Raw genomic sequence first — 115,343 nt, forward strand, 5'->3', positions numbered from 1 at the left:
ATTATCCGCCTCCGCTGGGTCAAACGGGCTTGATCGTGGTTAATGTCAGGGTGTCGGAGCTTAAACAACTGGTTGATTCGATGAATGCAGCCGCTGACATCAGCAGCGCCCACCTGATCGGGACGAATGGCGAAGAGCTGTTTGCCCCATCCGGGGGAGAGAAGGTCGAGATCCTTCATCGCTACGTCTCCGACTATACCGGCTGGGAGATCCAGACCGGAATCCGGGATCGTTCCCTGTATTCGTTCAGCTCTGGCCTATTCTCGCTCATGCTGGGTATTGCCGTTATCCTGCTTATTCTCGGCATCGCATGGATCATCTACACGTCGCGCAGTCAATACAAGCCGATACATACCATTATGCAACGCATCGTCTATTTCCGCTCAGCCAAACATCCAATCTTTCAGCAGCAGCCGCAGCAGACCAAGGATGAGTTGAAATTTATCGAAGAGGCCTTTCAACAGTTAACCACACAGGTATTGGAATATGAGAAAGAGCAAGAAGAAGGCTTGACCTTTAAGCGGCGTCACACATTCCGTGAGTTGACGGCCGGCAATATGATCTGGAACCGGGAGGAATGGGACAAGGAAGCTGTCAAGCTAAAGGTAGACGCCGGATATGAAGAAATAGCCGTCGCAATCGCCGAGGTGGATCATCATGCCGACTTTTCAAGCAAATATTCGACGCGCGATCAATATTTATTTCAGTTTGTCTTGAATAGCGTCCTTCGGGAGATGGCCGAGCAGCAACAAGCGAAGGCATGGGCAGAATGGCTCGAAGGGCATCGGATGACGATATTGCTCTTCCATAAGCGGAGTACCGATGAAGCTCATGCCGAGAAGCCGATTGCAAGCGGATTGGAGCACAAGTCGGCAGCCATATTGGCCGAGCTGTCTGCCTGGGTCAAGAAAAACCTTGATTTTACGATCTCCATCGGAGTCAGCAGGACGATCACCGATACCGAGCAATTGTATCTGATTCATTCGGAGGCACAGGAGGCGTTGAATGACAAGTTCATCAATGGGAGCGGACGGGTCATTGAATACAAGGAGTTGAACGTCGAAAGCCATCGCGAGGTTTACAAGCTGATGCCGAAGATACGTTCATTCACGCATGCCTATCGGATCGGCGAAGAGCGCTGGAAGGATGAGCTGCAGCTTCTGTTCCAGGATTTGGCGGTTGGCGGATTCGCCAAAAACGATGTCTATTATCTCATCAACCACATCATTCATATGCTTCGCAGAGAAATGATGGAGCTCTCCGAAGAGGTGCAGACGTTATGGAGCAATGAGATGTATCCCGCCCTGGAACGCATTCTGGGCGGAATGGAGACAATTGAGGAGACGAGACAGCGGCTCGCCGAATTGTTCTCCGAGATGGATGAGCGGCTCGTTGAGCATCGCGAATCGCGCAAGCATTATAACCGGATGCAAGAGGTTCGTCACTATATCGAGCAGCATTATGCGAATCCGGAACTTTCACTGAACGCGCTGGAGGAACGGTTCGGGATCAGCGGCAAATATATGAGCGCATTGTTTCGCGACGAGATTGGCGATAAATTTGTAGATTATCTGACCAAGCTCCGCGTGGGGCATGCGGAGAAGCAGCTGATGGAGACAAATGAGACGGTTCAGCAGATTGCCGTTCAAGTCGGCTATACCAATCCAATGACCTTTATTCGCAGCTTCAAGAAGCACTATGGAATGACGCCCGGCGATTATCGCAAACAACAACATTGACGGCAACATGCCTGTTCAGCTACCCGTTGGAATAGCTGCTACAGGCTTTTTTGCGTTCATCTTTCACCCCTTCGGAAAAAAAGCGATTGCCGGAATTATCGCAATGGCTGTCAAACCGGCATTTTCTACTAATTGGAGATACGCCGAAACATGACGATTGAACAAACCGGAGAACGTAGCCTATAGTCGATATATGGGTGGTACCACATCATAAGCAAGCTTGTTGGTAAGAGTGAGGAGGTTGCAAGTGGCAAACGCAGTTGGCGATATGCTGGAGTTGCGCAATAATGAGCGGCGCCGACGGGAAGCAAAGCGGCGATTCCGAGAAAACCTGCCGTTGCTTTCTTTATTTGTGCCTGTGCTTCTGTTCTATTTCATCTTCAAATATGTACCTATGCTTGGTTCGGTTATGGCGTTCAAGAACTACAATTTTACCGATGGCATTCTCCACAGTCCGTGGACCGGACTTGGTAACTTCGAAGTTCTGTTCAGCAATCCACAGACGTTGAACATCATTCGCAATACGCTGGTGTTGAGCGTTCTGAACATTGTCATCGGCTTCCCTATTCCGATCCTGCTGGCCGTTCTGTTAAATGAAGTTCGCAAGCAGTGGTTCAAAAAATGGGTGCAGACGCTCGTATATTTGCCGCATTTCTTCTCCTGGGTCATTGTGGGCGGGATTGTAGTGACGATGTTTGCCGAGCAGAACGGAATTATTAATGCCCTCTTAGAGCGATTGACTGGGAAGACGTTCTCCTTTCTGTATAACGAAACCTCTTGGATATCTATCTTTTTGGGATCTGGCATATGGAAAGAAGCAGGCTTCAGCACGATCATCTTCCTCGCCGCCATTACGGGCATTAACCCGTCCCTCTATGAGGCAGCCAGTATGGATGGCGCCAGCAAATGGCGGCAGATCATTCATATTACGCTGCCAGGGATAAGTGCGACAATCGTACTGCTGTTGATTTTGCAGATGGGCAATGTCATGAGCGTCGGCTTCGATCCGGTGTATGTCCTGCAGAATTCAGGCGTTTACAACGTATCGGAGGTTATCAGTACTTATATCTACAAGGTAGGTATTCAGGGCGGGCAATTCAGCCTGACCTCGGCCATGGGCCTGTTCGAATCGGTCGTAGGTTTTGTGCTGGTATTCAGCGCCAATCTGGTAGCCCGGAGATTTGGCCGCGGCCTGTGGTAGTCAGACATGAAGTGTAGACGAATGACGCCATTCGCTAGCGGAGGGGAGGAAGTGGCTTGCGATGAAAGCGACTCGTGGTGAAAAATGGTTTTATGGCATCAACTATTGTATTCTGGCATTGGCAGGATTAAGCTGCCTGCTTCCGCTCATCCATTTGCTCGCTGTATCTTTGAGCGATAATCATGCGATCTTGTCCGGGAAGGTTACATTGTGGCCGGTTGGCTGGAGCTTCGAGACGTATCGATCGTTGGTTGACGGCACGCGAATCTTGGAAGCTTTCAAGAACAGCATTATTCTGACAGTCGTGGGCGTGGGACTAAGTATGCTGTTCACCGTAATGGCGGCGTACCCGTTGTCCAAGCGGCAGTTCTATGCAAGAAGATCATTTACGCTGATTATTGTGTTCACGATGTTATTCGCCGGGGGCACAATCCCTACCTTTCTCGTCCTGAAATCGCTTGGTCTTATTAATAGCTACTGGGCATTGTGGTTGAGCGGCTTGATCAGTACGTATAACATGCTGGTCATGCGCACCTTCTTCGAGGGGATTCCCGAGGAAGTAACGGAATCGGCCAAGATCGATGGCTGCGGCGAGTACAGACAGCTGCTGCAGATTGTGCTCCCGCTGTCGATGCCGGTGATTGCGACGCTTACGCTATTTTATGCCGTGGGGTATTGGAACTCCTTCTACAGCGTGATGATATTTATACATGATACAACCAAGCACAATCTCGCGGTTATGGTGCAGCAGATGGTTCAGAGCCAGACCTTGCTGCAGGAGCTCAACAATATTCAGTCTGAATCTGTGCAGCAGATGACGCCTGAATCCATCAAGGCCGCAGCTTTGTTCGTGATGCTGATTCCCATGTTAGCCGTATATCCGTTTTTGCAGAAGTATTTCGTCAAAGGCGTTATGATCGGTGCGATCAAAGGGTAAGCGTTATCCGTCACTTATACTATTAATGGGGGTAATCAAATGAATATGCGTTGGAAAAAAAGCTTGATGACAGCTGCCACGGCCATGCTGGTGCCTGCGCTCATCGCCGGATGCGGCTCGTCGAATACAAATTCGAATTCAGATTCCAAAGGAACGCAAGGAACAGAGCGCAGCACGATTACGGCCACCTTATACGATCGCGGGAATGTACCGCCGGCGGCAGGCACGGTCGATAATAATATTTGGTCCAAATGGATTAATGAACATAGCCCGGTTGGTGTTGATTTCGTTCCGTTCCCTCGATCCGAGCAGGTACAGAAGCTGAATCTGCTGTTCGCCTCCGGGGATGCTCCTGACTTGATTTTTGAATATGACGGCTCATTTCTCAATCAGCTGTATTCGCAGAAGCAGCTCTTGAAGCTGGATGATCTGATTGCGGAGCATAGCACCACCTACAAGCAGATGACAGAGAAATATCCGCAACTGCTCACCCTCGGTCAGATGGGTGACGGCGGTACTTATTTGGTTGGACGGGTTCAAGGCTTGAAGACCAATTCGTACGTATTGATTCGCAGAGATTGGCTGGATAAGCTGAAGCTTGATATGCCAAAGACGACCGAGGAGTTGTTTGAAGTCGCCAAAGCCTTTAGGGAGCAGGACCCGGACGGCAATGGCGAGCGAGATACCTTCGGCATCAATATGGGCGGCGGCAATGCGGAAGTTCTCTTCAACGCGATATTCCAGAATGGCGGCCGATTTGTCCAGGACGGACAAATGGTGAATCCGGCAGTTGGAGAACAAGCCAAGGCGTCAGCCGACTTCCAGAAGCGTCTCTTCGAGGCTGGAATTGTGGACAAGGATTTCTTGACGGACAAGACGGGAGAAGTCGCCAAGCAGCAATGGGTTAGCGGCAAGCTTGGGATTTATATTTCGAGCAGCGGCATCGACAACGCTTTGCTCCTGGAGGCTTACAAATCCATGCTTAAGAACAATACGGAGGCAGTGATCGACGTAATGCCGTTGCCGGAGGGGCCTTATGGAACATTTAATCCGCAATACAAATCGCCGATTCAGATGACAACCGCTATTAACGCCAAAGCCAAGGATCCGAAAGCGGTTATGCAATACATCGACTTCCTGGTGACAGAAGATACAACCATGACGCTCAAGAACGGGATTGAAGGTGTGCATTACACCAAGGATGCCGAGGGTGTTGCGCTGCCGATCGACGCAGAGAAAAACAAAGCAGAGCTCGTAGGCATGCTTGATTATAATATGCTAAGCTTTTTCATCACCCTTCCGAAGAAGGAGCAGGCAGAGGTCAAGCTTAATATGGATGTTCCGGCGGAGAAATCATTTAGAGCGATTATCGAGGCTGCGCATGCGGCATATTTGAATCCTGATCATGCGTATGCCAACCCGATTATCAATTGGCCAGGCTTGTCGCCGGATCTGCAGATTATCCTGAAGAACACGGAAACGATGGGCGATATGTGGAGAAAGGCGATTGTCAGCGGCAGTAAATACACAACCGAACAAGCATTAGCCGATGTACAGGCGCTGTGGAACAGTGCCGGCGGCACCAAGATCGATCAGTTCTACAGCGACTGGCTGAAAGAGAAGCCGGACTCCGTATTATATATTAGCGATTTCAAGTAGGATCAATCAAGCCTACTGCCAAGCTGCTCATCCTGTAAACATCAAGGCAGTATAGCGGACTGCTCATCGGGATCTTGGATCTCCGGCGAGCAGTCCGTTCAGTCGACATCGGAGAAAGAGGGATAACTATGAACGCCAATCTTGGAAGTCCATTGCAATCGAGCGCGCTCATCACTCGCCACCCGGCTAATCCCATATTAGCGCCCAAGGATGTTCCCTATCATCCGGCAATGGTCTTCAATGCGGGTGTCGCCAAATATCAGGGCAAGTATGTGATGGTCTTTCGCAATGATTATGGAAATGAAAGCGAAGAACAGGTATATCCAAGTTATACGACCAATCTGGGTCTGGCCTTCAGCGATGACGGCGTGGCATGGACGGTGCAGCCAATGCCTTGCTGGAGCTGGCATGATGAGGAGATTCAACGGGTATACGACCCTCGCCTCACAGTGATAGAGGGTCGTTGTTATATTTGCTTTGCTGTTGATACGAAACATGGCGTACGCGGCGGCATTGCTGTCACCGATGATTTCCAATCCTTCGAGGTGCTCAGTCTATCCGTTCCGGACAACCGGAATATGGTGCTGTTCCCTGAGAAGATTGGCGGCCATTATACACGTCTGGAGCGCCCCTTCCCCGTATACAGCCGAGGCGGAGTCGATCGGTTCGACATGTGGCTGAGCCGCTCGCCGGATCTGCGCTACTGGGGCGACTCCCAGTTGCTGCTGGCTGTCGAGCAGGTGCCGTATGCGAATGACAAGATCGGTCCAGGCGCGCCCCCGATCAAAACCGAGCAAGGATGGCTCACGACCTTCCATGCGGTCGATCTGGATCCGACTCGAGGCAAAAACGGCTGGGAGGCTTCGTGGAAGAAGCGTTATACAGCAGGCATTATGCTGTTGGATCTTGAGAATCCGAGTCAAGTACGCGGCATGAGCACGTCGCCGCTCTTGGTACCCGAAGCTGACTATGAGGTGGCGGGCGGCTTCCGCAACAATGTCGTATTCCCGGGCGGGATGGTGCTCGAGGAGTCAGGCGAGGTGAAGATTTATTATGGCGCGGCCGATACCGTAGAATGTCTCGCGACGGCGGATGTCCATGATCTGATACGGTTGTGCTTGGAGAACGAATAATAAGGCATGAGAACGTTGCCTCGTTCCATATATCTCATAAAATCATCAAACAATAGACGACCTTGCACTCCTTTATCTCGGGAATGCAGGTCGTCATTTCACGTTAAACCCATTATTTATTATGATTAACCTTCCATATCTTTTGTTACCCGGGCGTTTGAACGATGTTGCCGCAATCCGATGACGAACAACAGGCATGACAACGCAACCCCGACCAGAACTGCCACGGTCAAGTTCATGAATACAGTCAACAGAAAAGTCGTTGCCAGCACCAGTGACCCGCCGTTCCTAGCGCGCAGCAGCTCCATAAATACATGGCGCTCGCTCATATTCCAGGCAACAACCATCAGGATCGGCGCCATGCTTGCAAGCGGGATACGGGAAGCATACTCCGCGAATGCCGTCAGCACTCCCAGCACGACCAAGGCGTGTACGATGCCGGAGACCGGGGACACGGCTCCCGACTTTACGTTCGCTGCCGTTCGCGCGATGGCTCCTGTTGCCGGTATTCCGCCAAACAGAGGCGCGGCGATATTCGCGATGCCTTGACCGACCAGCTCGCGGTTGCTGTTATGGCGCCTTCCCGTCATGCCGTCTGCCACTACCGCGGACAACAGAGATTCAATACCGCCCAGCATGGCAATCGTCAATGCAGGCACTGCCAGCTGTCCCGCAAGCTCCAGGGACAATGCAGGGATATGCGGCGTTGGCCATGTATTCGAGATCTCGCCGTACAATGAGCCGATCGTCTCGACTTTCCCGTCGAACAGCAGCACTGCTGCAGCAGCGGAGAACAGCAGGCCAACCAAGGATGCCGGAATCTTAGGCAGGAATCGGCGAGACAGCAGAATGCCCGCGAAGCCAATCGCAGCGGTCAAGATGCTGTATAGATTAACGAAGGAGAGATGAAGCGCCACTTCCCTGGCATTCAGCAGGAAACTTTCGTGTTTGTCGATTCGGTCCAAACCGAGGAATGCGGGAAGTTGACCAGCAAAGATAATGACTCCGATACCCGTCGTGAAGCCGATGATAACCGGCTTCGGCATAAATCGTATGAAGCTCCCCGCCTTGAGCAGTCCCAGGGCCACGAGAATCACCCCGGCCATCATGCCCGCCGTCAGAAGCCCTTCGTAGCCGTACTGCAGCGTCACGGCCAAGAGAACAGGAACGAACGCTCCGGTAGGCCCTCCGATCTGGTAACGCGATCCGCCAAACACCGAGATGAGCACGCCCGCAACGATTGTCGTGTAAATCCCGTACTCCGGCTTTACGCCGGAAGCAATAGCAAATGCCATCCCTAACGGAATGGCAATAATCCCTACAATGAAGCCGGATAACAAATCGTTCCGAAACGACCCCGCGCGATAACCCGCGTATCTCCCCGACCCATTCATTTGTACAACCTTCTTTTCTTCATATATTTAAATATTTGAATATATATGAAATACTAACGCCTCGCCGTTAGATTGTCAATCGGAAGTTGCCTATTATCAGGGCTCCTTCCGAATGACCTCCAGCAGCGAAATCGCGTCAACGAGATGGTTGTCGAATATTTGCTTTGTAATGGCGAGCATATCCTTGATCAGCGGATCGCGGAGCGAGTATATAACCGTTGTTCCTTCCTTGATGCCATATACAACATTTTTGCTTCTTAATACAGCCAATTGCTGCGAGACGGCCGATCCTTCCGAGCCCAGAATGGTCTGAAGCTCGTTAACGTTCCGATCGCCCTCGCATAATACCTCAAGAATCCGAATTCGCATCGGATGAGCGAGAGCTTTGTAAAAATTCGCTTTGAATTGAGGAATTTCTTGATTCACGGCAGCTGCCCCTTACCTGTTTCTTCTTGGTCATCTTACTCCATCATACCATAATTCGGCTTTCAGGTTGACCAATCGCTCCAGAACCTTTGTCATTTTCGCGGAGTTGCACTATACTTGAATAGTTATATTTGAATTTTTGAATATTTGATTTCATGGAGGTTTGACCGATGAGCGAACAGACAATCGGAGCAAAGAAAGCGTCGAACGATTCCCCGGAGGGGGAACATACCGTTTCTCTTACCCGGAATGCGCTAATCGTGGACGGCATGAAGACGCTCGGAGAGCTCGGAACGCATCATATATGCAACGTTTGCATCAGCTACGGAGGATCTTGCTGCAGAGGCTGCCCGCATCTCGCCGACGGATTGGGCTGCGGCCAAAGAAATACCAGCTGTACGGCATGGTTATGCGGATTTCTTAAATATTATTTATACGAAATTGGCGTATTGGATGAGTGGCAATCATTCTGGGAGCAAATTCCGGGTCAGGATTACAGAGAGGACTTTACGCCGGAGCGAGTTGACGTCAATCTGGCCATGCCTCGCACGAATGTACGCCATGAACGGCTTGGCCTGGCATTGGCAGCCGATCTGCGCCAAATAGAGCAATCGCATGTCGCGATCGGCTTTATTTTGACGCTCCGGGAAAAGCTCGACAAAACGATGGATCAATTGATGCATTGCGGCACGGACCGCAAACGGCGTATTCGACTGCAAAGAAAAATCAAAATGATGACGGCCGATTTCCGCTCCTTCCATCAATCTTTAGATTCGTACCGCTCTAATTCGATCATCGAGCGGTGAAAGCCGCTCTTAGATTTCGTTCTCCCTTGCCAACACGCTCTCTAAATAAGCGTCCAGGCGCTCCATCACCAACTCGTTCGTCAATTTGGCAAAGCCGAGATCGATCCATCCCTGGTAGACCTCCGGTTCTCCAAAGGCGTAGTCGACGAGGGTGGCCAGATCCCAATACGGGTGATAGACAAAGTTGTCGCCTGCATAACGCCGGTAACTGTCCAAAAATGCGTCGGCGGCTTCCACGCCGTGAAGCTGCGCGAGATTGACCCGGCAATGGCCGACATCGATGCCCGCCGGGCCGATGCAGCCGTTTACCCAATCGACGACGCCGCTGACCTCCCCATCCACCCACAACAGGTTCGTCGGATGGTAATCGCGGTGAATAAATCTCGGAACAAACGCCGGCCTCGGCCCGAGCAGAATTTCAATGGCTCTCTTCCAGCGGTCCGGAACGGATGTCCAGCCCGAAGCATCGAACTTCGCCGCATCGCTGTAAGCGCCATACGTCCACGGGAAGCCCTCCGTACTCGCGCCAACATGCAGCTGCGTTAGCTTACGGGCCATGCGATCCGTCCACGCCCGAACATCCTCTGGCTCCAGCACGACGCGGCCATCCAGATGGGTCATCAGTAATGTCGGCAATCCGCATTCGCTTCCCGTCTCATCGTAAGCAACGACGTTCGGCGCATCAATATCCGCCGTGCCTGATGCTTTCCGCAAGCTTTCTGCCTCGTGTTTCGCCAAATCCGGCTCGCTCTCCAGCCACGCCTTATCCGTGTATTGCCTCAGCACGAGTCGGTGCGCCTCTCCTCGCACGTCAATGATTACACGATGGATTGGTGTCGACACTCCGCCCATCAAACGTTCAATCGATTTTATTTTTGCTTCAGGATGAACCGCCCGCTCGATCCAACGCAACACATGTTCTTCGATCATCGTTCCCTGCCAACCCCCTTTCGCCTTATCTCAAAATCATACGAAAACATTCCGTTTAATTCAATTGATCTTTGCAAATGCAAAAAAGAGAGCGAAACATCCCCTTTCGAGGAAATTCCGCTCTCTTTATTTACGCTTGCGACAACGACCTACTTCACAATCTTAACTCCGTTTAGCGCGATCAGATCATCCGCAGTCAAGAAGGTCACTCCGTCTTTCACCACGGATGTTGCGAAAAGCTCACGCGTCTCGCCATCCCCCGTCGTCACTTCCGAGCCGCGCGCCGTAAGACTGTACAGCACGTTATTGCCGTTCACCACCTCGATGCCGCTTGTCTCCGCGTTCCACTTGATCTCGTAGCCAAGCGCTTCCGCCAGCTTGCGCAGCGGCAGCATAAGATGACCGTCTGCCGCATATGGCGCCTCATCCTCGGTAAGCTCCAGCGCTTCCCCGTTCACCGACAACCCTTCCAAACCTGCCTCTACGTATCCCGCGTATTCATAAGGGAACGCTACGACCTTGTTCGCCGTGCCGGCATCGGCAGCCTGCTTTCCGTCTTCCGTCACAGCTTGCGACCACACCAGCACTTTGCTTCCCGGTCTAAGATGGTCGACCGTAATGATGTTTTTCGTCAGGAACGGAATCAAAGTTGTATCCGTTGTTATTGTAAAGTCAACATCCTGGTTTGTCTTTAGCACAACGCTGCCGTCCTCCCCCTTCTCTACGCTCTCGATCTCTGCGTATGTCGGGACGGCGAAGTCTGCCGGTATGCCGGCGAGGATCAACTCGGCGCCCGCGATCGGCGGCAAACTCTTCGTCATGGCAGGACCTGCATACGCGTACAGAGTCTCGTTCTCGCGAATGTCCTCCAGCTTCATAGGCAGTCCGTCGACCGCATTAAGAATGCGGGTATTCTCTCCAATGTTCAGGACGATCGACGGAAACTCCGCGTTTTCGTTGTTATTTTCGAGCGTAATCCGTTTCTCCTCAATAGAAGGGGCTTGACCGTATACGCGAACAGGCGCCAGCTTATTCTGATGCGCGATCACATAATCGGACGCGCTGATCGGCACGATCTCCCCGTTAATCGGAGCGCTGATCGGAATAATTTCACCGTTAATCGGCGCACTGATCGGTACGATCTCCAGAGGTTGCGCGGCAGCCAGGGAAGCTCCGCATGCGAGGCAAGAAACTGCTGTAATGGTCACGAAAGCTTTTTTTATCGTTGTATTCATTGTCATCTATCCTTTCAGTCGGTTAGTAGAAATTCTTTTGAGTATGTCTCCAGAAACGTCTTGCTCAATTCGTAGTTGCCGTTGCCGATCGTAAGCAGGGAGAGATCGGGCACGAGATACATGACGATGGATGTTCCGTCCCGAAGCACCCATCTGGCCTGACAGGATCTGTCCGACAGTCGCGCTTTAGCCAGGCGCTCGTACTGTTCGTCCGTCAGCTTTTCCAAAGGTATGCTCTCGGCGATCAGGTTGGACCACTTGCGGATATCCTTCTTGGCGTCCCAGACTCGCATAACCGTCGTCCCTTGATGATCCAGCCACTCTAATCGCATTGTCATCCGACTAAGATCGGCTAACGAGACGAATTCCTTTGCGTCGATTACTCTGTCGTCCGTCTTGCCCGACAACTCGGCGATATAGTATCGGCCTTCATAGGATACTGCCAGCCTGAACGCGGGGGCGTAGCCGGGCAGCGCATATATTGTGCCTCCGTTCATGTACGTCGTGGCCAAGTCGCGGCTGCTGTACCCCTTCGTTCCGCCGTTTTGGATATCCGCCGCAATATCATATTGCAGCGTACCCAACGCGTCTTGCTCTTCAACCTTCCAGCCGGAAAGGTCGTATGCCGCACCATTCTTCAGAAACGTGTACCGGCTGCCGTTATAATTCAGAAACTTCCCTAACGTTCCGATATGGATCGACTTGCCCCCTCTGGGAAGGCCGAATTCTGCGGCGAAAGGAGCAACGACGGTTGTCAACTGCGGAATCTCTTTGTTTTGCTTCTGTTGCAAAGCAGGCAGCCAATAGAGCGAAAACAACAAAATGACGAGTGCGGGCAGTGCGATCCGGTAGCTTTGCTTGAGGGCAAATCTGGGCTTCGCTGCCGGGTTCAAAATCCGCTCCAGCATGCGATCCGTCTGCTTGTCCGTAGGTCCCATCCGGGCAAGACGGTCGATCAGCTCCTTCTCAGTCATCGCCTTCACCACCTATCTGCAGCTTCAGAAGTTTCCTGCCCGTATGTAGCTGCGTGCGGATCGTCGCTTCCTTAATGGAGAGAAGCTCCGCAATTTCCTTCGTGCTGTACCCTTCGTAATAAAACAAATAAATAGGCAGACGGTATTTTGCAGGCAGGGCCAGCACTTCGCCGAGCGTCTCGTCATGCCTGATTTCCTCCGCGAGCAGCCTCTGATCGGCTTCTTCCAGCGTCGTTCGCATTCGCCTCCACCAATGCTTAAGCATATTGCGGCAATGGTTGCGGGCGGTCACGATGAGCCAAGCCTTCTCGTGTTCGTTGTCGCGGAAGGTCATGTCTGACTGCATCAGCTTCAAAAAGGCGGTCTGCGTCGCTTCTTCGGCATCGACTACGTTCCTGAGCAGCATGAAACTGACTTTATAGACGGTGTGGGCATGCCGACGGTAGATTTGAGCGATATCCTTGCCCGTACGCTGCAAGGGATCCTCCATGCTGAATTGCCCCCCTTCTATATAAACACAAACGAACCAGGGGAATTGTTTGGTGCAATTTTTAAATTTTTTTTGGGGGAGTAGATGAAACAGTTCAAAGCGATCAAAGAGGAAACGGGTGAAATCCTAAGGGGACAATATGAGTCCGCCAGACAACGAATGGAGCCTTACATCCCCTTTATCAAAGATAATCTGCTGAATGGCCGACCGCGAACGAGAATATTTATATGCCTGAAAAGTACGCCTGCTGTCATGCATTCTAAGTTCATCATTTTGGATTTTGTTGAAATGGAATGTTTCGCTGATAAATGGCACGGTTTTTCGGAAAAGCAAATTAAATATACAGAAGTTCCATTAAACACATTTATCGGAGTCGTTAAATCTTTAACTCGTGACAAACTGGACTGGTTCCCGGCTATGGTCAAGGATCATCCCAAGATGCACGAGCTAATTCAAACGTTGATGGCTGCTGGATATCGGATCAGCGTCGGTGATTCAGATAATGATGTGGAAATCACGATTCATCATAATTAAAAAAACAACCTACAGCCGCTATATCTTAGCGTTTTTTTTTGTATGTGCGGAGTTATGGGAGTCAACAGCAGAGGAGCAACTTTGATGGCTGCCAATCTTCCCCACACGCTCCTTTGCCTGACCAGCATCGGCCGAAACAGCTCGTATAATGATTGTATCTCCGTACCTTGGGGTCACCTCACGAAACGGAAAATAAAGTACGTTAAGCCGTTGATGTGTCCGATTAGGTTCATAGAACCGGCGACTGATCTGTCAGAAAATAGTAAAATAGACCCTATCCAGACAATTTTGAGACTGCGGTTGACGACAGCTTAAGGTGCACTTCAACCTGGACTAACAAGGCTTAATAATTCGTTAGCGTACGATTATTTCCGTTTCGTGAGGTAACCCCATATAGATGTAAGCCAAGGTCAATCAACAGTCTGAAGCCCGTGCTAAAATCTTTCTCGTCCATCCAGTCAAGAAGATGGTGAATGGGTTTCTTTTGCGGATGTCGAGGGCGCCTTGGCCGGAGAAAGTGCTAGCGTCCACTAATGCGTAGCATCATTAATCTCTGGGGCTACTCCCAAAGAGAAATAAAAGACTCCGGCGATATGGCACGTGGACACGCTCGTAATATCGCCTGGCGGCGATTAAAACTACTTCAGGAGATAGAGCCATAGGGAAGCGATGTTTCAGCCTAGCTGTTCGAGAATTTTCGCTTCGCTCATGTTCTCCCCCTGCATTCCTTTGGCATATGTATCCGATGCGATCACTATATCACTGCTTTTTTGTTCCGTCTATCATCAGGATCCCGGTCAACATCCCGACTGTAAATATAAAGTTGGGAATATCACTTTAAATTTTTAGTTTACAGCACTTCGCTTTAAGCGCTAACTAGTATTCCTGCCCTCAGTCGATCAGAATCGTATCTATAATCAATCTTTCCACATCTACACATAAATACAGTTATACACAAGTGCAGTTCAAGGTGATTTGGTTTGCCTCGATGCGCTGGACCGGGACTGTGATAACTGTACAAAAGAAAATAAAGTTTTAGACTGACGATGCTTTATTAAGCTAACGAGCTGCAAAGTGGGTAATAGATGGGGTACTACAAATGTTAGAACTACTCATTCTTTGGGTGTGGAGCTATAATCTATGTAATATTTGATATTACATTCTAGACACGATTTAGTTTTTTAAGTGGAGGTGGAGCAAGTTATGCGCTTTTTAAAATATCTATGTATATTAATTGTATATGTCGTATCGTATTGGATTGGCTTTCAAATGTACAAGAATGCTCTTTGGGCAATCTCGGGGGAACGACTGGGTGGGGACACTCATGCGACGGTACTTTGGACGGTATTTGCCTATGTTCCGACAGGCCTCATATACCTTTTTATATGGTACATTATCAGGCATATTGTGAATCGTCCCTTCCTCCGCTATTCCCTATATCCGATTTGTTGTTCGCTAATTTTTTGGCTACCAACTTTATTCTTCGTGGGAATGCTTGGTGGCGGCAGTTTATTTTCATCCGAAGCCCAGCTATTGCATATAATGTTTGCCTCAACCGGGATAACTTTTGGTTTGGGTTTTAGTTTAGTTTCAATAGTGTTCAATAAAAGTGACAGGCAGAACAAATTAAAATATGACTATCCATTTGATATTAGCGCTAGCGCCTCGTTAACATTAAATAATTAAATCTATAAATTCCAAGGGTGAGCAAAACCGACCGTTAAACGGTCGGTTTTGTATTCATTGATATAAATTATCCGGATACATTTACCGAACGCTCCATATCACCGAAAAGAGCAGAAAGGTTAGTTTTTTGAAAGGTATATAGGGCTTTAGGTACATTGGAGTCTACTTTTTTCCATATCTCATGGCAAGGAAAACCATCATGCTTACCAGTAACAGAAACCGTCCCGTTACTGTTTATTACTACATTGTACTCCCAGTCAATAATCGGAGACCCATCTACTGCAGGATTATTGGATGCCCCTCTGAGGTATACAGTTGCTTGTGTCTTTGCCGAGAAACTTGCTTATTCTAACAGAAATTGATGATGACCTCCGTCCATAACGTAAAGAAGGCTGTCGTCAATGCCTGTTCCAGAACCTTCTTTTGTGGCAATTGTGAAGTCCGTGGGCTCCAGGTAAAGAAATTCGGGTTTGAACAGTCGCTTGAAGTAGCAAGCGCAGTGGCCAAGCGAACCTATCTCTTATGCCACGACGTTCATTACACCCTGGTTGTGCTTTATTTATAAATTCTTCTACAACTCGTCTAGTTCGGGGCTGACCAATCAAGGCGCTGCCGAAAAAACGACATTGTGGGCAGAGAGCTTCAGCCAATTGCTAAAGAAAACGGATCGGACGGTCTTCGAGTCTTATGCCTGTCCCTCATCTTTAACAGGGAAGGGCCTCTTGGAACAGTTCAATTAAGGCGAGACGCATGTGTTGCAGGGCATCTTTCAGCATAGCGTCCGGATCTTGGTTTTGGGCTTGGCTCACCAAGCTCATAAACTCATCTTCTGTGAGAGCGACTTGAGGGTTTTCCTTTTCCACTTATTGACCCCCTGTTGCGATATATTTAATTCCTTTGCCAATTGTGTTTCGGTTTGGTTCTTTATAAAAGGACCATGAATGATCTTACGCCCAATGCCAAGCTGAATTTCAGCCAGTAGTTGCTGAACAAATATGCGATTATCAACCATTTCGAAAGGATGATAATACGGATGGTTGTGTTCCATCCATGAACACTCACGCTTGCGTGTACTTCGTGCTTTATACTGCAAACGCCAGGCTATTCGTTGCAATTCCTTCTTGTAATAGTTTACGTCGCTCATAGTTTGGTTTCTTTAAAGTATGTGAATTACTAGAAATCGGAACGGTGTTTGTACAATACAAGGAGATGAAAAGGGCCTTTAACAACCAATCTAAGAACATGCGTTCTTATTTTATCTCTTTTTTATGGTGATTTTGTCGGATTCTGTCGATCCGTTTAAATAAAAAAAATAATTTTGAGTGATCAGCCAACAATGTGGCCGGATTGTGATTTACTGCTGTATCGTCTCCTTATCGAATCGGGGGGTTCTTAATACAAATCAAACGATTGGTTACGTAATTCGCTAACAATTAGTCATTATAATGGAGTTAAAACTTCAAGCGGGGTGTTTTGAATTGTTCAAATGGCTGAAGCAAAAAAGTTTGCTCGCAACCAGTTCGATCGTTTTATCCGTTCTCTTCCTGATCATCATTGCAATTATGGCAACGGTCATGTATCTTGCGCAGAAAGAAGCCGCTTATCACGAATTCGAACAGCTTGGCAGAACGCTGAGGGCTCAGACGCAAGCCAACATCAGTGTGATTGAGCCTATGGCAAACGCAGTCAACTCGGGCCAACCGATCCCGGACAACGAAGGTTCCATTACAAAAAGACTGCTTAACGGCATGACAGACGATGACACGATTACGAACGCCTATTATTTTTCTGCTAAAACCACAAGCCTGAACGGATCTCATCAACTGTATTTTCTCCAAATCAGCGACTCCTTTGGCGGTCCCGAAACGCTGACCGCGCCTTACGAAGCTGGCAGCATCATTTTCAACCACTTCGACGAAGCCCTTTCAGGTAACCACGGGTTAAGCGCACCTTTCGAAGATGGTTTCGGCACTTGGATTACCTATTTGGCACCAATTCTGAATGTCAAAGGAGAGCCTATCGCCGTATTTGGCATAGACTTCGATTATGACAAAGTCGAAGCGCGCATGAGTACAATGCTCCTTCGCGCGGTTGCCCTGGGCCTCATTGCCGCCGCGCTTGCCATCGGCATCATGATTCCGCTTCTGCGCATGGCCATCCGCCCTCTGCAAAATCTAAGAGACAACGCCAAGCTGGCCGCAGGCGGAGACTTGACCGCTTCCGTCCCCGTAACGAATGGCAACGAAATCGGACAGGCGGCGGAATCCTTTAACGAGATGATCAGCAGTCTTCGGGGACTCACGATCAACATCCAGCAATCCGCTCGAGAGGTGGGGGAGTCTTCTCTTAATTTAAAGGAGACGGCTACCCAAACGGCGCAGGCAACAAACGAAATTACGGAGTCGATCCAGAACGTGGCAGTCGGCACGGAGACGCAGCTGATCAGCTCGCAGGAATGCCAGACCGCGATGACCGAGATGGCGGTAGGCATTCAGCGCATCGCGGAATCATCCGGCGTCGTGTCGGAGCTGGCCATCGATACGGCGAAGCTGGCGGCGGAAGGCGGCATCATCATCGACCGTACGACGGGGCAGATCGAACGGCTGGAGCAGCACATCATCTTCGCGGCGGAATCCATGCGCGAGCTCAACGAATACAGCAATCGCATCGGCGACATTCTGTCCCACATCAGCGAGGTAGCGGGCCAGACGAATCTGCTTGCGCTCAACGCTTCGATCGAAGCGGCGCGCGCCGGCGAGCATGGCAATGGCTTTGCCGTCGTCGCCACCGAGATTCGCAAGCTGGCCGAGCGTTCCAGAGAATCGTCGGAGGAGATCGCGGAGATACTCCAAGCGATCAGCACGCGCTCGGGCACGCTGTCCAAATCGCTCGAGACTTCGGCTTCCGAAGCGAGAGAGTGCACGAGTCTGGCTGGCGGCTCCGGCGATTCGTTCCGCTCCATTCTGGTAGCCGTAGAAGAGGTCAGCTCGCAGGTTCAGGAGGTATCCGCGGCTTCGGAGCAAATGTCCGCCAGCAGCGAGCAAATCGCAGCTACGCTCGAAGAGCTGGCCCGTATCGCGCAAACATCGGCAGGCCATTCGCAGCAAGTCGCTGCGGCATCCGAGGAGCAGCTTGCCTCCGTCGAAGAAGTCGCCGGCGCAGCCGAGCAGCTGCGCACGCTTGCCTCTGAGCTTAATACGGCGGTGAGCAGGTTCCGGGTATAGGGTCCGGGTCACGTTCGGGTTGCCTGAGCGACATAACAATTAAAAAGCATCCTCCCAGGGCAATTTGCCATGGGAGGATGCTTTTTAAATTGCTTCTAGCTTTTCATTTAGCAATCATATGTTCTATGATAGATTATAGAAGAAATACATAATTTGGGGGTTTTGACATGGGAGTTAAATTGTTCTTGCCTGACTTCGTTTATCATGGCACAAGCTTTGATATTGCCGTGAAATTTGAACAGGCCATATCGGTTGATGCCTTAATAAAGTACTCAAAGAATAAGGATTTTGGGTCTGGATTATATACTACAATTGATATAGCGCAATCACAGATATGGGCAACTCGTTGTTATGAATTCGACGAAGAACAGTTCGAGGAAAATAAATTCAATGACGAGCAAAGAGACGCCTATTTTAACCTTAATATTAAGAACGTTAAAGAAAAGACCCCCGTTGTTGTTCGTTATAAGATAGACAAGTTGGTTGATGTGGACCAATATGATATTCAAATATTTGGCGGGGAATGTTACGAATGGTCTGAATTTATACTTCGCCATCGAATTCATAGTGAATATAATAATTGTGATTGTTTAAAAAGATTCGGCAATCATCCAGATATTATTGTTGGACTGATGGCTGATAATAAGATCAGCAAAGTAATGGTTGATTTCAAAAAGCTTTTTTTGAATAAAGTCACTGAAGAATCCGTTATTTGGTTTCAAGAAGCAATAACAAAGACACAAGGCGGTCAAACTTTGCAAGGATTAGGTCTAGGAAATCAATTGAGTTTTCATAATCCTGATTTAAATGCAATGCTGACATTGGATGGTTTATTTATTGCAGAAACGTGGTACAATAAAGATAAAGGTATCGTTTCAACATGGAGCAATGATTTCATTAAGTGGGGTGAATTGAGATGACTACCACTAAGTCTAAAGGATCAGACGATATGGTTTTAATTAAAACCCATCTTCGTAAAAATAGCCAAGGAAGAATGCATAAAGTGCTGTCGCACTATCGTCCTGCAAAACGACAATTAAGAGGAATCAAAGAATGGGTAAAAGATGACCGTTCGATCGTAAAACCCTTATTCCGAGAAATTGTTGGAAACAGGTTAACGGATAAAGAAATCGCAGATTACTTTGAAGAAACCTATTTTACAGTCGGGAAGATTTATCATCACGATTTAACGCCACAACAGCATGCTTATTATATGGCCAGGCAGGTCGATACGGTCAAACAAATACGCGAGTTCAAACGGAACTGGAACAAAGAAGAAACCACAACCTAGTCTTAGGAAGTGGTTTTTTGTTCGGATTTTACACCCTGTGCTTAACTTTTCCATGGCTGCAGCCAGACTTGGTTACTTTAATCCGCTCGTACTAATGCCCTCCACGATATGCTTCTGGAAAAGGAAGAATACGCCGATGACGGGCAGCAGGCTGACGATGGACATCGCGAACATCGCGCCCCAGTTCGACAACGTATCCGCATCGAGGAACATCTTGAGCGCCATCGATACCGGGTAGAGAGACGGCTTGTTCAGATACAGCACCGGCCCGATAAGATCCTCCCATCTCCAGTAGAAGGAGAAGATCGCTGCCGTTGCCAGCGCAGGAGCGATCAGCGGAATAATGATTCGGTAGAACAGCTTAAACTTGCCGCAGCCGTCGATCGTCGCCGCTTCGTCCATCTCTCTCGGGATGGTATGGATGAACTGCACCATCAGGAAGATAAAGAACGGCATGCCGAAATACGCCGGGATAACAATAGGATTGATGGAATTCAGCCAGCCCAGCTTGGAGAAGAGAATGTATTGCGGGACAAGCACGACGTCATGCGGCAGCATAAGCGTAATCATCATGATCGTGAACCAGAATGCGCTGCCCCAGAATTTCAGCCTCGCGAACCCGAAAGCGACGAACGCTGAAGAAATAACCGCGCCGATCGTAGCAAGCACGACGAGCACCAGCGAGTTCCAGATGAAGGTGCCGAACGAATAGCCGCCAATGCCTTCCCAGCCTTGCGTATAGTTGCTCCAGATCCATGGATCCGGGATAAGACTGTCTGATGTAACAAAGATTTTGTCGCTCGGCTTGAACGAGCTCATGAGCAGCCAGATGACGGGATACACCATGATGATAGCTCCGCCGGCAGCGAACAGATGATAGATCGTCCACTTAAACGTTTTGGCAGGCGAGAGCTCGCGGGACTTGCCCTTCGGTCTCTTGCTCAGCCCCATGCCGCCGGGAGAAACGGATGCCGTCCGCCCTGAAGATTGATCGGCCATCGCTTACCCCTCCTTCGACTCGTAATGCACCCAGAACTTTGATGACAGGAACAGGACCGACGTGAGCACGGCGACGATGATGAGCATAACCCAAGCCATCGCGGATGCATATCCCATATCAAAGAATTGGAAACCTTGGCGGAACAGATACAGCGAGTACAGCAGCGTGCCGTCGAGCGGTCCGCCCGTGCCTTTGGAAATAATGTAAGCCGGCACGAACGTCATGAATGCCCCGATCGTCTGCATAATCGCGTTGAACAGGATGATCGGCGTCAGCATCGGAATCGTGATTTTAAAGAACCGATGGAAGGCATTCGCCCCGTCTACGCTGGCTGCTTCGTACAGCGGACGCGGAATGTTTTTCAGACCAGCCAGAAAGATCAGCATGGACGAGCCGAACTGCCAGACGGAGAGCGTGATCAGCATCCAGAGCGCAGCCAGCGGATCCGCGAACCAGCGTACGCTGTCGAGACCCAGCGAGTTCAGCAGCAGATTGATGATGCCTTGATCGCCGTAGATGTTGCGCCACATGATGGATACCGCGACGCTTCCTCCTATGATGGAGGGCAAATAATATATAGTACGGTATAACCCGATTGCCTTCGAAGCCGTGTTCAGAAGCATGGCGACCATAAGCGCGAACGCCAACCGCAGAGGCACCCCGATGAATACATAGAGGAACGTGACCTTAAGCGACTGCCAATACTTCTTGTCCTTCGTAAACATCTCCACGTAGTTATCGAGCCCGATCCAGCCGGGCGTGGTGAACAAATCGTAATCCGTCATCGACAGATACAGCGACGCGATAATGGGAATCAGGGTGAAGGCTAGAAACCCGATAATGAACGGGCTTATGAATGCGTAACCGGTCAGCTGATTTTTCCATGCCGTTCTCATACTATCCAACTCCCGCTGACTTAATAAGTGTCCACTCCCCTTTACGAAGTATGCCTGGAAGTTACTTCGATGTTGCATACTTGTACGGAGAACCGGACTTTATGAACTGGGATTTAATGACCGCGGCGGCCGTTTATTCAGACGTCCGCCGCGGAGCGTTGCCTATGACATTCCTATTTGTTCTTGCCCAAAATAGCGTTCGCTTCTTCGCGGAATTGCTTCGCCGCGTCTTCAGGAGTCAACTGCTGGAAGTCCATCTGCTCCGTCAGCGTCATGAACAGCTGGATGATTTCCGCCGTGCCGACCGGATCCGGAGGATCCATCGGGGAGCTGTTCTCTTGCGCCCAGGAAACGTAGTCGAATACTTGAACCTGCGCCGGAGCGAGGTCCGACTTAATGGCATCGATAACCGTCGAATTGACCGGCACGCCGCGGTCGCCTTTGATCAGCTTGTTCGCTTCCACGTTGTTGACCCAGAAGTCGATGAACTTGGCTGCTTCTTCCTTCACCTTGGAGTTCTGGGAGATGGAGAAGTACATGCTTGGCTTCAGATACAGCCCTTTTTCTCTATCGGGACCTGGCATATGCGCCATCTCCAGCGGGCGGTTTGCCACTTGCTGAATGCCGACGAATTGGTTCGTCCATTGGAAGATGCCGACCTGTTGGCCTTTCACGAGCATGTCGTCTTCTACGCCTTTGATCTGCGCCTTCACGTCCGGAGCAGGCGTGTCGCCGTCCTTCACGAGCTGAGCCAGCGGCTTAAAGAAATCGACGAACAACTGATCGTCCTCATAGCCAAGCGCGGTGCCTTCCGCGTTGTAGAGATGCTGACCTTTCGTACGGAGGTAGTAGCCAAAGAATACTTCCGGGCGGAAGCCGTTGTCGAAGTACAGTCCCGCTTCCTTCGCTTTGCCAGCCAGTGCATAGTAGTCGTCCCAGTTCCAGTTTTCGTCCGGTTTGTCTACGCCAAGCTTCTTAAGCAACTCGGGGTCATACTGGAAGTTGACCGCGTTGACGCCGATGTTGAAGCCGAACAGCTTATCGCCGATGCGACCGCCGGATATCGCGTTCTCCGAGATGTTTGCCGTGTCGATGCCCGCGTTCAGGAACGGGGTCAGGTCGGCCAGCTGGTTTTTGGAACCATATTGAGCCAGATAAGAGATATCCATCTGAAGAATATCGGGAAGCTCGTTAGCCGCCGCTTGCGGAGCAAGCTTCTTCCAGTAATCGTCGAAGTTGGCGTATTCAGGCTCGATCTTTACGTGAGGGTTCTGCGCCTCGTACATCTTGATGACTTCCAGCGTGTAATCGTGACGTGGCTGCCCACCCCACCAGGCCATGCGGAGCGTTACGTTTTTGGGTTTATCCGTCGACGCGCCTCCGTTGCTGGTGGATGTACTTGTCGGATCCGCCGAATTGCCGTTCCCTCCGGCGCAAGCTGCGAGCGAGAACGCTACCGTACATGCAAGAACTGCCGTTAACCATTTTCTCATGTCTGGCTCCCCTTCCGTGCTTCACTTGTTTTGTAAGTGTTTACATTGCTAATTTTATAGGCTGAAGCCCTTTGAAGGAATGTAAATAACAGGTCTCTTTGTATAAAAAACAGAGGTTCCGTCAAGGCAACCTCTTATATTCGGAGGGCGAAACGCCCGTATATTTTTTGAACACCTGGCTGAAATATTGTGGATTATCGCCAAAACCCAGCTTCTCCGCGAGCTCGAACACTTTCACGTCGCCGCCGGATCCGATCAGCTCCACGGCCCTTTCCATCCGCGCCTTCATGACATAGTTGGAGAACTTCTCTCCCGTCTCCTTACGAAACAGCTTGCCTAAATAATCGGCGTTCATATAGAGAATCTCGCTCGCCACCCATTGCAGCGACAAGTCCGGATTGCCGATATGCGCTTCGACGATCTCGTGGATCTGCCCGATGATGGAGGAATGCCGGCGCTTTTGATTGTCGTAGTTGCTCTGACAGATCAACCTCGCTTTCTCCTTCACGAACGTCTTCAATCCTTGCATGGTCGCGATGCCCTCCAACCGGCCAAGCTCCTTCAGATGTTCGTTCATGGACGAAGGATCAGCCTGACGAATAAGAGCTACGTAAAGAGGGATGAGATAGGACTTTACCGTCAAATCATCGAAGCGATGCTCCTCCAGCGATCTAAACACCTCGTCCAGCTCCTGCATGACGGCATCCAGATGGCCGGACTTCGCAAACAGGCATAAACGGGCATCGTCGTACAAAAATCCGCTCTCTTCGCCCGTTGAAGGAACCGGCGTTGCAAATGCCGCCATCAGCTGCTCCTGTTCGGGAGCAAGCCCGCTTTTGTCCTCTCCAGTATCGCGGACCGTGATAATGCTGCCTTCGCCGAGATAAAAGCGGAAGCTCATACATCTCAGCGTCTCCAGATACATGCGGCGAGCGTCCGTAAGCGGTCCGGGATCGCTGACCGCGATCGTCGCGTCAAGCCGGTAATACCCTTTGAATGTGTTGCGTATATCGTGAAGAACAGCCAGCAGCCTCTCTTCGGCGTAGGTATTTCGGACAAGCAGCAGCGTCTGATTGCCAATCGTTGTGCTCAGCACAAGATTGGACCGCTCGATCAAGTCCTCCGCGATGTTCTTGAGCGCGAACAGCTGCTCGAATTCGAATTGTCCTTCCAACTGCAACAGCAGCAGCCGGGCTTCGGCATTTTCCACCTCGATGCCAAACAGCTCCTTGTATCGCTCCCAGTCTCCGCGCCCGTACATCTTGTTCGTGACAAGCTCCTTGAGGAACTGCTCCTTCGCGCTTGGCAGCACCTGACGGAGCTCCTGTTGCAGATTTTCCAGGAACTGCGTCTTCCGCTTCTGCTCGCCCAGCCCCGCGACCACCTCGGACAAAGCTTCGCCGATTGTATTCTCGTTGCACGGCTTCAGCAAATAATGTTTTACGCCATACTGCATCGCCTTTCTCGCGTAATCGAATTCGCCAAAGCCGGACAACATAATAAAGGCGATCGACGGAAACAGCTCCCGCGTCCGCTCCGCCAGCTTGAGCCCGTCCATGCCCGGCATCCGGATATCGCTGATGACGATGTCGGGGGCATGCTCCTCAATAAACGCCAGCGCTTCCAGTCCGTTGCGCGCCGTTCCGGCCAGCTCCGTTCCATATTTTGCCCAATCCATGAGACCGGCAATCCCCTCCAAAATAATTCTTTCATCGTCGACAATCAGCACTTTATACATGTGGATCCCTCATTTCTACGGGCAGTACGAGCGTAATCCGCGTCCCTCCGCCTTTATTGTCTCCCACCTCGAGGCCATAGCCTTCTCCGAACAGCAGCCTGATCCGTTCATCGATATTTCGGAGGCCTATCCCTGTTCCTCGCGGCACCAATTCTCCCGAATCCAGACGGGCGAGCACGTCATGTTGGATGCCCGGACCGTTATCCGAGACCGTAAGCCGCATAATGCCGCCGCTTTCCTCCGCCTCTACAGTAATAACGCAAGTATCGATCATCGGCTCCAGCGCGTATTGAATCGCATTTTCCACGATAGGCTGCACCGACAGCTTCGGCACCAGACAGTCATTCAGCCGAGCCGGGATATGACTGCGGAAGTCCAAGCGTTCCTCGAATCGAATCTCCTGAATCGATATATAATGACCGATCGTCGCCATCTCTTCCTGAAGCGGAACAAGAGGCTCCTTGCCGCTGATGGAACTGCGAAGCAAATAACCGAGCGATTCCACCATCACGGAAATTTGCTTATGCCCCACCGCCTTTGCCGACCAGTTGATGGATTCCAGCGTGTTGTATAGGAAATGGGGGTTGATTTGCGCCTGCAGCGCTTTGAACTCCGTATCCTTGATCGCCAGCTGCTTGACGTAATTTTCATTGATCAGCTCGTTGATGCGCTCCACCATAATGCGGAAGTTGCGGTGCAGCAGCCCAGCCTCGTCCATGGCCGGTTCTCTCTCTCCCGGCAGCAGCGCGTACTCGAAGTGTCCCATCTGCACCCGCTTCATCCGGTCGCTAAGGCGCTCGATAGGAGCTGTCACGGAACGGGAGAACCACAGCGCCGCCATGAGCACGAGCAAGAACACAATGAGGTAAATGACAAACACGGACTGCTTGGCCGCCTCCGTCTTGCGGAAGATCGCGTCATAGGGCTGGATATTGAGATAAGTCCAATCCATGTAGCTCGACGGTACGTAGGTGATGAAGAAGCGCTCGCCGTTCACTTCTCTCATCTCGTACCCGCTTCCGTCTCTATGGGAGACGTTCAAGGCGCTGACATCGATGCTGGGGTTGGTGGGGTATACGGACTGCCCGTCCCCCGCCAGAATCGCGAACATGCCGTCTCCTTGATTCACGGGACCAGCCAGATCGCGAAACAGTCTGGCCAGATCCAACCTGACCGCTAGCGTACCCAAAATATCCAGCTCGAGATTCCGTACTTGACGGATCTGCCTTCCCGCAATCAAGGCGCCATCCCCGTTCTCGGGAAAAATGTAGCTGATCCCGCCGGTATTCCGCTCCGTCTCGGCTATAACCTCTTCTATTCGCGCGGCTGACAGCATGTTCGCATTGGCGCCGTGCTTATACTCCCGCTGGTACACGTCAATAAGGTGGAACGACAGCACGTACTTCGCGAAGCCGCCGATCGAAAGCAGCCGCTCCTGCAGACTGTTCGCCACCAGAAAGTTGTCGTAATCCGAGCCGCCTTGCTTGATAACGTCCAGATATCTCTGTATGGAGCCGTCGGTCGCGATCGTGAACGTGAGCTTCTCCATGTCGCGAAGCTCTTTCTCCACTCCTAGCGAGGCGCTGTTAAGCGCGCTGGCCGACTGCCTGTAGATCTCGTCGTCATAGGCCTCGAACGTGAAGCGCATGACGAAATAAGTGGCGAGGCCAATGACCAGCATCATCAGCGAGATGAGTCCGACAAGCTTGTATTTAATCCGCAAATTCGAATAAAACGCTTTCAATTGGAGCTCACCTCCCTCTGTTGTCCCGGCTCCCGAGCAGCCTATGGTTCGTCCCACTATTATAAGGAGGAAGATGTCTGCGTGCAAACACCTATATTTTTTCAACCAGATTACGGAAATTATCGTTTATAACTCGTCGCGATCGGCTTCATAAGAGGTGCTTTCTCGAACTTTTTTTTCATTGGCAGGATTGTTTAATTCACTGCACGAATACCCTTAAATATAGATAGTTTGCGATGTTCATAAATAAAACGTTATAGGAAATATCCGCAAAATACTAAAGATAGGAGTTTTCCTCTATGGATTTTCAACAAATCACTGAAAAATTGGAAGAAACCAGAACCGAGTTACTCGTAATCCTTGCAAGTTTGAATGGTAATCATATAAATAAACAAAAAGACCTTGAAAGTTGGAGTATTAGTCAGGTCTGTCAGCATCTCTATATCACAGAGGAATTGTATGTCGTAGCAATAAGGAAGGGATTAAAGAGCAAAGAAGATTCATTTATAGCAAACAAACCAGTAGAACGTCTATTAGACAGAAGTAATAAATTAGAAGCACCTGAAATTGCCAAACCATCTAATGAAGTATTGGAATACCAAGTGATTATAGAAAAACTGAACAATTCAAGACAGAAGCTACATGAACTTTTAAGTACAATAGAAGATTCTTCAGTGCTGAGTAGAAGACATTTTGTACACCCTGTTTTTAAAGAGATGTTATTAATTGAATGGCTCGAATCCTTGTTCATTCATGAACAAAGACATATTCAACAAATTAAAGAAATTATAGACGAAAGAAAAGGATAGAGCCTAAATTAACTCTAACAACAAGAGAAAGTAAAAACCCACTCAACGGTTAGCGCCAGAGGTGGGTTTTTTAATCCTGTTCGACTTTATGATAACACTTGGAAAAAGAAGTGAACCAGGTAAATCTGTTCAGCCAGACCGCACTCAATTTCCCGTACGGTACTTTCGTTCGCTGTGAGAATCCTGTTTCGTGCGCTCCTTGTCCTTCTCGTCTTGTTGCTCGATGGTCTGGTCCTCAACCGGGATCGGATCGACCGTGCGCTCGCTGACAAACTTATCGAACAGACTCTCATTCTCCGTCGGAATACCTTCCGGATTGTCGCGCTTGCCCTGCTGCTCGCGCCGGTTATCGGCGCTTCGTTCGAATTCGTTCATTGCTGTCACCTCCCAAGCAGATTGTATATCTACTTACCCCTTTTTCTGCTTACCTCAAACCTATACAAGGAATATTTCCCGAGTCTCCATCAGGCCCTGACAAATCTCCTATCCCTCTAAATTTCTTCGTATGGTAAAATGAGGAAGTGATTTAAACTGGACCGAATAGGAGTTGGACGGCCTTGGACACAAATAGACTTAAATCCTTGCGCGTGAAACAATTCATTTTCATCAATGCATGTGTTTGCATCCTCATCCCATTAGTCGGCTGCCTCTTACTTGTTTTAGAGCCGTCGCCTTCGGACACTTATCTTTTAGGCGCTTTTTTATATGGGGCCTTGTTGCTTTCTGAATTTTGGAGCCTCTTTCAAACCCACCAACCTTCGGAAAGCAGGCGGGAAAAATGGAGCACCGAAAGGTCATAGAGGCCCTACGTTGCAAATGCTAGAGCTGCCCGACACCATTATTACGCATCCGTTATTGCAGTGTACACGTTGCTCTTCCTCGCTCGAGGATGCTGCATACCAGGGGTGCGAGATGCGCCAAGTCTTCGATCTCCCACAGTCACGATTTGTCGTCATCAAACGGAGAATAAATGCTGCCCCCATTACCATTCTCTGGAGCAAGACAGCAACGACAAAATCGTATGATTCGGACAAAAATTGAATCTCTAATCTCTATAAAGATCAAAAATCACCCTTACGGGTGATTTTAAGTTTCGGATGCATACTCGCGTGCCTCGAATCTACTGTTCCGACGCCATTGTGTATGATTTTTCATACTCGCGTGCCTCGAATCCACTATTCCGACGCCATTGTGTATGATTTTTCATACTCGCGAGCCTCGAGTCCACCATTCCGGCGACATTGTGTATGATTTTTCATACTCGCGTGCCTCGACTCCATCATTCTGACGCCATTGTGTATGATTTTTCATGCTCGCGTGCCCCGAATCTACCATTCCGGCGACATTGTGTATGATTTTTCATACTCGCGTGACTCGAATCGACTATTCCGCTTCCGCAGCAAACTTGTTACGCAAAACGCCAATCCCTTCAATCTCCGCTTCGACTATATCTCCCGGCTTCAGCCACACCTGCGGCTTCTGTCCCATGCCGACGCCTGGTGGCGTGCCCGTGCTGATCACATCGCCCGGCTTCAATGTCATCGTATTGGATAGGAATGAGATCAAATAGGGAATATCGAATATGAGCTCCCTTGTATTGGAATTCTGCATCAGTTTCCCGTTCAGTCTCAGCTTGATGGCCAGGTTGCCGGGATGAGGAAGCTCGTCCGCAGTTACAATCCACGGCCCGATCGGAGCGAAGCCGTCGATCGTCTTGCCGCGCGTCCATTGCGGCTCATTAAGCTGGATATCCCGCGCGCTTACGTCGTTGAGCACGGTATAACCGAACACATAATCCATCGCTTCCTCTCGCGAAACCCGCTTCGCTTCCTTGCCGATGACCACCGCAAGCTCTACCTCGTAATCGCATTGTGAGACCTCTGCGGGAATTGCAATGCTCTGCTCATGCGCTGCGATACAATTCGAATATTTGGGGAACAGCACGGGCACGGAAGGCACCTTCATGCCGGACTCGATGACATGGTCATGATAGTTCAGACCGATACAGATGATTTTCTCGGGATCGGTCAGCGGCGATAGCAGCACAACCTCCTCCAGCGGCCATCCTTCGGCTTCTTCCACCCATGTCGCAAGCTCCCGTTCCGACGGCTCAACTTCCGACAGACGCGCGATAAATGGTCGCATCGTGCCGTCCGTTCGAATTGGACGAACGATATTGCCTTCGCCCAATACGCCAATTTTCAGCTTTCGTTTCTCGTCTCGTTTCTCATAAAATTGCAGCAGTTTCATCCCTTTATTCCTCCTTCATCTATGCCTCGCCCGTAGTCCCTTCTGCTATTAAGGCTTCAGCAAAATCTTGGCGATGCCGCCGGGACTTCCAAGCAGCGTCTCAAAGCCGGCCGCCCCTTGCTCAAGCGGCAGCACGCGCATCCATGACGACAAGTCCACCCGTCCCTGCTCCAGCCAGTCGAGCGCTGCTGTAAAATCTTGAGGCGCGTAAGCAAACGCGCCCCGGCACGTTATTTCGCGTCGGATGATATCATTAATCGGCAGCAAGCTATCTGCTTCGTGAAGGCCGGTAAATACGACCTTCCCGCCTGACCGAACCGCTTCGACGCAGCGTTGACGGGTAACGGACGCACCGACCGCGTCCACTGCCGCATCGAATTCGCCCTCCGCGGCAACGGCTCCTTGCCCGCCCATCGCGCTCGCAATCGCGAGCCGCTCTTCGTTAATGTCCACGATGACGATCTCTTGCAGTCCGCTGATGCGTGCTGCTGCCAGCACGAACAGACCGATCGGGCCCGCCCCATAAATTAGCAGCCGATCTTGCGGCTTCCACTGCAGCAATCGCCCGATATGCGCCGCGCACGCAAGCGGCTCCGTCAGCACTCCGTCCTCGAGAGATATGGAATCCGGCAGCCGAAGCACATTGTCCGCAGGCACCGCGATATATTCTGCGAATGCTCCCGGACGATGTGCCCCTAGCAACGCCCGCGACTCGCACAGCTGCTCCCGCCGGCTCAAGCAATACGAGCATTCGCCGCAAGTCACGAGCGGATTGACCACCACTCTGTCCCCCGGCTGCCAATGCAAGGCACGGCTTCCCGCGCGCTCCACGATGCCGGTAAACTCATGACCCATAATAAGCGGCGGCTTGCGGAGCGAGTTATGTCCCAAATATCCGCCAAGCTCGGAGCCGCATATGCCGGCATAGGAGACTCGCACGAGCAGTTCATCCGCCTTCGGTTCAGGGATGTCCGCTTCCCTCATATTCATCACGCGCGGTCCTTCATAGATTAATGCTTTCATGAGCTAACCCACCTTTGAACTCTAATCGAAACGGTCCTGCCCGAATCAACTCATCCCGCTTCCGAGGTTTTAGTTCACCCGATAACGGTTCAGAACTTCCTCGTCCATTTCTACGCCCAGCCCCGGACGGTCAACCGGCACAGTCACGTATCCGTCCTTGAACTCGATCTCCCGACTGACCAGATCGCGAGCGAGCGGAGAAGAAGACACCGTATGCTCAATCATAAAACCATTCGGAATGGCTGCTGCAAAATGAGTGCTGGCTGCTACAAGAATGCCCGTCTTGAATGCATGCGGCACGACCTTCTTGTGCCGGTCGTAAGCAAGATAAGCAATTCGCTTGCCCTCGGTTAATCCGCCTACTCTGCCAAGGTCCGGCTGAATAATGTCCAGATGCCCTTCGTCCAGCAGACGCTGGAAAGCCAATCTTCCGGCTTCCTGCTCGCCGCCGGCAATCATGATTTTGGAGCGATCGGCCAGTTCACGGTAACCGTTAAGATCATTGGAGTGCACCGGCTCCTCCAGCCAATATACGCCGTACTTCTCGTATACCTCGGCCATGCGCAGCGCCCCCTTAATATCCCACGCGAGACCGGCATCGATCATAATATCGATGTCATCGCCAACGGCCTGCCGGATCGCCTTGATCTGCGCTTCGTCAAACCTGGCGTTGCGGCCGATGGGCCCCCAGCCGAACTTCATCGATTGGTAGCCCTGCTGCACATAACCTTCCGCCATCGCTACCGCTTCTTCGATCGTCTCCGGCATCAGAGCGCTGGCATAAGCTTTCAGTCGCTTGTTAAAGATGCCGCCCATCATCTCGCAGACAGGCCGATTCGATGCTTTCCCTACAATATCCCACAAGGCCATATCCACGCCGCTGATGGCGTGCAGCGCGGGACCGCTTCTGCCGAAGTAGATGGTTCCGCGATACATTTTGTCCCACAAACGCTCTATTTCGAATGGATTCTCGCCAATCAACAAGCTTCTGAGACCGGTAGCAATCGAATGAGAGGGCGGCGTGTCTACAACGGCCTTGGCTACGAGCGGAGAAGAATCCACTTCTCCGATCCCCGAGATCCCTTCGTCGGTATGTATTCGAATGACTAAAGTATCCTGCGTACCGTCGCATTGGCTGGCATCCAGGTCAGGCAATCGCAAATATATCGCTTCGACTTCCGTAATTTTCATGGTTGATTCCCCGTTTCCTTATGAATAATAATGCCGGCTGCTTCAAGCAAATCATGCCGCAGCGGCGTAAAGGTTTCCAGCACAAGCGAATCTTCGAGCGCAAGCACGTCATGAGGTACGTCGCCAGGTACATTGATCTGCTCACCGGCGTGTACTATCCTTTCTTCTCCGCCAAGCCTCATCCGAATTTTGCCTGAAAGAACGAAGCCAAGCTGCTCATGCGGATGGGCGTGCTCGGCGCCATACCCGCCCTTCTTGAAATCGATTAGCATGCTCATCATCCGCTCTCCGGGTGAAAGCACCTTGCGGCGAATGTCCGGACTGATGGACTGCCACTCGCCATTCGTTCGATGTGGTTCCGTCATCGCATTTTTTCCTCTCTTCCTCATATCCCCTATTAGAAGGTGATAGATAATCCGCCGTCTACCGGCAGTATGGCTCCCTGAATGTAAGAGGCTTCCTCCGACGCGAGAAATAAAATCGCGCGTGCGACCTCATGCGGCAATCCGGGCCGTGCGAGGGCGATCTTGCGCTGCCCTACATAGTAGCGCTTGAAGTCCTCCGTCTCCAGCTCATTGACGCCGCCAATGACCGACAACGCCGTGTCGATAAAGCCGGGCGCTACGCCGTTAACGCGGATGCCGAGCGGCGAGAGCTCTAGCGCAGTGCCGCGGGTCAATTGGTCAAGCGCACCCTTGGCCGCATTGTAGTGGCTTGACTTCTTCAGAGCCCGCACTCCGTTGATGGAAGACACGTTGACGACGGCTCCGCCGCCCGTTCCCTTCATCGCCCGTGCCGCGTACTTGGTGCACCAGTAAGCCCCGTTCACAATCGTATCGAAAACGGCCCGCCATCGCTCCGTGCTTTCCTCCATAAAATCGCTTTCATAGAACATCGCCGCATTGTTGACAAGCACGTCGACCCGTCCGGTAAGCGTCATCGTCTGCTCGACCAACCGCTTTACGTCTTCCTCGACGGAAACATCGGTCGCAATAAAATGTACTCGTTCTTTGTAACGTTCCAACCGAAGCAACGCCTCGGTTCCGCTCTTGACGCTGCGTCCTGCCATGACCACATCTGCGCCTTCGGCGGCAAAATGTTCGGAGGTTTCCAGGCCGATGCCCGTCGCTCCACCCGTAATTATGACCGTTCGGCCGTTAAACCGACCCATTGCGCATCCCTCCGTTGCTCCGTATCCCTTGCGCGTCAATGCGGCAGCAGGGATCCTGTATAATTGCGGGGATAAGCCTTGGCCCGCACGAACCCTTCTGCATAACGAACGCCGCTCTGAATCCCGCGGAATCTCGACATCACTTCGATCATCTCGATCGCATTGGAGCCATATTGATCCTGCAGCCAATCGCCTACCTGACTGACATGTTTGCCCAGCATTTCTTTTTTTGTACTCATGGTTTCCGTAATGTCCACGTATTCGTCCGGGTGGAAGCCGATACCCGCCACACTATCGACAAAATAGACAACGGGAATTTTTTTTAACGGTTCGCTCGCCGTAACGATGTTGGGTACGGTTGTCATAATCGCCACATCATTTGCCACCTGCCCGGTTACCGTATGGTCGGGATTGTACAAATCCTGCGGCCAGTGCGTTAAGACGACATCGGCCTTGCTGCTGCGCATCGCTTCAATAAAAGCCAGTCTGACCTCGGCTGTATCGAACAGAAACTCGTCCGGATAATTTAGCCAGAGCAGCTTTGCCCCAATGACCTCGGCCGCTGCAATCGCCTCCAGCCTCCGAATTTCCGCAATTTCAGCCTTAGGCAATACGGGAGACCCTACTTCTCCGTTTGTTGACACCGCAATCGTCACCTGATCGCCGCGCGCGGCATATTTGGCCAACGTCCCGCCGCACAATATTTCTGCATCATCGGGGTGAGCCACTATGGCAAGTACATTCATTCCCTCTGACCTCCTCCTGTTATCGTTGCTGGTAATAACTCCATCATACTTTCATTCTTTGTACATTGTCAACAATCTTCAATTGATCGTTGAATGAATATCGAAATTCGCGTATAATACTTATTAGGAAATAGAACTAAAGGGAGAATTCGATAGATGAAGCCACATCAATTCAAAAGTCAGGAAAACTTGTCCTTGCGGCAGCGGATCTTCTCCGATATTCGGGACGCCATCCTGCGCGGGCATCTTAAGCCCGGCGACAAGCTCCGAGAACAGGACATCTCTGCACAAATGTCGGTCAGCCGCGGGCCGCTGCGCGAAGCGTTACGCGATCTGGAAGCGATTGGACTTGTCGTCAGTCAACCTTACCGGGAAACGGTAGTCGCCGATGTACAGGTGGATGAAGTCGTCGGGTTGCTGATCCCGATTCGCCTGCAGTTGGAGCTATTTGTTCTAAAGCAGCATAACAATCAGCTGGACGAAGAGCTGTTCAACGATCTGGAGCAGATCGTTGCCGACATGAAGCAAGCCGCAGAAGAGCAAAACTTATTTGCGCTTGTCGAAGCGGACATCCGTTTCCACGAGCGGATCATCGCGCTGGACAAAACATCCTATGCGCAACAGATATGGCTCAGCATTGTAAATCGGCTCCGTCTGCACTTTATTAAAAACACTGGCATTTTCCCTGATCTGCATAAGGTGCCGAAAGAACATCAGGAGTTGATTAAAGCCCTTCGATCGTATAATGAGACAGCTGTAGCTCAGATTTGGGGAAGCCATATTCGCGACGAGGATTGCCTGTTGTGTTTTAATCAAAGCTAGCTAGGAAGGAGCTTGCGCCGCTTGGCCACTGAACTCGAATTGCTAATGAACCGTCATCACGGTGAAATTGCTGCTTTGCAGGGGAAGGACGGATCTTCCCTGCTGGTGTTGCCTAAAGGCGGGAGACTTCTGGGCTTAGTACCCGGACGATCCGATGCCCCCCTGCCATTTTGGACGCCTGCCAAAGCCGCTTCTCCGGATCATTGGAATGTAGGCGGAGACCGTACCTGGATCAGCCCCGAGCTGGAATACTTCATGGATTCCGAAGGCCAGTACAGTGTTCCCGGCTCTCTGGACCCCGGCAACTGGGCGCTGGAGTCGCTTTCCACAGAAGAAATTCGACTCGGCATGGATGGCGTGCTCCATCATCGTACCTCGGCCATGCCCATCCAATTTCAAATCAAAAAACGATTCTCCCCTGTGCCCAATCCGCTGCTCCATAATGGCTCTACGGCTTCGCTGGCCGATCCTGCCGTCAGCTATGCAGGCTGCGAAACGACAACCGAACTGTCACTGGAACCGCTGGGGAATGCAGACCACCTTGCTGCGGCGGAAGGCAGCGGTTATTGCAACTTATGGAGCATCCTGCAGCTCCCCTCGGACGGCGAAGCGCTGATCCCTACTTTTGGCGGTGCGCAGCCGCTCAACATGTTCGCCGACAGTCAGCCGGAAACTCTCGAGATCTCGCGTAGCGGCGCGCATATTCCATGCGGCGGGGCGGCCAAGTTCAAGCTGTCGTTCGACGCGATTGCCTCGACAGGACGATTTGGCTACATCAGGCGTCTCAGTGAAGACGTAAGCACGCTGATTATTCGTCAGTTTGCCGTGCATCCTGCAGGGATTTACCCGGACTATCCTCCCGATCGGTCCTCCTATCGCGGATCATGCGTACAAGTATTCAACGATGGCGGGCAGTTCGGCAACTTCGCAGAGCTGGAGTATCATACGCCTGCCCTGCCGATTTGGAAGCCGGGACAAACATCCGATCGTTCTGAGCTGTTTTACTTTTCAGGGCCTCATTCCTCCATTGAACGTATTGCAGATCATATGCTTGGCATGCCTGTCATGGAGAGGGAGTAAGGTAACAATGACCGGAGAAGAGTTCGTCCCATCACCGCAACCGCCTATAGTCTTTGACCGTCGACTACAATGCCCAAAAGCCTTCCCGGTACCGGGAAGGCTTTCGTGAATCTGTTTCGCGACCGTTATCAATCCTCGACGTGCCTGTCCTCAACCGGGATCGAATCGACCGTACGCTGGCTGACGAACTTGTCGAACAGGCTCTCTTTCTCCGTCGGAATACCATCCGGATTGTCGCGTTTGTCCCGCTGCTCGCGCCGATTATCGGCGCTTTGTTCGAATTCGTTCATTGCTGTCACCTCCCAAGCAGATTGCGTATCTACTCACAATGTGAAGTCTCGATTGTATAGTTTGCTCCTATAGTTGTAGGAAAGCTGATGATTCCGTCCTCCAACTGTTTTATCTGAACGGCTTGTCCTTCAGCTAGAACGGCCATTTGGCAGTCCATCCTTACACGGCACACTTTGCCTAGCGCTGAGTAAATGTTTACGCGCTCAACCTTATTCTGTCTCCACGTAAAACCGACTTCAAATCCGTTCCTCGCGCGTAAACCTTTTACTGAGCCCGACGGCCATTCAATTGGCAGTGCGGGAATCAAACGGATAGCATCGGTGTGGGACTGCATTAACATTTCTGCAATACCTGCGGTAAAGCCAAAATTCCCGTCTATCTGGAATGGTGGACCTACGTCAAGGAGATTTGGATAAATCCCCATGCTATTATAATCCGCTGTATCTTCTTCTCGGACTAGATTGAGTATACGATCTATTAACTTTAACGCGCGATCACCATCGCCGAATCGTGCCCAAAGATTTATTTTCCAGGCCAAACTCCAACCCATGCCAGTATCACTTCGACGTTCCAAAGATTTTTTTGTTGCCTCATAAAGTTCAGGTCTTTTCCTTTCAGTAAATAAATACCCCGGGTATACCCCATATAAATGAGATACGTGACGATGATGAATGTCTTCATCTTCAAAATCAAGGAACCACTCTTGAAGATGACCATCTTTGCTAATCGTGTATGGACGAAGTTTATTAACAGCTGCTTTAAACTCTTCCCTCAGCTCCATATCTACATTAAGCAAGGATGCTGCTTGAATACAATTTGTAAATAATTCCTCTATCAACAAAATATCCATCGTAGTTCCTTTGCTTACAGCTGCCAATTGACGATCAGAAGTAACAAATTTATGTTCAGGAGAAGTTGATGGTGAAGTAACCAGATAACCATCAGGTTCCTCGCATAGCCAGTCGAGACAAAACAAAGCCGCTTCTTTCATAATAGGATAACCTGTCTCCCGAAGATACGTTACATCGCCGCTAAATGCATAATGTTCCCAAAGGTGCTGACTTAGCCATGCACCTGCCACGAACCAACTCGCCCATACCGGATCACCATCTCCATAATCCCCTACTGGAGCCGTTTGACACCATATGTCGCTGTTGTGATGAGCGACCCACCCTCTGGCCCCGTAATTTACAAGTGCGGTTTTTGAACCTGATTCTGAGAGATTTCGAATAAACTCCAACAATGGCTTATGGCATTCCGACAAGTTACAGACTTCCGCGAGCCAATAATTCATCTGAGTGTTAATATTTAACGTATAATTTGCGCTCCATGGCGGGCGGGTCTCTTGATTCCATATTCCCTGCAAATTAGCTGCTTGTGTTCCAGGACGTGAACTTGAGATAAGCAAGTATCGGCCAAATTGAAACAGTAACTCTACCAACTTTCTATCTTTGGCTCCGTATTCCAGTATTCTTTTATCTGTTGGGATACTTTCATTATCGTCACATCCACCAAGATCCAATTCAACCCGGTTATACAATCGTTTGTAATCCGAAATATGTTTGCCCAGCAACTCTGTGTAACTCAGATTATGAGCAGCATTCAAATAACTCTCCGCTAAGCTACTTGGCTCTACACCCTCGGTGAATGGATTTCGATCATAACCATTAAAACTGGTTGCTCCACTAAAAATTAGCGTAACACTTGAAGCACCTTCCACATGTAGGCCGTCGTGATTAACGGAATGTATGCCACCATCCAGTTTCACACCTATCCGACCGTCAAAGCGGATCCCGCCGTCCCCATATTGAATAGGTTGTTCTTTGTCGCGGTAATAATTCGGATCAACGTGGAGAGGTGCTTGTCCCTTAATGATGTGACGTCCCAACTCAACAGTTGTCTGGCTGCGAAGCGGGCTTGAAAGATTGGCTTTAAAACTGATCATACCCTGACGATCCGCCTCAATACGTAAGACGACTACATTATCTGGACTCGAAATAAAACAAGTTCGAGTATATGTAGTGGTTCCAATCCTATAGCGAACTACCGATGTTGCCGTCTCCAAATCCAGTTGACGCTCGTAATTGTTCGCCAAAGCCCCATGATAAAAATGGATAAACAGATCGCCCATGGGCATATAAGATTGTGTATAAGGTCCCATGGCTTGTTTGCAAAGTTCATCCGCTTCCACAAAATTACCTTGATTAATTAGCTCCCGAATTTCTGGAAGTACTTTTTGTGCGTTCGGATTTGTCGTGTCCTTCGGTTCCCCTGACCACAAAGTGTCTTCATTTAATTGAAGTCGCTCCGTTTCAATCCCTCCGAACACCATTGCACCTAGCCGCCCATTTCCTAAGGGAAGCGCTTCCGTCCATTTATTTGCTGGTGTAGTGTAATGTAGTTTCAATGCTTATCACTCTCCACTAAATTTGGGTATACTGAATTGTTGTTCGGGCATATTTTGAGCTTGTTATCACAATTATGTCGTTACTCCTGTAAAAAAGTATATGCCGACTCTGGCACTGGAATCCCGTATTTCATTCGTTCAATCACCCTCATTTGCTCTGGCTCCCCTGGTATATATACAGACTGATGACCAGGCGCCGGTTGTAATTGATGCAGTTCGTCAATAAGTTGATCAATCTTATATTTGAATATAGTAGAATCCGTTAAACAAGAGATATTAATGGCCATTAAGAAGTGCCCCAGCTTACGAGCCTTATTGTAGTTGCCATACATCTGACTTACGTGAGGTCCGAATCCAGAGCCAGTTAGTATTCCCGAGAATATATCAATGACTAGAGCAAGTCCGGTTCCTTTCGGCCCGCCCATAGGATTCAAAGCCACAACTTGATTAGGATCCTCTGTTGGATTCCCTTCCGCATCTACGGCCCAATCAGCAGGAATAGATTTTCCTACTTGCTTAGCATATAGGATCTTCCCCACCGCTACTTGACTTGTCGCCATATCTAATATGATCGGTTTTTGCTGGTGTGTCGGAAAACCGAAGGCAATCGGATTGGTTCCAAAGTATGGCTCAGCCGCACCGAAAGGGACAACAAACTTATCCGTATTGACCATCATGATGCCGATCATATTATGTTCCACTGCTTGGTTAACAAAATAAGATAACGCACCACAATGACTGCTGTTAATTATGCTAATCATACCAACACCATTCTGCTCAGCAATTGCTATCGCATGATCCATAGCTTCCTTAGCAATAATATGTCCGAATCCATCATCGCCATCAACTATGGCTGAACAGGGTCCCGTACTCTTCATCTGAATATTCGGGGTAGGATTAAGCCCGCCTGCCTTCAGTCTTTGAATGTAATGCCCCATTCTGTTGATGCCATGTGAATCCACACCTCTTAGGTTGGCATGGACCAGAACATCCGCAACGATACCTGCGTGCTTTTGGCTCAGACCATGACTCATGAGCTTCTTAGTACATAACTCAATTAACTCGATTGATGATACAATGATTTCCTTATCCATAGTAATCTTCCTCACTTGTTAAACTTGTAGTCTGTAAAAATCGATCGCATTATACCCCCAAACCTTGGATAGATCTGCTTGATTCAGGTTAGAAGAGAGATGGCCCTCCAAAATTGATACTACTTCATCGTAAGAAGCCGCCAACAGGCACACAGGCCAATCACTGCCAAACATGACGCGGTTGGTGCCAAACAAATCAAGACAGTGTTGTATGTATGGTGATAACTGCTTATAATCCCACTCCATGTGATTCGCTTCGGTAGCCATTCCTGACAGTTTACAGTAGATATTCGTCCCACTCGCTAATTCAGCAATTTGTGTTCTCCATGGTTCAATCTCCCCCTTTGCAATATTCGGCTTTCCGATATGATCCACAACTCCTCTTAGATTCGGCACTTGCTGAATCAATTTATTAAGATGAGGCAAATGCCGTGAATAGATGAGGAAGTCAACTGGAAAATCATATTCGGCCAATAACTTCAAAGACTGAATGACCTTCGGCCTAAGAATCCACTCATCGTCTGGAAGATCATGCAGCATGGGACGTATTCCGACAAACTTTGTGTGAGTCATCAGTCGTTGGAATAGCGCTGGAAAACCATTTGATTCCAGATCCAACCAACCCACAACCCCGGCAATTGTTAGATCATGCTCAGCTAGTGTTAACATGTATTCAGTTTCAGCCATTGTAGGAGCAGCTTGAACAAGAACGGTCTTGTCAATATTATGCGTATGCAGGATAGGTGTCAGATCACTTGGGAGAAAATCGCGGTAAAGCTTGCTTAGCTCTGGCTTCAGCCAATAATAATCGCCACGATCCAGCTTCCAATAATGCTGATGAGCATCAATTCTCATGTTTATCTACCCCCTAAACTTGATCACGGCTGGAGAATATTCCAAGGTTGCTCCTCCATCCGCATCGATGATGGATCCAGTGATAGTTGAGGCGTCATCGCTTGCCAGAAATGCTGCTACTGCCGCAATTTCTTCCGAACTCGATATATGACCCAGGGCATGACAATTACTTAAAGACTGTTCTGTTGCAACAGGATCGGCCTGTTGATTGATCCAAGCCCTCAACAATGGAGTATCTACATAGGCAGGAAGTATGGCATTAGCACGAACATTTGAACGAGCATAGTCCAGCGCTACCGACTTGGTAAACGCATTGATAGCTCCCTTTGTTGCTGAGTATAAGGAGCCTGCATACTGCCCTACCTTGCCCGTACTGGATGATATATTTACGATGGCGCCTTTTGTTATGAGCAGATGTGGAATCGCATACTTGGAATGGAGAAAATAATTACGCAGATTCGTGTTGATTATCGTATTGAAATCTTCCTCGGAGTACTCGTGCATAAGTTTTGAAATATGTGTGGCCGCATTATTCACTAAGATATCTATATGTTTGAAGCTTTGGACCGCTAGGTTAACTACATGGATTATGTCTGATTCGTTGGAAACATCACATTGAGCAAACTTTACTTCATACCCGTTCCTATGCAACTCTTTTTCGAGCTCTAGACCTGTATTTTCGTCCCTTCCCGTGAAGACTACTTTAGCGCCTCGTTCTGCGAACAATCGTGTACAGGCTCCGCCTATCCCTTTAGTGCCCCCAGTAACAATGGCGACTTTTCCTTCCAACTGCTTGTTCATAAAGTTCCCCCTTTCTTTTAATAAATCGTATGATACATTAATGAAATTTCCATAAAATTCTATCTTATTATTGAATGGTGATTACATAATCAAATTGTATACAGATCGGACATTACACTACATGAACGTCCCTAACCATTGTTTGGATAATTCATACCAATTTGATCCGCCTCCACTGCGCCCTCTCTATCCATCTAACATTTGTCCATCCGTAACTAATATCAGTCCATATGGAATCCACGACACAAAAAAAAGAGGACCTTCTCCCGTTTGAGAGAAATAGTCCTCCACTACTTTGATTCTGTAAACAATCATTGATGCTCCGCGCGATAGGTGCTCGGAGGTGTGCCTGTATACCGCTTGAATTGCCTGCTGAAATAGAAATAGTCGTGATAGCCGGCCTTCTCCGCCACCTCCTGAATCGACGTATCGGCCGTTCTCAATAATTGACAGGCATACTCCATCCTTAATTGGGTCAAATGTTCGGTAAAGGTCCTCCCGGTCTCTCGCTTGAACATCTGACTGATATAATTGGCATTGATGTTAAACGACCGGGAAAGGCTCTGAATGGACAAATCCTGGCAAAAGTTTTCGTTGACGAAGTGAAGAATGGACGTAAACGTCCTGTTTTTGATATCCTCAGGTTTAAGGCTTAGTTTACTTCGGTTTAAACTCTCCGACAATGCCTGCTTTAACTGCCTCACCATGTGCCCCGCATCCGAAAACAAGACGGTCAGCTTGTCATAGGTCAGCAACAAGGGCTCTTCGGATTCTCCAATCCTGTTCAGGAACACGATAGTATCGTTGTATACCGTCAACGCGTGCCTGATATTAAGCAACCCTTGGGAAAATTGCTTCTCGATCCCGGTTAACGCAGCAAATATCGCAGGCATATCCTGATTTGCAATCGCCCCTATTAGTTGGGTCCGTAGCTTGTCAGGCACTTCCGTATTTTCCGATTCCAATCTTTCGGCATCTTTGCCTACTGTAAAATAACGATAAGCGTCCAGCTCCGCCCTCTCGATCGCTCCCTTCAATCGCGCGACATCCCCGATATACCCTCCGTCTCCAACAGCTGAACCCGATATCTGAGCAAGCGTATACCACTCATCGGCTCGGCCCGGGGGTTGATCTGCGATGCAGTACGCATATTTGCGATAACCGATCCGCAAAACCAGCTCACCCTGCGTACCGGGATTTAGAGCCAGTCGCTCCTGCCCGACCGATACAGCCACTCTATAACGTTCCTGCTGCCCGATGCAAATACCAGCCTGCTCCAGTCTGGAGCGCAATTTATCTACGCCCTGATCTGTTGCGTCTTCAAGCAAATCCAGTATTTCTCCTTCGTCAATCGGCCGTGTCTGATCCAGCATAGCTGCGGCTTTATGCAGAAAGCTGGAGATCTCAAGTTCATCGAACGGCTTGAGACAATAACCAATCGCGCCAACATTAAGCGCCTTTTGCGCAAAAGCAAACTCGGCGTAGCCGCTGACGATAATAAACAGCGTAGAGGCGTCAACCGCTTTAGCTTTCTTAATGAACTCAAGTCCGTTCATGCCTGGCATGCGGATATCCGTAAAAACTAAATCCGGCTTCAACTGCTGCACCGCCCGAACCGCATCATCCCCATTGTAAGCTTCGCCTACAATTTCAAACCCGCAGGCCTGCCAATCCACGCTAGCCTTTAAGCTTTTAACTACAAATTCTTCATCGTCCACCAACAACACTTTATGCAAGTAGCTCCCCCCCGTAAGGCATCAGAATGCTAACCTCCGTGCCGATTCCGAGCATGCTGACAACACGTACACCATATAAATTGCCATAATTTAAACGAATACGGTCATGGACATTAAACAAACCTATTCCGTCAGTACACTCCTCCCTCTCGCCAGAAGCTTTAAATCCTGGCTCGGCCATCAGACGCGCCTGAATATGCTCGAGTGTATCCCGTTTAATGCCCACTCCACTGTCCTTTACCGACAGATAGAGAATATCTTGGCGGACATAAGCTTCGAATCGCAATTTACAACCGCCAACCTTTGGCTCCATGCCATGAAAAACGGCATTTTCCACTATCGGCTGCAAAATCATACGTGGGACTTTATAGTCAAGAAGTGTTTGATCGATCTCGTATTCCATCTCGATCCGGTCGCCAAAACGAATTTGCTGAATATACATATAATTTTGTATCATTTGAATCTCTTCGCGAAGCGGTATCCTGTCCGCACCCTTAATGCTGTAGCGAAACACCAGCGCCAGCGCCTTGGAGATTCGAAATATTTTATCGGAACCTTCATCGGCGGCAATGCCTTTAATCGATTCTAATGTGTTATAGAGAAAATGCGGGTTGATCTGACTCTGCAAAAAGGCCAATTCGGATTTTTTCTTAACAAGTTCCGCTTCATACAATCTCACATTGCTTTCGAGCAGTTTGTGAGTCAAATCGTCAATTTCGTCCAGCATCGCATTAAAATGATTGGTTGTGGTCATCATCTCGTAATACCCGTCGAGCTCAATCCGTTTCTTCAACGTCTTCAATGTGCCCGATCTAATCTCTTTCATAAACCTCAACAGCTTCTTGAGCGGATACAAAATATTATTGATAACAAACAAAAAAGGAAAGGCAAGCACCGCTAAAGAAATGCAGAACACCAGCAATTGCTGTCTGCGTATTTCAGCCACTTCGCTTAGGAGCGCGCTGGCCGGTACTTTAATAATGACCCGTCCGCCGAGATCCGGAATTTCCCCTGTACGAATAATATCGCTGTCATCGCCGTCAAGAAGCTGAGCCTCGTCATACTTGCTCCCTACCGAAATCTCATCGTTGTTCGTATAAAAAACGACACCGTTGCGGTCGATCATGTACACTTCGCTGCCGCTCATTCGAATCACTTGCTCTTGTTTCCCTAGCATCGCGCTAATGTCCAGTACAAGCAAAAGCGTACCGATGGGAACCTCTTTGTTTTCGAAATTGGTAATGGAATAAATGCGGGTCCCGGCAATAAAAACATGCCTCATCTTGCTATTAAAAGGAATCGTTTGGAGCGACGTATAATAATACATTTTCCTCTCCGGAATTTCTTCGCGGAACGGGAGCAATTCATTAATGTCGCCGCTAGTATTGAAAACGGTTCCATTATTGTCGATCATAGCAATGTCCAGTATGCCATCCTTCATATCGATCATATCCCCGATGTAGCTTTTGAGCTGGGTGTATTCCACAAACTTGCTGACGGAATCCGTTTCGTTTAAGTAGCTTTGTACAATCGGCGAATTATAAGAGATTTTTTCCAGGAGACGTTTGACCACATCGCTATTGGAAGCGATGGTCTGGTTAATCTGGGAAATGGATTCCGTCACATATTCGCTATTCTTCTCCTTCATGACTCGGGAGACCTGAATAAAATTGCTTAAAATAATAAAAATCATAACAGCAACCACAAAAAAGGCGAGAATGGACAACTGCTGACCAATCGGCAATTTTTTGAAATATTTCAATGTCTTCACCGCCTCGCCGTTCATCCTATTAAAAATATAACAAAACGCAGGAAATCCCGCTACATAAGTAAATCAATGGCTTGCGAGAGCCGCCTTGCGATAAACTCATTGACGAAAGGCGACGGATGAATGGGGTCGTCGAACAACAGTTCATAATCCAGTATTCCGTCATGCACGCAGCTCTCGAAATATTGCGCGAAATCAATAAAACCGGCGCCGCTTGCGCGAGCAAACTCCCTTGCCGCTTCGTAGTAGTCTCCATAGCCGATAGTGGCCGACGGTTCGCCTTCAAACATAATCCGCTTGTCCCCCGGCGTCGTCAGGAAAAGAAAGTCGGTGCGCTTTTTTCCATCCTCATTCAGATGTCGGCTTACCTTGTCTGTTAATTCATGCAAATGGCTAGTGAATACCGCAAGCGGCGTTTGTCGAAGATACTCGTTGACAATTGGCGCCTGAATCACGACCAGTGTTGGTGTAAAGGGAACATATCGCAGCAATTGATCCATATGCGCCTGAGACTCATCGTTATAGCTTGGCGTTCCATCCCCCAGCCATTGACCGACCGTATGACCGCCCATCGAAAAATTGCGAACATTGTTGCCGTCGAACACTACGCCACGCAATGCGACAATCGGACATGACAATTGATCATGCTCCGGTTCGAACGATTTCGCTTTCGTATTCGCGCCAGCCTGGGTAAAACGGAGACGCCCCTTTTGTTTCTGTCCAAAATCGATGCAATAAACGACCTCTGCCTCACCCCCGGCAAAGTATGTATCTATTACAATGCGTTGACCCTGCAAGACTTCGACTTCACCGCCAGCTGCGGGAGTATGCCTCCCCGAAACCAGCCGCGTAACCTGAGGATAACCTTCGCGTGGAGGATAAACGTATCCGGCCGCAAGTCCCTTGCTTACCCCGTAAGGTTCGAAACTCACTTGCAGTCTCGCTCCCCAACTGCTCGCAACAACACCGATATAGAGCTTCGTAGCATACGAGGTCATATCCCAATACAGTGCAGATTCCTCCGCCGGACGACTTGGCAATGCGATCAACTCTTCACTGAACTTGTGATCCGCAGCCAGGTAACCCCAGGTTTCGCGATCATCCTGCTCGCTGGTTCTAGGCGCATAGATACCTGCAGCGTCGTAATTATCACCGATTGGGCGTGTCATCCGTACAAGCGTACCGCCCCCGCTGCCTGGAGCGAATCCTGCCGTCGGATGGCTAGATTCTACCTGACCTGAATCTGCTAAATACCATCCGTATTTGCCAATGATATGTTGGCGCAGCTTGCTGAAGAAACCATTACTATAAGGGGCCGCCATATGCGGGCGGCTGGCCGAATGATCATCATATTCCGGCGAGCCCTGGCCCCATCCGTGGCTGTCCCCCAGCAGCAGCACTTCGGTATCCGTTGTCACATGCGTTCTGCGTCTCCCTGTTAGCGAAGGGAAGTTTCCCGCCGTCAAATTGCATGCATATTTCGCAAAAAAGTGGAGTTCATCCATCGTTAGTTCTCCTCTGTTTTTTGCTTTTATCTTACTGTCTCTTTCAATTAATTGTCAACAATCTACTGTCTTCAATTACCATGTTTTTATATCTATGTACACCTCGTTCCAGTTGTCATAGAGCGCATCCTGACACACGAAATCCAATACCCCTTCAGCCATAGACGATTTAGAGTAGGTGTGTATAAGCTCAGCTAGTTGTTCATCCGACTGATAAAGCGGACAATGCTTATCATAATATTGACCGTAGTCATCTCTTCCAGGAACACTTAGCAGGAGGCCGCCAATATCATCCTTGTACTTAGCCAGCGCAGCTTCGGGCTGTTCGCCTAATGCAATACTATGTGCCAGATTAAAGGCAAACTTAAGGTTATGGATCTGCAACTTATTCACGAAACCTACAGTCTCCTCGGTAGATTTCAACAGTCGGCCCTTCGTGCCATTTTGAAGATAAATAGTAATCCCATATTTCTCAGCATCTGCACAAATCCCCTTCAGCGAGGCTGCCATCCGTTCTACCGCATCTTCCACAGTAATATGATTTTCGGCATTGCGATGCAAAATGAAGATCGCCCTTTTACAGCCCAATAACGCAGCCTTCTCGAACGTTAACGCAATTAATTTCCTACCTTCTTCATAACGGTCTTTAATATTATTCAAAAGCGACAGCTGCGGATAATGATTAAGCATACTCGAGAAGTCAATAATGACCTCAAACTTACGCTGCTTCACAAATGCTGCTTCCTGTCGCAGCCACTCCATATCTTTCTCCATCAAATAGGAAGCGTCCAGCTTGACTCCATGGAAATGATGCTTAAACGTAGGCTTGGTCAATAGCTCTGTCTTCAAGGAACTAATGTTTCTGATTGCCAGAAACTTGCCTTGCGTAGAATCACTTGTGAAGCTGACCTCTTGTGTTTGAAATGCCCACCCACTAGTCTTTAAGCGGAATATTCGGATGTCTGCTGGCTTGATCATCAAGCTTCCTGAGCCCTCCTCAGTCTGCTCCTCATGATGAAATTCCTTCGCATAGTATCCAATCAAATCCTCCGGCAAGCCCGGAACCGCCAGCTCGGATTCTATCGAAAATCCATACTTATTGCTAACAAAATCAAACTTTTGAGTAGAGGAGCTATTATTCACAATCGCCGCTAAGAAGGAGCCTTCTTCACAAGTATTTACTATGCACTGAAGGCTATCATTCGTTATCTCAACCATTTTCAATTCATTTAAGCAGCTTCCTAGATATTGCTTGACCGTGGATAGGAAATCATAGTACATAGGCAAATCTTTACCATCCACATTGTCTGCAGCGGTCATAATTTTCTCTGTAACGATATCTTCACCTACAAGATATTTGGTTTCTCTCTCCTCCAGCTTGCACTCCTGCAATTTGTTCATGTTCAGCCCGAAGGGAGAAGCAATAAAGCTAACCTTGCCCTGCTTCAAGGCGTTGCATACAATGAATGGCGTTCCTGTATCCGACAATCGAGCAACAATTTCCACTTCATCATTTGGTTCAATGCTGTATGCTTCAAATGCTTTTTCTTCAAGATCCTTACTTCTGAATTGGATCGTCTCATCCGAAGTGTAAGCTTGCAACTCCCCTAGCTTTTTGATTCCGACAAAGTCTAATACCTGATTCACGTACTCCTGAGGCAGTTGAGCTGATAGAATGACATCTGCAGTCGCAATCAAATGCCCTCCGCCTTCTACAAATGCACGGAGCTTTTCATAAAGCTCTACATCCAGAGTGACTTTGCCAGCTAAAATAACCGTGTGATAGCTGTTCAAAATTTGCTGATCCGCATCCGAGAAAATAACATCCGTCATATCTCCATACGGTGTAGCAGTCAGAAAGCCTCTCTCATCACGATAGAAGCCTGAATTTTCGTAGCCAGGAAATAGCATTGTAAACAAAGCATGCGTCTGATAATCGCCTTCCTCATAAGGAAGATTCCCCCAAACCTTGTAGTACTCATGGGTATATAGATGTCTTGGCGGTGTCCAGCCATTAAAGAAGTCCATCAACACTGCAGCTGGCGTGTACATTATGCCAGGATATCCATTATTAGCAACGAATTGGACAGCCTCGGTTTGAATTTGTCCAATTGGTGTTAGCTTAGTTTCGGTTTCATCCTCACTATCCGGCATCGTAAAGCCCCATTCCAAGCCAAGAATATCGCAATTGTACATGTATTCAACGTAAATAAGTCTGCGCAGCAGGCTTAAGCTAGTCCCCGCATCGGGTCCAAATTCGTAGCCATTCTCCACACCTACTCTTTCATAATCCTTGTAGCCAAAGCGATTCCAAATTGAAGCATTGCCGAACCATAACAGACCGTATTGCTTTCCTGCCCCTCTTAAATAGGAGTACCATATGTTGGCATTCGGGAGCGCCTGCGCTGTTTCCGCTCCGATTATAATAGAGTTGCCTTCTTTGGCAAAATAATGACAAAAGGTCAAAGAACAGACGACGGATGTCTGATTATCAAAATGATTCCCAAGCTGCTCGAAGTGACGCTGAAAGTGTAAATACTGACTCTTCCTGTTACTATCTACCGGACAAATCATTGGCGTATAAGCACCAATATATCGCCCATCCTGCTCACCATTATCGAAGCCCATGAACTTGCTGCCCAAAGACTTCCTAAGATAAGCGGCGGCTTGCTCCGGCACTTCATATTCCCCCCATGACGACCGGTTTGAGAACGAGCCCGGCACATATCCCCAAATATCAAAGATATAAAGTCCTCTAGCCTTAACCTCATCAATAAAAGAATTCAAATTTGAAGCATACAAAAACTTATAAAACAACCACAAAATCTCTCCAAGCTTATAGTGCTTCGTATAAAGGTCTAGTTGTTGGTTGAAGTCTTTAATAGCTCCCTCATCGTCTAATTCCATTGCCCGCATAGCTGAAAAATGAATTTTGTTCCCTAAGTCACTGCGCGTAACCGCCTTTGCAAATCTTCTTTTATATTCAATATGATTTTCCGGTTCCACTGTAAAAACACGAATGTAAGACGTTGATCGATCTTTTAAGTCTCCCACGTAGATCCTCCTCGTTAATCCAATAAGTTATTTATTAAAACCACCCTGAATATGAATCACATTCAGGGTGGCTCCATTCTGTTACTCCTCTTGAGCGTCCAGTAATCGGAGTATGACGGTCACTGCTTCTGCTCTTGTTGCCATGCCAGCAGGATTAAATCTGTTGTTTAATTGCCCTTGCACGATTCCGGCTTGTCGTACAACCGCAACTGCGGCCTTCCCCCAACTCGGAATATCCTGATCATCTGCAAATCCCGTTGTCGATGCAGCTTCTAACGTAAGCCCGAGTGCTCTTGCAACGATTACTGCCATCTCCAATCGGGTAATGATAGCTTTCGGACGGAAGGTATTGTCGGCATAGCCCGAGATGATTCCCGCCCAGGCAGCTTGGGCAATGGCTTGCTCCGCCCACGCTCCGATAAACTCTGAATCCGTGAAGGCTATAGCCGCACCCTCTGACTCTGGCTTTAATCCGCGCATAAGCATGACGGTGAACTCTGCACGTGTGACCTGCTGATTCGGTTTAAACGTACCATCCGAATAGCCCGTAACGATTCCTCGGCTAATTGCATCTTGCATGCCTGCTTCTGCCCAATGTCCAGCCACATCATTTAACGAAGGTCCTGGTGTCGATGTTGGCGTCACTGATGGCGTCGGTGTCACTGTTGGTGTCGGCGCTGGTGTTGCAGTCGGTGCTGGTATGGCTGTAGATCCCGGCGTTGATGTTGGTCCTGGGGTCGTTGCCGGTTCCGGCGTCGTCCTAATATTACCTTCCTCCAACTGAAGCTGCTTAAAGCCTACCACCAGATTATTACTATCTACCTCATATACACCAACATACAATCCCACACTTACACCATAAAGATTTGCACCGGACGTATACGGATTCGTTACTCCTGGTCCTATCGGTGCAGGATTGCCTATGAAAGGGATCGCGATCGGGTTAAATGAAAATTGAATGACTAGCTTATTGCCCGTCTCAACTTCAGCATTAAAGCGACTCGTTCCATTCGCACTTCCCTGCGCTACTGTCGCAGCTAGTTCCGTCGCTGGGGTCGGCTTTATATCGTCGATTGTTAGCTGCAGCAGCTTAAAGCTAAGCACTTGATTATTGCTATTCACTTCATAAACGCCTATATATTGACAAGCGCTTACTCCGCTTATGTCTGCACCGGACGTATACGGTTGTATGACTCCAGCTCCTGCAGGTGCTAAATCGCCAATATACGGTACGGCTATACTACTAGAAGACAGTTGAATAACAAGCTGATTGCCCAACCTTGCAACAGCGTCTACCTTGCTCGTCTGTACGGCATTGCCCTGAGACACCGTGGCAGACAATTCCTTTGCAGGAATCGGTGCGGCTTTAATATTCTCTTCCGTCAGCTGCAGCAGCTTAAAACCTGCCACCTGGTTGCTGCTATCCACTTCATAGACCCCTACATACATACCTGCGCTTACATCGCTAATATCCGCCCCTGAAAGATACGGGTCTACAACTCCTGTTCCCGTGGGTGCAAGATCGCCTACATTAGGCACACTCATGCTGCCTTCAGACAGCTTGAGCACCAGACGGTTTCCTGCATCAACGGCTGATTGAATAGCTGCGCTTCCAGTTACCGAACCTATGATAGCCTGAGCCTCTATAGCTGAAACAGGGTTAGACTCCGGATTTGAAATGGATATAGAAGCATTATCAAAGGCAGCTTCTGCATCTCCCCAAACCGTAAAGCCGGTTTTACCTGCAACGATTGGCTGCTCTTGGCCCGGATGTGTTAATTCTCCATAATACACATCAATGTTATCGATCCTAATCCATACATTCTGATCGATAAATTCGATATCGATCTGATGCCACTCGCCATCCTCCGTATTAAACGCAGTAAATGACCTCTCAACCCATTCTTCCAAATCTTCATTAAATATTCGCATCCTGACAGCGCCACCGGACTGAAATCCGATCCATGTGTACGAGTCTGGGGAAGCATATCGGAAGACTGCACCTGCTCCCCCCGACCCCGTAAACTTCATCTTAAAGGAGTAAACACTGTCCTCTACAATTGGAGAGCTATTGTCAATGACCAGGAACTCTCCTCCTTGAATCTGAAGTTCTCCATTGGTAACGGATAATTCAGAGAGTTCATTCCCTTTCACAATTTGCAAATCATCCTCTAGATTATCGTTAAAATCTCTGGTGTACTGCTCGGCGCCATAGATCTCAAACTCACTAATTTTGGGCGAATTAGATTCCGCTCCGGTAATGACAAGCCTAATTTTATTGGTAAATACAGTATCCGTCTCTATGACAGTCAGTGGAATATTCGTACCCGTATAGAGCGGTAGGTATTTCCCCCATGGCGCAGAGAAATAATCAATTCGGAAGGAAGTAACATTGTCACCATCTGCTCCCGCTTCCTGAATAACGAATTTGTTAATCGGCAAGTATTCCCCTAGCTCATACTCCACCCAGGCTTCACCATCTGCCATATCAACACTGCCTACTGAAGTGTTAATATTGGGAGTCCAATAACTGCTTGGAACACCATCTGCCGTGAAGGCTCCTAATACTAACGCTTGATAGGTAATCGTCCCTTGACTGTCGATCATTGTGGATGTCATGTCCTTAAGAACGGTCGTCCAATCTCCATCAGGAGCGTTTTCATTCGTAATGGTTCTAAACTCAGTACCTGTATACGAGTGAGTTGTGCTATTATATCCATCCTCCGTATGCGATGATGCCGTAACCTTGGCATGCAGACTAAGATTTGCACCATAAATGACCTCACGATTATTGCTTTCGGATGGTACAAGAACATAACCTGTTAATGCTTTCGTGTTAAGCGTTACCTGACCACTATTTACATAAATCGTATCGACGTAGCTTCTTCCTTCCGAGGTCAATTCAAATAAATCAAGCGTACTGTAGCTGCTCCAGGCTTCAGGAAGTTTCCACGTATTGGCATGACCCGCCTCCACACCATAAACAAATATACGATCCGTGCCATCAAACGCTGGAATAAAACGATCCGTTCCATTTGCTATAACAACATCATCATTTGTCACAGAAATCTTTTGAGTCGCTTTGTCATACTCATAAATCACGTTATCTCCCCAACGTGTGTAGGTACGAGTTTCCGTATCTTCATATTCTTGAATCCCATATTGAGCTAAATAACCGTTAAGCAGGCTGTACAAAAACGTCATCTTCGTAAGTGCAATTGCGCTTCGATTTTGATCATAGCCAATATTAACATTGCCGTTTCTCTCTGTATCGCTGTAAAGCGTACCCCAAATATAATCCTGAGCTTGTGTCTGGTAGGTACGTGTAGAGTGGAATACCGTCTTCCCCGCGTTGATAAAGCTATCAAGCACGGCGGGTGCCCTATTCTCTACCTTAAATATAAACCCCCCATTAAGGCGCTTCTCAGCATCGTAATATTCAGTTGCAGCATAAGTGCCAAGAGCTGCCCAATGATCGATTTCTCTCTTTTTGGCATAACGTTCTTCAGCCTTCCCATACTCACCCTTAGGATAATCGATCATGACATCCTGATAAATAATTAGCGGCGACCAAAAACGATCAACAAATGCATCTTGACGATTAAATGGATAGCCTGCCTTCACATCCGTATAATGACTGATTTGGTAGGCATCCCATCCAAACACGGTAGTACAATATTGCAAACCATCTGTTGCGATTTCTGCATTTCCATAAATACTCGGAGTTGATCCTCTCATATAGGCATTACTATTCGTCGTCATATCCGTCATATTCACATGGAAAGATAAATCTCCGCCATAGTTATCCATAGCCGATTTCACTTCAGCCATTTTTGCATCTGTTCCTAAAGCCGGATTATAATAAATTTCATTTATACTTGGCCAGCCATAATCATGCCCGCGGCCATTCCAACCGACATATTCATAGGATTGCTTCCCCACCCCATCGGTCATGTTAAAGGTTTGTCTTTGAGCTTCCTCCAAATGATCCAAGCTGCTATTCACTACAGTAAAGCCTTTAAAGGTGGAGGATAACCCGCCTGGACCCGGAAATGCTCCATGCGTCTGATGCCAGTTTCCACCATTAAAGAATTCTCTTAATTCCTCAGGCATTTGCGGAATTTGCTCTCGCACCCATAGGGCGCCATCCTGCCAATCCACTTGACCATTGTTGTTGCTGTCCTGGCCTATATGAACTTGACTTTCATACCATACCTCATTTAGTACTCCCAACTCGCTCTCATTCTGTGGTCGATGACCATCAGCCAATCTGTGATAATAAACGCCATCATATATATCCGCCGTTTTTGCGGCATTGTCATTATAACGAAGCCGCATCGTATAAGGACGATCAAAGGAGCTTGGCGTATAAACGCCGCCAACAGCTTTGTCATTCCATACAAAAGCATAAGCAACCTGCTCCAGGAAATGTTTATCCCTAAACAAATCAGAATTATAAACGATATACGCATCGTACATATCCTGCAAAGTCCATATAAAGTCGCTTGTTTGATTATAGGTATAGCCCAAGGTAGGCGATTGAACTCCGCCTATATTGGATACTGCAACTCCAGTGTCAGCCATAGTGCCATCATTGACACTCATAATCGGATACTTTAATTGCACACGGAATGGCGCACTGATATCATCTCCGTTAATTTCCGTGATCTTCTTGGTCAACGTTGTCCCTTCCACCGCGAATAGATATTTTAATGTAACCGTTCTCATTGTTAGCGGACCTGCTCCGTCAAGATCCACGTCATTGACCGTAACGATATATTCCGCGCTATTGACTGACTCTACAGTAAACGTAGCCGACGCTGCATAATCGACATCGTTGATCGATATTCGATAATCGGATACGTTGGCCTGTGGTTCGCTTCCCTCGATAAAACCATTGTTGTCTTTTAGGGTGTACGTAATAACTTGGGGATAATTCGGATCCAGTTCCACGACCAGAGCATTACTTTCTATCGTATTGCCTATGGGCAATTCCTCATCTGCAGCATACGTCGGCTGAATACTTCCTAATGATAGTAAAAGCAGCGAAAATGAAAGAAATCCGGCGAGACCTTTCCTTATTCTAATCCACTTTAAACCTCTCATCTTGCAACCTCCCAATAGTTATTCCCATGCTATTGTCTTAAAGGTATGTGTTTCTGATGAATGGGTCGCTTTTAAACACATTAAGGCGCTTAGGAGACCATCATTTAACGGGGTTCCCGACTTCTCCTCTCCTTTCATAACCTGGATAAAGTTATGGACAAGAATGGCATCACCACCTCCATGGGACATCTGCGAGGAGTCTAATTGATACGTTTCGACCCTAGGCGTATTATGCATATAGACTTTAATCGCTTCCGTATAGAAATCAAATTCTAAAGTTCCCTTGTAGCCCAGCAGTCTGGCTCCTCTTGCCTCTGCGCCCTTTCTGGAAAAAAAGTTCTGAGAATAGCTCGCATGCATGCCGGTTTCATACTGAATGATCGCACTGCCAGAATCCTCATTGCCCGTGTCCGTGGCAAATGAACACATCTCCCCCTGAATGTACATATCAGGCTCGGACTTGAAATACTTAAGCACATACGGGCTTTCCGGACAGCTCTTGTATTCCTCGCAATCTTTGCAATGCAACCCCGCAGGCTTATTGCCCTTGAAGATCTGCTTGGATTTCATCGCGCAAATCGCGACCGGCTTAATGCCGAGCAGGTGGTTGATATAGTCAAAGTCGTGCGTAGACTTCTGGAGAAACAACCCTCCCGTTTCCTTCTCGTCTCTATACCAATCATGGAAGTAGACCCCGCCATAGGGCACATTATTGATCGCTTGCACATGCTCGATCGTTCCTAGCTTGCCTGAATCCACGATTTCTTTCGCCGTTCTTACAAGTGCCGTATTTCTTAATGGGAAGGAAACAATGACCTCGCTTGCAGAGCGCTCGGCGGATTCTTTGAGCGAAAGCAGATCAGCCATCGTTGTGGCTACAGGCTTCTCCAGGTACAAGGGCAAATTACGCAACAATACCTTCTTCGCCATTACCGTGTGCAGGGAGCATCTCGTTCCGATTAATACGCCATCCAGTTGCTCCTTGTCCAACATTTCATCCGCATCCGAATACATTGCAATGGCTGCAATGTCTCTTCCCTTCTCCGTAAGCTGTGCCTTTACCTTACTCCAGTTAATATCCGTAATGGCTGCAAGTCTGACATCCTCGTTGGAAGCCAGCAAGTATTCCACGATGTTCTGAATTCGAAGACCGTATCCAATGACACCTATGCGCATGATGATTCTCCTTCTTATAGAAAGGGGGATGCAGCATTATGATCTCGACTGCATCCCCTTCGTCTTAGTTGATTCCTAGCTCTGCCGCCTTAGCGTTCACCTCGGTAATGGCTTCTTGAAGCCCCTTGGCATCATAACTTTTAACCGCATTCTGCCACATCGTTACCGCATCTTCTTTGCCCAGAATAACCTTGTACAGATCATCCATAGCCGTAGCCGTCAATCCGCCAATGGCGTCTTTGGCAGGAGTGGATAGCAGCAGCACATCAAAGTTAATCGGGATTGGCGTACCCTCTGCCTTTAATTTGTTAAACGTATCGATTTGCAATTGCTCGTACGCGGCCATTATAGGATTTGTATTTAACGTTTGTTTGCCGGAATAAATGAATCCTTGATTCCATGCTCCCAAATAGGAGATCACGTTAATAATCGGATATTTTTTAGCCAATGATTCATCTTGCGTGAGCAAGGAAACCGCTTTGCCATTCTCCATCTTGAAATCTACGCCTTCGATCCCGTTTTTGACGAGCACGGCAAATTCCTCGGATGCCATATAATCGATCAGTTGCAAGGCGCGGTCGAATTTGGCATCATCCAGATCGGCTCTAAAGAACATTTCCGACCAGTACGGTGTTTCCGCAAAGGTGTATTTTTTTCCATCTGCTGCCGGCCACATGGACATAAGGCCGATTCCTTCTGCCGCAGTCACTCCGGGATTCGCTTTCTCGAACTGATTCAGCAGATCAAGACTGATACCGCCGCCATATACGGCGAATGCCTGCCCATTCAAGAACTTGTTCGGTCCATCGCCAACCTTTTGAATCGCGAAATCCTTATCCAGAATCCCTTGCTCATATAAGGACCTAAGCTCTTGCACGCCTTGATTCACCTTCGACGAGGCATAAGAAGGTATCCATCGGTTGTCTTCTTTCACCCAAGATTTAATATTGGCCATCTCAGGATAGCTGCCAAGGAAATGGGTAAGTAAAGTCTGATTGTTATTTACAGCCAAACCTACAGCGTTAGGATGCTTGGCCAATACGGCCTTGGTCATAGCCACAAATTCGTCGAAGCTCTTGGGATCGGATGTATATCCCGCCTCGGCAGCCCAATCCTTGCGATATCTAATGGGTCTGTCCAACACCCAATCATCTGAGTTATCATATGTCAGCCTTGGAATCATGTAATATTTCCCGTCTAATTTCAACGGCTGTACAGAAGGAAGTTCCAAGATCTTGGCCAGATTTGGGTATTTGCTCATATCCTCGGGAAGCGGTTTTATAATACCTTGCTCCGCCCACGTCACATAAAGACCGGGGTCATCCGTTACCAAATTATTGACGAACATGTCAGGCAACTGATTGGAAGTGGCCCAAATTTTATACTTCTCAGTCCAATCATCCCAGGTTACCTGAACCGGTTTAAGCGTCAAATTAAACTTTTCCTGCATGTTGTTGGCAATCGTGTCGTTTTTTGCGCCTGGATCGTCAAAGCCCTCCTGTATATTCCAGGTTGACACGGTAAGCTCGATCTTCTCCGCATTGGGATCTGTCGAGGGAGCTGCAGTCGCGCCAGTCTCATTGTTGCTGGTTGTTGGGTCAGTTGATGCCGCTGGTTGGTTCCCGTTATTACTACAAGCCGAAACAACAAGCACTAGCAACAAGCTTAGCAATACAGACGATTTTATAACCTTTCTTTTCATTGTGGATCCTCCCTTTTATTTTCTTATAATCTTGTATAATAATAGCTTTCGCTAGTATTAACCTTTGATAGAACCGATCATGATGCCAGAGGCGAAGTACTTCTGGATAAATGGGTACACCACGATAATAGGTACGGCAGAGATAATGATCATCGCGGATTTAACAGAGTCGCCGTAGATATTTTTAATACCTGCCGCAAGTTGTGCTCCAGCCGTATTATTAAGGATTTGATTGACATTGGCAATTGCATTTCTTAACACAAGCTGAAGAGGATACAGCTTCGAATCATTGAGGAACAGCATAGGCAGCCACCACTCATTCCAGCGTTCAACTGCGTAGAACAACATCATTGTAAAAATAATGGGCAATGACACCGGGACCACAATTCGCACTAAAATCATGATGTCATTCGCGCCGTCCATCTTGGCGGACTCCTCCAGCTCAGGCGAGATGCCATTAAAAAAGTTTTTCATGAGAATAAGATTAAAGGCATTAACAGCTACGGGAAGAATCATGACTAGCAAATTATTCTGCATGTAAAGCTTCTGAAGAAGCAAATACGTAGGGATTAACCCGCCTGAGAAAAACATCGTAACAATGATCGCATTAAAGACAAAGTTCCTTCCAGGCAATGTTTTTTTGGATAATGCATAGGCCCCTGTCGTCGTAACGATCAAGCTCACCGCAGTTCCCAGTACCGTTACAATGACCGATATCAACAGCCCTCTCGTCACTTTGCCTTCCATAAACAAGTACTTATAAGAAGAAAGATCAAACTGCTTCGGCAGTAGAAATATCTTGCCGCCTCCAAGATCGCTAATGGTGGAAAAAGATAACATAAGCGTCTGGTAAAAAGGAAATAAAGCAAGAACAGCGCCGAGTCCGAGGAATAGGGTAATGGATAAATCAATGACACTAAATCTGCGCTTCACCTACAATCCCTCCTCTTTCCAAACGACCTTGACGATATAATTAGCTCCAAACAAAAAGGCAAAATTTATGACTGACTTCAACACTCCCACCGTCGTTGAAAATCCGAATCCGGTCGAATCCAGGAAAGCACTTCGATAAACAAAGGTATCTATAATATCCACATGGCTATAAACGATAGGGTTATAGAGATTAAAGATCTGATCGAATCCGCCGTTCATTAGATTCCCCACAGCCAGGATGAGCAGGATCGCCGCTGTCGTCTTTACAACCGGCCACGTAATCGCCTTCATCTGCTGGAACCTGTTGGCTCCGTCTATAGAGGCTGCCTCATACAGCTCGGGGTTTATACTAGCGATTGTCGCCAAATACAAAATGGATGACCACCCGGCCTCCTTCCATATACTTGAGAGGAATATCATCGCCGTAAAGCTGTTAGGATCGGTTAATACTGATTTTTTCTCCAATCCAAATGTAACAAGGAGTTGATTCCATAAGCCTTGATCACTGAAGATGCCGATAATAATTCCGCTTAAGACAACCCAGCTTATGAAATGCGGAAAAGTAAACACGGTTTGGAAAATCCGCTTCAGCTTGCTTTTGGATATTTCATTCAGCAACAAGGCCAGAATAATGGGAACCGGGAATTCGATGACCAATCGGCCCAAACTGATTAAGACCGTGTTTCGGAAAGCTCCAATAAAACCGGGATTGCCCAGAACAGCCTTGAAGTTCTCGAAGTTGTTCCAGGGACTGCCCATAATCCCTTTGGCATAATTAAAATCCTTAAAGGCAAGAACGACCCCGTACATAGGAGCATAAGCAAATACAGCAAAGTAGATCACAACAGGGGTCAGAAGAATATAGAAGTACTTATGTCTAATAATCTCCTTCAGCAATCGATTTTTCGGATTTCGCGGTACGCCGCTGCTTCGGTCCATCTTTTGTATAAGTTTTGCCAATAGAAATTCACCACGCTTGCTTTTATTTTGTCTGTAACCAAAGTATAAATAAAACGCTTCCATTCGAACATGAACGCTGCTTAGAGCTTGCATGAACAAATCATCTGAATTTCATGCCTCGCTCTCTGATCTGTCATCACAGCTAATGATTGTCCATCTTGAACGAACAATTGTCTATCTTAAATGCGAAAGTGAAGATAGCCGCAAAAAAAGCAAAGGTCCCCTCCTCCAAGAGAGGAAGGGACACCGAATAGACACTAGAATTCAAGTATAACCTGTGTAATCGAACCCGATACCGCAATGACAACTGATTCCCTGTCCGGATTATAGCTGCCGTTGCTCGCGCGACATGCCTGTTTTCCTTGCGGATGCGGCAAACGTATTTCAATCGTTTCAGGGAGTCGTTCGGAATAAAACTCAATCGTAGCCGTCATACTGCCGTTATGGATATTGGATTCGATCACCATGGAGAATTGACCAAAATAACTGGCAGCCCGATGCAGGGAGATCGTCTTCCCATGCTCCATCCATGCCCTCGGAATACCCGGAAGCAGCTTTAAGGTCTGCCCTTCCTCCATATAGAGCATCCACCGGCACTGCATAAGAAACCATCCTTCTTCGTGAGTCTTATGCGGACTCGCATGCCAAAAGTGCTCCCAGAAGGTATAGATTTCTCGATCAGCCAAACTAGCCAAGCCATTATAAAATGTTTTGAGAAACGCCTTCGTCTCCCCACGCTTAAGATGGATCCATGGGTGAACGCTATAATAAGGCTGACTTAATGCCACATTGCGTAAACAAAATAATTCATTATGGAACTGCAATAGAAATGTCGTCTCCTGTTCATCGGGCTCAAGCACTTCCTGAATGACCAGATATAACGGTCCTAGCAAAGAGTCTCGGGCAGCAATAGATCCATGCGTGCCCCAGCTCCCTCCGTCTGCATACAGCGCCAGCGGTCCCGTATACTCCGCCCAAGGCGGACATGTCGGGATCCAACTCCCATCGCCAAGCGGAATAACCGGCGATCGGGCTATGGCCTCCTTCAGCGATATACGGATGTCCCGCTTCATTGCATCAGCATCCTCAAGAATTTGCTGGGACAGCGCCTTATCGCTCGATAACAGCATCTCGGCTAACCGCTTTAAGCCTACAAAAGCAAAGCCATTAAGCATATAAGAACGGAAGTGATCCTCGGGATCCGCTGTTTTCCCTTCCAGCATCCCATAGCCCCTTCCCCTCAGCTCCTCGCGCAAATTCCGCTTACGCCAATCCATTAGAAAATGATAAGCTTTGATGAGCTTCGGCTTTATTTTATCCACCCATGCTTCATCCCTGGTATAGCGGTAATGCTCTCCCATACTCCAAAGAGCAGCACCCGTCTCCAGCATATAGCCGCCAAAATTTTGAATGAAACCGCTTTCGTGCTGCTTATCCAAAAAAAATTGAAGCGCCCGCTCCGCATTCGCATGTGCTCCAACGGAATCCAAATATTGAATGATAGGAGAGCTTTCGGACCCTATTGCCGTATATACGCCAATCATCGGCACTAAGGGCCCCTCGGACTCCAAACCATAGCTAATCAGATCCAGATGCATAAATCCCGCCTGCATCATCTCTTGAATCCGCTGCTCCGGGAGCTTTATCTCCATCGTATTTTGCAGCTTGGCTGCCCAAAAATCGACGCATTCCCGATGTTTTATCGTAAAGTCCTGTAATCCAAGCTGCATGGCCCGGCTGCGACTAATGGGCTGATGCGGGATATAAAATTCGTAGACCACCGATTCGCCCGGACTTAGCAGTATAGCCATTTCCTCTTGCGGCATCGGACGTCCATTGATCTTGGATACAACAAATACACGCTCAGAGCTAAACATGCCAAGTCCGGCCTCGCCATCAAACGTTCGCTCGATATTAACCACGAATGGATTTTTAAACCACGCATACCTTGGAACGCGTGCCTGATTCGTTGCAATGGTCCTCGAATAATAGACAGCCTCCTCTTCCGAAGGCGGCTCTAATTCTAATTCTAATTCTATAAGCCCTTCATATTCCGCACGCTGCTCCGGCGTAAACATATATCCTACACCATGCTGATCTGCCTTTAAATAAGGAGTCCCCTTAAGGGTCGACACCGATAATGGGCTTCTCTCAAAGGAAACGAATGCTGTATTCTCATAGCGGATGTCTTGATCTTGTATGACAGCCTCAACGATCGGAAAAATGCCATTATGGAGTCTGCGAGTCAACCGATGCTCGCAACCCAAGCCTCTCCCCAATAAGTAGCTGTACTGGACGGCTGTCCCGCCGGTCTCCTCCAGATGCACCCGCTCACCAGCATTTCGCGGCCGGATGTTATCCCACATACGATCGATGTCGCTTTCGCCGCCCCCCCGATAATCCGACTCGAAAATACGTATATCTCTAGACAATCCAAGCCATACGGGAGTCATTAGGGGGCGAGTGGCATTCGCCGCCGTTTCGTAGCTCTCTTCCGGCTCGTCCTCCAGCCGTTCAAGATTCGTCTGCATCCCCTGGTTATGGACAGTCTTGACGATTTGTTCATAGTCGCTAGCGTTCTCGGGTACCGTAACGATGACTTCGTATTCCTTTATATAGATTGGATAGGCTTTAGTCACGTCTCTCAAGTAAAAGCTAAAGGCATGCTGATCCGTCCTGATCGATAGGATGGTCGAATGGGCGCCCAACTGAATGCTCTCATTGATGACTTGCAGCTCTAGTCTGCTCTCGGCATCCATTTGAAAAGTTTGTTTAATAGAGTCATAAGTGCCTTGGCCGTAGATTAAACCTCCACTTTCAATGTCTCCATGTGTAACCGTAATTGAACCATTGCGCACCTTGTTTTTCCACAGAATTGCAACTCCCTTCAACGGAAGCACCTCCAAGAATATCAATTAAGCAATAAGTTCATTGTAGTTACAATGTTTAAAACAAAACATAGACGCCAATTAGACGGCACATGCACATTACTTATCAATCCTATGTTCGGATGAGCCTGATCGGCATTCCAACTAACAATTGTCCATGCAGTTACAAGAGTCCTCCATCTTAAATTGCGTGTTCACTAAGTTCGGTTATCAGTACCGAGAAGATTGGATGAAGCTAGGACCTGAGGAGCCGAGCGTAGTGGAAGCTACGTGAGCACCGGAAGGTTCGGCTGAATTCAATATTCGACGTCGAGAAAGCTTTCAAGATTACTTCGTAATGGGAAGCGGACTTTTTGAACAACCTCTTAAAGATTAAGACATCCGCAGGTCCGTTTTTTCGTTCCACTCGCGAATATGCTGCAGCCATGCTCTGGAGGCGTGGGACAAATAATGCTGTCGACTCCAGATGATCGCCAAATCCCATGCGATCGGCGGATCCGTTTCCGCAATAACGCTCACGTTTTCCGGATCGAGTTTCTTCGCCACGGTAGGCGGAAGAAACGCAATTCCGAGCCCTGCGCCTACCATCTCGCCGATAAAATCCCACTGCGAGCTTTCGAAAACGATATCCGGCTCAAAGCCCTCTCGAATACAGGCGTCCCGAACGCGGTCGTACAAGGAGAAACCCTCCTTGAACAAAATAAACGGCTCCTCCCGAAGCTCCGATAACCGAACCAAACGTTCCCTCGCCAGAGGATGGTCCGCATGTACGATAAGCGACAGACGTTCCTTGGCCAAAGGAAAGGCGTCGAACAGCGACTCGTCTACAGGCAGCACGACGGCGCCAAGATCCAGCTTCGCCTCCCGAATTTGCTGTTCCACCACCTTTCCTCCTTCCTCCAGAAGCTGGAGCCGGACGCGCGGGTAGGTTCGACGAAAGTCGGCAATGATAGCAGGGAACAAGCTTGCTCCGATAACGGGCGGTAGCCCAAAAGATATATTTCCTCTCTTCAATTGTTTGCCTTCATTTAGTGACGACTGCAGATCACGGGACATGGCAAGCATCGCACGAGCGTACCGTAAAAAAACATCCCCGTCGTCCGTTAACTGCAGGTGCCGCGTCGAACGGTTAAACAGCACCACGCCTAACTCCTCTTCCATATTCTTGATCGCCTTGCTTAACGCAGGCTGCGAGATATGCAGCTTCTCGGCCGACCTGGAGAAGCTCCCCTGCTCCGCCACCTCAATAAAATAACGTAAATACTGAAGATCCATATGCCATCGCCCTCACCATTTATTCTGTTTTGTAATTAAAGATATGAATTATATCTATTTTACATATAAATAAGTCTTCTTTACAATTAAAACCATCCTAAGAGTCGAAGTTCAGGGCGAATGGAAAGGGAGAGTGAGGCTGGCATGAAAGAACAGGAAGTTATCATTGTAAGCGCTGTCAGGACCGCTATTGGCAAATTTAACGGTCAGTTCAAAGATATAAGCGCTGTCGATCTGGGAGCGGCCGTCATTGCTCCGGCAATCGAACGGTCAGGTCTTTCCGCTACCGACGTACAGGAGGTGTTTATGGGCAACGTGCTGCAGGCGGGACTGGGTCAGAATCCGGCCAGACAAGCGGCGCTCAAAGCGGGACTCCCCGTCAGCGTGCCCGCTACAACGGTCAATCAGGTGTGCGGTTCGGGATTGATGGCGGTACAGCTGGCCTATCGTTCGATTCAAAGCGGCGATGGAGAAATCCTCGTTGCGGGAGGCATGGAAAATATGAGCCGCTCCCCCCATTTGCTGCAAAATTCCCGCTCCGGTCTTCCGATGGGCGACCGGATGATCAAGGACAGCATGATTGTCGACGGATTATGGTGCGCTCAGAACGATGTCCACATGGGGATAACCGCAGAAAATATTTGCGAGGCCTATAGTCTGGAGCGCGAGGAATTGGACCGTTACGCGCATCGCAGTCAGATGAAGGCCGCCTCGGCGGTGGCCGCAGGCCGCTTCCGCGAAGAAATCGTACCTATAGAAATACCGCAGAGCCGGGGCCCCGCTCTCCTAGCCGATCATGACGAATACATTCGTTCCGATACGACGATGGATGCCCTGTCGAAGCTCCGTCCGGCGTTTGCGAAGGACGGAAAGGTAACAGCTGGCAACGCCTCCGGTATCAACGATGGCGCAGCCGCTCTTGTGTTAGCGAGCCGCCGGGAAGTCGAGGCACGCAAGTTGACGCCGTTAGCAACCATCCGATCCTGTGCCGTTGTTGGAGTAGATCCGGCCTTCATGGGGCTTGGACCCATTCCGGCCGCCGAACAGGCACTGGCTAAAGCCGGTCTCTCTATGTCCGATATTAACGTAATTGAAGCCAACGAGGCGTTTGCTTCGCAAGCTTTGGTTTTCGCAAAACATTTCGGGCTGGACGACAGCCGACTAAACGTGGGCGGCGGTGCAATCGCGCTGGGCCATCCTATCGGCGCCAGCGGCGCGCGCATTGTCGTGACGCTGCTGCATGAGATGGCTCGCCGGGAAGCTCGTTACGGCATGGCGGCGTTATGCGTCGGAGGCGGCCAAGGCATTGCCATCATTTTGGAGCGGGGAGTTGAACAACGATGATGCAGAAGAAAGTATGGACCTCGTTTGCAGAGGCCGTTGCCGATATTCATGATGGTGCTACTTTGATGGTCGGCGGATTCGGACTTGTCGGCATTCCCGAAAATCTAATCGCAGCACTTGCCGAACGCGGCGTCAAAAACCTGACCGTCATCTCGAACAATTGCGGCGTCGACGACTGGGGGCTGGGAATTCTGCTGCGCAATCGGCAAATTTCCCGAATCGTGGCCTCCTACGTCGGAGAAAACAAAGAATTCGAGCGCCAAGCCTTGTCGGGAGAAGTGGAGGTCCAATTGCTGCCGCAAGGCACGCTGGCCGAGAAAATCCGGGCCGGAGGAGCAGGCATTCCCGCTTTCTATACGCCTGCCGGAATCGGTACGCCGCTGGAAGAAGGACGCGAACAGCGGGTGTTCGGCGGCAAAGCCTATTTGCTGGAGGAGTCCTTGACTGCGGACTTCAGCCTGATCCGCTCTGCCATAGCCGATCGGGCAGGGAATCTTGCCTACAATCGAACGGCCCGCAACTTCAATCCGTTGATGGCGGCCGCAGGCAGGGTCACTATTGCGGAAACGGAATCGCTGCTGGACGATGGCTACCTGGATCCCGAGCATGTGCATACCCCCGGCATTTATGTACAGGGACTTATCATTGGCAAACAGCAGAAGCGGATCGAGAAGTTAACCGTGTCGCATCCCGAAGGAGGGCACTCTTTATGACCAATACAAACCCACGCATCAAGATGGCGCAGCGCGCCGAAAAGGAAATCGCCGATGGATTTTATGTCAACCTGGGCATCGGCATGCCTACCTTGGTAGCCAATCTCATCTCCGACGGAAAACGCGTATCGCTTCAATCCGAGAACGGGCTTATCGGAATCGGTCCTTACCCCTTGCCGGGGAAGGTAGATCCCGATTTGATCAACGCCGGCAAAGAAACCGTGACTGCCCTGCCGGGCGCCTCTTTTTTCGACAGCGCCGAATCATTTGGCATGATTCGGGGAGGACATATCGATCTGGCCATACTCGGCGGCATGGAAGTGTCCGAAACCGGGGACTTGGCAAACTGGATGATTCCGGGAAAAATCGTCAAAGGCATGGGCGGGGCCATGGATCTTGTTCATGGAGCCAAGAGGATTGTTGTCATGATGGATCATGTCAATAAGGACGGCAAACCCAAAATCCTGCATCGTTGCACGCTTCCGCTTACCGGACAGGGCGTTGTCCATCGCATCATTACGGATCGCGCCGTCATGGATATCACTCCGCAAGGGCTCGTTCTCGTCGAAGCGGCGGCCGGTTTTTCCGTTGACGATATCCAGGCGGCAACCGAACCTCAGCTGGTGGTGTCGGACCATCTCGTTATAGACGCTTATTAATCGGAGGGGGGATTATTCTTGGAAAAAGGACTTCACAATCAAAGTCGCATCGTATTGGTGACGGGAGCGGCCGGCGGCATTGGCCTCGCTATAGGACGCCGCTTCGCCGAGGCAGGCGCCAGGGTTGTATTAACCGACCGTGACGGTTCGTCCGTTAAACAAGCGGCGGCCGAATGGCGCGAAGCCGGATGGCATGCGCTTGGCTTGCCTCTGGATGTAACATCCGAAAGCGAGATCTCGAACGTTATCGAACAGGTTCAGCAAACATGGGGCGGCATTGATATTCTGATCAACAATGCGGGCATGCAGTTTGTATCCCAGGTGGAAGATTTCCCGACCGCGACGTTCGAACGAATGGTCTCCATTATGCTAACCGCTCCGTTTATGCTAATCAAACAAGTTGTTCCAGGCATGAAAAAGCGACGTTTCGGCCGTATTATCAATATCTCGTCCATCAACGGATTGATCGGCTTTGCGGGCAAAGCCGCCTACAACAGCGCTAAGCATGGCGTCATCGGCCTGACCAAAGCCGTCGCGTTGGAAACAGCTCCCTGCGGCATTACCGTCAATGCGCTTTGTCCGGGTTATGTGGATACCGTGCTTGTTCGCAACCAGTTGGCTGATGTGGCGAGAATGCGCGGCATCACGCCCGAGTCGGCGCTGGAGAGCGCGATCTTGCCGCTGGTGCCGCAACGTCGGCTGATCGATATAGCCGAAGTAGCCGAATATGCATGGTATCTGGGCAGCGACCTGGCCCGCGGCATAACCGGCCAAGCCGTTGTCATCGACGGCGGCTACACGGCACAGTAGACGAGAGTTCGCGCCTATCGCCTGCTCCGCACCTCTTCCCGATACTCCTTGGGCGTGACGCCCGCTTCGTTTTTGAAGACGCGGTTGAAGTGGCGAATATTCGAGAAGCCCGTCATCTCCGCGATGCCGAGTATCTTCTCGTCCGTCGATGCCAGCCGCCGCTTCGCTTCCTCCACGCGAAGCTCGGTCAGCCGCTCGACGAATGTCTTGCCTGTACGTTGCTTGTACAGCGTACTGAAGTAGGCCGCATTCAAGAACACCTTGTCGGCGAGATCCTTAAGCGCCAGCGGCTCGTGATAATGTTTCTCCAGGTACCTCTCCGCCAGTTGGATGGGATCGCGCTCCGTCGGCTTGCTTCCTTCCGCGATGCCCGAGGTCAGACTGCCCAGCAGCGTCCGGCATACCTCGATCAGCTCCGTGCTGGATGAGATCGAACATATCTCGACGAGCAGCGTCCGGATATCCTTGTTGCCAAGCCAATCCCGAGTCAATCCAAGCTCTTCCGACAGCTCGTAGCACTGGATAAGCAGCTTGCATATCTGCTGGTGCACAAGCTCCGGCGTCCCCGCCTTGGCGCACAGCTCGCCAATGGTCAGCTCCGCCAATCGCTCGGCTTCGTCTCGCCGCCCTTCGTGGATCGCCTTATCCAGCGACTCCCAGGACCACTTCTTCATCTCCGCCTTGAGGAGATGATTTTGCGCCGCGTTGCGGTAATCGATCACCTTGTCTCCTCCCACGACGAGACGGTACAGCAACGCGATCCCCGCCTCGCGGAACGGCACGGTCATGGACTCGAACCCTTTTACCGGACGTCCGATGCCGATCGTTACGGTCAGATTGGAGAGAGACTTGATTTGTCTTCTAATAGATTCGGCGTGTTCCAGAAGAGCAGCCATATTCGTATCCGGCATGTTTACGAGCGCCGCAACCTCCGACTCCGAGAAAACAAAGCTGAATCCCGGCATCCGGTGATCCAGAATTTCCTGTACGAACTGTTGAATGTAGAGCTGGAACAGCGACGGATCGGATTGCGTATACCGCTCCCGCGCAACCGATTCTTTGTCGAGTTTAATGACCAGGCAATTAAAATAAGGCTCGGACAGCTCGATGCCCAGTTGACTCAGCAAGTCCAGATCCTGTTGCTGCAAGCTGGCGCGCATGATGCCGGCGGACAAAGCGTCGGAAGCCTGCTGACGAAGCTGGCGGTCGTCCTTAACCGCATCCGTAGTCGGCGACGCTTCTCTCGTACGCAGCTCCTCCTTCAACTTATCCAACACGCGCGTCAGCTCTTCGCGCTCCACCGGCTTCATGATGTAATCCTTTGCGCCGCTGCGCATGGATTGCTGCAGGTACGAAAAGTCCTCATATCCGCTGATGACGACGCATTGCAGCTTCGGAAACCGTTCCCTTGCGATCGTCTGCAGTTGGAGACCGTCCATCTTGGGCATCCGAATGTCCGTCAGCAGCACGTCCGGCGTGAGCCGCTGAAGCAGCTCAAGCGCCTCGTAACCATCCTTCGCGTCGCCGACAACCTCCCACTCGGAGTCCCACGAAGCGATCATCGCCCGGAGTCCCCGCCGGAATATCGCCTCGTCATCCACTACAACGATTTTAGGCATTCGTCCATCCTCCCCCGCTGATCTATTGCTCTCCGCCGTCGGTCATGGCCGGCAGCGTCATAATAACCCGAAGCCCTTGATACGGCATGCTCTCGAAGGCCAGACCGTAGGGTTCGCCATAATGCAGTTCGATTCGCCGATGCACGTTCAACAGTCCATTGCCCGTCTTGCCTCCGAGATCCTTGGAATGCTTCAGCCGCTCGCGCAGCATCCGCAGCTCCTCCGTGCCGAGGCCGATGCCGTCGTCCTCCACGACGATCGTCAGCACGCCCTCCGCTTCGCGTCCGGATACTTTGATCCGACCTTCGCCTACCCCCTTGTCGATGCCGTGGTTAATCGCATTTTCGACGATGGGCTGAATAATGAGCGGAATGACCTTGCAGCCAAGCGCCCCTTCGTCGATGTCGGTCTCGAACGCGATGCGTTCGTCGTACCGTATTTTCTGTATGCTCATATATCCGCCCACGTGCACAAGCTCGTCCTCCAAAGTGACGGCTTCCCTCCGGCTGCTCAGGCTATAGCGCAGCAGCTTGCCGAGATTGTTCGCCATCGTCACGATTTCCCGGTTCCCCTCAAGCTCGGCGTACATGCTGATAGAGCCCAGAGTATTGTACAGAAAGTGCGGATTGATCTTGCTCTGCAGCGCGGCTATCTGGGCATCCTTCTCCCTTATCTCCGTTTCGTAGAGCAGATAACCAAGCTCGCTCAGCTTGGACACCATCGTATTAAACGTGCTCCCCAGCTGGCCGACCTCGTCGGCCGACGTGACGGGGAACGAGACGTTGAGTTCGCCTTGCTCGACCTTTCGCATCAACCGGCTCAGCTTGCGCAGCGGCAGCGTTATACGAAACGCGAGAAAGACGGAGATCAGCATCGCCAGTCCGATGCAGATAAAACCCGCAAGCGCGATGGAATTGCGGACGAAAAGACTGTCCTTCATCAGCTCCCGGACCGGAACGGCGCTTACCGTCGTCCAGCCCGTTACGTCCGAGGTTACATATGCGACTAGCAGCTTCTCCGTATCTCCGCCGTCAATATGAAGCATCCCTTCCCCTTGCGGGGAGCCGAGATCCGCGATTGCCGGCGCTTCGTCCCGCGTAATGACCGGCTGGCCGCCTCCGTCAACGATATACATGGACTCCTTGCGGACGGGGTCGGCTTGCAGCAATATTTTGCGGACGGAGGCCGGGTCGATATCCAGCACGATATAACCCAGCGTCTCGCCGGTATCGAAGCTGCGAAGCTCGCGGGCGATCGAGAACACCTCATACGACATGCCGCTCGTCGCCTGCACCTCGTGCGTCGTGATAAAGGTCGGCTGCCCGAAACGCTCCTTGGCCTTCATGAGCCACTCGGCGCTTTCATCCAGCTTATACGTCGTCACATATTGGCTCTCGGGGAGTACGACGTACGAGGCCCCTTTCTCCCCGAACAACGAGATGCCCATTATATCGATTCGGCCATTGATAAAGATCGACGAAACGAATTGGTTGAGCGCCTCGATCTCCTTCAATTCCAATCTCTGTCCAAGCGTCCGCCGCGAGCTGATAAAGCTCATGATATCCTTATTGGAGTAGGGGGACAGCGTCAATCGGTTTAATTCGTTCATATACGTGTCGATGTTAAGCGTAATCTGCTTGACGGTCTGCAGTTGATAGCTGCCGACGTTTTTCTCCATCGCCTTCTCAAAGCTGCCGAATGTATAAAGTCCCATTGCGGCCAGCGGAACAAGCACCAGCAGACAGTTGATCCAGATCAGCTTGCGCGCCAGCTCCTGGTTCCGGAATCCTTGCGTCAGCTTCCGGATCATTCCGCATTCTCCTCATGTCCGCTCGCCAGTGCATTTACCTTCCTAACCGCATTCTCAAGCGTCTGCTTAGGCGTCTGCTCCTTGTAGTTCATCTTCTCGAACTCCTGAATTAACAATTCGATCGCGGACCATTGCTTTACATGCCGCGGCCAATAAGCGACATAATTGGCGACGGCGGCATAATCGCCCCGATATTCCTGGTCGGTAAACGCCTTGCTCTCCACGACCTTCGTCATGCTGGGCACATGACCGGCCTGCGCCCAAAGTTCGCCGTGCTCGACCATCCACTTCGAGAAGGTCAATGCCGCTCGGCGTTTTTCCTCCGTCATGCCGTGTTTGGTCGGAATCGCCAGCGTATGCGAATCTCCCCAGGCCGCGGAATGATCGTATAGAACGGGGAGCGGCACGACGCCGAAATCAAGTGACTCCGCATGCTCGAAGGCTCCTGTTCCCCACATGCCGAGCATGATGACGGCAGCCTTGCCATCGCGAAACAATTTGAAGGAATCGTTGATATCCGGCGGAATTAAACCCGTTGCATATAGATGGTTGACGTACTCCAGCGCCTCCAGCGCCTTGGCGTTGTCGAACCTGGCCTGTTTGCCGGATTCGCTGTAGAACGCCCCTCCTCCGTCCATCTGATTGTACAGGCTCCACCAGAACCAGACGGAATCGATCCGCGTACTCGGCATCGCAAGCGGCGCCACATCGGAAGCTGCAGCAGCGCGAATACGCTCCAGAAATGCCGCGAAGCCTTCGGGTCCCGGATCGATGACCGGCCTCCCGGTCGCTTCGTCAAGGACGCCGGCCGCTCGCAAATGCGACTTATTGTAATACATAACGAGCGCGTGCGTATCCAGCGGAACGCCATAGGAGCTCCCGTCATATTCCGTTGCTTTGCGAATATGGGGGGTGAAGTCGTTCCAGTCAAGACCGACCTCCCGGGCCGACTCCGTCAGATCCTCGATATAACCATTCTGGACGAATTGCGGCATGCTCGTCGTATGAATGATCGCGACATCGGGCGCATTGCCGGCCAGTATCGCCGTTCGGAGGCGCGAATAATAATCATCGAGCCTGGTGTTGGTCTGCACGATTCTAATGTCGTCCTGCTGGGCGTTGAACTGCTCCACCATCTCGGTCATAAACTGGTTGTCGCCGCCGCTGAAGGGGGTCCAGTAATCCAGGCGGATCACGTCGCGCTTGGGCTCGGGCTGCGGAGAAGGCGCCTCGTTCCGCGCGCAGCCTGCCAACGTCCCCGCGAGCAAACCTCCCGCAAGCAGACATGCCGCAAGCCTTCGCCAATCTATTTTTGAACCCGCAGATCTCATCCCTTCGAACCCCTTTCGGCTGTGGCAGCTCCTGATTGTACGCGTCTGTTTTACCGCTATCGCACGATATCGATATAATCAATAGATACCCCGTCCGAGGCAGGCTTTAGTGTAATCGAATTGGCGCCCTTCCGCAACTTCAGCCGGAGCTCGGCAACAGTGTATTCGCTGCGGGCAGTCGGCGGCAACCGCACGGTCTCCTTCTTGCTGCCCGATGTCTCCACATGCAGGGCAATCTCGCTTGACGATGGATTGTTTGCCGCGATCCGCAGCGTATATGGAGCCGTCTCCGGTACAATGACCGAATCGAACGCAAGCTTGCCGCCCTCGCCCTTCATGACCCCTGTGCCCGAAGCGAACGGATTATCTTCGGCAGCCATGCCTTCGCCGCCCTGCGCGTACTCCGCTTCATAACGCGGAATTTCCAGCGCGGTCACGCGAACGCCTGCCGGCAGCTCTCCATCCGGACCGGTCGCGACCACGCTGCGGCTCCCCTCCGCAAAGCCGATAACGGCGTAGACATAGCCGGTCTCATCGCCTGCAAGCGCCGGCAGAGCGACTTCGACCGGCTCGCCGCCGGGCGCTTCCAACTGCAAGGCCGCGTCTGTGCCGGTCGCATTGCGATAATGCAGCAGCAATGGCGCTTGCCGAGCGGCTCCGGTACCCAGCGGCAAGCTGTCGAAGAGCAGACCGCCGCCTTCCGCCGTTCCCGCGTGTTCGGCCAGGAAAATACCGCTGCCGGAAGGAACCGGAATCGCGGTATCCGTAGACAACGGCTTCCCGAAGCTCGGCAATCCATTCTCGCCCCATAACACGAGCTGCGCGCGCGCCCTCCGATTATTCCAGCCGTCGGCAATGCCGCTCGTCGCATGGTACACGATCCAATCCTCCGTGCCGTCGGGCGACTTCACGAACGAGTTGTGCCCCGGGCCGTACACGCCGGCTTCGTCGTCCATCGCCATAAGCGGCAGCGCGGATTTCTCCCAATCCGCCGGATCCAGAGGATTCCCGCCGGGCGCCAGCGCCAGAATCCCGATGCTGTAATGCGGCGTCCAGCTGCCCGCTCCCGAATACGCAAGGAACACGCGTCCGTCTTTGCTCAGAATCGCCTGTCCCTCGTTGATGTAAGGAGGTCCTCCCGCCCGCTCCCACTCCAGATCGGGAGCGCTCAGGAGCACGCGAGGACCGCTGATCGTCAGCGGATCGCTCATCGGAGCGATATAGGTGTTCTGCGCGATGTTGACGTCGGCCTCCCAGCCTGACCATACAAAGTACAGCTTCTCTTCATGCTCCATGACGAGACCGTCTATCGCCCAGCGATTGGATTCATCCGTAATTTGTCCCTTGAAGGTATATTCTCCCATAGGATCATCGGTATCCGCCTCCAGCGCGTACATCCGATGATTTTCGTTCGCCCCGTCGTCGGCCGCGAAGTAGATATACCACTTGCCGCGTATATATTGAATCTCCGGGGCCCATAAGTTGGCGGAATAGGCGGTGTCGACCGGCGGATACCAGACCACCTTGCGCTCCGCATGCTTAAAGTCCAGCGTGCGCGACTTCATGACCATGACGTCCGCGCCGTTATGCGTAAACGTCATATAATAGAAGCCGTCTTTGTAGACCACGCTGGGATCCGGCGTATCCATCCCGGAGATCGCGTTCTTGAATGTCCCTCCATGCCCCGCGTACGGGACCGTTTCTTCATCATTACCGTTCATCCACCCGTTCACCGTCCCTATCCAAATAGCGGCAAGGGCGGTCAGCAAGACCGCCCCCAGCCCGAAGTATATGCTCTTCGATCCCCGTCTTCCACCCATCCGCATACTCTCTCCTTCCCTTATTTCACGCCGGCTTGCGTAATCGCCCTGACGAACGAACGTTGTCCCAAAATAAATACGATCAGAACAGGCAGCGTCGCAATCGTCGTCATCGCCATCAGCTTGCCGTACGCCTGCGTGTAGCTGCCCTGCGCCATCAGAGCGATACCGGCCGTAATGGTCCGCATCTCCGGCGAAGTTGTCGCGTACAGCGGCCACACGAAGTCGTTGTATATTCCCATAAAGGTGAAGATGCCAAGCGTGACCATAATGGAAACGGACGCAGGCAGCAGAATGCGGGAATAGATCTGCCACTTGTTCGCCCCGTCAATGCGGGCCGCCTCCTCGATCTCCTTGGGGAAGGAGATAAAAAATTGATAAAGCAGGAAGACGCCGAAAGCGCCCGCGGTATAAGGCAAGATCAGTGCCGAATACGTATTGATCAGTCCCAGCGCGTTGAATTCCATATACATCGGCAAAAACGTCAGCACGCCCGGGATCATAAGCGATGCGACAAACATCGCAAACAGCGTTCGCTTGAACGGCAAGTCGGACAGACGAGCGAGCGCGAATGCGGCCATGGAGTCAATCAGCAGCACGATCGCCGTGCCGATAACGCCCACCGACAGAGAGTTTGTAATCCAGCGTACGATCGGCACGTTCATCAGCTCGCCGGACAGTCCTTCTATATAATTTTCGATAGTCGGCTTCTTCGGGATAAAGTTCATCTGTCCGGCCAGCGCCTCGAAGTCGTTCTTGAACGAGGTCGAGAGCATCCAGACGAGGGGAAGCAAAAAGATGGCCGCGATGACGGTCGCCAGCAGTATCAATAATAGCTTGCGCGTTCCTTTCATCCTAGACGCCACTCTCCTTTCTTCCGTAAGTCAGTCTGTATTGCACGACCGAAATGATCATGATGAGCAGCGCCATTATAATGGCCATCGCGGACGCGCTGCCGATTTCCTTGCGAATGAAGGCCTGATCCAGCACGTTCATCAGGAGCACCTTCGTGGAATCGCCCGGCCCCCCGCGCGTAAGCAGGAATGGCTGCGCATAGACGTTAAACGAAGCGATCGTCGAAGTAATCATGACGAACAGCATGACGGGACGAATCGACGGCAATGTAATGTAAGCGAACTTGCTCCATACGGTCGCTCCGTCTATGGATGCGGCTTCATAATAGTCCTCGGGCACTTCGTTAAGCGCGTTAATGAAAATAATCATATTAAAACCGATCGTCCACCACAGCGTCGTCGCGATTAGCGATACCCATGCCCAGGGCGTATCCGTCAGCCACGGAATCGTATCAAAGCCCAGCTTCATCAGCATGCTGTTAATCAATCCGGCGTTCGTGTCGAACATCATGAGCCAAATCACCGCCATAACGGATGCGGAGATGGCGTAAGGCATGAAGTAGAAAGTGCGGAACAGCCCGCGTATGCGGCCCGGCAAAACGTTGACGAGCATCGCGAGCCCCAGCCCCACCGCGATAAGCAGCGGCACGGAAAACAGCACGAACTGGGCCGTTGCCCAGAGGCCTCGGAGGAAGACGCTGTTTTCGTAAGTTCCTCCCGAAAAAATCGCGATATAGTTGGCAAGCCCGACGAACGGATGCTCCTCGGACAACAATTCGAAGTCATGTAAGCTGATATAGATGCCGTACCCGATCGGGAACAGCAGGAACATGGCGAAGCATATCGTATACGGCAGTGCGAATAAAGCAGACGTTAACCTGGACGTCCAGGACGTTCTCATAAATGCAATCCCTCCAACGTTACTGACATGTATCTCGCGCGAACAAGGTGAAACGGCTGTCGCCGTCCTTTGGCAGAGCAGCCCGTTTCATTCCGAGAATTATAGGTCAAGTATGGTCCAATGCAAGTTCGAAAACTTACGTTTATGTGGTAAGAAAAACGGCTGACAGCGTCCTTTCGCAAACACACATGCTGCATGTACGTTTTAATAAAGGGAAAAACTCCCTTTAATTGACTACCCTGTTGTCGCTGCGATGTTTTTTGAGGGAAATTGTCCCCCTAATTCAAGCAGAATGATGGGCAAACGCCAATTGGATGGATATTAGAGGGAAGATTTCCTCTTAAAGTAGTGAAATTACATTTATAAGCGAGAATAGTGGGCGATTTTCCCTTTATTTTCTGCACGACTGATGATTGCAGCGTCCTTCTAAAAACCACCATAAAGCTCCGCCACAGCCCCGGTACGGAAACGACTCTTTCACATTAAAAGACATTTTCTTTCCGAAGAAACGTGTGGAGTGAGTAAGAGGCTATTCCAGGATGAGCGACCGCGTTTAGATGCAGGTTTTATCGCCACTAAGAAATCCGTTTTCGAGGACCGAAAACGGATATTTTCTTATGCGGTAAAAAAAGGACGGAGCCGCCCTTGCCTCCGCTCCGTCCTTTCCGCTTTCGGTCGTCCGTCTTACTTGCCGATCGCTTGCTTGGACTTCGCCGCCGCGTCGTCCATCGCCTTCTGGGCATCCTTCTTGCCCAGCAGCGCGTTGTTCAGCTCGCCCCAGATCGGCTCGGAAATCGTCGGCCAATTAAGCACGTTCGGCGCGAATTGCACGTAAGAGAAGCTATCCGCGATCGCGCTTTGCGGCAGCGCCTTGAATTCGGCGCTCTCGATCATCGGCTTGGCGGCAAGCGCCTGACCGGATTCCGCCCACTCCAGCGAATTGGAGGAAACATACTTGAGGAATTCGCCAATGCCGGCGATAATTCCCTCGTCCTTTACGTCTTTCGGAATTGCGAAGTTATGAGAACCGCCAAACACGGCTTGCTTCGCCTTGCCGATTTGCGGCACAGGCGCGACGCCATAATTGAGACCTGCTTCGTCGAATTGCGATTTCATCCATGGACCGTTGAGTTGAATGGCGTTTTTGCCTTGCAGGAACAAGGTGTTCTCTCCATCCTGCTGTACATTGCCCGGCGATACGCCCTTGTCGACCATTCCGCGCAGCCACTCAATCATTTCCACCGCTTCAGGCGAATTATACGCGACATCGGTACCGTTCCACAGCTCGCCGCCGTTCTGCCAGACAAGTGTCGGGAAGATAAATTGCTGCGGCCAGAGCGTAGGGACGACATAGCCGTAAACGCCCTTGTCCTTGTTCGTTACCTTTTCGACCGCCGCGTCGAATTCCTCGCGATTCGTCGGAGGGCTTGTGATGCCTGCGGCTTCCAGCAGGTCCTTGTTGTAATACATAACAAGCGGGTGAATGTCGAGCGGAATGCCGTACAGTTTGTCTTCGATCGTCGCGTAGTTGACCGCGGCTTCCACGTAGTCCGTCTTATTAATGCCGGCAGCTCCCGCCAGCGTATCCATCTCCTGCAGTTGTCCCTTGCTCACGTAAGTCGGAATTTGATCCAGATGCATGATCATCAGATCCGGACGTTCCTTGCCCGTGCTGAGCGCCACGTCAAGCTGCTTGTAGTATTCCCCGTTGGGCTGGATAACGAAGTTGATCTTGTAGCTGTCCTGGGAAGCGTTGTATTTGTCGACGATCTCCTTCATGAACGGGCCGTCTGCTCCGGAGAACGGCGTCCAGAACAAGAACTCGGTTTTCTTGCCCTTGCCGTCGCCTCCCGAAGCGCTCCCCGTTTTGCCTCCGGCATCGCCGCCATTGCTGCAGCCCGTTGCGACCATTGCGAATACCGTCAGTACGGATAACCAAGTTGTAGCTTTTTTCATCCTTTCGTTTCCCCCTTGTAGATGATTCTCCCAATGAAACTTGCTGCGCCTCCAAAGGACAGTGCGGCCGTTTCACCTTGGTTCCCATCATACCTTTGCGGGGAAGGCGAAAAAATGTCTTCTTTTTGTATTCTATGGACAATTTTTTAGGATCCCAGCGCCGTCCATTCCAATTGGCTCCATATGATCTTGCGTTCCGAGGACACCGCGATCGACCGCCATGTTTCCCCTTGTACGGACTCGGATAACACAGTCTCGCCGTCCAAGCTGATGTGCAGACGTTGTCCCGCATGGCGGATAAACCACGTGCAGCCTCCGACAATCGAATTGTCTTGGAGGATGACGGAGCGGACCTCGCCATTCGCCGAAACAAGCGACAGCTCGAGCTTAGCGGTCCCCCCCTCCAGCTCGAAGCGGCAGGTTGTCGCCTCTTCTGGGAACGGGTTGTTAAGACGGAGAGTCGTTATTCCTGCGGTCGGGCAGCCGGTCAACGCCGTTCCTGCCGCGCTCCAATCGCCGGCCTTCACTTCGCAAGCAGACAAGCAAGCCGCCGCCCCAGTCTCCAGAAACGACAAGAAACCTGTTAACGAAATGCCGGCAAAGCAGGCGGCCGTGTAGTGAGTGACGAGACCGTATCGCTGAACTGGAGAAGCGCAGGAGGCGGACAACGTCTGCACCCCGTCCAGCTCCACCATGACGGCGTTTCCTGATGTACGAATCACTACCTGATGGTATACGTCGAATCGGAATCCGACCGGAAGAACGCGGCTTCGCTGCTCCAGCCTAATGCCGCGCACCGTCTCGTAGATGCCGATCGTCCGTTTGCCCGCGTCGAACAGCACCTCGATGCGGCTTGCCTCGTCCCCTGCTTGCAGCGCGGCACCGTACAAACCTCCCATGTGGCTCCGCTCCCAGCGTACGTTCAGTTCGAAAAGCGCATGGGCATAGGAGGGCTCGACAAATGCCCGGCTAATGCCGAACTGGCTTGCTTGAAGCAGGCTGCCCCCGTTAATCCGCCATTCTCCTCCATCGGTTGTCCAGCCGCTCCCGATCTCATCGCCTTCTGCCGTATCCTTACGATCGAACAGATCCCTGAACGCGGGCATCGCGGGCGCGGGCACTTCCTCCCAGCTCGGTCCCGGCACCATCATTCTGTCCCCATGCCACAGCAGCGGATCCATCCGCAGCTGTCTTCGTTCTTTCTCGTCCGCCGCATCATCCCCGCGTACTTCGCGCCCATGATAAACGATCCAGTCGTCGACGTTGTTCGGCGCCTTTGCGACGCTATTATGGCCAACGCCTTCCACCTTTTCGTTCTTCCTTAGCAGCGGCTCGTAGGTGTCGTCGTCCGGATGCTTGCTCCACTCGAGCTCCGTCAACGAATGATCCGCCGCATGATCCGCCGTGCTGTATCCGACATAATAATACGGACTGGTATAAGCGTTGCCGCTATACATAACGTAATGTTTTGCGCCTCTTCTCAGATGAAAAGCGCCTTCAATCGTATGCCAGTTCCTTCCATCGCCGAAGCGATTTACGGCAAATACCTCTTCGTCCAGCGTAGGCCTGACGATCAGCTTCGGCTTGCCCTCCGGCGTTAAGGGATCCAGCAGCCTGTCCGCCAGAATAACCGTCCCCGCCCGATGAGCATCGATACCGTAAGTTTCGTTTGTAGAATAGAACAAGACGAAACCTCCGTCCGTATCGCGCACGACATGCGCATCGATAGAGAACGTATCGAACAACGTCTTCCGATATTCGAACGGGCCTTCCGGACTCTCAGATACCGCGACCCGCATGAACTGTTGATGAACGTCGTCTCCCCCGCTTGGCATATTAGAAACATAAAGATAGAATTGTCCATTATCGTACATGACGGCAGGAGCCCAATAACCGCTGCGTCCCTCTTCCTGATAGGCGAATCCTTGGAAGGTCCACGTCTTCATATCCTTGGAAGTCAGCAAGGAAACACCGGCCTCGGCGGTCGCATACGCATAATATTTTCCATTCCACTTGAGCACGTACGGGTCAGGATGATAAGCGGGAGCAGACGATGCTGCGGAATCTCTCAAGCTCTCGTCTTTAACGACGAGCGGCGGATTGGTATACATGTTCATAATGGTATAATTCCTCCATTTATAATAAGTTAGGTTTAAGCTTATTATAGCGGACTGGACGGGGCTTGGAGGTGAACGCTTTTTTGGACGTTATGGACATATTTACAGGTCATGCCAGCGGTTGTGTAGATTCGTCCATATTTATCAACAAAACCACCTGAAGGTGATTAAAAATACAAAAACGTCCAGTCATTCCCTGCCTATCGGACATAGATGACATACACGACCTTATTAGGCATCATCATCGCGCAAATTGACTCCATTACGCCCCAATAGCGGCTTTCCTGTCTGTTAGATCATCCTTTCCTATGATGGTTGACAACAACCTTAAGGCGTGATATCTTTAATTCAAGATAATTAACATTAAGATTAAATGCCAACAAGGAGCGTGTTCTACATGACAACGACTTATAGACCTATCGACAGTGTTCGCAGCGGCGCGCCATTCCATATGGTCGGCGACGGCTTCCGCGTATCCAACTACTTCCCTTCCGGCAATGAGCTCGGCGAGCGGATCAGTCCCTTTATTCTGCTCGATTACAACGCGCCTTACCATTTCCCTCCAAGCGATTCTGCCAGAGGCGTCGGCGCGCATCCCCACAGGGGTTTCGAGACAGTCTCTATTGCATACGAGGGGTATGTAGAGCATCACGATAACCATGGCAATCACGGCATCATCGGTCCCGGGGATGTCCAGTGGATGACGGCAGGCTCCGGCTTGCTGCATAAGGAATACCACGAGCGAGAATTCGCCAAACGCGGAGGCGTGTTCCACTTTATCCAGCTTTGGGTCAACCTTCCGCGCGAACACAAGATGCATCCTCCAAGATATCAGGAGCTGCTGAAAGCGAATATGGGCCGGGTCGCCCTGCCGAATGACGGCGGAGAGGTTCGCATTATTGCAGGCGAATACGAAGGCACGCGCGGTCCCGCGGAGACCTTTTCGCCGATCACTTTGTTCGACATCGCCTTTAAGTCAGGCGGCATCGCCGGATTCGAGTTGCCGGCGGGCTACAATACGGGAGCTATCATCCTGCGCGGCAGCGCCAAAGTGAACGGCGAGCGTGAGGTCGGCGAAGGCGCGTTCGTGTTGTTCGACAATGCCGAAGGCCGCATAACCTTCGAAGCCTTGAGCGACGACACGCTAGTGCTCGTGCTGGGCGGAGAGCCTATCGACGAGCCGATGTTCCAATACGGGCCGTTTGTTATGAACACGCGCGAAGAAGTCATTCAAGCCTACGCAGACTTCCAGGCAGGCAAAATGGGCAATGCCGATTTCTAATCGCAAGGTCCTCCATTACAGAAAGAAGAGCCGTCTAAAGGTTTTCGCATGATATCCTGCCGTCCCGAACATCCCGATTTATACGTAAAAGGACCTCGAATTCCACTGTAAAGTGGATGAGGTCCTCTTTCTCAAGGTGAAACGGCTATGCCGTCCTTTGGCGGCGCGGCTCGTTTCGAGAAAATAATTCTCTATCGAGGCCGTTCGAGGATGAGCGTCCGCGTTTAGAGGAAGATTTGTCGCCAAAAAAGGGAAACGTGTCGCTCTTGTCTGTTCGATCACCCTTCTCTCGGAATAAGTAGAAAAACGCCCTCTAATATCCCCATCTACGCCCTTGCTTGCGCTTTAGAGGGAATTCCTACCACTAATCCAGGTCGAAAAGCTGAATTCGGGCAGAATCCCCCCGAAGAAAGGGTGTTTTTCCCTCTAAATCCAGTCGATATTCCGTTTCATCCAGATTAAAGGGAGCTTTTCCATCTATTTTCCGATGCGGTATACGATTGGCCTCACCTCGCGCTTGCTGCTTCGGTGAAGATACCTCCATCGAAGTCTCCCGGGAAGAACAATCGCGCTATCTTCCTTTCGAGGCTTTGGATACACCCCTTCATTACTCTGCAGAACTCGCGGCCGACTCCGACTCCCGCTCCGGCACATGCAGACGTTTGGATAGAACAAACAATACAACACCTGTTAGTACCGTTACGATTCCGCAGCCGAGGAACCAGCTCTGGATGCCGTACTTGTCCACGATCGGTCCCGCCATGAGCAGGCCGATCGGCGAGGACAACAGCATGATGCTCGTTACCAGCGAGATCACCCTTCCCAGCATCGCCGGATCATAAGCGCGTTGAATCATCGCCATATACGGTCCGTTAAAGAATGGGGCAGCCGCTCCCATGAGGAAGGAGAGGATGACGAAAACGACAAAAGCCTCCCGGCTGATTACTCCGCTTGCCACGCAGGTGACGCCCATCACGACCATACTCATAACGATATAGGAGATGTCCTTCCATCTGGAGGCGACAACGGATAACAGCAATCCGCCTATGATCATTCCCGCCGAGAAAACGGCCTCCACAAGGCTGGCGCTGTATCCGCCGCGTCCGAAGTGGGACAATGTCATAAACGGGAACAACGTGCCGAGAGGCATAAACGCAATCGAGAACACCGCGGTAGCCACCGTAATAATGACCACCGGCTTCACTTGTATAAAGGTTTGCCAACCCAGCTTGAACTCTGCCAGGAACTGCGGTCTCTCCGCCGCCTCGGACTTCGGTTGGGGAATCTTCACGAGCATCAGCATGATGTTGGCGATCAATGCGCCAGCCACGTCCAGTAGCAACACGGCTCCAAGCGAGGTTGCGGAATATACCGCGATGCCAAGCGCGGGGCCGAGCACGGTCGAGGCCGAGAACACCATTTGCTGCCAGCCTGCCACGCGAGTCAGTTGATCCGGCGGCGCGATCAGCGGTATAGCCGCCTGGAACGCAGGCGCGTGGAAGGACGAAGCGATGGAGCGCGCCATCAGAACAAGATAGACGAAACCTAGTCCGGGCTCGCCGAAATAATAATACAAACCTAATGCAAGACTGAACAGCGCAATCGCTCCGTCAGCTGCGATCATCGTAAGTTTCCGGTTCCATCTGTCGAGCCAGACGCCGATAAACGGTCCGAGCAGCGCTTGCGGCAGAAAACCGACGAGGCTCGCGATCATGAGCACGACGGCGGATTGCGTCGTCTCCGTCAGATGCCAAATAATCGAGAATTGTACCATCGAAGTGGTAAGAATCGAGAAGAGCTGTCCGCTAAAGATGAAGGCGAACTTTTTTTTCCAATCGGTATACATGGAGAGATTCCTCCTTCTTTTCTGGGCTTGGGCATGGCCGTATGAACCATCTCGTTACCTTAACCTCAAGAAATGGATTCCCCAAAAAAGCATATCCAGCACCTCCATACGCTGCCGCTTGGCCCGGTATCGGGGCGAGGCACGCGAATGAAAACATTCTATCAAGCGTGGCCTGGAGGATCAAGGTATTAAATGTCTTAATCTAATTCTTACATAAATTTGATCTTTTTAAAGCATTCCTTTAACAATCGTTTGTTAAAGTTGGATTTGTAAAACGATTTCCCGAACGGGAACAAATCCATGGCGACGAAGGAGATTAATAATCATGTCAGCTCAAGCTGAGCCCGCTATTATGTATACGCCCCGGTTATGCGACAACGAAACGATTGCCAACAAGCTCATCTACCGTATTAGGCAGCATCAACTGTCCCCCGCCGAGCTGGACGGTCTTCAGGCACGCTGCAGAAGCGAGCTGCGCCAATTGCAGCAGGAGCTGGACGGCCTGTTGAACGAGCTGAGGTCTGTCTTGAGAGAAGAAAGCGACATCTCAACGCACCATTACGAACGTTACGAACGAAGCGCTTAACCCCCTTCAAGCTCCCACCTTTGGAAGTTTCGAATGCTCCTGCTTGACTCTCGTGTAAAAAAGCGCCGAAGAAGCGCATAACAAGAACAGTACGATATACAGGAACGTGACGCCGCGAAGCTCCACGATCTGCCCTCCGATCAAGTTGCCCGCGATTCCTCCGAGCCCCCAGGTTACCGCCGCGTACAAGGTCTGATAGGTCGCCTTCGTTCTGGCGCCGGCAAGACTATCCACAAACTCCACCGCCACGCCGGCGAAGAAGGCGAAGGCGATTCCGTCCAACAACTGCGTAGCCAGCGTCATGTACACGTTGCTGGTCAGAAACAGAATGAGGTACTTCAGCGCATACAACGATGCCGCTGCCGCGAGCAGCAGCGACTTTCCGAACTTGTTCCCCAGCTTGGCTGCCCACCAGAACATAGGGACCTCGATGAGCGCGGCCAGCGCTATCGCCGTTCCCAAAAGCCGCTTGTCGAAACCGTGTTCGTCGAAGTATAGCGGCAAAAAAGTCGCGCTCGCCGTGACCGCCAGCATAGTCATGAAGGAAACGAGACAGAAGAACAGGAAGGTTCGGTTCCTCACCACGTCCCCCAGTTGCTGGAATACGCTAATACGCGCCGAGTTCGTATGGGTCACGGGCAGCAAAAACACGATCGCCGCAGTCGGAATTGCAAGCAGCGCGTACATAAGGAATACATGATCGTACCCGTGTTTCTCGTAATAAAATCCCACCGCAAATGCTCCGATGGCATAACTGAGCGCTCCCCACAGCCGTACGTTGCCGAACGCGAAGCCCTGCGTTCTGCCAATCTGGACGGCGGCCGCATCACTCATAGACGGTAGCGAAGACTGGAACCAGGCGAAGAGAAGCGATACCGCTACGATAGCCCCGAACGCATTCGACGTATAAAACAGCAGGCCTGAAGCCGGCGTTATAAGCACGAGCAGGAAGAGCAGAACTTTGGTACGCTGGAGCCTGTCGTTAAGCAGTCCCATTACAGGCTGCGCAATGACGCCTACGAATGCCCATAAAGATAGAATATATCCAATCGTGGAAGGGCTGAAGCCGCGATCATGAAAGTGCAGACTCGTATAGGGCAGCAGAACGCTGGACATCAGGTACATAAGGAAGTAATAAGAGGATACGATTCTCACTGGGAACGCCTTCTTCATGATGTATTTGAATTTTCCGATCAATATTATGTAGGAAATATCCAATTCATTGTACTATGATTTTAACGTCAACCCAATAAACAAAATCTCGGCTCGAAATCGGTTCCTCCGGCGAATTGTGCATAATCCATAGCATTAGCTCATAACATTGTATGGATTAACCAAGATTCGGAGTGAAAGAACCCCCGGTCCCTCCCAGCCGGGCTCTCTCACGACCGTCCCAAGGAGGCAGTATTCGTATGAAGACGCTCAACCTTATTAGCTTGGTTTTAGTCATTATTGGAGGGCTGAATTGGCTGTCCGTCGGCTTGTTCGAGTACGATGTCGTCAGCGAGCTGTTCGGCGGCCAGGCCGAGATCGGCTCGAAGATCGTATACATCGTCGTCGGCGTGGCGGCGCTATATTCCATTTCGCTGCTTCCCAAAGCTGCCAAGGATTGAGGGCTCCCCTCCGGTCTCCGCCAAGAGGAAGCTCCGTTCCTGCAGTCCATGATCCATAGACAATTGTGAAAGCACTGCATCCAAATAAAAGGCGATGCTCAGGACAGTTCCTGACATCGCCTTTATTGTTAGTCCCTGGGCCCGTCGGACTTGTCCCCGACCCGGCACCCGTGTCGACAACAAAAAACGACGTTGCGGTCCGGACTTTCATCCTTCAAGCAACGTCGTTGGATCTACGCAGGTGTATACGTTTACAATTTGGACTTCATATCCATGAGATATTTGACTACTACGGCAAGTGCGCCCAAGTAATAACCGACAAGGACGACCCAGCCCGTCACATCCATGGCTGCAAGCCCGGCAAGCATGAAGAGCGGAAGCACGTAATACACCATATCCTTCAGGTAGCCCAGCACAAGCTCATGAGAGAGTTTGCCTCCCGACATCGATTTGAACAGCCCGATTACCAGATCGAGCGCCATCGAACCCATTACGACCCACATCGCGACTTCCATCCAATGAGTAAGCGTACCAAACATTTTGCATCACCTCCTCGCTACATCGTATGCCGATGTTCGCAAGGTTGTACCTTAGGCGGTATCACGATTATTGATCATAAATTATTGCGTTGAACTGCCTACTCGTTCAAGCATACTTTCGTAATAATCGTCTATAACCAGCATGGGCTCCTTTATAGACTGCAAAATGATTTCTAAGTCCACTGACTCATCTTCTGATTCCGCATGTATTGTTTTATAAATGGTAATAACCGCTTCCATCTTCTTTTTTTCTTCACTGCTACTTGCATAAGAATGCTGTTCCAGAAACTTATTGGTCATGCCGTCTTTGAACACTCCCGCCACCTTGGAGAGGTGGGGGATTCTTGGGTTGTTGCTCCTCATGGAGCAAATCGCATCGATATTTTCTTGCGAAAAATCGTACACCAAGCGATCCCTGCGGTTCCCGCAGTTCCTGTTTCTTTCATTACAACGCCATTGACTTTATATTCTGCGCCGCATTCCTGTCTCGGTCATGTACCGTGAAACAAACCGGGCAAGTCCACATGCGAATGCTCAAGTTTTTCACCTCTGCATGCTTGTTTCCGCATACATGGCAAGTTTGGCTCGATGGGGCAAATGCGGGCGCCTCCTTGATTGTTCGGCCATACCACTTCGCCTTGTAATGCAACTGACGGCTCATTTCACCCCATGAGGCATCTGCAATATGTTTCGCGAGGTGGCTATTCTTCATCATATTGGTGATGCGCAAGTCTTCGATACAGATCGTTTGGTTTTCACGTATCCATTTCGTGGTCTGCTTGTGCATCACATCGATTCGACTATTTCGAATTTTTTCGTGAATTTGGGCCACTTTTTGTTTCGCTCTATGCCAGTTGCTCCCGCCATACGTTCTTCTCGCCATGACCCGTTGCCATTTCGCTAATAAGCGTTCATACTGCAGCGTATATCTCGGATTATCCATGGCAATACCTTCTGAGGGCACGGCAAGTAGTTTAATACCGACATCAATGCCCAGCGTATGGTCTGTTACAGGCAGGTGCTGGATATCCGCCTCGCACACGAGGGAGACAAACCATTTGCCGCTTACGGCAAGTCGTATGGTAGCGGATTGTATCCGACCTTCGATCTCTCTCGACTTGGCATAGCGCACCCATCCCAATTTGGGAAGCTTCACATGATCGCCTTCTACTGCAAGGTTACCGGCCGTATATCGCGTCGTATAACTTTGCACCGGATGCTTGCGGCTCTTGAAACGCGGAAGATCATTCTGCTTCTTGAAAAAACGCTGAAACCCGTCAGCCAAGTTGCGAACGGCTGATTGCAAGGCAATGCTATCCACTTCTTTCAGCCAAGGCCATTCACGCTTCATAGCAGGAAGCCCTACGGCGCAACTGTTGTAAGACAATCCTTTACCTGTAGTTTGATAGGTTTGATTCCATTTCGCTAGGAAATGGTTAAACACGAAACGGCTGCAACCCAATGTTTTGCGCATAAGCACGCTCTGTTCTTGCGTCGGATAGATACGAAATTTGAATGCCTTATGATGAAGCATCGCTTGTTTCACCACCTATCTACAAGAAATACAATTGTTAACACCACCTAATTATAGCACGTACGTTCGCTAATATTCACCTACAAATTTCCCGATTCATCCCCTTCCTTCGCTCTCACTTCGTGAGTAAGGTGGCTTAGAGGCAGGGGTATTCTCGGTGATTGTAATAAATAAAACAAAAAATCGGGTTATATTCTTTTTCAAATGCGCCTTATGCATATCATTCTTCCGAAAAAAGAGTAGATTTCATCTTTGTTATATTTCGCTCTATTTCGAACATTTCCTTCCAATACCAATTATGCTGCCACGTCCATTCTCCCCGATATTGATAAAACTTGGACCATTACCGTTCAACCGAAGTACGTAAGGGCCGCCGGGGTGTTGGAAGCAACCCGGCAGCCCTGTCGCAATGGAACGGCGTTATTGTTGGGCAACTTTATAAGACCAGCCGCTGACCCTGCTCCAGCCGTTTGATCTGGCGCTCGCTCGTATCCGCCAACTCGCGGAATTGCGTAATCGTCTCTCGCATTCTAGGCAGCGCCTCCTGCTTGTAGACGCTGATGGAATCCAGCGCCGCGATAACGTCGGTGAAAGCCTGCTTTAACGTGTCAACGGAAATGCTGGACTCCAGAGACTGCTTATGAATCGCGGCTCCCTGCTCCTTGAGCATTCTGGAGGTGCCGCTAATCAACGTATTCGTCGTTTGATTTAACAGCTCGATCTTGCTTAGCACGATACGCTGATTGTAGAGGGCGCTTGCCACCGTCACCGACGTCTTAAGCGCGGACACCGTCACGTTCCTTGCCCGGTCAACGCCGCGAATCAGCTCCTTGTTGTTCCGCATGACAACCTCGATCGCCATGATTCCCTGCTGGTTTACGACCATCATCTGCTGAAGGTCCATCAGCCGCTGCCTGAGCGGGAACAGCACCTCCTCCGCGATAAAGCGGATGCGGTCATCCTCCTCTTGCCTCAGCCTGGCCGCTCCGAGCTGCGCCTCGATCTCCTCGTCCATAAGCATGCCAAGCTGTATCTCCTTGCGGAGCCGCTTCGTCAGCTCGCGAAGCGCCTGCTGCTCGAATTCCAGGGTCGTATTATCGTTGCGCAGCACCGTCTTGCCCTTATCAAGCGATACGATGATATCCGAGATAACGGCGTCGGCCCGTTGATATTTGGCAAAGTAGCTCCGCAGCGGATTAAAGAACTTGCCCAGCATGCCGTGCTTCGCGAAGTCGACGGCGCCGGGATCGAGATCCTTGAGCTGAAGCTGCAGCTCCGTCAATCCTTGCGCGACTTGCCCGCCTTCGTCGCCCGCCCTGGACAGCTGGCCGACGGACACCTGGAGCAAGCCGTTCTTCTCCGCGGAAGAGCGCATGGTAGCCATGCCGAACAGCTCCAGCGAGGTCATGATGTCCTTGCGCTTCTCGGGCGCCTCCGGATCAACCTCCAGAATCGCGGCAACGTTGCTCCGCGCGAGCGTCCGAAGCTGCTCAACCTCCTGCGGAACCGGCTTCACCTGCTCTTCGATCGCAGACCGTATGGCCTCCGGGCTCACTACTTCCATCGAGAATGACATTGGATCCCCTCCCGTAATTCGTTCTCCTACATTTGCGCGTTCAGCAGATTGCCGATCTTGTATACGACATCATCCGTGTCGGCATTCATGCTGACGGCTTCGTTAATGGCAGAGATGCTCTTGAGCGCTTCCACATTAGCGTTGTAGCCGATCGTATAGATCGGGATGCGATACGTCTCGACCAGACCGCGGATGTCGTCCAGCGAATGGCCCGTATTCGTCTCCCCGTCGCTGAGAACAAAGATAACCGGCTTTGCTTGAGGGCGCGCGACCAACGCCTCGCGAAGGAGCTTCATGGCTACTGCAATGCCGTCGAAGGTCGCCGTCTCGCCGCCGGCACGCAAGCTCTCCACCGCCCCCACGAACATCGATTGCTGATTCGTATCGTATGTACCGACGGGCAGCTCGACCCTCACCTCGCCGGAATAGGAGACTAACCCGATGCTGTTCTCCCTGCCGAGCACCTTCTGTCCCGCCAACAGCGATTCCTTAAGTCGGTTAAGCGGCTCTCCGTCCATGCTGCCGGACACGTCCGCCACGAATACGGCGGCAACCTCCTGGCCCCCGTTCTTCTTCTCTTTCCATAGCTTTTGGGCAGGCGCAAGCATGGAGCCGTCGATCGGCTTGCTCTCCGGCCGATACTCCTCCAGACCGTTAAAGCCCTTCCTGGTTCCCTCTTGCTGCCATCTCTCCCTCGTGACGAACTCCGCGAAAGAAAGAAGAATGTCCCGCTTCTGCACCGTCAAATCGCCCAGACCATACAACGGACTGTCGTGCCTGACGCCGAAAGGCGTGAAGACGTACTCGCTGCGCAAGTCAGGAGAGTTCAAATAGGTCTGATATTCCAGCACAAACGCGTCCAGCATGCCCGACTTTGCCGCCTCCCGCATCTGCAGCGTTGTAGAGGCAATGAATGGCACATTGGCCTGGAACCGCTGGAAACCTTGAACGGCCTCCTCTCCAAGCGGGTCCCCTCCTCCATACGTCTCCAGGGATGTCACTAGGAAATTAAGCCCCGTCGAGCTTGCGAAGGGGTCGGTATATCCCATCGCAAGCTCGTTCTCCGCGAGCGCGTCCGTCAACGTTTTAACGCCGACGAAGCCATACTTCGCCACCAATTCGTCATGCTTAGCCTTCTTGGTCACGATTCCCGCCACGTTGCCAACGAGTCTTTCCGACAGGAGTTCAATTGGAATGCCGTCCTCTTGAATCATGGCTCCCCACAGCTCATTCGACGGCGTGAACGCATCCGGCACGTATTTTCCCGAGCGGATATAATCGGCGGCCGTGCCGGAGGCGATGTTGCGCAGCTTCACCGATACGAGCTCTCCGTTCAGAACAATACCGGCATCATTGAATGCTTGCGCAGCCTCCGCCAACCAGCCGTCGACGCCTTCTCCGCCTTTCTCCGTCGACGAAAAGATCTCCGCATAGCTGCCTGTTGACGGCTGCACCGTTACGGGATATTTCTCGATATCCGGCAGCGAATCGCCTACCTGGACAGGGGCGAGGTCAACGATCCCCTTTACCGGCTCGGCTATCGTCACGTCGATGCGGCGAACCAGCCTATCCAGACGTTTATCGGCGTTGCTCGTCGATGCTTCGCCCGCTGGCTGGCCCCAGTCCGACGTGAAAGCAATCCCGTAGTAGACGGCCACGAAGACGAATATCGTGATTGCTCCAAGCAGCACTGCCGTTCTTCCTCCGCTTCTGCCGGCCATCTCTATCCCCCCTCACGACTTGTAGTATTTGGTCTGGTTGATTAAGATGTCGATGTCCTTCATGCACGGCATGAGCAGCACATCCCGGTAATCCGCGCCCCCGAGCCTTGTCAGTTCCGCAAGCAGACCGTCCAGCTTGAGCAGAATTTCTTCGTTCGCCCCCAAATAACCCGCGGAATCAGCCGACCAGCCTGTTGCCATCGCTGACGCTTCTCTAAGGCGGAGCAATCCCAGCAATTCTCGCACATGACCGTAGAACAACTCCTCGACCGCCGCAATCGCCGATGCGAACCTTTTGTAGCTTAACTCCGCCGGATTAAACCGTTCTCCCAGCAATCCCAGCAAGACGTTCACCTTCTTCTCCATGCGCTCCAACTGCGACAATGCGGCTTCGCTCTCCCGTCTGAGCGCGCGATTGCGGCGGAAACGAACGAATGCAAGCCAATACGCCTCCGGCGAACGCCATTCCGGCAGACGCGGCGCGGTGGGCGCATCGCCAAAGAGGATGGCATGGCTGCCGGTCAGAAGCACCAACGGACTCATGACGAGAAGCGTGACGACGAAGGCGGTCTCGAAGGAGCTCCCTCCCGTCAGCCTCGCTCCGCCCAGGCCGGGAGACAAAGCCGCGACGTTCAAGCCGATGGTTCCCGATAAGAGCAACGTCAGCCTCCATGCTTTCGACCATCCGCCCATTAACCGCACCTCCCGCTACTACTTAACCTATTCCGGTTATGAACCGCGATATGCCGAGCATAACAAGCTCTTTCGATGGACAAGTTTACATTTTTTGTATATTTACACGTCTGTACGTTGCTCTTTTGATCTATGTTTCCTCTTTTTGCCCATTTTTTCAGTGAGATCGTCCCTGCAAGATTCGTAGATGGATCGTATAGGCGGGGAAATGCTCGCGACGTCTTTTGACGGTGCAGCGGGATTAAATGCAAGGGCTCTCCCCGGGAGTTCTCCGAGTCCAATAAGTTGCGAATATGGATTGATTATTCGGATAATCTCTAAATCCTTCGGCGACGAGCGACCGCGTCTAGCGTTTAAAGTAAATTCGGGCTCTCAAAGACGCGAGGCTGCAACGTAACAGACATACACCACTCTATGTATGCCACAAGAGCATCATATTGCCTCATTTCGACCAAATGATGTCGCTCCTGAGGCTGTCTATTCATTGTGCATAGGTGAAATTGCGGGCAAGTGTCCGGTAAGAAATGAACGGGAGCAACTGTAACGGAACTGAAAGGCGTTATTACGGCAAAAAGCGGCATTTCGCAAACCTAATGGAACTGACAGCCCTTATGATGGGCAAAAGTCCGTGGTTTGCCTGGATTTCTCTCGAATAACGTCGCGGAGTTCCGTTAGATTTTAAAATCACGCCAAACGATCCATATAAGGGCCCTTATTTCCGTTAACAGGTTGGCGATGATGATTGCAGCCTCATTTCCAGTTTTGCACACAATGAATCGACGGCCTCCTCCTCGCTATTCAATAAACGGCCCCGTTTATACTATTGGTAAAATTAACTTGACTTTATGTATGGTTTATTTTACATTGTGTATATCGAACTTTACTTTATATGCGTCGAGGAGGCGTTCCGTTTGTCCTTTCAAGAGAAAAAAACGCTCTTTTATTTGCTCAGCACCTTCCTGATCTTCGGCTCTTATTGCTTGTACGTCTTTCAAAACGCGCCCTTCGGCATTCTCGATCAAGAGGATCCCTTCCGCTTTTGGGGCCTCTTCGTCATCGTGCTGATCCCGGTCACCATCGTCGCGAAAATTATTCTGCATATCCTCTTCTCGATCATTAACCGGATGGTCACGAACGAAAACGAACCTTCATTCGCCGACGAACTCGACAAGCTGATCGATCTGAAAGCGACCCGGGTTAGCCATTACACGTTCAGCATGGGTACCGTGCTGGCCATGGGCACGCTCGCGCTCGGCATGACGCCGAACACGATGTTCGTCACTTTTGTCGGCTTCGCCTTCCTGTCGGAGGTTGCCGGGTATATCGCGCAGCTTTATTACTATCGCAGGGGAGTCTGACATGAGTAAGAGTCTGATTGGCAATCATGTGCGCAAGCTTCGTTTCAACCGGAACGAGATGACGCAGCAGCAGCTCGCGGATCTGGTAGGCGTCACGAGGCAGACCATCGTTACCATCGAGAAGGGCAATTATTCGCCATCGCTGGAGCTCGCGTTCCGTATCGCGCGCGCATTCGGCGTTCCGCTTGAGGAAGTTTTTTATTTCGAGGAGGAATGAGGATGAAAGCGATCGTCTGTACGAGATACGGCACTCCGGACGTCTTGCAGGTGCAGGACGTCGCTAAGCCGGAGCCGGGGGATAATGAAGTTCGCATTCGTGTAGCGGCCTCTACCGTGGGTCCGTCGCATTGCGCCTTTCGCAAGGGAGACCCCTTCATCGTTAGGCTCGTCTACGGGCTGAAGAAACCCAAGCAGCCCATCTTGGGCACGGAGCTTGCGGGAGTCGTCGACGCCGTCGGCCGCGACGTTAAGCAGTTTCGCGTCGGGGATCGCGTATTCGGCATTAGCGCGGCTACTTCCGGCGCCCATGCCGAATACAAATGCCTGCCGGAATCCAAGCCGCTTGCGGTCATGCCGGACGGCATGACGTTCGCGGAAGCCGCCGCGATCTGCGACGGTACCCCCACGGCGCTGACCTTCCTTCGCGACAAAGCCAAGCTGAAGCCTGGCCAGAAGGTGCTGGTCAACGGCGCCTCCGGAGCGGTCGGGCTGGCGGCCGTACAACTCGCCAAGGTATTCGGCGCAGAGGTAACCGGCATATGCAGCGGCGCGAACTCGGCGCTGGTGCTTGCAAATGGCGCCGATGCGGTCATCGATTACACCAGCGAGGATTTTGCGCAGAATGGCCATGCGTATGACGTGATCTTCGACGCTGTCGGCAAACGAACATTCCGCGATTGCAAGCGATCGCTCACCGCTAACGGCGTCTATCTCTCCACCGTCCCGTCCATGTCGATTCTATTCGCCGTCCTCCTCTCCTCCTTGTCGCGAGGCCGCAAAGCCAAATTCGCAACGGCCGGCCTCATGCAGAACAAAGATAACCTTCAATATATAACCGAGCTCTTCAACGTCGGGAGGCTCCGCGCGAACATTGATCGAGAGTATGCGTTGGAGCAGGTACCGGAAGCGCACGCATACGTGGATACGGAACGCAAGAGAGGGAATGTGGTCATTACGTACTAAGAGCACATTCCTCCGAGTACGCATGACCGCTTGTAGAAAAAGTTTTAAGTCTCATAGGCACGAGCGAGTCTGCAACGTAACGGACAGGAGCGACGTTATTCTTTGATTTTCAATAGTTTCTAAAATCTAACGGACATACACAGCTCTATTTGTGCCATCCGAGCATCATTTTGCTTCATACCGGGCAAATAACGCCGCTCCCGTCCGTTAGATTTGGATTCCATCAAAAAAAGCGCAAATAATGTCGCTGATGTCCGCGTTTACCGATTCAACCTTCTATAACTCCGTACCGCCAGCGGCAAGAATATCGCCAGGAGCAATACGGGCCAGCCAACGGCTAGCAGCAGGGCATGCTCCGACATCCAGGTCTCGCCGCGCAGGCCCGGATTGCCAAACAGCTCCCTCGCCGCCGTCGATGTAGCCGACAGAGGGTTAAACTCCGCGATGGCTCCCAGCCAGGCGGGCATCGTCGTCGTATCGACGAAGACATTCGACAGGAAACCTACCGGCCATACCAGCAGTTGCACCATGGACACATTATGCGGATTCGTAGCGTGAAGACCTACGAAGATGCCGACCCACAGCAGCGAAAATCTCAGCAGCAGCAACAGGCCGAACGCCGCAAGCGCGTGGTCTGCGCCTTCATGCCAACCCCAGCCGAGCAATAGACCGGTCACGATCAACACAAGCAGCCCAATGACCGAATTAAGCATATCGACCATACATCGACCCAGCAAAACGGCCGAGGCATGAATCGGCATCGACCGAAATCGGTCCGTGACGCCCTTCGAGGCATCCGTCGTTACCGCCATGACGGTGCTCTCCACACCGAAAAACATCGTCATCGCGAACATGCCCGGCATAAGAAATTCGAAGTACGAGCCTCCCCCGGGAACCGCCATCGCTCCCCCGAACAGGTAGCCGAACATAAGCAGCATCATGACAGGGAACAGCCAGCCGATCATAATCCCCCATGGATTGCCTCCCCAATGCAGCAGCTCCCGCTTCGACAATACCCATACATCGGTAAAGGCATAACGGATACGCGCGGCGCCCGAAGGTTGAATATTCTTAACGTTGCGTTCCATCGTAATCATCTGGATTCCTCCTTATTCGATACTCCGTTCTGCCCCGTAAAATGAATAAATACTTCGTCCAAGGTTGGTCTGCGCAGAACGATATCCTCCGGCTCCAGCCCCGAGTCCGCGAACGCGCTAGCCGCCTTTAGCAACGAGCCCGTACGGTCGGTTACCGGCACGCTGATTCGGTTCGCGGCGTTGTCTACGAGAACAGAAGCTCCGCCGATTCCGCGCAAAATACGTTCCGCCTTCTCGACTTCCTCTTGTCTTAGCAGCGTCACCTCCAAGCGGTCGCCCCCGAACGAGGACTTCAGAGCCTCGGGCGTGCCCTCTCTGATCACTCTTCCGTCCTTCAAAATAGAGATCAGATCCGCAAGCTGGTCCGCCTCCTCCAAATATTGCGTCGTGAGCAGCACGGTTGTCCCCGCTTCCTTAAGCGAACGGATCGCTCCCCACACTTCTTGTCTGGCGAGAGGGTCCAGGCCGGTCGTCGGCTCGTCGACGAACAGCACATCCGGCGACACGATCAGACTGGCAGCTAGATCAAGCCGTCTGCGCATCCCTCCCGAATATTTGCCCACGGCTCTGCCCGCCGCTTCCGTCAGATCGAATTGCTTCAACAATTCCTCGGCGCGCCTCCTTGCTTGCCTCTTTGGCAGGCGGTTCAGACGTCCGAACATCTCCAGGTTCTGGTAGCCCGTCAACTGCTCGTCGACCGCGGCGTATTGTCCAGCCAGCCCGATCCTTGAACGGACGAGATGCCCCTCCTTGCTAACGTCGTACCCCGCGACAGTGGCGCTGCCTTCGTCCATGCGGAGCAGCGTCGTCAATATTTTGACCGCGGTCGTCTTCCCGGCTCCGTTCGGACCCAGAAGTCCGAAGATGCTCCCCGCAGGCACGTTCAGCGTGAGGCCGTTCAGCCCCGGTCCCTCCTTCGTTCTCCCGTAGTGCTTCTTGACATTGCGAGCTTGAATGGCATACGCTTGGGCTCCCATTGCTTGCATTCTCCCCTTCGAATAGCCAGAGCAGCGTCTGGCCTCGTTATTACGGCACGTCCGGGAATGCGGCTTCGAGTCTAGCATCCCTGCCGCAAACCATTGTCGTACACTGTACGGTACAGTGTATCATTCATCGCTTTTAACTGTCAATGCACGCGTGTATAATAGTGTTATCACATCATCGGAATGGAGATCTGCCCTCAATGCCCACTAATGGACAAGGAAATGACTATGCCCGCAGCTTGAGTCTCTTATGGGGCTCGCAGACCGTACCGGGCCGAAGCGGCTTAACCGTACAGAAGATCGTATCTGCCGGCATGGAGATGGCCGATGAGAACGGCATCGAGCAATTGTCGATGCGCAAGGTGGCGGAGCGTCTGGGAGTTGGCGCCATGTCGTTATATACCTATGTACCCAGCAAGTCCGAGCTGCTGGACCTGATGCTGGACAAAGCTCAGGCGGAACTGTATGACAGCGGCGGCGATATCCGGGGAGCATGCGGAGGAGAGTGGAGCGAAGCGATACGCTACATCGCCAAGACCAACTGGGAGTTGTACCGGAAGCATCCCTGGATCGTCGACCTCTCCGGCAGAAGACCCGTGATGGGCCCCCATGTTTTGCTCAAATACGAGCTTGAGTTATGCGCGCTGGACGGAATCGGCCTCTCCGATATCGAGATGGACTCCACGCTTTCGCTTCTGCTCATGCACGTGGAGAGCTGCGCGCGGCTTCAATTCAGCATGAAACGGACCGAAACCTCCTCCGAGGTGGACGATAACGAATGGTGGCTGTCGTTGTCTCCCGTGCTTGACAATATAACCGACTGGAGCCGTTTCCCCGTCTCGTCCCGCGTGGGCAATGCCGCAGGCGAGATGCATCAAAGCGCCTATAGTCCCGAGCATGCCTATCTATTCGGCCTGGAACGCATTATCGCCGGCACAGCCGCGCTGATCGGGGAGGCCAAGTAGCCTTGCCTTAGGCGTTAATCCCTGCAAATCGCCCTCGGCTCAGCGTCGACAATCCCATCTCTTTCATAATGCGGAAGCGCTGGAAATATTCTATTTAAATTCGGTGTTTCGTATTGTAAGATGAAAGGCAGAGCATATATGGGGGGTTTGGCAATGTGGACACGCGCGGAGCTAAAGCAGAGAGCTAAGGATATATTGCGGACAACGTATTGGAAGGCATTTCTGGTCAGCATCATCCTGTTGTTTGTAGGCGGGGGAGGCGGCGGCTTCGGGGGCAATTTCAGCTTGAATCTAGGTTCGAACGACTGGGGCGACCTCAGAGAATCGTTTAGCACCGTCGATAGCGGCTATAGCGAAGACGATCTGTTCGACGAAGAAGATATCATCGATTCTTTTGTCTATAACGATGACTACGGCACTTCTTCCAGTATCGATTGGAGCTTCTGGGGACCGTTCATCATTATCATGATCATCGTATTTATCGTTGTGCTTTTGTTCGCGCTCGCATTCCGAATCTTCCTTCTGTCTCCACTGGAGGTCGGGAGCAGGCGCTACTTCAAGCAAGCTGCCGAGCAGGATGCAAATCTTAACAATCTGGGGTATGCGTTCGGCAAGGGACGATATGTAGATATTATTAAAACCATGTTCTGGCGGGGGCTGCTAAATTTCCTATGGTACCTGCTCCTCATTATTCCGGGCATTATCAAATCGTACGCCTACAGCCTCGTGCCCTATATTTTGGCGGATAATCCCAACATCGGCTACAGGCGGGCGGTGCAGCTTAGCAATCAGATGACGCGTGGACATAAATTCCGGATCTTCGTGCTCGATCTCAGCTTTATCGGCTGGTTCCTGCTGGGTTTGCTGGCTCTCTTCGTCGGTTACCTCTTTGTGCTGCCTTATTATAACGCAACGAAGGCAGAGCTTTATCTGACTCTGCGCAAGGAAGCATTGGAGCGCGGCATGACGGCTCCGCAAGAGCTTCGGCTTACGGATGACCTTCCGCCGATTTACGTCTAACCATCGGATTATACAACCGACAATTGCAAGTTTACGGTATGAAGCACATGCCGCTTTGAATCAGGAAACCAATACGGTTTTCTGATTCGAAGCGGCATTTTAATTTTAATCCTACATAAGCCGAGGTGCATAAACATTGCTAATATTCGAGGCTTCTTTAAATCAGTGGCTGTCAAAGCAGATTGCCGAGGAGAAAAACCCGAGGAGACGCGAATTGCTCCAAAAAGGGCTGGGCCATGGAACAATCGAGTATTTAAAAACGATCTGGTATCCGACTATAGGTAATTTCGATTATTTGTATCCAGAATGGGAAATACGGGATTATAGCAATCGATATCGTTATCTTGATCTCGCGTATATTCCCAATGAAACAAAGGGCTGCATAGAGATCCAAGGTTACAGATCACATGCCAGAGACATCGAAGCTTGGAGATTTAAGGATTTATGTTTAAAACAAGCCTTGTTAACGTTAGATGATTGGCTGTTCCTGCCGATCGCATATCTATCGATTACAGAAGATCCTAATGTTTGCAAACAGCTTACTCTTTCATTTGTCGGCAAGTTTGTTTCGAGACCTATGTCGAATACGCTTGGTTGGGCTGAAACAGAAACGTTACGTTATGCCCGCAGGCGGCTGCGACCCTTTACTTCCATTGAGTTGGCATCACATTTGCAGCGATCAGACAGACAGACGAGAAGACTATTAGATAAGCTTGTCGAATTGGGGCTGCTTGTCATCGTCAACGGAAAACAACGGTATCGTCACTATCAATTAACATCGGTAACCGACACAATCTAACGGTCATAATGGACGCTTAAAGAAAGAAAACCATTAGGCAGAAATTCTAATGGACATAATGAACGCTTACGCCAACCAGACCAGTAATATATTTTGAAAAATGACCTCTAAGGAGCAAAAATGACCGTCAGAATCACTTCGGATTCACAGATCAGCGCTAAGCCTCAATAATGTCCGTTAAAACAGTGGACTTGCACCTGGTGAGAGATTGCAGCGAACCATCCATGCGGGCTGTAATCGGAGGCGTAGTTCAGTTGAAGTTTTGCGAGTCAGAACTTCAAAAGCGTTCGGTTTGCCCGTACCCGGGCAGACTGAACGCTTTTCATTTGGTTACAAGCCGGAATGCCCCTTCTTCTGCCGTTCGGAAGATTTTTTTAGTATAATGCTTCTAATAGTAGCTATCAGATTCCCCACGCGCAGGAGGTATCACAGACCATGGTATATATCGCATTATTGCGAGGCATCAATGTAGGCGGCAACAACAAAATTAATATGAAGGAACTGAAAGCAACGTTCGAGCGGGCAGGTCTCAGCAACGTGGTTACGTACATTAATACCGGAAATATAATATTTACGGATGACAGTCGTACCGCCCCGGAACTATCCTCCCTGCTAGAGGAAGCCATCGCTTCGGACTTCGGACTGTCCATTAGAGTCATGGTCCGTACAATCGAGCAGATCGAAGCCATCATGGCCGCGCTGCCGGAGCATTGGGCGAATGACGGGGAGATGAAAAGCGACGTGCTTTATCTGTGGGAAGAGATCGACAACGAATCCGTACTGGAAGGGCTGAAGCTCGCTCCCGAGATAGATCGGGTTATCTACGTCCCGGGCGCAGTTCTATGGTCGTACGATCGACAGCATGCGGGCCGAAGCGGCATGAACAAGATCATCGGCACCAAATTTTACTCCAGCGTCACGGTTCGCAACGTCAACACGGCTCGAAAAATCTATGACCTCATGAAAACGGCCGCCGGGCTTTGATGGCGGCATCTTATGGACATCACGGCCGCAGAGCCCAAGCCCAAGGGGCGGCCAGGGCGGTTCGTTCGCACCAAAGGAAGTCGTTCCCTTGTCAGCCTTTACGCCCATACTGCTTGGCATACGACATAATGCGGCGGTACAAGCTCTTGTCCTTCATGTTCTTTAGCGGGTAGAACTCCGGACTTGTATTGACCTCCAGAATCCAGACGCGGCCGTCGCCGTCCATCGCCACATCCAAGCCCAGCTCCCGGAAGCCTTTCCCGCGACGGTCGAAGACGCCGCCTACCTGGCGGCCTAGCCGCTTCAGCTCCGTCTCCTTGCTCGCAATCCGACCGGCTCCGAAGCCCGCACCCGCCATCGTAGGCCGGAAGTAGCCGATGCTTCCCCCTTGCTTATAATTAGTCGCCACCTTGCCTGGACGGCCGATCTTCGTAAACAGCGCGGTGCTGACCCACTTCCCTTGATTCGTCTTCTGCACCATTACGCGCGTATCGAACGGCCTGCCGTTTGACTTTGCGAGCGAAATTCCTTTTTGCAGCAAATAGGAGCGTCCCCCGATTCTGGATTTCATCCGTGCATACAGCGAGTCCATACTGCCTTGCCGACTTTGTCCCGTTGCATGCTGCAGCAAATATCCGCCCTTCTTCTTCTTCACCCGCATGATGCCAGCTCCGCCGGAGCCGCTCGTAGGCTTGCAATAGACCGTCGCAAATCGGCCCATCATCTCCTGCAGATTATTTCGGCTGAACGGCTTTGTCGCCGGGACATAGGCACGGATCTTGCCGCTGCCCATCAGCCACTTCGTTTTGACCCATTTGCTCTTGTATGTGCTGCTTCTATACTTCATTTATCGTCCATCTCCCTTCCTTCCCTAGCATATGGATGGCTCTCTCTATCTGCTCGTGCGGGAGTCTACTAAAAAATAATCATCATCCCGCTGCTTCCTAGCCTGCGGAATGATGATTATCGTCATAGCCCTCCATTATACCTTCAAGATTTACAAACCTTTCCCGCCAATGGGACGTATCGGCACGGAGCTGGTTCCCGCGATCAAAGGCATGCAGCTTTGAATCAAAGCTCTCACCTTCTCGTTCTTCAACGACGCGGCGTGGGCTTCCTTGTTCTCCCACAGCTCCATGATCCATAACGCATCGGGATCCTCCTCCGACTCGTTTAAAATATAGAAGAGGCAGCCATCCATTCCTTCCAAAGTCTCCGCGCTTTCAAGCATCCGTCTCGCAAGCTCATCCCTCATTCCGGGATGAGCCTTCAGTTGTCCAAACATCGTAAATTTATCCATCTTCTTCTCCCTCTCCTCGTAACTCCAGATTCGTTAACATCGCCCCGTAATGCTCCGCCATGGTTCTGCACGCTTCCGCCATGCGTCTGGCCAGAGGCACCGATTCGATTGTAAGCGAGGTGCTGTACGGCATTAGGAAATAAGGCACATACGTCGACAACAAGGCACTATCCAATCGGAAGACGGCGGTCTCCGGCTGACGCTCGGCCAAAGCATGGCCGAACAGCCAGTGCCGGCATAATTCGTTCAACACTTGCTCTTGTCCTCGAATGAGAACAGTCTCCATGCTCCGACTGTCTCCTTCGTTCGGAAGCAGATGCGACAGCAGGAAATCTCTAGCGGAAAAGGCGGCCGGCCGATGGAAGCCGAGATCCGTTGCGTGCAATCCGGTCATTCGGTCGACGCGGAAGCTGCGAATGTCTTCGCGGTATCCGCAATAGCCAACCGCATACCAGTTGCCCTTCCAGTACACGATTCCGTACGGGTCGAACAGCCTTGCCGGTACCTGGTCGCCTTTGCCCTTGTCATACGCCATCCGAAGCGTTTGCCCTTGACCGGCGGCATCCTCCAGCATCCGCAGGAAGTGCTGGTACTTGTCTTCGATGGGAGGCGAAATAACGGACAAGCCCTGCTCATGCCGCTCCAAAAGATCCAGCTGTTTCTCGTTCGCGTATTGCTTCAGCTTTCCTACTGCCCGCTCCAAAGCGACCGAGTGCGGGTAACCGGCTTCCCTGGCGAACACGGAGGCATGGATAAGACTCCTCTGTTCCTCGTGATCGAAGAGCAGGGGCGAGTCCTTGAAGCGGCTCAGTATGCTGTAGCCGCCACTGGGGCCGCTGTCCGCCACGATCGGCACGCCGCTGGCGCACAGCGAGTCGATGTAGCGGTAGACGGACCTTACATGAATGCCAAGCTCCCCGGCCAATTGACCCGCGGTCATGCGTTTGCCGGAGCGAAGCATCCATAGGATCGCCAGCATATTATCAGCTTTGCCCATTCCAACCATCCTCCCCGAATTCGGTAGTCGGTTATATGCCTAGTATAACCGACTATCCCTGACAAAGACGGTCAGGGATAGTTCCTTAAATCTATGATATCTACCCTCAGGCCTGTATTACTTGGTCATGGCTGCCTTGGCGAATATCCATTAACGCCGACGCCGTTTCATCCAGCCGCTCCCGAATAATGATGGCTTCCGCATAACGAGCCGGTATCCCCGCGTAGCCGCAATAAATGCCTGCCAGGCCGCCGGCAATGGCTCCGATCGTATCGGAATCTTCCCCACGGTTGGCTGCCCGCTGCACCACTTGCTCGAAGTCGGTCGACGTTGCGAGCAGGTAAACAACCCAAAGCATCGTATGAACGACGAAACCGCCAGGCTCGCAATTCGGCGGGTCCGTCAGCGCAGACTCGTATTCCGTGCCCGTCACCTCCGTCCGGAGAGCTTCACGCAGCTCCTCTCCTTGCAGCAGTCTGTATGCGATACGCGTATAGATCGCGCATGCTTCGCCACATCTCGAATCATAGTGCGTCATGCGGGATTGCAGGCGGGCGATCTGCTCCGCTTCGGCCAATCCCGGATATGCCAGCGCAGCGGGCAGGCATCGCATCAGAGATCCGTTGCCGGCGCTTTGTCCCATCATCTGGTCCGTATACAGGGCGGCTTCGAACCAATTCCCTTCGTAGTGCTCGAAGGCATAGCGGATTATGTTGCCGACATCCTTCGGCCGCGTTCCGTACCACTCCAGAAACTTCTCGCCGATTGAATCGAGCGGCTGGCGGGGCTGCAGCAAGATTCCATCCGCCACGCATAACGTCATCATCGTATCGTCCGTCACCTCGCCCGGCGCAAGACGCCAAACTCCTCCGCCGATGATTTCCGTCAAGAAGCCGTGTTTCTCTTCAATCTCCTTTACGCTCATGAACTCAGTCGTCCCTCCGAGCGCATCGCCAATAGCTACGCCATATAAGCCGCCCTTTAATCGGTCAAAAACTTTCGCATCCGCCATTACCCGCATCTCCTTCCATGCCAACCTATTCGACCTTCAACAATGTTCATAGCGGATCCAAACGTTTGAGCGCCTCCGCCACTTGCTCCTCCCGCTCCCGGAGAGTACCTCGCAGGATCTGGAACGGCACGCCTCTCTCCCTGAGATCGTCCATGATCGCCAGTTGGAATAGCTCGCGCTGCACCTCGCCCGAACGATCCCAAGTATCGTCGTACGGAATATCCGCATCGCATAAGAAGACAAGTCCGTATCTCGTCTCCGCTATCTCGGCCAGCGCTGTCAGCCCCGGGGTAGCCTCGCCGTGGTAATATTGCGAGAACATATACGTCGTAATGGCATTGGTATCGACGAACAAGACGTCCCGCGACTCTTGAAGCAATGCCTCCTCGCGCGCTATATGGCCGGTCGCAATCTCTTCCAGCTGCTCCAGCGTCAGTCTTCTGTCGATCTGGTGCCGCTCCCAATATTCGCGGCCGTACTCCGGCATCCACGCCGTTCTATAATGCCTCGCCATCCTTTCGGCCAAAGTCGTCTTGCCAGTAGAAGGCGCGCCCAAAAATACGACCTTGGTCACCAAGTCTCGAAACACGACGGGATGCAGATAATGCCGGTTTTCATAAGGGGCGTCCCTCACTGCCGTACCGGAAACGGGAACAGTCTGCCTCTGGGGATCGACTTGGCGGTTAACGGCGTTCAGCGCGACGCTCATGTGCTCGCCGTACGGCTCGCTGGAGTAGAAATGCGTGACCTTGTGCTCTCCGAGCAGACCCAGGACGTAGTCCTCCTGAGCTTTCATAATCTCCGCCGTATAGCCGGTCTCCTTGGGTCCGTCCCAAGCTTCGATGACATCCGTCCCCGGATACAACCTGCGAATCCAGTCGGCGCGGACATGCAGCGGGATCGAAATCGTCTCGGGGCAGTCATAAATGATCACAATGACCTCATCCATCTCCTCGAGCGCGGTCTTAATCATGAATTGATGCCCCTTATGGAGCGGAGCGAACTTCCCCAGCGTCAATCCGATCCGCCGCTCATCCATGGGTGGTTCCCCCTTTCGCAGCTCTATCGTAATCCCGCTTCCACGAAACATATCCACTCGTCGCAATGCCGAGGAAGATGACGTACAGGAACGCCAGCGCATAAAGCTCCTTGTAGAAGTACATCCCGACGGACAATACATCGACGGCGATCCAGACCAGCCAATTTTGCAAAATTTTCGAAGAGAGCAGAAATTGGGCAATCAGGCTGAGCGTGGCGATAAAAGCATCCGCGTACGGAATCGAAGCGTCGGTGTGCGCATGAAGCAAGTACCCCCATAGCGCCGTCACGGCGACGGCCAGCATGCCGAGAAGAATCGCAAGCGGCTTCGTCAGGTTCCGCGTCGGGCGCACCTTGGCGCCTTCCCGCTTGGTCAGCCAGACGATCCAGCCGTAGATGCTGAGCACGAAGAACACGACCTGCAGCATCATGTCGGCATACAGCTTCACCTCCAGGAACATGAAGAAGAAGCAGCCGACATTAACCAAACCGACAGGCCAAGCCCAGATATTCTGCCTGGCGGTCAGCCATACGCTGAGCAGTCCCGTAGTTGTAGCGACGATTTCCAGCGTCGTCGAGGACGTGAACCAGGCGATGGCCAGCATCGCGGCGAATAATAGCGGCAGGAGCCATTTGTTGTTCATGATAAGCGCCTCCTTATATAGTCAATATGATAATATCAAAATCGAGAAGAAAATCGCCTAGCCGTAAATAGACAGCCCCGGCGAATATTCGGTAAATCGGTAAAGCTGGGCCGCACGCTGCGAATAACGATTGGACGACTTGGGCCGGCCTTCGGAATCCCGCGCTTCTTCGATAATGCCTTGGCGGCTTTGCGTGGACGTAATCTTGCGGATAAAGTTAGGCTCCTCGAACGTCGGTACAACGGTCTGTATGACCTGGTACAGCTCGCTGATCGTAAATTCCTCGGGCAGAAACTCCCGCGCGATCGTCGTCGTCAGCATCTTCTCCCGCACTCTCGCAAGCGCGTCGCGAAGCATGTCGCCATGATCGAAGCCAAGCTCCATCGCAAGCGCCTCCTCCAGAGGGAACAGGCGGACATCGGACGCGTCGGTATCCGCTCTCCGATTGATAAGCTTGTGCTCGTGCACCAATGCGAAGTAAGCATGGGACAGAATCCAGCCTCGCGGATCGCGGCCGGGCTTGCTGTAAACGTTGAAGTATTCCATATGCACGTCCGTTACGCCCGCTTCTTCCCTCAGCTCGCGCAGCGCGCATTCGTACATGCTTTCCGTCTCCTTGCAAAAGCCGCCGGGCAGCGCCCACTTGCCTTCGTAGGGCCAGACCTTCCGCTTGATCAGCAGCACCTGCAGCTCGCGCGTCGGCAATGCCTTCTTCGGCGTCGCCTTCTCTCTCGACGTTATCGTAAAGATGACGATATCGCTTGGAGCGCCGTCCGGCGTACGGAAGTTTTCGGGCGAATAGGCGTCGGAATGTTCTTCGTTAGACATTGAATTCACCTGCTTAACTAATTTGTTCTCGTTCACGGAATGTCGATTTGATAACATCATTATGACATAATTGATTAAAATGTCAAGCCTCCTTCTCGGCAATCCACTACATGCCTTGACAGGAATATTCCTCGTGACGTATATTATGGTCATGAACGAAATATTACAAGCCATCGCTGAACCCACACGCCTTCGAATCGTCGAGCTGCTGCGGGACGGAGAGCTCACTGTTGGCGATATAGTGGAACGCTTAAGCCTGAATCAACCGCAGGTGTCAAAGCATCTTCGCGTGCTTCAGGAAATCGGCATCGTCACGATGATTCCCGACGGAAACCGCCGAATTTGCAAACTTCGTCCAGAACCGCTGCAACAGCTGGACGCATGGGTAGGCACATTCCGGCGAATCTGGGACGAGCGACTGGATCGTTTGGACGATTATTTGCAGGAAATACAAGAAGGTTCGGATGAATAACGCGTATAAGGGCCGGTAGCCGATCATCAAACACAAATGGAGGTATGAACATGACAACCACGGAAGGACAATTGCGGATCATTCGTACATTTAAGGCTCCGCGCCACTTATTGTTCAAGGTTTGGACGGAGACGGAGCATCTGAGCAAATGGTGGGGGCCAAAAGGCTCGACGCTGCATGTCGCGAAGCATGAGCTGAAGCCGCAAGGCCTCTTTCATTATCGCCTGACAAACCCGGACGGCCACCAGATGTGGGCCAAGTTCATTTATCGCGAGATTGATGCGCCCGAGAAGCTTGTCTTCCTGAATTGTTTCTCGGATGAAGAAGGCAACACGGTCCCCGCTCCGTTCGGCCCCGAGTTTGTCGATTTCCCGCTGGAAGTGAACCATGATATATCATTTGCAGAAGCAGATGGAGGAACGACTCTTACGATAACCGTGGGTCCCCATAACGCGACGCCAAAGCAGCAAGCCTTCTACCAGAGCATGTTCGAGTCTATGCGGCAAGGCTTCGACGGCTCCTTCGACGAGCTCGACGGCTACCTGGAGGAGCTTCAATAATCGGCAACAGGACCGCAAACCTCGCATCCGCGACGCTTGCGGTCCTGCTCGCTTTCAATCCAACAGCGAAACCTCGGGATACTTCCCTTCCGCGGAATACCAGGTCAGCAGGCTGCCATCCGATGTCCAGCCTAGCAACGCTCCCGCCCCTGCCCGGGAGGCTTGTTTTTCTCGCAAGTCGATCAAGAAGGTGCCCTGTCCGGCGATGTGTGCGGCGAAATATCGGTCGCTTTCTTCGCCCGTCTGCGGCATCGGCAATGCACGAATAATTTCCATCCGTTCACCGCTCCAGCCCGGGATCGCCTCTTTTAAGATCTCTATCGCAACTTCAGGCATCGTCACGCTTGCTTCTTCGGCGAGCAATCCCTTCTTTACATCGTAAATCGCCTTGCCGCGTCCCATAACCAAATCCGAACGGCCGATAAGCGGTACGGCAACGGTATCCGAATCCAGCCAAGCCATCGGATAAACGAAATGCCATCCGTCGCTATGTCCGATGTAAGCCGCCTTCTCGTGATGAGCCAACCGTTTTCCCGTCGAATCGAAAATCCACAAATCCGCGTACGAGCCCAAAAAGCCCTCCGAATCCGTCAGTACGGCAACCTTGTCGCCATCCGGCGATGACGCAATCCCATAAATCGAAGCTTCCTCCGAATGAAAAATTCGTTTCTTTAAATCGGCCGCCTGATCCACCAGATAGACAAATTCCAACCCTTTAGCGATATAGTAGGTTTCCCCTTGCCCGGGAAAAGCATACAAATCTTGAACGCCGCTGTCGCTCGACCTGCTCACCGTCAATTCCGGCCATTCCTCGCGGTCTACGCGAGACACCTCGCCCGTTTCGGGATCCAGCCGGTCCAGATTGCCGTCCCGATCGTACATGATAATTGTTCCGTCTTTCCCCGGGCAGCATGACGTACCGACATACACCGCCGAGTCGAAGGCATGCTCCTTAACGACGTTTCCTTGATTGTTGGTCCATCTAATCCCGCTCCATGCCTTGCCCGCATGCACGATGACAGCTCTTCCCTCATAAGGCAATACAGCCTTAAGCGGCTTGCCTTCCGACGTCATTGTTCCTTCCAGCATAAATCCGACAGCGCTCTCCGGGGGCAGCTCCGTAAACCGGACGACCGCGCGTCGGTTATCGGTCCATTCCACCGCATAACGATAGTCAAGCGTTCCCAAACTACTGGCATCATATATCGTCGATTGAATCGCGAGCTCCACCGATTCCCGATCCAAGTCCCGGTTGCCGATCAAAAGGACCGTATCGCTGTCTTCATCGATGGTAACAGCCAGTTCGGGCTCGCTATCATCCCGATCTCCCTGGAGCATCAGTTGGATCAATTCCGACGTTAATGCCCAAGCCTGGGCGCCGGTTTCGTTTGTCCCTTCCGCATACACCTTGCCGCTGGGAGCCGAACCATTGGTTTGGCGCAAGTCGTTCAGCGAGAGCATCAAACTTCTATCGCTTCCGACCAGTTCGAGCTTGTACAGAATGCCGGATTGCTCCGGGTCGCCAATATAAGAGAGCTCCGCTTCTTCAAGTCCTGCCACGATGGCTTCGATCCCGCCAAGATCGCGATGTTCCGTCACAACGCCGCTCTCTTCGTTAATGACCTTAACGACTTGGATATCCGAAGGCAAAGCCAAACTAGCTGTGTTTTTATCTATTTCCCCGTTCTTGCTGCAAGCTTGTACGATAATCATGGACAGGATCAGAACGAAAAATATCCGCTTTCGACTAAACAACTTCAATACAACCGCCCCTTTCTGCATACAACCAGCCACTATCTTCCATCTATTGGACGCTCCAACCGGCTTCAAAGTTGCTCTGCTTGCCGGGAATCTGTTCATGAAAGCCTGTTATCTGCGCAGACAAATAGCTTCTAGAGGCATAAAGAGCCCTGACCGATCCGCTATTGCAGCGGTGGACAGGACTCTCGTTTAACTCTTTGCGATTTGATGGGGCAGCATCTATACAGTGACGGAAGGCATAGACGCAAGGGCGAACTCCACCGCTGCTTCCGCATGGATGCGCGTCGTATCGAACAGCGGCATGTCGATATCCCCTTGTTTCAGGAGCAGCGGAATTTCCGTGCAGCCGAGAATAATGCCTTCCGCTCCCCGTGCCCGCAGACGTTCGATGATCGCGATATATTCCGCCTTGGAAGACGCATTTAATTCTCCCTTGCACAATTCGCCGAAAATAACATCATGCACGCGGATCCGATCTTCCTCGTCCGGCACGATAGCTTCGATGCCATGCTCGCGCAGGCGATCCGTGTAGAAGCTTTGCTCCATCGTGTAACGGGTCCCGAGCAAACCTACGCGGCGAAGTCCGTTCTTCTTGATCTGCGCCGCCGTCGTCTCCACGATATGCAGCAGCGGCACGTTTACCGCCTCTTGCACCTCGCCCGCGACGACATGCATCGTATTCGTGCAGATTAGAATAGTATCGCAGCCGCCGGCTTCCAGCTTTTTCGCGGCATCGGCGAGCAGCTCGGCGGCCTGCTTCCATTCTCCCGCCTTTTGCAGCTGCACGACCTCCTCGAAGTTGCAGGAGTACAGCAAACATTTGGCCGAACTCAGTCCTCCCGCCCGTTCGCTGATGCCTCGATTAATATATTTGTAATAGTCGGCCGTCGACTCCCAGCTCAGTCCGCCGATTAATCCGATCGTCTTCATCATTCCCCGCACGTCCCTTCCCGCTTATATAACTCCAGCATAACATGGTATACTGGTTTCCATAAGGACCAGGAATGGCACATATTCATAGTACCAGTTCTAATGCCAAGACGTATGTAAGGAGAGGTTCCGCACATGTTATGGTTTCCCGTTGACCGTTCCGCCGAGTCTTCGCTGACCGTTCAAGTATACGAGCAGCTGCGGCAGCGCATCCTGCGAAGCGAGCTTGTCGAAGGCGAGCGTCTGCCCTCCAGCCGCGAGCTCGCCTCCTCTATCGGCGTGTCGCGCAATATCGTGCTGGAAGTCTACGATCGATTGCTTGCCGAGGGTTATTTGGAAATACGTCCACAGTCCGGCACTTACGTGGCGGCCGGCTCACATTTCCCGACCATCGCCCAGGCTATGTCCAGCGACGTCGAGGGGCAGTCCGCTGCCTCAATCGCAAGGCCAACCCCTCCCCCTGGCATGATCGACTTTCGGGCCGCGCATCCAGCCGCGGACTACTTCCCCCGCGCTGCATGGGGCAGGCTGGCGAAAGAAATTTGCCTGTATGCGCCGGAGCGCGCTTTTGGCTATGGCAGCCCGGAAGGAGCGTCCGAGCTGCGCAGCGTTCTCGCCCGCTACTTGCTGCAGGCGCGAGGCGTACGCTGCCATCCGGAGCAGATCGTCATTACGACGGGCGCGACTCAAGCGCTGCAGCTAGTTACAGGCCTGCTCTCGCGGGACAAGCGGGCGCGCATAGCGGTAGAGGATCCCGTCACCGACGAGATGCGCACGATTTTCGCCTATGCCGGGGCTGAATTGCTGCCAGTCCCCGTCGACGATACGGGCATCCTGCCCGAGGAGCTCCCGGCGGGAGAAGCTCCCGACTTCGTCTTCGTTATTCCGTCCCATCAGTTTCCGCTCGGCGGCACGCTCCCCATCCAGCGTCGCATCCAGCTCATCGAATACGCCAGACGGAGCGATTGCCTCATTGTGGAGGACGATTACGACAGCGAATTCACGTACGAAGGCGTGCCCGTCCACTCCATGCAGGGGTTGGACCCGGAACGGGTCATCTATGTCGGCACCTTTAGCAAAATCTTGTCCCCGTCGCTCCGCATCGGCTACGCCGTCCTGCCCATCCGTTACGTCGAGGAATATCGCCGGCTAAAGTGGTTCGCCGACCGCCATACCGCCATGCTGGAGCAGCTTATTCTCGCCCGCTTTATGGAGGAAGGTTACTTTGACCGGCATATTCGCCGCATGCGGAAGATCTATCGCAAGCGTCGCGAGACGCTGGCGAGCAATCTCCGCAAGCATCTCCCGCAGGCCCGCATTCTGGGCGAATCCGCGGGGATGCATCTCGTCGTGGAAGTGCCGGGAATTCGCTTCACCGAAGAACGAATGGCGCAAATTGCCCGCGAGGGCGTCCATGTCTACGCGGTGGAGCATTACGCGCTTGTGCGCGGCCGGCACGAGAACCGGATCGTCATGGGCTACGGCGGCTTAACGCCGCAGGACATTGCGGATGGCGTCGAACGGTTGGCCCGAGCGATAGCGACGGCGGACTGACGGGGTGAAAGAAGAGGAGAGGGGAGACCCTCCCCTGGCGAGCGCGGATCCCATGGTGCTCGACGTGCGGGTGCAGGATCCCCATGGTGCTCGACGTGCCGGTGCTGTACCCACGACACTATACGTGCGGGTGCAGAATCCCCATGGTGCTCAACGTGCCGGTGCTGTACCCACGGCACTATACGTGCGGGTGCAGGATCCCCATGGTGCTCGACATGCCTCTCCTACAAAATAGAAACTCGATATTACTCCACCTCACCGCGCACCACGAATCTAACGGACATCAGCGACGCTATCACTCCAAATTTCGGCGATTTCAAAATCTAACGGACATAGGTGACCTTATTGGAGCCAATTAGGACGTTTGTAGAGGCTGTTTGCCTCAATAATGACTCTCTTGTCTGTTAGAAATCGCAAATGTCCGATTCGCCCGCAATAAGGTCTTTCCCGTCCGTTAGCCGCCCCCGGGCTGCCTGCAGCCTGAAGTAACGCCTGAAGCAGATAACTATCTATGCTTTGGCTGACCACCGCATCAATCTGCCGCACGACTCCCTCAGCAGATTCCAACATCTACTCCACGAGAAGTTCCACCCTCGGGGACTAAGGTCAGCACGGCCCACATCACCACGAACGTCCCGCTGTAGACCACTCGTCGCCCTTATTCGTATCGCACCATCTCCTATAGAGAACTCATTGCCGAGGCTGTACATGGTATGTCCAGGAAATCGACAGCTCTACACATTTGTGCATTTATCCCCAATTTCTTGAAGAGATAGGCCTTCTGCACATCAAATTGTACGAAAATACACAAATCCTTTCCTCATTTCGTCGTTAAGGACCTTTTTGAAACAAAATTTGTGTATATATGTACAAATGTACGAATTCATTGCTCTATTCACATCATAATTGTGTATTTTCGCTCAATTGTTATAACGTACGTGAAAATATCCAAGGTCGCATACTAGCGTAAGCACTCCAGCAACAGCAATTCCAACTCCAGCACTCCAATTACCACCATCCGCGACCAAACGCGTCAACCCTCGCCTCTCGAAGATGATCGACCTCCAGCTTGCAAAGCAAAGCCGCTTCGGAAGCATAAGGTTGGTAATATCGCCAATAAGAAATCCGTTTTCGAGGACCGAAAACTTTTACTTTCTTATGTGGCATGGTGAAACGGCCGTCGCCGTCCTATGGCAAAGAAGCAGCGCGTTTCGCTCCGAATGGCAAAAATGACTTACCTATATTAAAAAAGCAATCCGCACAGGCCTATGCATTCCTGTCTGCGAATTGCTTTTTATGTAGCCCGCTGACGCGGGGCTCTTACTTGTAGAACACTTTTTCTACGTTATATTTCGCTTGCCGCGTGTTAAGGATGTACGTCTCATACAGCTCCCGCTCCAGCGGACTTTCGTTCTCGAACACTTCGATCTTCGTTACCTCTTCCCGATGGTTCTTCATCACGGATACGGTATCCTCAAAGTGTTTTTTGATTCGCTGCCTGAGCTTCCTCGCTTTGCCGACGAACAGCAGCTCGTCCTTGTCGTTATAGAAGGCAAAGAATCCGCCCTTCTCCCGCGTAATCAAGTGGAAATCGGTAAAGCCGTAAATATGGCTGAGCTGCGGATCCTTCTGTTTAAGAATCGTAACATCCGGCTCCGGGATTGTAATATTGATCATGTTCTGTCACTTCCTCTTCTCACATTAGACAGAACCATACTATCACAATACCGCCCGAATGTTTAGAGGAATCTTCATTGCCGTTCTCTCATCGTTCCCATTGCCAAAAATTTCGCGTCAGATTATACTCATTTTAATGACTTTAATTCCAATCAAGAAAGTTGGTTTAATGGTGAAGGAAATTCCTATTCCATACGTAAGGAGCAATCAGGCGGGTATCGTTTTGTCACTAATTGCCTTCTTCATCACACAGTCCGTTTGGATTATCGCCGTTTTGTTCTTCATACAAGCAATCGGCCTCGTCTTTGGCGCAAAGGCCAATCTATTCGTCCGCATCGCTCGCCCGTTCTTGGGCAGCCTCGTATCACGTTCCGGCACCGAGGCTGTCGAGCTCCAGCGATTTAACAATTTGCTCGCAGTTTTGTTCTTGACCGCTTCGCTTGTTAGTCTGCTGCTAGGCTTTGGCACCGTGGGCAATATCTTTGCCGCCATGATGGGCGCCGCGGCGCTTGCCGCCCTGCTCGGCTATTGCATCGGCTGCACGATCTACTTCCAATACAAGCAGCTCCGCGCTAGAAGATTGCGGCATGGATCTCAGTAAGTCTCGCGGATATATGCAACTAGCCTGCGTTATGGCCTAATGATGAGAAATCCTCTATCGAGGCCTTTCGAGGATGAGCGATCGCGTTTAGAGGTAGGATTTATCGCCAAATAGAATTTCGGTTTTCGAATGCTCGAAAACTTATAGATTCTATTGTGGTAAAAATTAAAACCGGGAGCATACGCCGCTCCCGGTTTTTTCGTTATTTGACAAACGCCGCTACGATTTTCGCGATCTCGGCGCGTGCAATAGGACCTTACGGATTCAGCTCATTCCGGCTCAGGGCCTTTTTTGGTGCTGCGATCCATACTTATTCAACCTAGAGATTGTTATGATCATTTGAATGTATTTAAAAAGGGAAGGAATCCCACGCGCTTACATCGAATGTAAGAGAAAACGATTCCAATACTGAGGTAGCAGGAGAATGCGATGACTTTTCCCATCTGGATCGATCTTGGTTTTATCAAACTGCACCCGCACACGGTATTCGAAGCATTGGCTTACTTTGTTGGCTTTCGGGTGTATCTGCTTACCCGCGGCAAAGACAAGCTTCCCGTTGCGCAAGGCATCTGGGTCATCGTCGGAGCCATTCTCGGAGCGGCGATCGGCTCCAAGTTGCTGTATTGGCTGGAAGATCCCGTAAGGACGATCGAGAACTGGAACGACTACGTTTACTTAATGGAAGGCAAAACGATTGTCGGGGGTCTGCTTGGCGGGCTGATTGGCGTGGAGTGGATGAAGAAACGCGTCGGCATCACTCGCTCCACAGGCGATGACATGGCCCTTCCCATCATCCTGGGCATGATGATCGGGCGCATCGGCTGCTTCATGACCGGTCTGGACGATCACACTTACGGCATAGCCACGACCTGGCCGATCGGCGTCGATTTCGGCGATGGCATTTCGAGACATCCGACACAGCTGTACGAGATCGTCTTTCTCCTGGTGCTAGGCGTCTTTCTGTATCGCAAGAAACGTCAAGGCGCAATGCCGGACGGCATGGTTTTCCAGCTATTTATGACGGGTTATCTGCTATTCCGATTCACAGTCGATTTTATCAAGCCGACCCCGCATCCTTATCTCGGGCTAAACAATGTCCAATTGGCTTGCATAGCCGGCTTGATCTATTACGGTTATTTGATGAGCAGTAGGCTCAGAAAGCCACAGCATTCGCACAAGGAGGAATTGTAGATGACGACGAAGAACAGGCCCTATCTCTTCTACGAGCTGACGAACAGCATTTGCTCGAAATGTCTGCGCAAGGTGGAGGCCAAGGTCATTATCGAAAACGACCAGGTCTTCTTGCAAAAATATTGCGGGCATCACGGACGCGAGAAGGTTCTGATCGCGAGCGATGCGGCTTATTATAAGCGATGCCGCGAATTTCTGAAGCCTGCCGAGATGCCCATGCACTGGAATACCCCCATTCGTTACGGCTGTCCTTACGATTGCGGATTATGCCCCGACCACGAGCAGCATAGCTGTCTGACCTTGCTCGAGGTGACCGAGAGATGCAATCTGCAATGCCCGATCTGCTATGCGGAATCGTCTCCGCACAAGGAATCGTGGCGCACGCTCGAGCAGATCGAATTTATGCTGGATGCCATCGTCCGCAATGAAGCGGAACCCGACATCGTGCAGATCAGCGGCGGCGAACCGACGATTCACCCTCAGTTTTTTGAAATACTGGATCTCGCCAAGAGCAAGCCTATCAAACATATCATGGTCAATACGAACGGTCTGCGCATCGCCCAGGATCGCGCGTTCGTGAAGAGACTTGCCGAATACACGCCCGGATTCGAGATCTACCTGCAATTCGACAGCTTCCGGGAGGAAGCTCTGCGAGAGCTGCGCGGCGTCGACTTGCGTGACGTCCGGAGGAGGGCGCTGGACCATCTGAACGAATTCAACATCTCGACCACGCTCGTCGTTACGCTCAAAAAGGGACTTAACGACGACGAGATCGGCGACATCATCCAGTTTGGACTGAAGCAGCCCGCCGTGCGCGGCGTCACGTTCCAACCGATCCAGGCAGCAGGACGACTGGAGGAATTCGATCCGGCGAAGGATCGGCTGACGCTCAGCGAGGTGCGGCAGAGCATTATAGACCAATCCGGCATCTTCCGCGAAGAGGACATCATCCCCGTCCCCTGCCATCCCGACTGCCTGGCAATGGGTTACGCATTGAAGCTCGGCGAAGAAGTGCTGCCGCTTACCGGCCTGATCGATCCTCAGATTCTGCTGGAGGGCGGACGCAACACGATCGTATTCGAGCAGGATCAGACGCTGAAGTCCAAAATTTTCGAGCTGTTTTCGACCGCCCATTCACCGGATTCGTCGGCTCTGTCGCTGAAAAACTTGCTGTGCTGCCTGCCGATGGTATCCGTGCCCGAGCATATCGGCTACGACAACGTGTTCCGGGTTATTATTATGCAATTTCTGGACCCGTACAATTTCGATGTCCGATCCGTTAAGAAGTCTTGCGTCCATATCGTGCATCCCGACGGGCGAATCATTCCTTTCGATACCTACAATATGTTCTATCGCGGCGATCAAGAGAAAAAGCTGGAAGCGCTGAGAGCCGAATTCGATATGAGACCGGGAGGGAAAGTCTATGATGACTGGAACGAATGACGGGAGCAAGAGGCCGCCCGGGCATATGAAAGACGTATGGCTCGGCATTGGATTGCTGGCCTTGCTTCATCTGCTGCTGTTTCTATTTCCTGTCAGCTTCTTCTTTATAGGCGTTGTCCAAATCTTGTATTTGTTGCCCGCGATCATCATATTCAGAAAGCGCGGAGGCATCGTGCAGGGGCTGCTTATCGGAGCCGGAGTCACCTTTCTGCTAAATGCCGCCTGCTTCGGCATCGTTATGACCATGACGTTTTCGTAGCATCGGGCTTCCCGCAAGTTGGTTGGCTTCGCTAGATCATGGGGACAGCTTCATCCCAAGAAATTGAGAGATAGTTCTTATTAAGCAAAAAAAGCTTCCGGCGCCACTTTGCAGGTGACGTAGGAAGCTTCTTTGCGATGGGTTGGATAGACGGAGACGATCGGCTGAGCTGGTAGTGGCGCAGGTGTCGG

97 protein-coding genes and 2 pseudogenes (1 of these 99 only partly in view) are annotated in these 115,343 nt (G+C 51.2%); 34 read left to right on the forward strand and 65 right to left on the reverse strand.

Going from position 1 to position 115,343, the window contains the following annotated elements:
- From KJW29_RS20570 to KJW29_RS20590, 5 genes are all read left to right on the forward strand, one after another.
- On the forward strand, window positions 1-1,739 hold the 3' portion of the coding sequence (locus tag KJW29_RS20570; protein WP_214625972.1) for a helix-turn-helix domain-containing protein. 529 nt of this gene lie to the left of the window's left edge; 1,739 of the gene's 2,268 nt are visible here — the last part of the coding sequence; its start codon lies off the left edge, out of view; the stop codon is at window positions 1,737-1,739.
- 268 nt (window positions 1,740-2,007) lie between these two features.
- Entirely contained in the window at window positions 2,008-2,940 is a 933-nt protein-coding gene (locus KJW29_RS20575) for an ABC transporter permease (protein WP_214631234.1), read from the forward strand.
- A gap of 61 nt (window positions 2,941-3,001) precedes the next feature.
- Complete coding sequence (locus KJW29_RS20580; RefSeq protein WP_214625973.1) at window positions 3,002-3,877, forward strand: carbohydrate ABC transporter permease; 876 nt, start codon at window positions 3,002-3,004, stop codon at window positions 3,875-3,877.
- A 39-nt stretch (window positions 3,878-3,916) separates the two neighbouring features.
- Window positions 3,917-5,536 carry an extracellular solute-binding protein gene (locus tag KJW29_RS20585; RefSeq protein WP_214625974.1) on the forward strand — a complete coding sequence of 540 codons (1,620 nt, stop codon included), beginning with the start codon at window positions 3,917-3,919 and terminating at the stop codon, window positions 5,534-5,536.
- A gap of 128 nt (window positions 5,537-5,664) precedes the next feature.
- Window positions 5,665-6,669, forward strand: a complete 1,005-nt coding sequence (locus tag KJW29_RS20590; RefSeq protein ID WP_214625975.1) for a glycoside hydrolase family 130 protein — start codon at window positions 5,665-5,667, stop codon at window positions 6,667-6,669.
- A 137-nt stretch (window positions 6,670-6,806) separates the two neighbouring features.
- On the opposite strand, the pseudogene KJW29_RS20595 reads toward KJW29_RS20590, so the two are convergent.
- Together KJW29_RS20595 and KJW29_RS20600 are read right to left on the reverse strand one after the other, a co-directional pair.
- Window positions 6,807-8,063: pseudogene (locus KJW29_RS20595) on the reverse strand (SulP family inorganic anion transporter); the annotation flags it as partial.
- A gap of 96 nt (window positions 8,064-8,159) precedes the next feature.
- Window positions 8,160-8,489 carry an ArsR/SmtB family transcription factor gene (locus KJW29_RS20600; RefSeq protein WP_087571893.1) on the reverse strand — a complete coding sequence of 110 codons (330 nt, stop codon included), beginning with the start codon at window positions 8,487-8,489 and terminating at the stop codon, window positions 8,160-8,162.
- 170 nt (window positions 8,490-8,659) lie between these two features.
- Between KJW29_RS20600 and KJW29_RS20605 the strand changes: the two genes are divergently transcribed.
- Window positions 8,660-9,295 (forward strand): hypothetical protein, encoded by a 636-nt coding sequence (locus tag KJW29_RS20605; protein WP_214625977.1) that lies wholly within the window; start codon window positions 8,660-8,662, stop codon window positions 9,293-9,295.
- Between the two features lie 9 nt (window positions 9,296-9,304).
- Here KJW29_RS20605 and KJW29_RS20610 read toward each other — a convergent pair whose 3' ends face one another.
- From KJW29_RS20610 to KJW29_RS20625, 4 genes are all read right to left on the reverse strand, one after another.
- A complete protein-coding gene (locus KJW29_RS20610; RefSeq protein ID WP_214625978.1) occupies window positions 9,305-10,225 on the reverse strand; it encodes a phosphotransferase family protein in 921 nt (306 codons plus the stop codon).
- A gap of 149 nt (window positions 10,226-10,374) precedes the next feature.
- Window positions 10,375-11,460: a stalk domain-containing protein gene (locus tag KJW29_RS20615; RefSeq protein ID WP_214625979.1), complete on the reverse strand. Its 1,086-nt coding sequence runs from the start codon at window positions 11,458-11,460 to the stop codon at window positions 10,375-10,377.
- 14 nt (window positions 11,461-11,474) lie between these two features.
- Window positions 11,475-12,434 carry a hypothetical protein gene (locus KJW29_RS20620; RefSeq protein ID WP_214625980.1) on the reverse strand — a complete coding sequence of 320 codons (960 nt, stop codon included), beginning with the start codon at window positions 12,432-12,434 and terminating at the stop codon, window positions 11,475-11,477.
- Window positions 12,427-12,924 carry an RNA polymerase sigma factor gene (locus KJW29_RS20625; RefSeq protein WP_187101871.1) on the reverse strand — a complete coding sequence of 166 codons (498 nt, stop codon included), beginning with the start codon at window positions 12,922-12,924 and terminating at the stop codon, window positions 12,427-12,429. The genes KJW29_RS20620 and KJW29_RS20625 overlap by 8 nt, the downstream gene beginning before the upstream one ends.
- An 84-nt stretch (window positions 12,925-13,008) precedes the next feature.
- Here KJW29_RS20625 and KJW29_RS20630 point away from each other — a divergent pair, with 84 nt between their 5' ends.
- On the forward strand, window positions 13,009-13,458 hold the full coding sequence (locus KJW29_RS20630; protein WP_214625981.1) for a hypothetical protein: 450 nt from the start codon (window positions 13,009-13,011) through the stop codon (window positions 13,456-13,458).
- A 1,753-nt stretch (window positions 13,459-15,211) separates the two neighbouring features.
- On the opposite strand, the pseudogene KJW29_RS36875 reads toward KJW29_RS20630, so the two are convergent.
- Together KJW29_RS36875 and KJW29_RS20640 are read right to left on the reverse strand one after the other, a co-directional pair.
- Window positions 15,212-15,442 (reverse strand): annotated as a pseudogene (locus KJW29_RS36875) (DUF3238 domain-containing protein); the annotation flags it as partial.
- Window positions 15,443-15,848: 406 nt separating this feature from the next.
- Window positions 15,849-16,007 carry a hypothetical protein gene (locus KJW29_RS20640; RefSeq protein WP_214625982.1) on the reverse strand — a complete coding sequence of 53 codons (159 nt, stop codon included), beginning with the start codon at window positions 16,005-16,007 and terminating at the stop codon, window positions 15,849-15,851.
- A gap of 615 nt (window positions 16,008-16,622) precedes the next feature.
- Here KJW29_RS20640 and KJW29_RS20645 point away from each other — a divergent pair.
- The 3 genes from KJW29_RS20645 to KJW29_RS20655 all read left to right on the forward strand — a co-directional run bounded on the left by KJW29_RS20645 (window position 16,623) and on the right by KJW29_RS20655 (window position 19,659).
- Window positions 16,623-18,368 carry a methyl-accepting chemotaxis protein gene (locus KJW29_RS20645; RefSeq protein ID WP_214625983.1) on the forward strand — a complete coding sequence of 582 codons (1,746 nt, stop codon included), beginning with the start codon at window positions 16,623-16,625 and terminating at the stop codon, window positions 18,366-18,368.
- Window positions 18,369-18,535: 167 nt separating this feature from the next.
- The gene (locus KJW29_RS20650) at window positions 18,536-19,288 is read left to right on the forward strand and encodes a DUF3990 domain-containing protein (protein ID WP_214625984.1); all 753 of its coding nucleotides are present in this window, start codon (window positions 18,536-18,538) and stop codon (window positions 19,286-19,288) included.
- Window positions 19,285-19,659: a hypothetical protein gene (locus tag KJW29_RS20655; protein ID WP_214625985.1), complete on the forward strand. Its 375-nt coding sequence runs from the start codon at window positions 19,285-19,287 to the stop codon at window positions 19,657-19,659. Before KJW29_RS20650 ends, KJW29_RS20655 begins: the two co-directional genes overlap by 4 nt.
- Before the next feature lie 72 nt (window positions 19,660-19,731).
- Here the strand turns inward: KJW29_RS20655 and KJW29_RS20660 are convergent, their stop codons facing one another.
- The 5 genes from KJW29_RS20660 to KJW29_RS20680 form a co-directional block, all read right to left on the reverse strand.
- A complete protein-coding gene (locus KJW29_RS20660) occupies window positions 19,732-20,610 on the reverse strand; it encodes a carbohydrate ABC transporter permease (protein WP_108995473.1) in 879 nt (292 codons plus the stop codon).
- 51 nt (window positions 20,611-20,661) lie between these two features.
- Window positions 20,662-21,555, reverse strand: a complete 894-nt coding sequence (locus KJW29_RS20665) for a carbohydrate ABC transporter permease (protein ID WP_087571912.1) — start codon at window positions 21,553-21,555, stop codon at window positions 20,662-20,664.
- A gap of 173 nt (window positions 21,556-21,728) precedes the next feature.
- The gene (locus tag KJW29_RS20670) at window positions 21,729-23,048 is read right to left on the reverse strand and encodes an ABC transporter substrate-binding protein (protein ID WP_214625986.1); all 1,320 of its coding nucleotides are present in this window, start codon (window positions 23,046-23,048) and stop codon (window positions 21,729-21,731) included.
- 121 nt (window positions 23,049-23,169) lie between these two features.
- Window positions 23,170-24,786 (reverse strand): response regulator transcription factor, encoded by a 1,617-nt coding sequence (locus tag KJW29_RS20675; protein ID WP_214625987.1) that lies wholly within the window; start codon window positions 24,784-24,786, stop codon window positions 23,170-23,172.
- Window positions 24,779-26,530, reverse strand: coding sequence for a sensor histidine kinase (locus KJW29_RS20680; protein WP_214625988.1), 1,752 nt, complete (start codon window positions 26,528-26,530; stop codon window positions 24,779-24,781). The genes KJW29_RS20675 and KJW29_RS20680 overlap by 8 nt, the downstream gene beginning before the upstream one ends.
- A gap of 299 nt (window positions 26,531-26,829) precedes the next feature.
- On the opposite strand from KJW29_RS20680, the gene KJW29_RS20685 reads away from it, so the two are divergent.
- Entirely contained in the window at window positions 26,830-27,339 is a 510-nt protein-coding gene (locus tag KJW29_RS20685) for a DinB family protein (protein ID WP_214625989.1), read from the forward strand.
- A gap of 144 nt (window positions 27,340-27,483) precedes the next feature.
- On the opposite strand, the gene KJW29_RS20690 is transcribed toward KJW29_RS20685, so the two are convergent.
- From KJW29_RS20690 to KJW29_RS20720, 7 genes are all read right to left on the reverse strand, one after another.
- Window positions 27,484-27,714 (reverse strand): hypothetical protein, encoded by a 231-nt coding sequence (locus KJW29_RS20690; RefSeq protein WP_087571860.1) that lies wholly within the window; start codon window positions 27,712-27,714, stop codon window positions 27,484-27,486.
- Window positions 27,715-28,722: 1,008 nt separating this feature from the next.
- On the reverse strand, window positions 28,723-29,589 hold the full coding sequence (locus KJW29_RS20695; RefSeq protein ID WP_214625990.1) for a fumarylacetoacetate hydrolase family protein: 867 nt from the start codon (window positions 29,587-29,589) through the stop codon (window positions 28,723-28,725).
- A gap of 48 nt (window positions 29,590-29,637) precedes the next feature.
- On the reverse strand, window positions 29,638-30,612 hold the full coding sequence (locus KJW29_RS20700) for a zinc-dependent alcohol dehydrogenase (RefSeq protein WP_214625991.1): 975 nt from the start codon (window positions 30,610-30,612) through the stop codon (window positions 29,638-29,640).
- A 69-nt stretch (window positions 30,613-30,681) separates the two neighbouring features.
- Entirely contained in the window at window positions 30,682-31,803 is a 1,122-nt protein-coding gene (locus tag KJW29_RS20705) for a mandelate racemase/muconate lactonizing enzyme family protein (protein WP_214625992.1), read from the reverse strand.
- Window positions 31,800-32,168 (reverse strand): cupin domain-containing protein, encoded by a 369-nt coding sequence (locus KJW29_RS20710; protein ID WP_214625993.1) that lies wholly within the window; start codon window positions 32,166-32,168, stop codon window positions 31,800-31,802. Before KJW29_RS20710 ends, KJW29_RS20705 begins: the two co-directional genes overlap by 4 nt.
- Window positions 32,169-32,200: 32 nt before the next feature.
- Window positions 32,201-32,974 carry an SDR family NAD(P)-dependent oxidoreductase gene (locus KJW29_RS20715; protein WP_214625994.1) on the reverse strand — a complete coding sequence of 258 codons (774 nt, stop codon included), beginning with the start codon at window positions 32,972-32,974 and terminating at the stop codon, window positions 32,201-32,203.
- 35 nt (window positions 32,975-33,009) lie between these two features.
- Window positions 33,010-33,720: a PIG-L deacetylase family protein gene (locus KJW29_RS20720; RefSeq protein ID WP_214625995.1), complete on the reverse strand. Its 711-nt coding sequence runs from the start codon at window positions 33,718-33,720 to the stop codon at window positions 33,010-33,012.
- Between the two features lie 156 nt (window positions 33,721-33,876).
- On the opposite strand from KJW29_RS20720, the gene KJW29_RS20725 reads away from it, so the two are divergent.
- A complete protein-coding gene (locus KJW29_RS20725; protein WP_187101889.1) occupies window positions 33,877-34,542 on the forward strand; it encodes a GntR family transcriptional regulator in 666 nt (221 codons plus the stop codon).
- A 21-nt stretch (window positions 34,543-34,563) separates the two neighbouring features.
- Window positions 34,564-35,622, forward strand: coding sequence for a DUF6786 family protein (locus KJW29_RS20730; RefSeq protein WP_214625996.1), 1,059 nt, complete (start codon window positions 34,564-34,566; stop codon window positions 35,620-35,622).
- Window positions 35,623-35,750: 128 nt separating this feature from the next.
- On the opposite strand, the gene KJW29_RS20735 is transcribed toward KJW29_RS20730, so the two are convergent.
- From KJW29_RS20735 to KJW29_RS20810, 16 genes are all read right to left on the reverse strand, one after another.
- On the reverse strand, window positions 35,751-35,912 hold the full coding sequence (locus KJW29_RS20735; protein WP_214625997.1) for a hypothetical protein: 162 nt from the start codon (window positions 35,910-35,912) through the stop codon (window positions 35,751-35,753).
- Between the two features lie 29 nt (window positions 35,913-35,941).
- The gene (locus tag KJW29_RS20740) at window positions 35,942-38,320 is read right to left on the reverse strand and encodes a glycoside hydrolase family 95 protein (protein WP_214625998.1); all 2,379 of its coding nucleotides are present in this window, start codon (window positions 38,318-38,320) and stop codon (window positions 35,942-35,944) included.
- Window positions 38,321-38,400: 80 nt separating this feature from the next.
- A complete protein-coding gene (gene allD, locus KJW29_RS20745; protein WP_214625999.1) occupies window positions 38,401-39,414 on the reverse strand; it encodes an ureidoglycolate dehydrogenase in 1,014 nt (337 codons plus the stop codon).
- Window positions 39,415-39,432: 18 nt separating this feature from the next.
- The gene (locus KJW29_RS20750) at window positions 39,433-40,269 is read right to left on the reverse strand and encodes an amidohydrolase family protein (RefSeq protein WP_214626000.1); all 837 of its coding nucleotides are present in this window, start codon (window positions 40,267-40,269) and stop codon (window positions 39,433-39,435) included.
- A 6-nt stretch (window positions 40,270-40,275) separates the two neighbouring features.
- Window positions 40,276-41,070 carry an SDR family NAD(P)-dependent oxidoreductase gene (locus KJW29_RS20755; RefSeq protein WP_214626001.1) on the reverse strand — a complete coding sequence of 265 codons (795 nt, stop codon included), beginning with the start codon at window positions 41,068-41,070 and terminating at the stop codon, window positions 40,276-40,278.
- Window positions 41,071-41,381: 311 nt separating this feature from the next.
- Window positions 41,382-42,797 carry a response regulator transcription factor gene (locus KJW29_RS20760; protein WP_246608874.1) on the reverse strand — a complete coding sequence of 472 codons (1,416 nt, stop codon included), beginning with the start codon at window positions 42,795-42,797 and terminating at the stop codon, window positions 41,382-41,384.
- Window position 42,798: 1 nt separating this feature from the next.
- Window positions 42,799-44,577 carry a sensor histidine kinase gene (locus KJW29_RS20765; protein ID WP_214626003.1) on the reverse strand — a complete coding sequence of 593 codons (1,779 nt, stop codon included), beginning with the start codon at window positions 44,575-44,577 and terminating at the stop codon, window positions 42,799-42,801.
- A gap of 50 nt (window positions 44,578-44,627) precedes the next feature.
- The gene (locus tag KJW29_RS20770) at window positions 44,628-46,079 is read right to left on the reverse strand and encodes an SGNH/GDSL hydrolase family protein (RefSeq protein ID WP_214626004.1); all 1,452 of its coding nucleotides are present in this window, start codon (window positions 46,077-46,079) and stop codon (window positions 44,628-44,630) included.
- 75 nt (window positions 46,080-46,154) lie between these two features.
- Entirely contained in the window at window positions 46,155-49,133 is a 2,979-nt protein-coding gene (locus KJW29_RS20775; protein ID WP_214626005.1) for a TIM barrel protein, read from the reverse strand.
- Window positions 49,134-49,214: 81 nt separating this feature from the next.
- The gene (locus KJW29_RS20780; protein WP_214626006.1) at window positions 49,215-54,239 is read right to left on the reverse strand and encodes an S-layer homology domain-containing protein; all 5,025 of its coding nucleotides are present in this window, start codon (window positions 54,237-54,239) and stop codon (window positions 49,215-49,217) included.
- Window positions 54,240-54,257: 18 nt separating this feature from the next.
- On the reverse strand, window positions 54,258-55,415 hold the full coding sequence (locus KJW29_RS20785) for a Gfo/Idh/MocA family protein (RefSeq protein ID WP_214626007.1): 1,158 nt from the start codon (window positions 55,413-55,415) through the stop codon (window positions 54,258-54,260).
- Between the two features lie 64 nt (window positions 55,416-55,479).
- Entirely contained in the window at window positions 55,480-57,117 is a 1,638-nt protein-coding gene (locus KJW29_RS20790) for a type 2 periplasmic-binding domain-containing protein (RefSeq protein ID WP_214626008.1), read from the reverse strand.
- 57 nt (window positions 57,118-57,174) lie between these two features.
- The gene (locus KJW29_RS20795) at window positions 57,175-58,050 is read right to left on the reverse strand and encodes a carbohydrate ABC transporter permease (protein ID WP_214626009.1); all 876 of its coding nucleotides are present in this window, start codon (window positions 58,048-58,050) and stop codon (window positions 57,175-57,177) included.
- The gene (locus tag KJW29_RS20800) at window positions 58,051-59,010 is read right to left on the reverse strand and encodes an ABC transporter permease (protein ID WP_246608307.1); all 960 of its coding nucleotides are present in this window, start codon (window positions 59,008-59,010) and stop codon (window positions 58,051-58,053) included. It abuts the gene before it with no gap.
- 257 nt (window positions 59,011-59,267) lie between these two features.
- A complete protein-coding gene (locus tag KJW29_RS20805) occupies window positions 59,268-61,901 on the reverse strand; it encodes a glucosidase family protein (protein WP_214626010.1) in 2,634 nt (877 codons plus the stop codon).
- 369 nt (window positions 61,902-62,270) lie between these two features.
- The gene (locus tag KJW29_RS20810) at window positions 62,271-63,173 is read right to left on the reverse strand and encodes a LysR family transcriptional regulator (protein ID WP_214626011.1); all 903 of its coding nucleotides are present in this window, start codon (window positions 63,171-63,173) and stop codon (window positions 62,271-62,273) included.
- A 144-nt stretch (window positions 63,174-63,317) separates the two neighbouring features.
- Between KJW29_RS20810 and KJW29_RS20815 the strand changes: the two genes are divergently transcribed.
- From KJW29_RS20815 to KJW29_RS20830, 4 genes are read left to right on the forward strand one after another with little or no spacing between them, the layout of a single operon-like run.
- Window positions 63,318-64,517 (forward strand): acetyl-CoA C-acetyltransferase, encoded by a 1,200-nt coding sequence (locus KJW29_RS20815; protein WP_214626012.1) that lies wholly within the window; start codon window positions 63,318-63,320, stop codon window positions 64,515-64,517.
- A complete protein-coding gene (locus tag KJW29_RS20820) occupies window positions 64,514-65,230 on the forward strand; it encodes a CoA transferase subunit A (RefSeq protein WP_246608308.1) in 717 nt (238 codons plus the stop codon). Before KJW29_RS20815 ends, KJW29_RS20820 begins: the two co-directional genes overlap by 4 nt.
- A complete protein-coding gene (locus KJW29_RS20825) occupies window positions 65,227-65,889 on the forward strand; it encodes a 3-oxoacid CoA-transferase subunit B (RefSeq protein ID WP_214626013.1) in 663 nt (220 codons plus the stop codon). The genes KJW29_RS20820 and KJW29_RS20825 overlap by 4 nt, the downstream gene beginning before the upstream one ends.
- Window positions 65,890-65,907: 18 nt before the next feature.
- On the forward strand, window positions 65,908-66,699 hold the full coding sequence (locus KJW29_RS20830; RefSeq protein ID WP_214626014.1) for a 3-hydroxybutyrate dehydrogenase: 792 nt from the start codon (window positions 65,908-65,910) through the stop codon (window positions 66,697-66,699).
- Between the two features lie 14 nt (window positions 66,700-66,713).
- On the opposite strand, the gene KJW29_RS20835 is transcribed toward KJW29_RS20830, so the two are convergent.
- The 8 genes from KJW29_RS20835 to KJW29_RS20870 all read right to left on the reverse strand — a co-directional run bounded on the left by KJW29_RS20835 (window position 66,714) and on the right by KJW29_RS20870 (window position 79,107).
- Window positions 66,714-68,318 carry a response regulator gene (locus KJW29_RS20835; RefSeq protein ID WP_214626015.1) on the reverse strand — a complete coding sequence of 535 codons (1,605 nt, stop codon included), beginning with the start codon at window positions 68,316-68,318 and terminating at the stop codon, window positions 66,714-66,716.
- Window positions 68,319-68,340: 22 nt separating this feature from the next.
- On the reverse strand, window positions 68,341-70,128 hold the full coding sequence (locus KJW29_RS20840) for a cache domain-containing sensor histidine kinase (protein WP_214626016.1): 1,788 nt from the start codon (window positions 70,126-70,128) through the stop codon (window positions 68,341-68,343).
- Window positions 70,125-71,459, reverse strand: coding sequence for an ABC transporter substrate-binding protein (locus tag KJW29_RS20845; RefSeq protein WP_214626017.1), 1,335 nt, complete (start codon window positions 71,457-71,459; stop codon window positions 70,125-70,127). The genes KJW29_RS20840 and KJW29_RS20845 overlap by 4 nt, the downstream gene beginning before the upstream one ends.
- A gap of 56 nt (window positions 71,460-71,515) precedes the next feature.
- Window positions 71,516-73,279: a family 43 glycosylhydrolase gene (locus KJW29_RS20850; protein WP_214626018.1), complete on the reverse strand. Its 1,764-nt coding sequence runs from the start codon at window positions 73,277-73,279 to the stop codon at window positions 71,516-71,518.
- A gap of 20 nt (window positions 73,280-73,299) precedes the next feature.
- Window positions 73,300-74,133 (reverse strand): carbohydrate ABC transporter permease, encoded by an 834-nt coding sequence (locus tag KJW29_RS20855; RefSeq protein WP_214626019.1) that lies wholly within the window; start codon window positions 74,131-74,133, stop codon window positions 73,300-73,302.
- 1 nt (window position 74,134) lies between these two features.
- The gene (locus KJW29_RS20860; RefSeq protein ID WP_214626020.1) at window positions 74,135-75,034 is read right to left on the reverse strand and encodes a carbohydrate ABC transporter permease; all 900 of its coding nucleotides are present in this window, start codon (window positions 75,032-75,034) and stop codon (window positions 74,135-74,137) included.
- 684 nt (window positions 75,035-75,718) lie between these two features.
- On the reverse strand, window positions 75,719-76,990 hold the full coding sequence (locus tag KJW29_RS20865; RefSeq protein WP_214626021.1) for an ABC transporter substrate-binding protein: 1,272 nt from the start codon (window positions 76,988-76,990) through the stop codon (window positions 75,719-75,721).
- Window positions 76,991-77,136: 146 nt separating this feature from the next.
- Window positions 77,137-79,107 carry a glycoside hydrolase family 43 protein gene (locus tag KJW29_RS20870; RefSeq protein ID WP_214626022.1) on the reverse strand — a complete coding sequence of 657 codons (1,971 nt, stop codon included), beginning with the start codon at window positions 79,105-79,107 and terminating at the stop codon, window positions 77,137-77,139.
- Window positions 79,108-79,504: 397 nt separating this feature from the next.
- On the opposite strand from KJW29_RS20870, the gene KJW29_RS20875 reads away from it, so the two are divergent.
- Window positions 79,505-80,389 carry a pirin family protein gene (locus KJW29_RS20875; RefSeq protein ID WP_214626023.1) on the forward strand — a complete coding sequence of 295 codons (885 nt, stop codon included), beginning with the start codon at window positions 79,505-79,507 and terminating at the stop codon, window positions 80,387-80,389.
- A gap of 607 nt (window positions 80,390-80,996) precedes the next feature.
- On the opposite strand, the gene KJW29_RS20880 is transcribed toward KJW29_RS20875, so the two are convergent.
- Entirely contained in the window at window positions 80,997-82,235 is a 1,239-nt protein-coding gene (locus KJW29_RS20880; protein WP_214626024.1) for an MFS transporter, read from the reverse strand.
- A gap of 325 nt (window positions 82,236-82,560) precedes the next feature.
- Between KJW29_RS20880 and KJW29_RS20885 the strand changes: the two genes are divergently transcribed.
- Window positions 82,561-82,821, forward strand: a complete 261-nt coding sequence (locus KJW29_RS20885; protein ID WP_187101925.1) for a hypothetical protein — start codon at window positions 82,561-82,563, stop codon at window positions 82,819-82,821.
- Window positions 82,822-82,827: 6 nt separating this feature from the next.
- Here the strand turns inward: KJW29_RS20885 and KJW29_RS20890 are convergent, their stop codons facing one another.
- Window positions 82,828-83,976, reverse strand: a complete 1,149-nt coding sequence (locus KJW29_RS20890) for an MFS transporter (RefSeq protein ID WP_214626025.1) — start codon at window positions 83,974-83,976, stop codon at window positions 82,828-82,830.
- A 257-nt stretch (window positions 83,977-84,233) separates the two neighbouring features.
- Here KJW29_RS20890 and KJW29_RS20895 point away from each other — a divergent pair, with 257 nt between their 5' ends.
- Window positions 84,234-84,434, forward strand: coding sequence for a DUF378 domain-containing protein (locus KJW29_RS20895; RefSeq protein WP_214626026.1), 201 nt, complete (start codon window positions 84,234-84,236; stop codon window positions 84,432-84,434).
- A gap of 251 nt (window positions 84,435-84,685) precedes the next feature.
- Here the strand turns inward: KJW29_RS20895 and KJW29_RS20900 are convergent, their stop codons facing one another.
- The 6 genes from KJW29_RS20900 to KJW29_RS20925 form a co-directional block, all read right to left on the reverse strand.
- Window positions 84,686-84,973 carry a hypothetical protein gene (locus KJW29_RS20900; RefSeq protein WP_214626027.1) on the reverse strand — a complete coding sequence of 96 codons (288 nt, stop codon included), beginning with the start codon at window positions 84,971-84,973 and terminating at the stop codon, window positions 84,686-84,688.
- A gap of 81 nt (window positions 84,974-85,054) precedes the next feature.
- Window positions 85,055-85,378, reverse strand: coding sequence for a hypothetical protein (locus KJW29_RS20905; protein WP_214626028.1), 324 nt, complete (start codon window positions 85,376-85,378; stop codon window positions 85,055-85,057).
- Window positions 85,379-85,418: 40 nt separating this feature from the next.
- Entirely contained in the window at window positions 85,419-86,507 is a 1,089-nt protein-coding gene (tnpB, locus tag KJW29_RS20910; RefSeq protein WP_214631238.1) for an IS200/IS605 family element RNA-guided endonuclease TnpB, read from the reverse strand.
- Between the two features lie 436 nt (window positions 86,508-86,943).
- A complete protein-coding gene (locus KJW29_RS20915) occupies window positions 86,944-88,083 on the reverse strand; it encodes a toxic anion resistance protein (protein WP_214626029.1) in 1,140 nt (379 codons plus the stop codon).
- 26 nt (window positions 88,084-88,109) lie between these two features.
- Window positions 88,110-89,804, reverse strand: a complete 1,695-nt coding sequence (locus tag KJW29_RS20920) for a VWA domain-containing protein (RefSeq protein WP_214626030.1) — start codon at window positions 89,802-89,804, stop codon at window positions 88,110-88,112.
- Window positions 89,805-89,816: 12 nt separating this feature from the next.
- Window positions 89,817-90,497, reverse strand: a complete 681-nt coding sequence (locus tag KJW29_RS20925; protein ID WP_214626031.1) for a hypothetical protein — start codon at window positions 90,495-90,497, stop codon at window positions 89,817-89,819.
- Between the two features lie 911 nt (window positions 90,498-91,408).
- Here KJW29_RS20925 and KJW29_RS20930 point away from each other — a divergent pair.
- Genes KJW29_RS20930 through KJW29_RS20940 form a run of 3 tightly spaced genes read left to right on the forward strand, consistent with a single transcriptional unit; the run spans window position 91,409 to window position 93,037 of the window.
- Window positions 91,409-91,855, forward strand: a complete 447-nt coding sequence (locus KJW29_RS20930; protein ID WP_214626032.1) for a hypothetical protein — start codon at window positions 91,409-91,411, stop codon at window positions 91,853-91,855.
- 1 nt (window position 91,856) lies between these two features.
- Window positions 91,857-92,072, forward strand: a complete 216-nt coding sequence (locus tag KJW29_RS20935) for a helix-turn-helix transcriptional regulator (protein ID WP_087571809.1) — start codon at window positions 91,857-91,859, stop codon at window positions 92,070-92,072.
- A 2-nt stretch (window positions 92,073-92,074) separates the two neighbouring features.
- Window positions 92,075-93,037, forward strand: coding sequence for an NAD(P)-dependent alcohol dehydrogenase (locus KJW29_RS20940; protein ID WP_214626033.1), 963 nt, complete (start codon window positions 92,075-92,077; stop codon window positions 93,035-93,037).
- A gap of 260 nt (window positions 93,038-93,297) precedes the next feature.
- Here KJW29_RS20940 and KJW29_RS20945 read toward each other — a convergent pair whose 3' ends face one another.
- Entirely contained in the window at window positions 93,298-94,134 is an 837-nt protein-coding gene (locus KJW29_RS20945; protein ID WP_246608309.1) for an ABC transporter permease, read from the reverse strand.
- Window positions 94,131-95,111 carry an ATP-binding cassette domain-containing protein gene (locus tag KJW29_RS20950; protein WP_214626034.1) on the reverse strand — a complete coding sequence of 327 codons (981 nt, stop codon included), beginning with the start codon at window positions 95,109-95,111 and terminating at the stop codon, window positions 94,131-94,133. Before KJW29_RS20950 ends, KJW29_RS20945 begins: the two co-directional genes overlap by 4 nt.
- A 206-nt stretch (window positions 95,112-95,317) precedes the next feature.
- Here KJW29_RS20950 and KJW29_RS20955 point away from each other — a divergent pair, with 206 nt between their 5' ends.
- From KJW29_RS20955 to KJW29_RS20970, 4 genes are all read left to right on the forward strand, one after another.
- Window positions 95,318-96,082, forward strand: a complete 765-nt coding sequence (locus KJW29_RS20955; protein ID WP_214626035.1) for a TetR/AcrR family transcriptional regulator — start codon at window positions 95,318-95,320, stop codon at window positions 96,080-96,082.
- A gap of 153 nt (window positions 96,083-96,235) precedes the next feature.
- A complete protein-coding gene (locus tag KJW29_RS20960; protein ID WP_214626036.1) occupies window positions 96,236-97,102 on the forward strand; it encodes a DUF975 family protein in 867 nt (288 codons plus the stop codon).
- A gap of 136 nt (window positions 97,103-97,238) precedes the next feature.
- Window positions 97,239-97,901 carry a transcriptional regulator gene (locus KJW29_RS20965; protein WP_214626037.1) on the forward strand — a complete coding sequence of 221 codons (663 nt, stop codon included), beginning with the start codon at window positions 97,239-97,241 and terminating at the stop codon, window positions 97,899-97,901.
- A 435-nt stretch (window positions 97,902-98,336) separates the two neighbouring features.
- Window positions 98,337-98,885: a DUF1697 domain-containing protein gene (locus KJW29_RS20970; RefSeq protein ID WP_214626038.1), complete on the forward strand. Its 549-nt coding sequence runs from the start codon at window positions 98,337-98,339 to the stop codon at window positions 98,883-98,885.
- A gap of 91 nt (window positions 98,886-98,976) precedes the next feature.
- Here KJW29_RS20970 and KJW29_RS20975 read toward each other — a convergent pair whose 3' ends face one another.
- The 7 genes from KJW29_RS20975 to KJW29_RS21005 form a co-directional block, all read right to left on the reverse strand.
- On the reverse strand, window positions 98,977-99,732 hold the full coding sequence (locus KJW29_RS20975; RefSeq protein ID WP_214626039.1) for a YheC/YheD family protein: 756 nt from the start codon (window positions 99,730-99,732) through the stop codon (window positions 98,977-98,979).
- A 150-nt stretch (window positions 99,733-99,882) separates the two neighbouring features.
- Entirely contained in the window at window positions 99,883-100,185 is a 303-nt protein-coding gene (locus KJW29_RS20980) for a putative quinol monooxygenase (protein ID WP_108995148.1), read from the reverse strand.
- The gene (locus tag KJW29_RS20985; protein WP_214626040.1) at window positions 100,178-101,182 is read right to left on the reverse strand and encodes a helix-turn-helix transcriptional regulator; all 1,005 of its coding nucleotides are present in this window, start codon (window positions 101,180-101,182) and stop codon (window positions 100,178-100,180) included. The genes KJW29_RS20980 and KJW29_RS20985 overlap by 8 nt, the downstream gene beginning before the upstream one ends.
- 106 nt (window positions 101,183-101,288) lie before the next feature.
- A complete protein-coding gene (locus tag KJW29_RS20990; RefSeq protein WP_425517570.1) occupies window positions 101,289-102,203 on the reverse strand; it encodes an ADP-ribosylglycohydrolase family protein in 915 nt (304 codons plus the stop codon).
- A 37-nt stretch (window positions 102,204-102,240) separates the two neighbouring features.
- Window positions 102,241-103,233 (reverse strand): AAA family ATPase, encoded by a 993-nt coding sequence (locus KJW29_RS20995; protein ID WP_214626042.1) that lies wholly within the window; start codon window positions 103,231-103,233, stop codon window positions 102,241-102,243.
- Window positions 103,226-103,876, reverse strand: a complete 651-nt coding sequence (gene pnuC / locus KJW29_RS21000) for a nicotinamide riboside transporter PnuC (protein WP_214626043.1) — start codon at window positions 103,874-103,876, stop codon at window positions 103,226-103,228. Before pnuC ends, KJW29_RS20995 begins: the two co-directional genes overlap by 8 nt.
- 57 nt (window positions 103,877-103,933) lie before the next feature.
- Entirely contained in the window at window positions 103,934-104,704 is a 771-nt protein-coding gene (locus KJW29_RS21005) for an NUDIX domain-containing protein (protein WP_087572089.1), read from the reverse strand.
- A gap of 151 nt (window positions 104,705-104,855) precedes the next feature.
- Here KJW29_RS21005 and KJW29_RS21010 point away from each other — a divergent pair, with 151 nt between their 5' ends.
- The gene (locus KJW29_RS21010) at window positions 104,856-105,176 is read left to right on the forward strand and encodes an ArsR/SmtB family transcription factor (RefSeq protein ID WP_214631240.1); all 321 of its coding nucleotides are present in this window, start codon (window positions 104,856-104,858) and stop codon (window positions 105,174-105,176) included.
- A 50-nt stretch (window positions 105,177-105,226) separates the two neighbouring features.
- Window positions 105,227-105,736 carry an SRPBCC family protein gene (locus KJW29_RS21015; RefSeq protein WP_214626044.1) on the forward strand — a complete coding sequence of 170 codons (510 nt, stop codon included), beginning with the start codon at window positions 105,227-105,229 and terminating at the stop codon, window positions 105,734-105,736.
- 54 nt (window positions 105,737-105,790) lie between these two features.
- Here KJW29_RS21015 and KJW29_RS21020 read toward each other — a convergent pair whose 3' ends face one another.
- The gene (locus tag KJW29_RS21020) at window positions 105,791-107,497 is read right to left on the reverse strand and encodes a hypothetical protein (RefSeq protein ID WP_214626045.1); all 1,707 of its coding nucleotides are present in this window, start codon (window positions 107,495-107,497) and stop codon (window positions 105,791-105,793) included.
- 219 nt (window positions 107,498-107,716) lie between these two features.
- On the reverse strand, window positions 107,717-108,430 hold the full coding sequence (locus KJW29_RS21025; protein WP_343222620.1) for an aspartate/glutamate racemase family protein: 714 nt from the start codon (window positions 108,428-108,430) through the stop codon (window positions 107,717-107,719).
- A 132-nt stretch (window positions 108,431-108,562) separates the two neighbouring features.
- Between KJW29_RS21025 and pdxR the strand changes: the two genes are divergently transcribed.
- A complete protein-coding gene (gene pdxR, locus KJW29_RS21030; protein ID WP_214626046.1) occupies window positions 108,563-109,981 on the forward strand; it encodes a MocR-like pyridoxine biosynthesis transcription factor PdxR in 1,419 nt (472 codons plus the stop codon).
- Window positions 109,982-110,323: 342 nt separating this feature from the next.
- Here pdxR and KJW29_RS21035 read toward each other — a convergent pair whose 3' ends face one another.
- Both KJW29_RS21035 and KJW29_RS21040 read right to left on the reverse strand, forming a co-directional pair.
- Window positions 110,324-110,551 carry a hypothetical protein gene (locus KJW29_RS21035; RefSeq protein WP_214626047.1) on the reverse strand — a complete coding sequence of 76 codons (228 nt, stop codon included), beginning with the start codon at window positions 110,549-110,551 and terminating at the stop codon, window positions 110,324-110,326.
- Window positions 110,552-111,301: 750 nt separating this feature from the next.
- Window positions 111,302-111,658, reverse strand: a complete 357-nt coding sequence (locus tag KJW29_RS21040; protein WP_108995141.1) for a nucleotide excision repair endonuclease — start codon at window positions 111,656-111,658, stop codon at window positions 111,302-111,304.
- A 169-nt stretch (window positions 111,659-111,827) separates the two neighbouring features.
- Here KJW29_RS21040 and KJW29_RS21045 point away from each other — a divergent pair, with 169 nt between their 5' ends.
- The 4 genes from KJW29_RS21045 (at window position 111,828) to KJW29_RS21060 (ending at window position 115,152) form a co-directional block, all read left to right on the forward strand.
- Window positions 111,828-112,259 (forward strand): DUF4395 domain-containing protein, encoded by a 432-nt coding sequence (locus tag KJW29_RS21045; RefSeq protein WP_343222621.1) that lies wholly within the window; start codon window positions 111,828-111,830, stop codon window positions 112,257-112,259.
- A 429-nt stretch (window positions 112,260-112,688) separates the two neighbouring features.
- Window positions 112,689-113,450, forward strand: coding sequence for a prolipoprotein diacylglyceryl transferase (locus KJW29_RS21050; protein ID WP_214626048.1), 762 nt, complete (start codon window positions 112,689-112,691; stop codon window positions 113,448-113,450).
- Window positions 113,451-114,893 carry a radical SAM protein gene (locus tag KJW29_RS21055; RefSeq protein ID WP_087572062.1) on the forward strand — a complete coding sequence of 481 codons (1,443 nt, stop codon included), beginning with the start codon at window positions 113,451-113,453 and terminating at the stop codon, window positions 114,891-114,893.
- Window positions 114,874-115,152, forward strand: a complete 279-nt coding sequence (locus KJW29_RS21060) for a hypothetical protein (RefSeq protein ID WP_214626049.1) — start codon at window positions 114,874-114,876, stop codon at window positions 115,150-115,152. Before KJW29_RS21055 ends, KJW29_RS21060 begins: the two co-directional genes overlap by 20 nt.
- Window positions 115,153-115,343: the final 191 nt, after the last annotated feature.

The sequence above is a fragment of the Paenibacillus agaridevorans genome, from assembly GCF_018604145.1.
Taxonomy (GTDB): domain Bacteria; phylum Bacillota; class Bacilli; order Paenibacillales; family Paenibacillaceae; genus Pristimantibacillus; species Pristimantibacillus agaridevorans.

Coding starts and splice junctions, on each gene's coding strand:
- KJW29_RS20975 (WP_214626039.1), bottom strand. CDS start 99,732: ATGAAGTATAGAAGCAGCACATACAAGAGCAAATGGGTCAAAACGAAG.
- KJW29_RS20585 (WP_214625974.1), top strand. CDS start 3,917: ATGAATATGCGTTGGAAAAAAAGCTTGATGACAGCTGCCACGGCCATG.
- KJW29_RS20865 (WP_214626021.1), bottom strand. CDS start 76,990: ATGAAAAAAGCTACAACTTGGTTATCCGTACTGACGGTATTCGCAATG.
- pdxR (WP_214626046.1), top strand. CDS start 108,563: ATGTTATGGTTTCCCGTTGACCGTTCCGCCGAGTCTTCGCTGACCGTT.
- KJW29_RS20920 (WP_214626030.1), bottom strand. CDS start 89,804: ATGGCCGGCAGAAGCGGAGGAAGAACGGCAGTGCTGCTTGGAGCAATC.
- KJW29_RS20735 (WP_214625997.1), bottom strand. CDS start 35,912: ATGAACGAATTCGAACAAAGCGCCGATAATCGGCGCGAGCAGCGGGAC.
- KJW29_RS21015 (WP_214626044.1), top strand. CDS start 105,227: ATGACAACCACGGAAGGACAATTGCGGATCATTCGTACATTTAAGGCT.
- pnuC (WP_214626043.1), bottom strand. CDS start 103,876: ATGAACAACAAATGGCTCCTGCCGCTATTATTCGCCGCGATGCTGGCC.
- KJW29_RS20675 (WP_214625987.1), bottom strand. CDS start 24,786: ATGTATAAAGTGCTGATTGTCGACGATGAAAGAATTATTTTGGAGGGG.
- KJW29_RS20985 (WP_214626040.1), bottom strand. CDS start 101,182: ATGGGCAAAGCTGATAATATGCTGGCGATCCTATGGATGCTTCGCTCC.
- KJW29_RS20655 (WP_214625985.1), top strand. CDS start 19,285: ATGACTACCACTAAGTCTAAAGGATCAGACGATATGGTTTTAATTAAA.
- KJW29_RS20925 (WP_214626031.1), bottom strand. CDS start 90,497: ATGGGCGGATGGTCGAAAGCATGGAGGCTGACGTTGCTCTTATCGGGA.
- KJW29_RS20845 (WP_214626017.1), bottom strand. CDS start 71,459: ATGAGATCTGCGGGTTCAAAAATAGATTGGCGAAGGCTTGCGGCATGT.
- KJW29_RS20710 (WP_214625993.1), bottom strand. CDS start 32,168: ATGACGGAACCACATCGAACGAATGGCGAGTGGCAGTCCATCAGTCCG.
- KJW29_RS20900 (WP_214626027.1), bottom strand. CDS start 84,973: ATGTTTGGTACGCTTACTCATTGGATGGAAGTCGCGATGTGGGTCGTA.
- KJW29_RS20615 (WP_214625979.1), bottom strand. CDS start 11,460: ATGAATACAACGATAAAAAAAGCTTTCGTGACCATTACAGCAGTTTCT.
- KJW29_RS20670 (WP_214625986.1), bottom strand. CDS start 23,048: ATGAGAAAATGGTTAACGGCAGTTCTTGCATGTACGGTAGCGTTCTCG.
- KJW29_RS20955 (WP_214626035.1), top strand. CDS start 95,318: ATGCCCACTAATGGACAAGGAAATGACTATGCCCGCAGCTTGAGTCTC.
- KJW29_RS20915 (WP_214626029.1), bottom strand. CDS start 88,083: ATGTCATTCTCGATGGAAGTAGTGAGCCCGGAGGCCATACGGTCTGCG.
- KJW29_RS20950 (WP_214626034.1), bottom strand. CDS start 95,111: ATGGGAGCCCAAGCGTATGCCATTCAAGCTCGCAATGTCAAGAAGCAC.
- KJW29_RS20970 (WP_214626038.1), top strand. CDS start 98,337: ATGGTATATATCGCATTATTGCGAGGCATCAATGTAGGCGGCAACAAC.
- KJW29_RS20895 (WP_214626026.1), top strand. CDS start 84,234: ATGAAGACGCTCAACCTTATTAGCTTGGTTTTAGTCATTATTGGAGGG.
- KJW29_RS20790 (WP_214626008.1), bottom strand. CDS start 57,117: ATGAAAAGAAAGGTTATAAAATCGTCTGTATTGCTAAGCTTGTTGCTA.
- KJW29_RS20580 (WP_214625973.1), top strand. CDS start 3,002: ATGAAAGCGACTCGTGGTGAAAAATGGTTTTATGGCATCAACTATTGT.
- KJW29_RS20785 (WP_214626007.1), bottom strand. CDS start 55,415: ATGCGCATAGGTGTCATTGGATACGGTCTTCGAATTCAGAACATCGTG.
- KJW29_RS20995 (WP_214626042.1), bottom strand. CDS start 103,233: ATGGATGAGCGGCGGATCGGATTGACGCTGGGGAAGTTCGCTCCGCTC.
- KJW29_RS20980 (WP_108995148.1), bottom strand. CDS start 100,185: ATGGATAAATTTACGATGTTTGGACAACTGAAGGCTCATCCCGGAATG.
- KJW29_RS20610 (WP_214625978.1), bottom strand. CDS start 10,225: ATGATCGAAGAACATGTGTTGCGTTGGATCGAGCGGGCGGTTCATCCT.
- KJW29_RS20810 (WP_214626011.1), bottom strand. CDS start 63,173: ATGGATCTTCAGTATTTACGTTATTTTATTGAGGTGGCGGAGCAGGGG.
- KJW29_RS20840 (WP_214626016.1), bottom strand. CDS start 70,128: ATGATCCGGAAGCTGACGCAAGGATTCCGGAACCAGGAGCTGGCGCGC.
- KJW29_RS20700 (WP_214625991.1), bottom strand. CDS start 30,612: ATGAAAGCATTAATCTATGAAGGACCGCGCGTGATGAATATGAGGGAA.
- KJW29_RS20630 (WP_214625981.1), top strand. CDS start 13,009: ATGAAACAGTTCAAAGCGATCAAAGAGGAAACGGGTGAAATCCTAAGG.
- KJW29_RS20725 (WP_187101889.1), top strand. CDS start 33,877: ATGAAGCCACATCAATTCAAAAGTCAGGAAAACTTGTCCTTGCGGCAG.
- KJW29_RS20820 (WP_246608308.1), top strand. CDS start 64,514: ATGATGCAGAAGAAAGTATGGACCTCGTTTGCAGAGGCCGTTGCCGAT.
- KJW29_RS20690 (WP_087571860.1), bottom strand. CDS start 27,714: ATGAACGAATTCGAACGAAGCGCCGATAACCGGCGCGAGCAGCAGGGC.
- KJW29_RS21060 (WP_214626049.1), top strand. CDS start 114,874: ATGATGACTGGAACGAATGACGGGAGCAAGAGGCCGCCCGGGCATATG.
- KJW29_RS20705 (WP_214625992.1), bottom strand. CDS start 31,803: ATGAAAATTACGGAAGTCGAAGCGATATATTTGCGATTGCCTGACCTG.
- KJW29_RS20885 (WP_187101925.1), top strand. CDS start 82,561: ATGTCAGCTCAAGCTGAGCCCGCTATTATGTATACGCCCCGGTTATGC.
- KJW29_RS21010 (WP_214631240.1), top strand. CDS start 104,856: ATGAACGAAATATTACAAGCCATCGCTGAACCCACACGCCTTCGAATC.
- KJW29_RS21005 (WP_087572089.1), bottom strand. CDS start 104,704: ATGTCTAACGAAGAACATTCCGACGCCTATTCGCCCGAAAACTTCCGT.
- KJW29_RS20875 (WP_214626023.1), top strand. CDS start 79,505: ATGACAACGACTTATAGACCTATCGACAGTGTTCGCAGCGGCGCGCCA.
- tnpB (WP_214631238.1), bottom strand. CDS start 86,507: ATGCTTCATCATAAGGCATTCAAATTTCGTATCTATCCGACGCAAGAA.
- KJW29_RS20945 (WP_246608309.1), bottom strand. CDS start 94,134: ATGATTACGATGGAACGCAACGTTAAGAATATTCAACCTTCGGGCGCC.
- KJW29_RS20835 (WP_214626015.1), bottom strand. CDS start 68,318: ATGCCTAAAATCGTTGTAGTGGATGACGAGGCGATATTCCGGCGGGGA.
- KJW29_RS21050 (WP_214626048.1), top strand. CDS start 112,689: ATGACTTTTCCCATCTGGATCGATCTTGGTTTTATCAAACTGCACCCG.
- allD (WP_214625999.1), bottom strand. CDS start 39,414: ATGGATAAGGAAATCATTGTATCATCAATCGAGTTAATTGAGTTATGT.
- KJW29_RS20625 (WP_187101871.1), bottom strand. CDS start 12,924: ATGGAGGATCCCTTGCAGCGTACGGGCAAGGATATCGCTCAAATCTAC.
- KJW29_RS20650 (WP_214625984.1), top strand. CDS start 18,536: ATGGGAGTTAAATTGTTCTTGCCTGACTTCGTTTATCATGGCACAAGC.
- KJW29_RS20880 (WP_214626024.1), bottom strand. CDS start 82,235: ATGTATACCGATTGGAAAAAAAAGTTCGCCTTCATCTTTAGCGGACAG.
- KJW29_RS21035 (WP_214626047.1), bottom strand. CDS start 110,551: ATGTTGGAATCTGCTGAGGGAGTCGTGCGGCAGATTGATGCGGTGGTC.
- KJW29_RS20770 (WP_214626004.1), bottom strand. CDS start 46,079: ATGGATGAACTCCACTTTTTTGCGAAATATGCATGCAATTTGACGGCG.
- KJW29_RS20960 (WP_214626036.1), top strand. CDS start 96,236: ATGTGGACACGCGCGGAGCTAAAGCAGAGAGCTAAGGATATATTGCGG.
- KJW29_RS20715 (WP_214625994.1), bottom strand. CDS start 32,974: ATGGGTCGGTTTAACGGCCGAACGGTCATAATTACGGGTGGAGCGACG.
- KJW29_RS20685 (WP_214625989.1), top strand. CDS start 26,830: ATGGATTTTCAACAAATCACTGAAAAATTGGAAGAAACCAGAACCGAG.
- KJW29_RS21045 (WP_343222621.1), top strand. CDS start 111,828: ATGGTGAAGGAAATTCCTATTCCATACGTAAGGAGCAATCAGGCGGGT.
- KJW29_RS20665 (WP_087571912.1), bottom strand. CDS start 21,555: ATGAGAACGGCATGGAAAAATCAGCTGACCGGTTACGCATTCATAAGC.
- KJW29_RS20695 (WP_214625990.1), bottom strand. CDS start 29,589: ATGAAACTGCTGCAATTTTATGAGAAACGAGACGAGAAACGAAAGCTG.
- KJW29_RS21040 (WP_108995141.1), bottom strand. CDS start 111,658: ATGATCAATATTACAATCCCGGAGCCGGATGTTACGATTCTTAAACAG.
- KJW29_RS20660 (WP_108995473.1), bottom strand. CDS start 20,610: ATGGGGCTGAGCAAGAGACCGAAGGGCAAGTCCCGCGAGCTCTCGCCT.
- KJW29_RS20940 (WP_214626033.1), top strand. CDS start 92,075: ATGAAAGCGATCGTCTGTACGAGATACGGCACTCCGGACGTCTTGCAG.
- KJW29_RS20990 (WP_425517570.1), bottom strand. CDS start 102,203: ATGCGGGTAATGGCGGATGCGAAAGTTTTTGACCGATTAAAGGGCGGC.
- KJW29_RS20935 (WP_087571809.1), top strand. CDS start 91,857: ATGAGTAAGAGTCTGATTGGCAATCATGTGCGCAAGCTTCGTTTCAAC.
- KJW29_RS20590 (WP_214625975.1), top strand. CDS start 5,665: ATGAACGCCAATCTTGGAAGTCCATTGCAATCGAGCGCGCTCATCACT.
- KJW29_RS20825 (WP_214626013.1), top strand. CDS start 65,227: ATGACCAATACAAACCCACGCATCAAGATGGCGCAGCGCGCCGAAAAG.
- KJW29_RS20870 (WP_214626022.1), bottom strand. CDS start 79,107: ATGAACATGTATACCAATCCGCCGCTCGTCGTTAAAGACGAGAGCTTG.
- KJW29_RS20780 (WP_214626006.1), bottom strand. CDS start 54,239: ATGAGAGGTTTAAAGTGGATTAGAATAAGGAAAGGTCTCGCCGGATTT.
- KJW29_RS20575 (WP_214631234.1), top strand. CDS start 2,008: ATGCTGGAGTTGCGCAATAATGAGCGGCGCCGACGGGAAGCAAAGCGG.
- KJW29_RS21055 (WP_087572062.1), top strand. CDS start 113,451: ATGACGACGAAGAACAGGCCCTATCTCTTCTACGAGCTGACGAACAGC.
- KJW29_RS20815 (WP_214626012.1), top strand. CDS start 63,318: ATGAAAGAACAGGAAGTTATCATTGTAAGCGCTGTCAGGACCGCTATT.
- KJW29_RS20850 (WP_214626018.1), bottom strand. CDS start 73,279: ATGGGTGGAAGACGGGGATCGAAGAGCATATACTTCGGGCTGGGGGCG.
- KJW29_RS20605 (WP_214625977.1), top strand. CDS start 8,660: ATGAGCGAACAGACAATCGGAGCAAAGAAAGCGTCGAACGATTCCCCG.
- KJW29_RS20755 (WP_214626001.1), bottom strand. CDS start 41,070: ATGAACAAGCAGTTGGAAGGAAAAGTCGCCATTGTTACTGGGGGCACT.
- KJW29_RS20620 (WP_214625980.1), bottom strand. CDS start 12,434: ATGACTGAGAAGGAGCTGATCGACCGTCTTGCCCGGATGGGACCTACG.
- KJW29_RS20750 (WP_214626000.1), bottom strand. CDS start 40,269: ATGAGAATTGATGCTCATCAGCATTATTGGAAGCTGGATCGTGGCGAT.
- KJW29_RS20720 (WP_214625995.1), bottom strand. CDS start 33,720: ATGAATGTACTTGCCATAGTGGCTCACCCCGATGATGCAGAAATATTG.
- KJW29_RS20860 (WP_214626020.1), bottom strand. CDS start 75,034: ATGAGAACGTCCTGGACGTCCAGGTTAACGTCTGCTTTATTCGCACTG.
- KJW29_RS21025 (WP_343222620.1), bottom strand. CDS start 108,430: ATGATGAAGACGATCGGATTAATCGGCGGACTGAGCTGGGAGTCGACG.
- KJW29_RS20855 (WP_214626019.1), bottom strand. CDS start 74,133: ATGAAAGGAACGCGCAAGCTATTATTGATACTGCTGGCGACCGTCATC.